97 protein-coding genes (1 of these 97 only partly in view) are annotated in these 107885 nt (G+C 73.5%); 36 read left to right on the plus strand and 61 right to left on the minus strand.

From position 1 onward, the window contains the following. Positions 1-373, minus strand: the 5' end (the start) of a protein-coding gene (locus tag ACIQOW_RS23705) for an exodeoxyribonuclease III (protein ID WP_401087995.1). The gene continues 431 nt to the left of window position 1, outside the view; 373 of the gene's 804 nt are visible here — the first part of the coding sequence; its start codon is at positions 371-373; its stop codon lies beyond the left edge, outside the window. 113 nt (positions 374-486) lie between these two features. Further along, positions 487-2277: a gamma-glutamyltransferase gene (gene ggt / locus ACIQOW_RS23710; protein ID WP_401087996.1), complete on the minus strand. Its 1791-nt coding sequence runs from the start codon at positions 2275-2277 to the stop codon at positions 487-489. A 322-nt stretch (positions 2278-2599) separates the two neighbouring features. On the opposite strand from ggt, the gene ACIQOW_RS23715 reads away from it, so the two are divergent. Next, on the plus strand, positions 2600-3361 hold the full coding sequence (locus ACIQOW_RS23715; RefSeq protein WP_401087998.1) for a hypothetical protein: 762 nt from the start codon (positions 2600-2602) through the stop codon (positions 3359-3361). A 155-nt stretch (positions 3362-3516) separates the two neighbouring features. Here the strand turns inward: ACIQOW_RS23715 and ACIQOW_RS23720 are convergent, their stop codons facing one another. Genes ACIQOW_RS23720 through ACIQOW_RS23735 form a run of 4 tightly spaced genes read right to left on the minus strand, consistent with a single transcriptional unit; the run spans position 3517 to position 7584 of the window. Beyond that, entirely contained in the window at positions 3517-4623 is a 1107-nt protein-coding gene (locus ACIQOW_RS23720; RefSeq protein ID WP_401088000.1) for an ROK family glucokinase, read from the minus strand. Next, positions 4620-5525, minus strand: coding sequence for an ATP-binding cassette domain-containing protein (locus ACIQOW_RS23725; protein ID WP_401088003.1), 906 nt, complete (start codon positions 5523-5525; stop codon positions 4620-4622). Before ACIQOW_RS23725 ends, ACIQOW_RS23720 begins: the two co-directional genes overlap by 4 nt. Further along, positions 5522-6568 (minus strand): ABC transporter permease, encoded by a 1047-nt coding sequence (locus ACIQOW_RS23730; protein ID WP_401088005.1) that lies wholly within the window; start codon positions 6566-6568, stop codon positions 5522-5524. The genes ACIQOW_RS23725 and ACIQOW_RS23730 overlap by 4 nt, the downstream gene beginning before the upstream one ends. Continuing rightward, positions 6565-7584 carry a sugar ABC transporter substrate-binding protein gene (locus ACIQOW_RS23735; protein WP_401088007.1) on the minus strand — a complete coding sequence of 340 codons (1020 nt, stop codon included), beginning with the start codon at positions 7582-7584 and terminating at the stop codon, positions 6565-6567. The genes ACIQOW_RS23730 and ACIQOW_RS23735 overlap by 4 nt, the downstream gene beginning before the upstream one ends. 311 nt (positions 7585-7895) lie before the next feature. On the opposite strand from ACIQOW_RS23735, the gene ACIQOW_RS23740 reads away from it, so the two are divergent. Further along, positions 7896-9029 carry an alpha/beta hydrolase gene (locus ACIQOW_RS23740; protein WP_401088009.1) on the plus strand — a complete coding sequence of 378 codons (1134 nt, stop codon included), beginning with the start codon at positions 7896-7898 and terminating at the stop codon, positions 9027-9029. A 91-nt stretch (positions 9030-9120) separates the two neighbouring features. Here ACIQOW_RS23740 and ACIQOW_RS23745 read toward each other — a convergent pair whose 3' ends face one another. Next, on the minus strand, positions 9121-10728 hold the full coding sequence (locus tag ACIQOW_RS23745; RefSeq protein WP_401088011.1) for a PucR family transcriptional regulator: 1608 nt from the start codon (positions 10726-10728) through the stop codon (positions 9121-9123). 299 nt (positions 10729-11027) lie between these two features. On the opposite strand from ACIQOW_RS23745, the gene ACIQOW_RS23750 reads away from it, so the two are divergent. The 5 genes from ACIQOW_RS23750 to ACIQOW_RS23770 all read left to right on the plus strand — a co-directional run bounded on the left by ACIQOW_RS23750 (position 11028) and on the right by ACIQOW_RS23770 (position 16576). Beyond that, entirely contained in the window at positions 11028-11915 is an 888-nt protein-coding gene (locus ACIQOW_RS23750; protein ID WP_401088013.1) for an FAD binding domain-containing protein, read from the plus strand. Next, positions 11912-12400, plus strand: a complete 489-nt coding sequence (locus ACIQOW_RS23755; RefSeq protein ID WP_401088015.1) for a (2Fe-2S)-binding protein — start codon at positions 11912-11914, stop codon at positions 12398-12400. Before ACIQOW_RS23750 ends, ACIQOW_RS23755 begins: the two co-directional genes overlap by 4 nt. After that, the gene (gene pucD / locus ACIQOW_RS23760) at positions 12397-14763 is read left to right on the plus strand and encodes a xanthine dehydrogenase subunit D (RefSeq protein WP_401088017.1); all 2367 of its coding nucleotides are present in this window, start codon (positions 12397-12399) and stop codon (positions 14761-14763) included. The genes ACIQOW_RS23755 and pucD overlap by 4 nt, the downstream gene beginning before the upstream one ends. Positions 14764-14985: 222 nt before the next feature. Further along, entirely contained in the window at positions 14986-16182 is a 1197-nt protein-coding gene (locus ACIQOW_RS23765; protein WP_401088019.1) for an XdhC family protein, read from the plus strand. A 100-nt stretch (positions 16183-16282) separates the two neighbouring features. Next, the gene (locus ACIQOW_RS23770) at positions 16283-16576 is read left to right on the plus strand and encodes a hypothetical protein (RefSeq protein ID WP_401088021.1); all 294 of its coding nucleotides are present in this window, start codon (positions 16283-16285) and stop codon (positions 16574-16576) included. A 57-nt stretch (positions 16577-16633) separates the two neighbouring features. Here ACIQOW_RS23770 and ACIQOW_RS23775 read toward each other — a convergent pair whose 3' ends face one another. The 11 genes from ACIQOW_RS23775 to ACIQOW_RS23825 form a co-directional block, all read right to left on the minus strand. Further along, a complete protein-coding gene (locus ACIQOW_RS23775; RefSeq protein ID WP_188300635.1) occupies positions 16634-17254 on the minus strand; it encodes a LysE family translocator in 621 nt (206 codons plus the stop codon). 81 nt (positions 17255-17335) lie between these two features. After that, the gene (locus tag ACIQOW_RS23780) at positions 17336-17752 is read right to left on the minus strand and encodes a PIN domain nuclease (RefSeq protein ID WP_401088023.1); all 417 of its coding nucleotides are present in this window, start codon (positions 17750-17752) and stop codon (positions 17336-17338) included. Beyond that, positions 17745-17942, minus strand: a complete 198-nt coding sequence (locus tag ACIQOW_RS23785) for a type II toxin-antitoxin system VapB family antitoxin (RefSeq protein WP_401088025.1) — start codon at positions 17940-17942, stop codon at positions 17745-17747. Before ACIQOW_RS23785 ends, ACIQOW_RS23780 begins: the two co-directional genes overlap by 8 nt. Positions 17943-18036: 94 nt before the next feature. Then, positions 18037-19869, minus strand: a complete 1833-nt coding sequence (locus tag ACIQOW_RS23790) for an SDR family oxidoreductase (protein ID WP_401088027.1) — start codon at positions 19867-19869, stop codon at positions 18037-18039. Beyond that, positions 19866-20774, minus strand: a complete 909-nt coding sequence (locus ACIQOW_RS23795) for a M24 family metallopeptidase (protein WP_401088028.1) — start codon at positions 20772-20774, stop codon at positions 19866-19868. Before ACIQOW_RS23795 ends, ACIQOW_RS23790 begins: the two co-directional genes overlap by 4 nt. A gap of 10 nt (positions 20775-20784) precedes the next feature. Beyond that, entirely contained in the window at positions 20785-21876 is a 1092-nt protein-coding gene (locus ACIQOW_RS23800) for a PDR/VanB family oxidoreductase (RefSeq protein ID WP_401088030.1), read from the minus strand. A 179-nt stretch (positions 21877-22055) separates the two neighbouring features. Then, positions 22056-22973, minus strand: coding sequence for a metal-dependent hydrolase (locus ACIQOW_RS23805; protein ID WP_401088032.1), 918 nt, complete (start codon positions 22971-22973; stop codon positions 22056-22058). A gap of 228 nt (positions 22974-23201) precedes the next feature. Continuing rightward, positions 23202-23981, minus strand: a complete 780-nt coding sequence (locus ACIQOW_RS23810; RefSeq protein WP_401088034.1) for an IclR family transcriptional regulator — start codon at positions 23979-23981, stop codon at positions 23202-23204. A 391-nt stretch (positions 23982-24372) separates the two neighbouring features. Further along, a complete protein-coding gene (gene alc / locus ACIQOW_RS23815) occupies positions 24373-25584 on the minus strand; it encodes an allantoicase (protein ID WP_401088035.1) in 1212 nt (403 codons plus the stop codon). A 10-nt stretch (positions 25585-25594) separates the two neighbouring features. Beyond that, entirely contained in the window at positions 25595-26980 is a 1386-nt protein-coding gene (gene allB / locus ACIQOW_RS23820) for an allantoinase AllB (protein ID WP_401088037.1), read from the minus strand. 147 nt (positions 26981-27127) lie between these two features. Next, the gene (locus ACIQOW_RS23825) at positions 27128-28288 is read right to left on the minus strand and encodes a glycerate kinase (RefSeq protein WP_401088039.1); all 1161 of its coding nucleotides are present in this window, start codon (positions 28286-28288) and stop codon (positions 27128-27130) included. Between the two features lie 338 nt (positions 28289-28626). Between ACIQOW_RS23825 and ACIQOW_RS23830 the strand changes: the two genes are divergently transcribed. The 7 genes from ACIQOW_RS23830 (at position 28627) to ACIQOW_RS23860 (ending at position 34546) form a co-directional block, all read left to right on the plus strand. Beyond that, the gene (locus ACIQOW_RS23830; protein ID WP_188299491.1) at positions 28627-28881 is read left to right on the plus strand and encodes a thiamine-binding protein; all 255 of its coding nucleotides are present in this window, start codon (positions 28627-28629) and stop codon (positions 28879-28881) included. After that, complete coding sequence (locus ACIQOW_RS23835; protein WP_188299490.1) at positions 28878-29258, plus strand: helix-turn-helix domain-containing protein; 381 nt, start codon at positions 28878-28880, stop codon at positions 29256-29258. The genes ACIQOW_RS23830 and ACIQOW_RS23835 overlap by 4 nt, the downstream gene beginning before the upstream one ends. Positions 29259-29504: 246 nt before the next feature. Beyond that, positions 29505-30008 (plus strand): 2-oxo-4-hydroxy-4-carboxy-5-ureidoimidazoline decarboxylase, encoded by a 504-nt coding sequence (gene uraD, locus ACIQOW_RS23840; RefSeq protein WP_401088042.1) that lies wholly within the window; start codon positions 29505-29507, stop codon positions 30006-30008. Between the two features lie 98 nt (positions 30009-30106). Further along, positions 30107-30445 (plus strand): hydroxyisourate hydrolase, encoded by a 339-nt coding sequence (gene uraH, locus ACIQOW_RS23845; RefSeq protein ID WP_401088045.1) that lies wholly within the window; start codon positions 30107-30109, stop codon positions 30443-30445. Between the two features lie 29 nt (positions 30446-30474). Further along, on the plus strand, positions 30475-31395 hold the full coding sequence (gene pucL / locus ACIQOW_RS23850; RefSeq protein WP_401088048.1) for a factor-independent urate hydroxylase: 921 nt from the start codon (positions 30475-30477) through the stop codon (positions 31393-31395). Positions 31396-31611: 216 nt separating this feature from the next. Beyond that, positions 31612-33090, plus strand: a complete 1479-nt coding sequence (locus tag ACIQOW_RS23855) for a nucleobase:cation symporter-2 family protein (RefSeq protein ID WP_401088050.1) — start codon at positions 31612-31614, stop codon at positions 33088-33090. A 70-nt stretch (positions 33091-33160) separates the two neighbouring features. After that, entirely contained in the window at positions 33161-34546 is a 1386-nt protein-coding gene (locus ACIQOW_RS23860) for an 8-oxoguanine deaminase (protein WP_401088052.1), read from the plus strand. A 114-nt stretch (positions 34547-34660) separates the two neighbouring features. On the opposite strand, the gene ACIQOW_RS23865 is transcribed toward ACIQOW_RS23860, so the two are convergent. Next, a complete protein-coding gene (locus ACIQOW_RS23865) occupies positions 34661-34912 on the minus strand; it encodes a hypothetical protein (protein WP_401088187.1) in 252 nt (83 codons plus the stop codon). Positions 34913-34960: 48 nt separating this feature from the next. Beyond that, a complete protein-coding gene (aceB, locus tag ACIQOW_RS23870; RefSeq protein WP_401088054.1) occupies positions 34961-36640 on the minus strand; it encodes a malate synthase A in 1680 nt (559 codons plus the stop codon). Between the two features lie 196 nt (positions 36641-36836). Here aceB and ACIQOW_RS23875 point away from each other — a divergent pair, with 196 nt between their 5' ends. Next, a complete protein-coding gene (locus tag ACIQOW_RS23875; RefSeq protein ID WP_401088056.1) occupies positions 36837-37640 on the plus strand; it encodes an IclR family transcriptional regulator in 804 nt (267 codons plus the stop codon). Between the two features lie 173 nt (positions 37641-37813). Then, complete coding sequence (locus ACIQOW_RS23880; RefSeq protein ID WP_401088058.1) at positions 37814-38626, plus strand: hypothetical protein; 813 nt, start codon at positions 37814-37816, stop codon at positions 38624-38626. A 104-nt stretch (positions 38627-38730) separates the two neighbouring features. Here ACIQOW_RS23880 and ACIQOW_RS23885 read toward each other — a convergent pair whose 3' ends face one another. Then, positions 38731-40053 carry an esterase/lipase family protein gene (locus ACIQOW_RS23885; RefSeq protein ID WP_401088060.1) on the minus strand — a complete coding sequence of 441 codons (1323 nt, stop codon included), beginning with the start codon at positions 40051-40053 and terminating at the stop codon, positions 38731-38733. Between the two features lie 224 nt (positions 40054-40277). Here ACIQOW_RS23885 and ACIQOW_RS23890 point away from each other — a divergent pair, with 224 nt between their 5' ends. Beyond that, positions 40278-40607: a MoaF-related domain-containing protein gene (locus ACIQOW_RS23890; protein WP_188298185.1), complete on the plus strand. Its 330-nt coding sequence runs from the start codon at positions 40278-40280 to the stop codon at positions 40605-40607. 175 nt (positions 40608-40782) lie between these two features. Here ACIQOW_RS23890 and ACIQOW_RS23895 read toward each other — a convergent pair whose 3' ends face one another. Both ACIQOW_RS23895 and ACIQOW_RS23900 read right to left on the minus strand, forming a co-directional pair. Continuing rightward, complete coding sequence (locus tag ACIQOW_RS23895) at positions 40783-41925, minus strand: alpha/beta hydrolase (protein WP_401088062.1); 1143 nt, start codon at positions 41923-41925, stop codon at positions 40783-40785. Positions 41926-42213: 288 nt separating this feature from the next. Further along, positions 42214-42834: a TetR family transcriptional regulator gene (locus tag ACIQOW_RS23900; protein ID WP_401088064.1), complete on the minus strand. Its 621-nt coding sequence runs from the start codon at positions 42832-42834 to the stop codon at positions 42214-42216. A 138-nt stretch (positions 42835-42972) separates the two neighbouring features. Here ACIQOW_RS23900 and ACIQOW_RS23905 point away from each other — a divergent pair, with 138 nt between their 5' ends. Beyond that, on the plus strand, positions 42973-43737 hold the full coding sequence (locus ACIQOW_RS23905) for an SDR family NAD(P)-dependent oxidoreductase (protein WP_401088066.1): 765 nt from the start codon (positions 42973-42975) through the stop codon (positions 43735-43737). Positions 43738-43851: 114 nt separating this feature from the next. Here the strand turns inward: ACIQOW_RS23905 and ACIQOW_RS23910 are convergent, their stop codons facing one another. The 6 genes from ACIQOW_RS23910 to ACIQOW_RS23935 form a co-directional block, all read right to left on the minus strand. Then, on the minus strand, positions 43852-44343 hold the full coding sequence (locus ACIQOW_RS23910; protein WP_401088068.1) for a GNAT family N-acetyltransferase: 492 nt from the start codon (positions 44341-44343) through the stop codon (positions 43852-43854). A 148-nt stretch (positions 44344-44491) separates the two neighbouring features. Next, entirely contained in the window at positions 44492-45445 is a 954-nt protein-coding gene (locus ACIQOW_RS23915) for a phosphotriesterase (protein ID WP_401088070.1), read from the minus strand. Next, positions 45442-45930: a carboxymuconolactone decarboxylase family protein gene (locus ACIQOW_RS23920; RefSeq protein WP_401088072.1), complete on the minus strand. Its 489-nt coding sequence runs from the start codon at positions 45928-45930 to the stop codon at positions 45442-45444. The genes ACIQOW_RS23915 and ACIQOW_RS23920 overlap by 4 nt, the downstream gene beginning before the upstream one ends. A 17-nt stretch (positions 45931-45947) precedes the next feature. Beyond that, positions 45948-46541, minus strand: a complete 594-nt coding sequence (locus tag ACIQOW_RS23925) for a DUF4865 family protein (RefSeq protein WP_401088074.1) — start codon at positions 46539-46541, stop codon at positions 45948-45950. A 133-nt stretch (positions 46542-46674) separates the two neighbouring features. Beyond that, positions 46675-47241 carry a TetR/AcrR family transcriptional regulator gene (locus ACIQOW_RS23930; RefSeq protein WP_401088075.1) on the minus strand — a complete coding sequence of 189 codons (567 nt, stop codon included), beginning with the start codon at positions 47239-47241 and terminating at the stop codon, positions 46675-46677. Between the two features lie 292 nt (positions 47242-47533). Continuing rightward, positions 47534-48553 (minus strand): LLM class flavin-dependent oxidoreductase, encoded by a 1020-nt coding sequence (locus ACIQOW_RS23935; protein WP_401088077.1) that lies wholly within the window; start codon positions 48551-48553, stop codon positions 47534-47536. Between the two features lie 468 nt (positions 48554-49021). Between ACIQOW_RS23935 and ACIQOW_RS23940 the strand changes: the two genes are divergently transcribed. After that, entirely contained in the window at positions 49022-50014 is a 993-nt protein-coding gene (locus ACIQOW_RS23940) for an aldo/keto reductase (RefSeq protein WP_401088078.1), read from the plus strand. Between the two features lie 165 nt (positions 50015-50179). Here the strand turns inward: ACIQOW_RS23940 and ACIQOW_RS23945 are convergent, their stop codons facing one another. The 6 genes from ACIQOW_RS23945 to ACIQOW_RS23970 all read right to left on the minus strand — a co-directional run bounded on the left by ACIQOW_RS23945 (position 50180) and on the right by ACIQOW_RS23970 (position 56011). Continuing rightward, positions 50180-51256 carry an LLM class flavin-dependent oxidoreductase gene (locus tag ACIQOW_RS23945; protein ID WP_401088080.1) on the minus strand — a complete coding sequence of 359 codons (1077 nt, stop codon included), beginning with the start codon at positions 51254-51256 and terminating at the stop codon, positions 50180-50182. Between the two features lie 2 nt (positions 51257-51258). Further along, positions 51259-52164, minus strand: a complete 906-nt coding sequence (locus ACIQOW_RS23950; protein WP_401088082.1) for an ABC transporter substrate-binding protein — start codon at positions 52162-52164, stop codon at positions 51259-51261. A gap of 89 nt (positions 52165-52253) precedes the next feature. Then, the gene (locus ACIQOW_RS23955) at positions 52254-53039 is read right to left on the minus strand and encodes an ABC transporter ATP-binding protein (protein ID WP_401088084.1); all 786 of its coding nucleotides are present in this window, start codon (positions 53037-53039) and stop codon (positions 52254-52256) included. Next, a complete protein-coding gene (locus tag ACIQOW_RS23960) occupies positions 53036-53902 on the minus strand; it encodes an ABC transporter permease (protein ID WP_401088086.1) in 867 nt (288 codons plus the stop codon). Before ACIQOW_RS23960 ends, ACIQOW_RS23955 begins: the two co-directional genes overlap by 4 nt. After that, the gene (locus ACIQOW_RS23965) at positions 53899-54927 is read right to left on the minus strand and encodes an NrtA/SsuA/CpmA family ABC transporter substrate-binding protein (RefSeq protein WP_401088088.1); all 1029 of its coding nucleotides are present in this window, start codon (positions 54925-54927) and stop codon (positions 53899-53901) included. The genes ACIQOW_RS23960 and ACIQOW_RS23965 overlap by 4 nt, the downstream gene beginning before the upstream one ends. Positions 54928-55018: 91 nt before the next feature. Further along, entirely contained in the window at positions 55019-56011 is a 993-nt protein-coding gene (locus ACIQOW_RS23970; protein ID WP_401088090.1) for an ABC transporter substrate-binding protein, read from the minus strand. Positions 56012-56504: 493 nt separating this feature from the next. Here ACIQOW_RS23970 and ACIQOW_RS23975 point away from each other — a divergent pair, with 493 nt between their 5' ends. Further along, positions 56505-57287: an IclR family transcriptional regulator gene (locus ACIQOW_RS23975; protein ID WP_401088092.1), complete on the plus strand. Its 783-nt coding sequence runs from the start codon at positions 56505-56507 to the stop codon at positions 57285-57287. 93 nt (positions 57288-57380) lie between these two features. Here the strand turns inward: ACIQOW_RS23975 and ACIQOW_RS23980 are convergent, their stop codons facing one another. The 5 genes from ACIQOW_RS23980 to ACIQOW_RS24000 form a co-directional block, all read right to left on the minus strand. Then, complete coding sequence (locus tag ACIQOW_RS23980; protein ID WP_401088189.1) at positions 57381-58013, minus strand: winged helix-turn-helix domain-containing protein; 633 nt, start codon at positions 58011-58013, stop codon at positions 57381-57383. Positions 58014-59265: 1252 nt separating this feature from the next. Next, a complete protein-coding gene (locus ACIQOW_RS23985) occupies positions 59266-59814 on the minus strand; it encodes an ATP/GTP-binding protein (protein WP_317620209.1) in 549 nt (182 codons plus the stop codon). A 145-nt stretch (positions 59815-59959) separates the two neighbouring features. Further along, positions 59960-60613 carry a DUF742 domain-containing protein gene (locus tag ACIQOW_RS23990; RefSeq protein ID WP_401088094.1) on the minus strand — a complete coding sequence of 218 codons (654 nt, stop codon included), beginning with the start codon at positions 60611-60613 and terminating at the stop codon, positions 59960-59962. Positions 60614-60621: 8 nt separating this feature from the next. Beyond that, positions 60622-61041: a roadblock/LC7 domain-containing protein gene (locus tag ACIQOW_RS23995; RefSeq protein ID WP_188298164.1), complete on the minus strand. Its 420-nt coding sequence runs from the start codon at positions 61039-61041 to the stop codon at positions 60622-60624. Beyond that, a complete protein-coding gene (locus ACIQOW_RS24000; RefSeq protein ID WP_401088097.1) occupies positions 61038-64076 on the minus strand; it encodes a nitrate- and nitrite sensing domain-containing protein in 3039 nt (1012 codons plus the stop codon). Before ACIQOW_RS24000 ends, ACIQOW_RS23995 begins: the two co-directional genes overlap by 4 nt. 519 nt (positions 64077-64595) lie before the next feature. Between ACIQOW_RS24000 and ACIQOW_RS24005 the strand changes: the two genes are divergently transcribed. Both ACIQOW_RS24005 and ACIQOW_RS24010 read left to right on the plus strand, forming a co-directional pair. Next, entirely contained in the window at positions 64596-66422 is a 1827-nt protein-coding gene (locus tag ACIQOW_RS24005; protein ID WP_401088099.1) for an AMP-dependent synthetase/ligase, read from the plus strand. A 200-nt stretch (positions 66423-66622) separates the two neighbouring features. Next, complete coding sequence (locus tag ACIQOW_RS24010) at positions 66623-67810, plus strand: polysaccharide deacetylase family protein (RefSeq protein WP_401088191.1); 1188 nt, start codon at positions 66623-66625, stop codon at positions 67808-67810. Between the two features lie 150 nt (positions 67811-67960). Here the strand turns inward: ACIQOW_RS24010 and ACIQOW_RS24015 are convergent, their stop codons facing one another. Next, positions 67961-68353, minus strand: coding sequence for a hypothetical protein (locus tag ACIQOW_RS24015; protein WP_401088101.1), 393 nt, complete (start codon positions 68351-68353; stop codon positions 67961-67963). 376 nt (positions 68354-68729) lie between these two features. Here ACIQOW_RS24015 and ACIQOW_RS24020 point away from each other — a divergent pair, with 376 nt between their 5' ends. Further along, positions 68730-69674 carry a nitroreductase/quinone reductase family protein gene (locus ACIQOW_RS24020; RefSeq protein WP_401088103.1) on the plus strand — a complete coding sequence of 315 codons (945 nt, stop codon included), beginning with the start codon at positions 68730-68732 and terminating at the stop codon, positions 69672-69674. Between the two features lie 68 nt (positions 69675-69742). On the opposite strand, the gene ACIQOW_RS24025 is transcribed toward ACIQOW_RS24020, so the two are convergent. From ACIQOW_RS24025 to ACIQOW_RS24035, 3 genes are all read right to left on the minus strand, one after another. After that, a complete protein-coding gene (locus ACIQOW_RS24025) occupies positions 69743-70540 on the minus strand; it encodes an SGNH/GDSL hydrolase family protein (RefSeq protein WP_401088106.1) in 798 nt (265 codons plus the stop codon). A gap of 623 nt (positions 70541-71163) precedes the next feature. After that, on the minus strand, positions 71164-71820 hold the full coding sequence (locus ACIQOW_RS24030) for an NUDIX domain-containing protein (RefSeq protein WP_401088108.1): 657 nt from the start codon (positions 71818-71820) through the stop codon (positions 71164-71166). Positions 71821-72111: 291 nt separating this feature from the next. Next, complete coding sequence (locus tag ACIQOW_RS24035) at positions 72112-73032, minus strand: hypothetical protein (protein WP_401088110.1); 921 nt, start codon at positions 73030-73032, stop codon at positions 72112-72114. Between the two features lie 569 nt (positions 73033-73601). On the opposite strand from ACIQOW_RS24035, the gene ACIQOW_RS24040 reads away from it, so the two are divergent. Both ACIQOW_RS24040 and ACIQOW_RS24045 read left to right on the plus strand, forming a co-directional pair. Next, positions 73602-74771 carry an exonuclease SbcCD subunit D gene (locus tag ACIQOW_RS24040; RefSeq protein ID WP_401088112.1) on the plus strand — a complete coding sequence of 390 codons (1170 nt, stop codon included), beginning with the start codon at positions 73602-73604 and terminating at the stop codon, positions 74769-74771. Further along, on the plus strand, positions 74768-77818 hold the full coding sequence (locus tag ACIQOW_RS24045; protein ID WP_401088114.1) for an AAA family ATPase: 3051 nt from the start codon (positions 74768-74770) through the stop codon (positions 77816-77818). The genes ACIQOW_RS24040 and ACIQOW_RS24045 overlap by 4 nt, the downstream gene beginning before the upstream one ends. A gap of 103 nt (positions 77819-77921) precedes the next feature. On the opposite strand, the gene ACIQOW_RS24050 is transcribed toward ACIQOW_RS24045, so the two are convergent. Next, positions 77922-78146 (minus strand): hypothetical protein, encoded by a 225-nt coding sequence (locus ACIQOW_RS24050; RefSeq protein ID WP_401088116.1) that lies wholly within the window; start codon positions 78144-78146, stop codon positions 77922-77924. A 286-nt stretch (positions 78147-78432) separates the two neighbouring features. Between ACIQOW_RS24050 and ACIQOW_RS24055 the strand changes: the two genes are divergently transcribed. Beyond that, positions 78433-78987, plus strand: a complete 555-nt coding sequence (locus ACIQOW_RS24055; protein WP_401088118.1) for a DUF1990 family protein — start codon at positions 78433-78435, stop codon at positions 78985-78987. A 140-nt stretch (positions 78988-79127) separates the two neighbouring features. On the opposite strand, the gene ACIQOW_RS24060 is transcribed toward ACIQOW_RS24055, so the two are convergent. Both ACIQOW_RS24060 and ACIQOW_RS24065 read right to left on the minus strand, forming a co-directional pair. After that, positions 79128-79589, minus strand: a complete 462-nt coding sequence (locus tag ACIQOW_RS24060) for a YjbQ family protein (protein WP_401088120.1) — start codon at positions 79587-79589, stop codon at positions 79128-79130. A 259-nt stretch (positions 79590-79848) separates the two neighbouring features. After that, complete coding sequence (locus ACIQOW_RS24065) at positions 79849-80115, minus strand: hypothetical protein (protein WP_188298127.1); 267 nt, start codon at positions 80113-80115, stop codon at positions 79849-79851. Between the two features lie 827 nt (positions 80116-80942). Here ACIQOW_RS24065 and ACIQOW_RS24070 point away from each other — a divergent pair. Next, positions 80943-83165: a CDP-glycerol glycerophosphotransferase family protein gene (locus tag ACIQOW_RS24070; protein ID WP_401088123.1), complete on the plus strand. Its 2223-nt coding sequence runs from the start codon at positions 80943-80945 to the stop codon at positions 83163-83165. Positions 83166-83277: 112 nt separating this feature from the next. Here ACIQOW_RS24070 and ACIQOW_RS24075 read toward each other — a convergent pair whose 3' ends face one another. Next, positions 83278-83490 carry an EF-hand domain-containing protein gene (locus tag ACIQOW_RS24075; protein WP_401088126.1) on the minus strand — a complete coding sequence of 71 codons (213 nt, stop codon included), beginning with the start codon at positions 83488-83490 and terminating at the stop codon, positions 83278-83280. 176 nt (positions 83491-83666) lie between these two features. On the opposite strand from ACIQOW_RS24075, the gene ACIQOW_RS24080 reads away from it, so the two are divergent. Beyond that, on the plus strand, positions 83667-84335 hold the full coding sequence (locus ACIQOW_RS24080; protein ID WP_401088129.1) for a lysophospholipid acyltransferase family protein: 669 nt from the start codon (positions 83667-83669) through the stop codon (positions 84333-84335). A 112-nt stretch (positions 84336-84447) separates the two neighbouring features. On the opposite strand, the gene ACIQOW_RS24085 is transcribed toward ACIQOW_RS24080, so the two are convergent. Beyond that, entirely contained in the window at positions 84448-86286 is a 1839-nt protein-coding gene (locus ACIQOW_RS24085) for an ABC transporter ATP-binding protein (RefSeq protein WP_401088131.1), read from the minus strand. Between the two features lie 243 nt (positions 86287-86529). After that, on the minus strand, positions 86530-87303 hold the full coding sequence (locus ACIQOW_RS24090) for an SDR family oxidoreductase (RefSeq protein ID WP_188298122.1): 774 nt from the start codon (positions 87301-87303) through the stop codon (positions 86530-86532). Between the two features lie 156 nt (positions 87304-87459). Between ACIQOW_RS24090 and ACIQOW_RS24095 the strand changes: the two genes are divergently transcribed. The 4 genes from ACIQOW_RS24095 to ACIQOW_RS24110 all read left to right on the plus strand — a co-directional run bounded on the left by ACIQOW_RS24095 (position 87460) and on the right by ACIQOW_RS24110 (position 90411). Then, positions 87460-87663 carry a hypothetical protein gene (locus ACIQOW_RS24095; protein ID WP_401088133.1) on the plus strand — a complete coding sequence of 68 codons (204 nt, stop codon included), beginning with the start codon at positions 87460-87462 and terminating at the stop codon, positions 87661-87663. 65 nt (positions 87664-87728) lie between these two features. After that, positions 87729-88451: a hypothetical protein gene (locus ACIQOW_RS24100; RefSeq protein ID WP_401088135.1), complete on the plus strand. Its 723-nt coding sequence runs from the start codon at positions 87729-87731 to the stop codon at positions 88449-88451. Beyond that, positions 88448-89383 carry a DUF6895 family protein gene (locus tag ACIQOW_RS24105; RefSeq protein WP_401088137.1) on the plus strand — a complete coding sequence of 312 codons (936 nt, stop codon included), beginning with the start codon at positions 88448-88450 and terminating at the stop codon, positions 89381-89383. Before ACIQOW_RS24100 ends, ACIQOW_RS24105 begins: the two co-directional genes overlap by 4 nt. Beyond that, on the plus strand, positions 89380-90411 hold the full coding sequence (locus ACIQOW_RS24110) for a serine hydrolase domain-containing protein (protein WP_401088139.1): 1032 nt from the start codon (positions 89380-89382) through the stop codon (positions 90409-90411). Before ACIQOW_RS24105 ends, ACIQOW_RS24110 begins: the two co-directional genes overlap by 4 nt. Positions 90412-90431: 20 nt before the next feature. On the opposite strand, the gene ACIQOW_RS24115 is transcribed toward ACIQOW_RS24110, so the two are convergent. Continuing rightward, positions 90432-91094 carry a LysE family translocator gene (locus ACIQOW_RS24115; protein WP_401088141.1) on the minus strand — a complete coding sequence of 221 codons (663 nt, stop codon included), beginning with the start codon at positions 91092-91094 and terminating at the stop codon, positions 90432-90434. A gap of 171 nt (positions 91095-91265) precedes the next feature. Between ACIQOW_RS24115 and ACIQOW_RS24120 the strand changes: the two genes are divergently transcribed. After that, positions 91266-92627 carry a PLP-dependent aminotransferase family protein gene (locus ACIQOW_RS24120; RefSeq protein ID WP_401088193.1) on the plus strand — a complete coding sequence of 454 codons (1362 nt, stop codon included), beginning with the start codon at positions 91266-91268 and terminating at the stop codon, positions 92625-92627. Positions 92628-92714: 87 nt separating this feature from the next. Here ACIQOW_RS24120 and ACIQOW_RS24125 read toward each other — a convergent pair whose 3' ends face one another. Genes ACIQOW_RS24125 through ACIQOW_RS24135 form a run of 3 tightly spaced genes read right to left on the minus strand, consistent with a single transcriptional unit; the run spans position 92715 to position 96183 of the window. After that, complete coding sequence (locus ACIQOW_RS24125) at positions 92715-93620, minus strand: SDR family oxidoreductase (RefSeq protein WP_401088142.1); 906 nt, start codon at positions 93618-93620, stop codon at positions 92715-92717. Next, positions 93617-94615 (minus strand): alpha/beta fold hydrolase, encoded by a 999-nt coding sequence (locus ACIQOW_RS24130; protein WP_401088143.1) that lies wholly within the window; start codon positions 94613-94615, stop codon positions 93617-93619. Before ACIQOW_RS24130 ends, ACIQOW_RS24125 begins: the two co-directional genes overlap by 4 nt. Continuing rightward, positions 94612-96183, minus strand: coding sequence for a flavin-containing monooxygenase (locus ACIQOW_RS24135; protein WP_401088145.1), 1572 nt, complete (start codon positions 96181-96183; stop codon positions 94612-94614). The genes ACIQOW_RS24130 and ACIQOW_RS24135 overlap by 4 nt, the downstream gene beginning before the upstream one ends. 286 nt (positions 96184-96469) lie before the next feature. Between ACIQOW_RS24135 and ACIQOW_RS24140 the strand changes: the two genes are divergently transcribed. Together ACIQOW_RS24140 and ACIQOW_RS24145 are read left to right on the plus strand one after the other, a co-directional pair. Continuing rightward, entirely contained in the window at positions 96470-97258 is a 789-nt protein-coding gene (locus ACIQOW_RS24140; RefSeq protein WP_401088146.1) for a MerR family transcriptional regulator, read from the plus strand. 59 nt (positions 97259-97317) lie between these two features. Continuing rightward, positions 97318-98325 (plus strand): ABC transporter substrate-binding protein, encoded by a 1008-nt coding sequence (locus ACIQOW_RS24145; RefSeq protein ID WP_401088147.1) that lies wholly within the window; start codon positions 97318-97320, stop codon positions 98323-98325. Between the two features lie 117 nt (positions 98326-98442). On the opposite strand, the gene ACIQOW_RS24150 is transcribed toward ACIQOW_RS24145, so the two are convergent. From ACIQOW_RS24150 to ACIQOW_RS24170, 5 genes are all read right to left on the minus strand, one after another. Then, on the minus strand, positions 98443-99429 hold the full coding sequence (locus ACIQOW_RS24150; RefSeq protein WP_401088149.1) for a CPBP family intramembrane glutamic endopeptidase: 987 nt from the start codon (positions 99427-99429) through the stop codon (positions 98443-98445). A gap of 325 nt (positions 99430-99754) precedes the next feature. Continuing rightward, a complete protein-coding gene (locus tag ACIQOW_RS24155) occupies positions 99755-101401 on the minus strand; it encodes a M4 family metallopeptidase (protein ID WP_401088151.1) in 1647 nt (548 codons plus the stop codon). Between the two features lie 516 nt (positions 101402-101917). Further along, on the minus strand, positions 101918-103975 hold the full coding sequence (locus ACIQOW_RS24160) for a serine/threonine-protein kinase (RefSeq protein WP_401088153.1): 2058 nt from the start codon (positions 103973-103975) through the stop codon (positions 101918-101920). A gap of 114 nt (positions 103976-104089) precedes the next feature. After that, positions 104090-105028: an alpha/beta fold hydrolase gene (locus tag ACIQOW_RS24165; protein ID WP_401088155.1), complete on the minus strand. Its 939-nt coding sequence runs from the start codon at positions 105026-105028 to the stop codon at positions 104090-104092. A gap of 124 nt (positions 105029-105152) precedes the next feature. Then, on the minus strand, positions 105153-105911 hold the full coding sequence (locus tag ACIQOW_RS24170) for a dienelactone hydrolase family protein (RefSeq protein WP_401088157.1): 759 nt from the start codon (positions 105909-105911) through the stop codon (positions 105153-105155). Between the two features lie 159 nt (positions 105912-106070). On the opposite strand from ACIQOW_RS24170, the gene ACIQOW_RS24175 reads away from it, so the two are divergent. Then, positions 106071-106484: a DUF6191 domain-containing protein gene (locus tag ACIQOW_RS24175; protein WP_401088159.1), complete on the plus strand. Its 414-nt coding sequence runs from the start codon at positions 106071-106073 to the stop codon at positions 106482-106484. Here ACIQOW_RS24175 and ACIQOW_RS24180 read toward each other — a convergent pair. After that, complete coding sequence (locus ACIQOW_RS24180; protein WP_401088161.1) at positions 106445-106846, minus strand: VOC family protein; 402 nt, start codon at positions 106844-106846, stop codon at positions 106445-106447. The genes ACIQOW_RS24175 and ACIQOW_RS24180 overlap by 40 nt on opposite strands. A gap of 66 nt (positions 106847-106912) precedes the next feature. Continuing rightward, on the minus strand, positions 106913-107710 hold the full coding sequence (locus ACIQOW_RS24185; protein ID WP_401088163.1) for a (2Fe-2S)-binding protein: 798 nt from the start codon (positions 107708-107710) through the stop codon (positions 106913-106915). Positions 107711-107885 lie beyond the last annotated feature (175 nt).

The following is a 107885-nucleotide window of genomic DNA, read 5'->3' on the forward strand; positions in this document are numbered from 1 at the left end:
GGCCGACCTCGCGGCCGTTGGGCACGTAGACCGACCAGACCCGGACCGGGCCGCAGGTGGCGGCGACGGCACGCGGTTCGAGCTCGGGCAGCAGGGCGCCGTCGGCGAGGTAGCCGGGCTGGCCGGGGAGGTCCCGCACGACGTCGTCCAGGCCGAGCCGGGAGACGATCGCGACGCCGTTCCAGCGGCCGTTGCCGTGCGCGGCCGTCTCGTAGCCGAGCTCGCGGACCGCCTCGTACGGGAAGGCGTCGGCCGCGCACTTGAGCTCCTGGAGGCAGAGCACGTCGGGCTTGGCGCTCTCCAGCCACTCCAGGAGCTTGGGCAGCCGGGCGGTGACGGAGTTGATGTTCCAGGTGGCGATGCGGACGGTCACGGCGGGCGGCCTTCCCGGTGGTTCGGTGCGGACGGGCAAACGGAAGGGGTGGGCCCCCCTCGTGAGGGAGGCCCACCCCGAACATACCGTCCGGCACCGACAGGCCGGTCCGGTCAGGGCGCGGGCCTGACCACCGCGGCCGAGCCGCCGCCGCGCCGCACCGGTTCGGCGGCGGCCACCCAGCGCCCGTCCGGCAGCCGCTCCACACCGGTGGCGGCGCCGATCTCGCCGGCGTCGGCGAAGGCGTGCCCGAGGCCCTCCAGCGCGGCCCGCTCGGGCAGTGCCAGGAAGGCGGGCTCGGCCTGGGTCACCGCGGTGTTGCGCTGGCTGGCGCGCGGCGCGGCGATGGCCTGCTCCAGGCTCAGACCCCGGTCGAGCCGGCCGAGCAGCACCTGGAGGGTGGTGGTGATGATGGTCGCGCCGCCGGGGCTGCCGGTGGCGAGCAGCGGCTCGCCGTCGCGCAGCACGATGGTCGGGGAGATCGAGGAGCGCGGCCGCTTGCCCGGGCCCGGCAGGTTGGGGTCGGGGACGCCGGGGGCGATCGGGGCGAAGTCGAAGTCCGTCAGCTCGTTGTTGAGCAGGAAGCCCCGGCCGGGGACGGTGATGCCGCTGCCGCCGGTCTGCTCGATGGTGAGCGTGTAGGAGACGATGTTGCCCCAGCGGTCGGCGACCGTGAGGTGGGTGGTGTTGGGGCCCTCGTACGACTCGCCGACGGCCTGGCCGGTGTCGGCGCAGGGCGCCGGGTGGCGCGGGTCGCCGGGGGCGAGCGGGCTGGTGAGCGCGTGGTCGGGGCTGATCAGGCAGGCCCGGGAGGCGGCGTAGCGCTCGGAGAGCAGTTGCCTGGTGGGGACGTCGTTGAAGGCCGGGTCGCCGACCCAGCGGTTGCGGTCGGCGAAGGAGATCCGGGAGGCCTCCAGGAAGTGGTGGTAGTACTGGGTGCTGCTGTACGCCGGGACGTCGCCGCCGTCCTCCAGGATGTTGAGCGCCTCGCCGGTGGTGGTCCCGCCGGAGCTGGAGGGGGCGATCCCGTAGACGTCGTAGGCGCCGTGGGAGACGTGGGTGGGCGCCTGGTCGCGGACCCGGTAGTCGGCGAGGTCGGTGGTGTCGACCTTGCCGGGGCGGGCGTTGCGGGCGGAGGCCGGGTCGACCGGCGGGTGCTGCACGGTGTTGGCGATGTCCCCGGCCAACTCGCCCTGGTAGAAGGCCTTGACGCCGTCCTTGGCGAGCAGCCGGTAGGTGGCGGCGAGGTCGGGGTTGCGCAGCACGCTGCCGACCTCGGGGGGCTTGCCGTTCGGCAGGAAGATCCCGGCGGTGGCCGGGAAGTCCTTGAACCGGGCGTAGTTGTCGGCGGTCTGCTTGTGGAAGGTGCCGTCCACGACGAAGCCGCGCTCGGCGATCCGTTCGGCCGGTTCGAGGTTCATGGCCAGGGAGCGGCTGCCCCAGTGGCGCAGGGCCGCGTCCCAGGTGGCGGGGGTGCCGGGGACGCCGACGGACAGGCCGCTGGTGACGGCGTCGGCGAAGGCCAGCGGTTTGCCGTCCTCCAGGAACAGCCCGGTGTCCGCGGTGCGGCCCGCGGTCTCGCGGCCGTCGATGGTGTGCACCCGGCCGGTGGCGTGGTCGTAGTAGACGAAGTACCCGCCGCCGCCGACGCCGGAGGAGTACGGCTCGGTGACCCCGAGGGCCGCGGCGGCGGCGACGGCCGCGTCCACCGCGTTGCCGCCGTCGCGCAGCACCTCGATCCCGGCGGCGGTGGCGTCGGCGTCCACGGTGGCCACCGCTCCGCCCCAGCCCACCGCCTCGGGCACCTTCGACGGCGGGGCCGCGGCCCCGGCCGGCCCGACACTGGACCAGACCAGCGCGGTGGCGAGCAGCAGCGGTGGTGCGAGACGGGCCGGTGCCCTCATCCGAGTTCCTCCTGAGTCGACGTCAACTCAGTTGTTCCACAGGAGAGATGATCCGACAACCACCCCGCGCCGCTACCAACCGGTAGTTGACGGATCGGAGGAATCGGGGGCCCGGGGAGACCGAAGGCCCGAGGTCACGTTCCGGAGTCGATTCCCGACGTACGCGATCATGTCCTTATGTGATCCATATACGGTGAGCGGGCTCACCACGAACCCACCACAAGAAGGGCGCAGCTCCTCCGTGCATCCGCCGCCTCCCCCGCCCCTGCCGCCCCAGCTGCCGGCGACTCCCCCGCACCGCCCCTGGTGGCAGCACCGGGCGGTGCACGCCGCCAGCTTCCTGGTCTTCCCGTTCGCGGCCTTCGCGATCGCCTGGAGCTGGCCCAGGCCGCGCTGGCGCAAGATCACCAGCACCGTGGTGGCGGCGTTCTGCAGCCTGGTGTGGATCGGCGCGGTCATCAACCCCAAGCCCGCCGACCAGACCCCCGCGCCGGCCCCGGTGGTGGCCACGGTGAGCCCGTCCGCCACCGAGACGCCGTCGGCGAGCCCGACGCCCACGTCGGAACCGACGCCGGATCCGACGCCGACCCAGCCGCCCGGACCCGTCGAGACCCCGGCGGCCACACCCGCCCCGGAACCGCCCGCGCCGGCCCAGGCTCCGCCGACCCACGCCGAACAGCCCGCCCCGGCGGCGCCCAGGCCCACCGCACCGGCCGCCACGCACCCCACCGGTTCGGGGACCGGCGGCTCAGGCACCGGCGGCTCCGGCACCACCGGTTCGGGCTCCGGAGGCTCGGGCACCACCGGCTCGGGCACCGGCGATGGCAGCGGCTCGACGTCGGGTGGCTCCGGCTCGGGAAGCTCGACCTCGGGGGGCTCGACCTCGGGTGGCAGCGGTTCGGGAAGCTCCACGTCCGGCGGGTCCGGCTCGGGTGCCTCCGGCTCGGGCGGCGGCTCCGCCGGAACGGTCCACCCGGGCTCCTTCTGCTCACCGGCCGGCGCGACCGGCGTGACCAGCAAGGGCACCCCGATGGTCTGCGGCCCCGGCAGTGACGGCCGCGACCGCTGGAAGTCGGCCGGCTGACCCGGCGCGACATGGCCCCGGAAGGGGAACAGCCGACAGCGAACAGCTTTCAGCGAACAGATGATGAAATCTGTTCGCTGAAAGTTGTCGGCTGTCGGCTGTCGGCCGTTCGTTTCCCCGGCGCCTTCAGCGGGAGCCCGAGCTCCCGGGCCCCGCTACAGCGCGCTGCGCTCCACCCGGCGCCGCTTGATCGTCCGGAAGCGCCGCGCCACCTGCCGGGCCAGGTCGGCCGCGCCGACCAGGCCGGCCTCGTTGCCGAGGGCGGCGTGCACGATGCTGGCCTCCGGCCGGAAGCCGCGCCCGGTGAGGGTGCGGCGGAAGGTGTCCCTGGCCGGCCCGAGCAGCAGGTCGCCCGCCTCCGAGACCCCGCCGCCGATGACGAACCGGCCCGGATCCAGTGCGGCGGCCAGGTTGGCGATGCCGACGCCGAGCCAGGTGCCGACCTCGTACAGCAGCTCGGTGGCGGTCGGGTCCCCGTCCTGGGCGGCCTCGGTGACCAGCGGCCCCGTGATGCCCTCGACCGCGCCGCCCGCCCGGGACAGCAGCTGCTGCACCACCGGCGACTCCTCCGCGACCAGTTCGCGCGCGTCGCGCACCAGCGCGTTGCCCGAGGAGTACTGCTCCCAGCAGCCGCGGTTGCCGCACGGGCAGCGATGCCCGCCGGGCACCACCTGCATGTGCCCGAACTCGCCCGCCAGGCCGTACTTGCCGCGGTCCACGTAGCCGTCCCTGACCACCGCGCCGCCGATGCCGGTGCCCAGGGTGAGCATCACCATGTGGTCCTCGCCGCGCCCGGCGCCGAAGCGCCACTCGGCCCAGGCGGCCGCGTTGGCGTCGTTCTCCACGATCACCGGGAACCGCAGCCGCTCGCTGAGCGCCTCCTGGAGCGGCTCGTTGCGCCAGTTGAGGTGCGGGGCGAACAGCACCCTGGAACGCTCGGCGTCCACCCAGCCGGCCGCGCCGATGCCCACGGCGTGCACGTCGTGCCGGTCGGCGAGCTGGAGCACCAGCTCGACGATGACGTCCTCGACCACCTTGGCGCTCTTGCTCTTGTGCGGCGTGTCGGTGCGCAGCTTCTCCAGCACCTTGCCCTCGCCGTCCACCACCCCGGCGACCACCTTGGTGCCGCCGATGTCGACGCCGATGGTGGGCAGCCGCAGTATCCCGGCGGGCAGCGCGCGACGGCGGCGCTCGGCGCGCGGGCCGAGGCCGAGCAGGGTGGGCAGGACGGGCGGCCTGGTGCTGCCCTGGGAGCTCGTCACGGCTTCGGACGCTCCTCACGGGGGTCTGGATCGACGGGATCTGGATCAACGCGGTCGGGACCACCGGAGCCGGGACCACCGGCCTCGGGAACGGAGGGCCGGGCCAGCTCGTGCGAGAGCTCGGCGAGGTCGGAGCCGCCCGCCATCTCGGTGGTGAGCTGCTCCAGCCCGATCTCGGCCCGCGGATGGCTGCCCGCCATCCGGCCGCGCTTGAGCAGGGTGAAGTGGTCGCCGACCAGGTACGCGTGGTGCGGGTTGTGGGTGATCAGCACGACCCCGAGCCCGGCGTCGCGGGCGGCGGTGACGTACTTGAGGACCACCCCGGACTGCTTGACGCCGAGCGCGGCGGTGGGCTCGTCCAGGATCAGCACCTTGGCGCCGAAGTGCACCGCGCGGGCGATCGCCACGCACTGGCGCTGCCCGCCGGAGAGGGTGCCGATCGGCCGGTCGACGTCGGGCAGGTCGATGCCCATCTTCGCGAGCGCCTCGCGGGTGGTGGCGCGCATGCCGTCCGCGTCCAGCCGCAGGCCGCCCCAGCGGCGGGTGCCGCGCTCGGAGCCGAGGAAGAAGTTGCGCCACACCGGCATCAGCGGGACGACCGCGAGGTCCTGGTAGACGGTGGCGATGCCCCGGTCCAGGGCCTGGCGCGGGGAGTCGAGGCGGACCTCCTCGCCGGCCACGGTGTAGCGGCCCTCGTCGTGCCGGTGCAGCCCCGCGATGATCTTGATCAGGGTGGACTTTCCGGCCCCGTTGTCGCCGAGCACGCAGCTGATCTCGCCGGCCCGCAGGGTCAGCGAGACGTCCTGGAGCGCCCGGACGGTGCCGTAGCTCTTGCCGACGCCTTCGAGGGCGAGCAGTTCGGTGCCCGCCGGTTCGGCGCTCGTCGAAAACTCGGTGCTCATCGCGGCCCCCGTTCGGCCCGGCGCTTGACGTAGGCGTTCAGCAGTGCGGCCAGCAGCAGCATCGCACCGAGGAAGAACTTGAACCAGTCCGGGTTCCACTGGGCGTAGATGATCCCCTTGCTGACCATGCCGAAGATCAGCGCGCCGAGCGCCGAACCGGCCACCGAGCCGTAGCCGCCGGTGATCAGGCAGCCGCCGATGACGGCCGCGACGATGTAGATCAGCTCGTTGCCGACGCCCTCGCCGGACTGCACGGTGTCGAAGGAGAACAGCAGGTGCTGGCCGAGCACCCAGGCGCCGAAGCCGACGCCCAGATAGAGCAGGGTCTTCGTGCGGGCGACCGGCACGCCGACCGCGCGGGCCGCGTCCGCGTCACCGCCGACCGCGAAGATCCAGTTGCCGAAGCGGGTGCGCAGCAGCACCCAGCTGCCGACCGCGAGCAGGCCGAGCCACCACCAGACGGTGGCCTTGACCGTCAGCCCGCCGATGTTCACCTCGGAGGCGAACAGCCAGCGGCAGGCGGCGTACCCCTCCATGTCGGCGATCGACTTGGTGGAGACGGTGCCGGAGATCGCCTTGGTGACGCCCAGGTTGGCGCCGGTCAGCATCAGGAAGGTGCCGAGCGTGACGATGAAGCTGGGCAGCTTGGTGCGGCCGAGCATCCAGCCGTTGAACCAGCCGATCGCCAGCGTGGTCGCCAGCGAGACCAGCACGCCGACCCAGGTCACCGCGGTGAGCTGGTACGAGACCATCGAGGAGGTCAGCGCGGCGGTGGTGACCAGCACGCCGGCCGAGAGGTCGAACTCGCCGCCGATCATCAGCAGCGAGACCGGCACCGCCATGATCCCGATGGTGGAGGCCGCGTACAGCACGGTGCCCAGCGAGGAGACCCGCAGGAAGGGCTCGGCGACGACGGCGAAGACCACGAACACCGCGGCGGCGGCGATCAGCGCGCCCAGCTCGGGGCGGGCGAGGAGCCGGCGCAGGGCCGCCGGGCGGCCGTCCAGGAGGCCGTCCCTGGCGAGGAGGTCGGGGCTGCTCACCTGGTCCCCCTCGCGACGTACTCGGCGAGCGCGTCGGCGTCGTCCTTGGTCAGGATCTGCGGGCCGGTCTCGACGGGCCGGCCGCCGCCGAGCATGTTCAGGTTGTACTTGTACAGCCAGAGCAGGTCGACGCCGGTGTAGCCCTGGAGGTAGGGCTGCTGGTCGACGGCGAACCCGACGCTGCCGGACTTGAGCCCGGACACCACCTGCGTGCCCAGGTCGAAGGTGTCCAGCTCGACGTCGCGGCGGGCGTCCTGGACGGCCTGGAGGCCGGTGGCGGCCATCGGGCCCGACAGGGTGAGCACCGTGTCGATGGCCGGGTCGGCCTGGAGCTTGGCGGAGATCGCGGCGCGGGCGTCGGGCATGTCGACGCCGTTGACGTAGAGCACCTGGAAGGCGCCGCCGGCCTTGGACTGGGCGCCGGAGCAGCGCTGCTCCTGGCCGACGTTGCCCTGCTCGTGGATCACGCAGAGCACGTTCTTGCGGCCGCGCGAGGCAAGCTCGGCGCCGGCCGCCTGGCCGGCGGTGGACTCGTCCTGGCCGATGTGGGTGAGGGCGCCGAACTTCTGCGAGAACTCCTGGCCGGAGTTGACGGTGATCACGGGGATGCCGGCGGCCTTGGCCTTGCCGAGGACGTCGGCCATGGCGTCGCCCTTGGCGAGGGTGACCAGCAGGCCGTCGACCTTCTGGTCGATGGCGGCCTGGACGAGCTGGACCTGGTTCTGGGTCTGCGCGTCGTTGGAGTACAGGAAGGTGATGTTGTCCTTGGCGGCGGCCTGCTCGGCGCCCTTGCGAACAGTGTCCCAGAAGGCGTCGCCGGCTCCGGCGTGGGTCACCATGGCGACCTTCCAGCGCGGGGTGGTGACGGCGCTGCCGCCGGTGGCCGCGGCCTTGGCGCGGGCCTCCTCGGCGCGTCTGCCTCCGGTACTGCTGCAACCGGCCGCAGTGACCGCGACGGCCAGGACGGCGCAGACGGGCCAGAAGCGGCGGGACGGGCGAAAGCGGGTGATGCTCATCCCCATAGTCTCCCTGCCCGGTCCGTGCGCGATCGCACCGCCTCGCCCGGCAGCCCGAACGGCCTGGGAGGTAAGGTGCCCCCGGGGGACCTTTCCTGGTAGTTCGCTGAACATCTGGTCCGGACGACATCTGTCCGAGTGGCAGACTAGGCGCCGATCCGAAGGGGTTCATCACAAGAAAGTGATGTTCCTCTCAGGTTCCGCACAGATTCAGACGGCAACCGATCATCGGCTCTGCACCGTCTGAAGCCATTGACGTGCGTTCGGGCGAGTGGGGCCCGGGCGGCGTGCGAGCCGGATACGAGAACTCGATGGAACTGACAGGTACGCCATTCTTCATCCTCACCGTCATCCTGGTGCCGGTGTCCATCACAGTGGCGCTGCTGTTCTGGGGGAAGGTCGGGGGCCCGCAGCCGGTACGGTACCTCACCCGGATCGTCATGATCATGTTCTGCCAGGTCACGGCCGTCGTGATGGTCTTCGTGATGGTCAACAACGCCAACCTGATCTACGGCAACTGGGATGACCTGCTGGGCACCGGCGACCACGTCCGAGCGGTGCCCACGGTGGCACCGGTGGACCCGGCCGCCACCGCCCCCGGCCACAGCGCCGACGCGGCCAAGGAGCCGCCGAAGATCAAGCAGAGCTTCGGCGGCGTGAACGACCCGGCCGTCCCCGGCGACGTGCAGAAGACCGAACTCAAGGGCCAGGTCTCCGGGGTCGACGGCGAGGTGCTGGTCTGGCTGCCCCCGCAGTACAACGACCCCGCCTTCAAGGACAAGAAGTTCCCCGTGGTCGAGCTGATCCCGGGCTTCCCCGGCTCCTCCTCCACCTGGTACGGCACGCTCAAGGTCTCCGAGCAGCTCAAGCCGCTGATGCAGCAGGGCAAGGTCGCCCCGTTCATCCTGGTCTCGCCGCGGACCCTGCTGCTCGGCAGCAGCCAGGACGCGGGGTGCACCGACATCCCCGGCAAGATCAACGCCGACGCCTGGCTCACCCGTGACGTCCCGCAGATGGTGCTGGACAACTTCCGCGCCGACCCGTCGGCGGACCGCTGGGCGATCGCCGGCTACTCGGCCGGCGCGCACTGCGCGGCCAAGCTGTCGCTGGCGCACCCCAACCGGTACCGGGCCGGCATCGCGATGTCCGGCTACAACGACCCGGCGAACGAGAGGGACTCGCTGGTCGGCAAGGACCCGAAGCTGCGCGAGGCCAACAACCCGGTCAACATCCTGAAGGCCGCCCCGCAGCCGCCGAAGGTCGCCCTGCTGATCAGCGGCTCCAAGGGCGACGGCTACGAGGACGGCGAGGCGATCCGCGGCGCGGCCAAGGCCCCGACCACCGTCCAGGTCGAGGAGGGCAGCGGACCGCACACCACCGAGCAGTGGAAGAAGATGGTCCCCGGCGCCTTCCAGTGGCTGACCTCGATCATCCCGGCGCAGTAGCGCACGACCGTACGGGAAGGGCCCGCCGCGACCGTGGTCGCGGCGGGCCCTCGCGTTCGTCCCGGCCCTGGCCCGGGAACCGGCCCTTCCCTCAGGCCAGCTCCAGCGCCAGGTAGAAGTCCACCCGGTCCTCCAGCCGGGAGAGGTCACGCCCGGTCAGCTCCTCGATCCGGCCGATCCGGTACCGCAGGGTGTTCACGTGGACGTGCAGCTGCGCGGCGCAGCGGGTCCAGGAGCCGTCCGAGCGCAGGAAGGCCTCCAGGGTGCGGACCAGGTCCGCCTGGTGCTCCAGGTCGTACGCGATCACCTTGTCCAGCAGCCGGCCGCGGAAGGCGCGGCGCACCTCGTCCGGGACGGCGGCCAGCAGCAGCACGTGCGAGGCCAGCTCCTCGGGGCCCGCGACGCAGACCCGGCCGACCCTGGAGGCGGCGATCCGGCGGGCGTGCCTGGCCTCCTCCAGGGCGCCGCGCAGACCGCCGGCCCCGGCGGCGGGGGCGGAGACGCCGAGGGTGATCCGGCCCTCCGAACCGAGCCCGGCCTCCAGCGGGGCGAGCAGTCCGCGCAGGACGTCGGCGGGCACCGGGCCGTCCGGCACGGGCAGCACCACCACGGCGCCGGCGCCCGTCCCGGCGACCAGGGCGCGGTCGGTGGTGCCGCCGAGCGCCTCCTCCAGCACGGCCCGTACGGCGCCCTCGGGCAGACCGGTGCCCTCGGCGCTGAGCACCAGCCAGGAGTCCTCCTCCGCCGGGGACTTGGACTCGGGGCTCTCGTAGCGGGCGGCCATCGCCGAGGAGGCGTACAGGGTGCGGCTGATCTCGGCCGGGTCGGCGTCGCGGCGCAGCAGGGCGAGCAGCTCGTCGGCGAGGCGGCGGCGCAGCCGGCGGCCCTCGTCGCGACGGTGGCGCTCGGCGGCGACCAGCCGGGCCAGGTTCTCGGCGAGCTGCTGGCGCTTGGTGGTCCACTCGGTGACGTCGCCGGCCACCACCAGCACCCAGTCGGCCAGCACGGTGCCGGCCTGCGGTGTCTCCTGCTCGGCGGAGGCGGGGGCGGGAAGCAGCGAGTAGGAGCCGGCCGCCAGCCGGGCCCGGTGCGGGGGGCGGCGGCGCTGGCGCTGGGCGGCGAGATGGGCACGCACCAGCTGGTCGCGGTCCTGGGCGGAGAGCCGGTCGACGGGGCCGGCGATCACCGCGCCGGTCGGGGTGAGCACCCAGCAGTCCAGGTCGAGGTCGCCGCCGAGCAGGTCCAGGACGGCGTCCAGTCCGCCGCCGCCGGCCGCCGAGACCAGCAGGCGGTGCCGGTCGACCAGGGCCGCGAGGTCGGCGGCGCGGTCGGCCGAGACCTGGCGGCCGATGAACTCGGTGACGGTGCCGAAGGCGATGTCGTCGGGGACGGCCAGCAGTGGCATCCGGTGCCTGCGGCAGGCCTCGACCAGGTCCTCCGGCACCGGGCCGACCTCGGCCTCGCCGGCCGCCAGGGCCACCGCGCCGCCGGCCGCGAGGGTCCGGACGAAGCGCTCCGAATCGGCCGGGACGGTGCGCCAGAGCATGCCGGTGAGCACCAGTTCGCCGCCGTGCAGATAGCGGCCCGGGTCCTGGAGGTCCGTCGTCATCACGCCGCTGACCTGCCGGTCCAGCTCTTCCTCGGCCGCGAGCAGGCGCAGTCGCGGGGCACCGGGGGCGAGCAGGTCACGGACACGCATCCGCGGACTCCTTAACGGGGCTTGGGGGGAGGGACGAAGGGGTAACGATAGGACCTGACCGAGCGGGAGTGTGCCCGGTTCCGTGGCTCGCGCACCACGGCCGGATTACGGTCGTCAGTGGTACCCGGCGAACACCTGGGCTGCGAGGCTCTCCTCCTTAGAGGAACGTACAGGATGCCGGGCAGGCTCACCGCCGGGGCTTCATGCCATCGGTGACTGCCGGTGGGCCTCGTCACAGGGGTTCACTGGGCGACACTCCGCCGGGCGCCCGGCGGGCGACGACTTGAGGAGAAACCCGCATGGAGTTCCTTCGGCCCACCACCTGGGACGAGGCGCTCGCGGCGAAGGCCGGGAACCCGACCGCGCTGCCGATCTCCGGCGGCACGGACGTCATGGTCGAGCTGAACTTCGACGTGCGTCGGCCATCCGCGATCCTCGACCTGAACCGCGTCACCGGACTCGCCGAATGGTCGAACGACGGCAGCGTCGTCAGGCTCGGAGCCGCCGTCCCGTACGCCCGGATCATCACGGAGCTGTCCGGCCCGCTGCCCGGGCTGGCGCTGGCGGCCCGCACCGTCGGCTCGCCGCAGATCCGCAACCGCGGCAGCGTCGGCGGCAACCTCGGCGCGGCCTCCCCGGCCGGCGACGCGCACCCGGCCCTGCTGGCGGCCGGACGGGACGTGTCCGTCGAGGCGGCCTCGGTGCGCGGCACCCGGCTGATCCCGATCGACGACTTCTACACGGGAGTGAAGCGCAACTGCCTGGAGGCCGACGAGCTGATCCGGGCCGTGCGCATCCCGGTGGCGGACGGGCCGCAGCAGTTCTCCAAGATCGGCACCCGCAACGCCATGGTGATCGCGGTCTGCGCGTTCGGCTTCGCGCTGCACCCCCGGAACGGAACCGTCGGCACCGGCATCGGTTCGGCCGCCCCCACCCCGCGCCGGGCCGTCGAGGCCGAGGAGTACCTCCGGGAGGTGCTCGCCGAGCGCGGCCTGTGGGAGTCGGGCGAGCTGCTGGGCGCCGAGGTCGTCCGGCGCTTCGGCGAACTGGTGCAGGCCGCGGCCTCGCCGATCGACGACGTCAGGGGCACCGCCGACTACCGCCGGCACGCGCTCGCCGTGATGGCCCGCCGCACCCTCACCTGGACCTGGAACGACTACGGCAAGCAGATCAGGAGCGCGGGATGAGGGTCACGTTCACCGCCAACGGCAGGCCGGTCGAGGCCGACGACGTGTGGGAGGGCGAGAGCCTGCTGTACGTGCTGCGCGAGCGGGTCGGCCTGCCGGGCTCGAAGAACGCCTGCGAGCAGGGCGAGTGCGGCTCCTGCACGGTCTACCTGGACGGCGTCCCGGTCTGCGCCTGCCTGGTCGCGGCCGGACAGGCGCAGGACCGCGAGGTCCGCACGGTCGAGGGCCTGAGCGGGCCGGACGGCGAACTCGGCCTGGTCCAGCAGGCGTTCGTCGACGCGGGCGCCGTCCAGTGCGGCTTCTGCACGCCCGGGCTGCTGGTGCAGACCGACGCGCTGCTGGCGGAGGACCCGCGGCCGGGCGACGACGACATCCGCGAGGCGCTGTCCGGCAACCTGTGCCGCTGCACCGGCTACGAGAAGATCATGGACGCGGTGCGGCTGGCCTCGGCCCGCACGTGCGCGGGGAAGGCCGGTGCGCGGTGAACGCACGGACGATCCAGGGGCAGAAGAACCTCCAGGACATCAACCAGGCGTCCAAGGACGGCGTCGGCGGCTCGTCGCTGCGCCCGGACGGCCACCTGAAGGTCAGGGGCGAGTTCGCCTACTCCTCCGACCTGTGGCACGAGGACATGCTCTGGGGCACGGCGCTGCGCTCGCCGCACCCCCGGGCGAACATCCTCTCGGTGGACGTCTCCGAGGCGCTCACGGTGCCCGGGGTGTACGCGGTGCTGACACACGAGGACATCCCGGGATCGAAGTACTACGGCCTGGAGATCCAGGACCAGCCGGCCCTGGCCGTCGACCGGATCCGGTACCACGGCGAGGCGGTCGCGCTGGTCGCCGCCGACCACCCGGAGACGGCCCGCCGCGCGGCGCGGCGGATCGCCGTCGAGTACGAGGTGCTCACCCCGATCGTCACCGAGGAGCAGTGCCTGGACCCGGGGACGTACGGGTACGTGCACGAGCCGCACGAGTACAAGTCCCATGCCCACGGCAACATCTGCCACGAGCAGCGGCTGGTCTCCGGCCTCGGCGTGACCGACGAGGTGCGGGCGCTGGCGGACGTGGTCGTCAGCGGCGACTACGAGGTCGGCATGCAGGACCAGGCCTTCCTCGGCCCGGAGTCGGGCCTCGCGGTGCCCGCCGAGGACGGCGGCATCGACCTCTACATCGCCACCCAGTGGCTGCACGTCGACCGGAAGCAGATGGCGCCGGTGCTCGGCCTGCCGGAGGAGAAGATCAGGCTCACCCTGGCCGGCGTCGGCGGCGCGTTCGGCGGCCGCGAGGACCTGTCGATGCAGATCCACGCCTGCCTGCTGGCCCAGCGCACCGGCAGACCGGTCAAGATCGTCTACTCCAGGGACGAGTCCTTCTTCGGCCACGTCCACCGCCACCCGGCGAGGATGCACTACGAGCACGGCGCCACCCGGGACGGCAGGCTGGTCTTCGCCGACTGCCGGATCGTGCTGGACGGCGGCGCGTACGCCTCCTCCTCCCCCGCCGTGGTCGGCAACGCGGCCTCGCTCGGGCACGGCCCGTACGTGATCCCGAACGTGCGGATGCACGCCCTCGCGCTGTACAGCAACAACCCGTCCTGCGGGGCGATGCGCGGCTTCGGCGCGGTGCAGGCGGCGTTCGGCTACGAGTCGCAGATGGACCGGCTGGCCGCCGAACTGGGCATGGACCCGGTGGAGTTGCGGCAGCTCAACGCCGTCCGGCAGGGCGACCGGATGCCCACAGGACAGGAGATCGACGCGCCCGCGCCGGTGGCCGAACTGCTGCGGCGGGCCAAGGAGATGCCGCTGCCGCCACCGCTGGACACCGAGCACCCCGACCCGCGCCGGCTGCCCGGCGCGCTGTCCAACACCTCGCACGGCGAGGGGATCGTCCGCGGCGTCGGCTACTCGGTCGGCATCAAGAACGTCGGCTTCTCCGAGGGCTTCGACGACTACTCCACCGCCCGGGTGCGGCTGGAGGTGATCGGCGGCGAGCCGGTCGCCACGGTGCACACCGCGATGGCCGAGGTCGGCCAGGGCGGCGTCACGGTGCACGCCCAGATCGCCCGCACCGAGCTGGGCGTCGAGCAGGTCACCATCCAGCCGGCGAACACCGAGGTGGGGTCGGCCGGTTCGACCTCGGCCTCGCGCCAGACGTACATGACCGGCGGCGCGGTCAAGGTGGCCGCCGAGGCGGTGCGCCGGGAACTGTTCGACCGCGGCCGCCGGCGCTACGGCTGGACCCACGACGACCTGGCGCTGGCCGGCGGGAAGGTGGTCTCGGAGCACGCCGGTGTGCTGGTCCCCATGGCGGACCTGCTCGGCGACGAGACCATCGACCTCACCCGCGAGTACCGCCACCGGCCCACCCAGCCCTTCGACAAGGAGACCGGCCAGGGCTTCGGCCACGTCCAGTACACCTTCTGCGCCAACCGCGCGGTGGTGGACGTGGACGTGGAGCTGGGCCTGGTCAAGGTGGTCGAGCTGACCGCCGTCCAGGACGTCGGCAAGGCGCTCAACCCGCTCTCCGTGGTCGGCCAGATCCAGGGCGGCTGCACCCAGGCGCTGGGCCTCGCGGTGATGGAGGAGATCATCGTGCGGGACGGCAGGGTGCGCAACGCCTCCTTCACCGACTACCTGATCCCCACCATCCTGGACACCCCGCCGATCCCGGTGGAACTGCTCGAACTGCCCGACCCCAACGCGCCGTACGGGCTGCGCGGGGTCGGCGAGGCGCCGACCGTCTCGGCGACGCCGTCCATCGTGGCGGCCATCCGCAACGCCACCGGGCTGGCGCTCAACCGGATCCCGGTCCGGCCGGAGCACCTGACCACCGAACGTCCGGGCTGAGTCCGCCGGTCGGCACTTCCCGAGGCCCTGCCCTGTCCTCTCCTGTCCTGCTCTGCTCCTGTCCGGCCTTGTCCTGCTCTGCTCCTGTCCTGGCCACGTCCTGTCCTGTCCTGTCCACGCCGGGGGCCCATCGCGGATTCGGGCGCCACCGCCGCCGTACGGGATCGTTTCCCGTACGGCGGCGCCCCCCGCTACTGTCGAAACCGTGTAAGGAGCCTCCCCATGCAGGACATCGCCGAGCAGTTGCGGGCCTGGCACGCGTCCGGGCGCTCCTTCGCCGTGGCCACCGTGGTCGGCGTCTCCGGCAGCGCTCCGCGCGACCCCGGGGCGGCGCTGGCCGTGGACGCGGACGGCGAGGCGGTCGGCAGCGTCTCCGGCGGGTGCGTCGAGGGCGCGGTGTACGAGCTGTGTCAGGCCGCGATCGCGAGCGGCGAGCCGGCACTGGAGCGCTTCGGATACAGCGACGAGGACGCCTTCGCGGTCGGCCTGACCTGCGGCGGAGCCCTGGACGTGTTCGTCCAGCCGGTGGTGCCCGGCACCGACGCCGGACTGGACGCCGGGATCGCGCACATCGCGGACGGCACGCCGGTGGCGCTCACCCGGGTGATCGCCGGGCCCGGCGCGCTGGTCGGGGCCGCGCTGGCGGTCACCGCCGACGGCGTCGCCGGCGCGCTCTCCCCCGCGCCGTCCACGGTCGGCGGACTGGAGCGGGCCGTCGTCGCGCAGGCCCGGGCGATGCTGGAGGCCGGGCGCACCGGCCGGCTCGTGCTCGGCCTGGACGGACGCCCCTGCGACGAGCACGGGCAGGGCACCGTCACCTGCTTCGTCGAGTCGTACGTGCCCGCACCCCGGATGCTGGTGTTCGGGGCGATCGACTTCGCGGCCGCGGTGGTGCGGATCGGCAGGTTCCTGGGCTACCGCGTGACCGTCTGCGACGCCCGGCCGGTCTTCGCCACCGCCCGCCGCTTCCTCGAGGCCGACGAGGTGGTGGTCGACTGGCCGCACCGCTACCTGGACTCCCAGCTCGACCGGATGGACGGCCGCACCGTGCTGTGCGTGCTCACCCACGACGCCAAGTTCGACATCCCGCTGCTGGAGCGCGCCCTGCGGCTGCCGGTCGGCTACGTCGGCGCGATGGGCTCGCGCCGCACCCACCGGGAGCGCGAGGCGCGGCTGCGCGAGGCGGGGCTCACCGAGGCCGAACTGGCCCGGCTGCGCTCCCCGATCGGCCTGGACCTCGGCTCGCGCACCCCGGAGGAGACGGCGGTCTCGGTCGCGGCCGAGATCATCGCCCACCGGCGTGGCGGCGGCTGCCTCCCGCTGAGCGCCTCGGACGGGCCGATCCACCACGACGTGTCGCGAACGGAGACGGAGAGTGACGCGGCGGGCGGCCCAACTCCCCGTCCCCACGCGGCCTGAGCGGGATCGGGCTCCCGCGCCGCTCACGTTGCGTGGCCACCGGGGCCGGGGGAGGCTGGAGTCGCGGACTCACCCCGAGCCCGGGGAAGGAGCAGGGATCATGCGTGCCCTGCTGGAGGTCGAACTCGACACCGCGACCTCGAACAAGCTCATCACCGATGGAACGATCAACGAGGCGATCCAGCAGACCCTCGCCCAACTCAAGCCGGAGGCGGCCTACTTCCTCAGCCGCAACGGGCACCGAGGCATGATCCTCGTCGTCGACGTGGCGGACGAGGCCTCGATACCGTCCCTCGCGGAGCCGTTCTGGCTACAGCTCAACGCCACCGTCGACATCCACCTCTGCATGAACGCCGACGAACTGGTGGAGGGGCTGAAGCGGCTCGACCACTGAGGCAGCTGCCGGCAGCCCTGCCGGATCGCGCCTCCCGGGCGTTCAGGCCCGCTCGTCTCAGTCGCCCAGTGCCAGCTTCACGCCGAAGCCCACCACGACCGCGCCGGTCACCCGGTCCATCAGCCGCCGGGCGGCCGGCCGGCGCAGCCACCCGCGCAGCACCTGGGCGAAACCCACCAGGACCGTCGACCAGAGCAGGCCCTCCACGACGTGGACGCAGGTCAGCGCCACACCGGCGGCGAAGTGCGGGGCGGAGGCCGGGATGAACTGCGGCAGCACGGCCACGTAGAAGACCCCGACCTTGGGGTTCAGCAGGTTGGTGAGCGTGCCCCGCCGCCAGCCGTGCGCGAAGCCGCCGTCCTCCGGCTCCTCCTCGACCGCCGCCTTGCCACCCCGGTCGCGGAGCATCCCGATGCCCATCCACACCAGGTAGGCCGCGCCCGCCCAGCGCAGGATCTCGTACGCCGTCTGCGAGGCGGTCAGCAGTGCCGTCACCCCGGCCGAGGTCAGCGTCCCCCAGAGCAGCGTCCCGGTCTGGATTCCCAGCACGACCCCCCACGCCTGCCGCCGGTGCCCCAGCGCCGACGTCCGCAGGACCAGCGCGGTGTCGAGTCCGGGGGTGAGCGTGAGCAGCCCCACGACGAGGGCGAAGGACCACAGGGCCGTTGTCATCTCCATGGGCCTCGATGCTCTCACAGCCCCTGAGCGCCCTCGCCGGCCGGCCGCCCGGCAACCGGACGGGCGGCGGCCCGCCCCGGGTCAGTCGGCCGAACCGGGAGGGACGACCCACTCGGTCGGCTGGCCGGTGACGGCGGCGATCATGTCGTAGTCACCGTCGTAGTGCAGCACGGTGGCGCCGTGCCGCTCAGCGGTGGCCGCGATGACGAGGTCCGGGACCGACAGCGCCCGCCAAGTGCCGGAGGCGGTCAGGAGTGCTTGCACCTCGATGGCCCGGTCCCACACCTCGTCGGGTGTGGACAGCCAGTTGAAGCCGCTGAGGCCTTCCCGAATCTGAAGGGCGTCGGCCTTGGACCGGGCACTGTGCATGATTTCCAGCTCGACGGCGCCACAGAGCGCAAGTCGCCCCTCATTGAACAGCCGCTTGACCACGGCCCGGACCGTCGGCTTGGCATAGCGCGCGAAGGCCGACTTGTCGATCAGAAAGCGCTCACTCACCCTTTTCCACCGGCCCGGTGAGATCGGGCAACCCGCCCTCGGCAAGCCAGTCGAGGAACTCCCGGCCCTTCCGGCGCTTCACCGCATCCTCAAGGGCAGCGTTGACGGTGGCGACCTTGGTCGTCGTGCCGAAGATCTCGGCGGCCTCGGCCAGCAGTTCGTCGTTGACGTCTATCACGGTACGGGCCATGGTCGGCCTCCCAAGCGGAGCGGGCCTGCGATATCAAGTTCGAGAGTACTTGATATCGCGGGCCCGCATGGCCCGATCAGGCGGTGTTCACCGGTCAGGTGATGTTGAGGCGGGCGGCGAGGCGGAGGAGGCCGGGGCTGAGACGGGAGAGGAAACGGGCGACCTTGGCCTCGGGGGTGACGGGGACGACGGACCTGCCGGTGCGGACGGCGGTGAGGATGGCGGCGGCGACCTTCTCCGGCGGGAAGCCGCGGCGGGCGTAGAGCCTGGCGGCGCGGGCCTGCTTGGCGGCCTGCTCGGTGGCGCTGGTCGCGGAGAAGGTGGAGGTGCGGGTGATGTTGGTGTTGACGATGCCGGGGCAGATGGTGGAGACGCCGATGCCGTGGCCGGTGAACTCGGCGCGCAGGCAGTCGGAGAGCATGAACACCGCGGCCTTGCTGGTGGCGTAGGCGGTGAGCGCCTTGGAGGGCAGGTAGGCCGCGGCGGAGGAGACGTTGACGATGTGGCCGCCCTGGCCGCGGTCGGCCATCAGGGTGCCGAAGGCGCGGCAGCCGTGGATCACGCCCCAGAGGTTGACGTCCAGGACCCGCTGCCACTCCTTCTCGGTGGTCTGGAGGAAGGTCCCGGAGTGGCCGATGCCCGCGTTGTTGACCATCACGTCGGGCACCCCGTGCTCGGCGGCGACGGTCTGCGCGAAGGCGTCCACGGCGGCCCCGTCCGAGACGTCCACCCGGTAGGCGTGGGCCTTCGGGCCGATCAGCGAGGCAAGTTCGGCGGTGCGCTCGGCGGCCGCGAGGTCGAGGTCGCAGACCACCACCCGGGCGCCGTCCTCGGCGAAGGCGAGCGCGGTGGCCCGGCCGATGCCGCTGCCGCCACCGGTGACCACGACCAGCCGGCCGTCGTCCTCGGCCGGGCGTGCCCGCCCCTCGTCGACGCGGGCGGTGAACTCGCGGACCAGACCGGCCACGGTGGCTCCCTTCTCCAGCAGCGCCGACCAGTGGCCGGCGTGCAGCGTCCTGCGGGTCAGCTCGGGCACCCAGCGCTCCAGCCCCTCGGAGAGGTAGGTGCCGACGTACCTGTCCCGGGTGAGGGTGATCAGCTGGACCGGCACCTCGGTCGGCCGCTCGCGCGGACTGCCCAGGGTGGGGCGGAAGTTGGCCCGGTACAGCTCGATGCCGCGGACCGCGTCGCGGCGCAGGGTGGGCTGCGGGTGGTCGGCGCGCGGGGTGACGTGCTCCAGGTCGCGCAGCACCCGCGGCCAGGCCCGGGCGAGGCCGAGGCGCCAGATGCCGGGGGCGAGGTAGGGCAGGTGGAAGGCGGTGATGTACCAGGAGTGCAGGCCCTGGTGCAGCAGCTGCCCCAGGTGGCGCGGGGTGGGACGGCGCAGCCGGTGGCGCAGCCAGTGGCCCATGTGGTCCAGGCTGGGGCCGGACAGGGTGGTGTACGAGGCGATCCGGTGCTCGGCGCCGGGTGCGGTGACGGCCTCCCAGGACTGGATCGAGCCCCAGTCGTGGGCGAGCAGGTGCACCGGGCGGTCCGGGCTGACGGCGTCGGCGACGGCGAACAGGTCCTCGGCGAGCCGCTCCAGGAGGTAGCCGGACCGGTCGGCGGGAGCGCCGGACTCGCCGGCGCCGCGCACGTCGTAGCGGACCACGTGGTGGTCGCGGGCGAGGTCGGCGGCGATGTCGTCCCAGACGGCGTGGGTGTCGGGGTAGCCGTGCACGAGGAGGACGGTGGGGGCGGCCGGGTCGCCCTGTTCGAAGACGGCGAGCGGGAGGCCGCCGGAGCGGACGGTCCTGCGGCGGACCGGGGGCGCCGTCGGGATCGCCTTCGAGAGCGCCTTCGAGAGCGCGGGTGAAGGCGTGGTCGAGGGCGTTGCCGAGGGCCTCGTCGGGGGCGTCGGCGGGGGCGTCGGTGCGGGCGTCATCGGGTGGCCTCCAGGGTGGTCGGCTCGTCGGCGGTCCGCTCGGCGGCGGTCGGCTCGACGACAGTCTGCTCGCTGGTGGTGGTCCAGCGGCGGACGTGCGGCAGGTCGTCGTCGAGCCAGTGGGCGTCGTCGTCGGTGACCACCAGCAGTTCCTCGAACTTGATGCCCACGCCCCGGAACGCGATGTGCGGCTCGACCGCCCACAGGCCGGGGGTGGGCGCGTGCCGGGACGAGCGGCCGTCCGCCCAGAGCGGCGAACGGCCGTGCAGCCGCTCGGAGATGAGTTCGCGGCCGAGGGTCTGGAGGGTGCGCACGCCGAAGCCGAACACGTTCACCCCGGCCGGGCCGCGCGCCGTGTTGCGGGTGACCTGATGACCGATCACCCGGCCCGGGTAGACCTGGTGGCGGTTGTCGTAGCCGTGCGCGGCGAGCTGGGCGTCCACCGCCGCGTACACCTCGGCGAGCGGCTTGCGGGCCCGCACCTCGTCGAGGATCAGCTCGCGGTAGACCTTCAGGTCGGCGGCCAGGCGGTCCCAGACCCGGTTCTCGCCGACCTTGCCGCCGTATCCGATGTCGGCGGTGTAGCCGTCCACCACGGGCGCGCAGTCCAGCACGTACGGCATGCCCTCCTCCAGCCGGCGGTTGCCGGCGAAGAACTGGAGCGGGGTGTGGAAGTGCCGGAACGCCGTCCGGTCGCCGAACCAGGCGAAGGGGACGTGGAAGAAGTCCTGCACCCCGGCGGCGACCAGGCGGCGGCGCAGCTCGGCGGTGGCCTGCCGCTCGGTGACACCGGGTTCGATCCAGGCGGCGACCTGTTCGGCACAGTGGTAGGCAAGTTGCTGGGTCCCGCGGAAGCGGGCGAGGTCGCGCTCGGTGTAGCGGAAGGCGGGCATCGCTTTCGCCATGGAGGGCTCCTTACTGGACGTCGAGCACGAGGGTCTCGCCCTCGGCGGCCCGGGAGACGCAGGGCAGCAGGGCGCCGGCGGCGCGCTGTTCGGAGGTGAGGCGGCGGTCCCTGTGGTCGGGCGAGCCGGCCAGCACGCGGACCTCGCAGGTGCCGCAGAAACCCTGGTGGCAGGAGTACGGGAGGTCGGGGCGGGCCTCGCGCAGCACGTCCAGGGCGGAGCGGTCGGCGGGGACGTCGAGGACAGGTCCTTCCGCGCCCAGGCGTACGGTGAACGGCTCGCCGCCGGTCACGGGCGCGGCGCCGAAGCGCTCGAAGTGCAGGGAGGCGGCCGGGGACCCGTCCAGGGCGCGCTGCACGGCGGTGAGCATCGGGGCCGGACCGCAGCAGTAGACGGCGGCGCCGCGCGGGGCGTGGGCGAGCAGTTCGGCGCCGGTGGGGACGCCGCCGTGCTCGTCGTCGGTGCGCAGCACGACCCGGCGCGGATCGAGGGCGCGCAGCTCGTCCGTGTACGGGAGGGTGTCGGCGCTGCGGCCGACGTGCACCAGGCGCCAGTCCAGGCCGTGCCGCTGTGCCTCGCGGGCCATCGGCAGCAGCGGGGTGATGCCGATGCCGCCGGCCAGCAGGAGGACGGCGGGCTCGGCGCAGAAGGCGAAGCCGTTGCGCGGGCGGCGGGCGGTGATCCGGGTGCCGGGGTGCAGGACGTCGTGGACCTCGACGGACCCGCCGCCGCCCTCGGGCAGCCGCCGGACGGCGATGCGGTAGGCGGTGCCCTCGGCCGGGTCGCCGCTGAGGGAGTAGTGGCGTTCGCGCCCCGAGGGCAGGGCGAGGCGCAGGTGGGCGCCGGGCTGCCAGCCGGGCAGCGGGCCGCCGGAGGGGTCGGTGAGCCGCAACTCGACGACGTCGTCGGCCAGTCGGCGGCGTTCGGCGACGACCAGCTGGAGCGGCGGGGTGGGGCGGCTGAGCGGGCGGCGGGGGTTGCGGCGCAGCAGCGGGCCGCCGAGGGCCGGGGAGTAGCGGTCGCCGAAGACGGTGAGCCGGCGCATGAAACCGTCGGCTCGGGGTCGGCCGTAGAGGTCGGGGGGCGGGGTGCGCAGATCCATCCGGCGGGGTCCTTGGGCATCGGGAGCGGGCGGGGAACGGCTGACGGGCGGCAGGGGTCGGGTGGCGGGGTTCGGGTGGCGGGGTTCAGCGAACAGATTTCAGCGAACAGATTTCAGCAGACAGAGTTCAGCGAACAGATGATGTTTTCTGTTCGCTGAACTCCGTCACACGTCGCCCGTCACCCGCGCCCGGCGGCCGCCCGGGCGGCCGGGGAGGTGGCGAGGTAGCCCAGCGCCTGACTGGACGAGCCCTCCTGGGTCGGGTGGTAGCCCGGCCGCAGGTAGCGCAGCCCGGAGCGGAACGACTTGACCGGGTCCGGCAGCAGTCCGCGCTTCGCGATCCGGCCGGCCTCCCGCCAGCTGGGCCTGAGCCGCCCCTCCAGGGTGGGATCGGCGGCGAGCAGGAAGCGGGCGCCGCGCACCCAGAGGTGGACCAGCAGCGGCCCGGAGATCGCCATCCCGCGCACCCGGCGCAGGTACCCCGGGTCCAGGTGCACCATCAGGTCGTAGGCGACGCTGCGGTGCTCGACCTCCTCCGCGCCGTGCCAGCGCAGCAGGTCCAGCATCGTCGGGTCGGCCTTGGCCCGGTCCAGGCCGGGCGAGTTGAGCGCCCAGTTGCCGAGGAAGGCGGTGAAGTGCTCGATCGCCGCGATGAAGGCGACCCGCTCGATGACGTTCTCCCGCCGCTGGGCGGACGTCAGCCCCGGCTTGTCGCCGAGGACGCGCCGGAACAGCCAGGAGACCTGCCGGACGTACGGCCGCGGGTCGAGCCCCTGGCCGAGCAGGTGGTCGAGGACCTCCTGGTGCGCCTCGGCGTGGATGGCCTCCTGCCCGATGAACCCGAGGACCTCCTCGCGCAGTTGCTCGTCCCGGATGAGCGGCAGCGCCTCCTTGAACACCTTGACGAACCACCGCTCCCCCTCGGGCAGCAGCAGGTGCAGCACGTTGATGACGTGGGTGGCCATGGGCTCGTCCGGGATCCAGTGCAGCGGCAGCCCGGCCCAGTCGAAACGGACGTCCCGCGGCTCCAGGACGAGTCCGTCGTGCACGCGCGCGGCGGGGGCGGCGAGGGCGGGGACGGGGGTGGAACGGGGCATGGCAGGCCCTCCTGACCTGGGGGCGGCGGCTCGACTCAGGGAAACGTACTCGCGGGTAGTCGCGGGGACAAGGGTTTCGGCGAGTCTTATCGACATCGAGTCTAATAAGTGGCGCACCGGCCCCCGCAGGGCGGACTCCGCCGCGGGGCAGGAGTCCGGACGCCGGGAAAGCACGAGGGCCCCGCCGGACGACACGCGTCCGACGGGGCCCTCCGAGACGGGCGGCGATCAGACCGCCATCGCCAGCATCAGCGGCGCCGCCCTGGCCGCCAGCAACTCGGCGGCGGCCTTCAGCTTGTGGACGTCGTCGGCCGGCATCGAGGTGGCCAGGCAGCCGACCGTACTGCCCGCGGTGATCGGCACAGCCGCGCACACCGTGCCCAGCGCGTACTCCTGGATGTCCAGCACCGGCACCGTGGCCGGCTGCCGCTCCAGCCGGTGCATCAGCTGGTCGGCGTCGGTGACGGTGCGGGAGGTGAGCCGGGCGACCGGGTGCCGGGAGAGGTGGTCGCGCCTGGCGTCCGCGTCCAGCTGGCTGAGCAGGCACTTGCCGATCGCGCTGGCGTGCGCGGCGGCCCGGAAGTCCACCCACTCCTGGACGGCCGGCGCGTAGTCGGCGGCCGAGACCGCCTCCACCGACAACTCGCCGTCGTGGTAGCGACTGAAGTACACCGCGGCGCCCAACTCGTCCCGGAGTTCGGCGAGCTTGCGGTTGAGCCTGGCCTTCACCAGCTGCTCGCGGTTGTGCTGCCCGAGCAGGGCGAAGGTGCCGCCCAGCAGCCAACCGCCGTCCTGGCACTGGAGATAGCCCTCGACCTCCAGGATCTCGGCGAGCCGCCGCACGGTCGGCAGCCCGAGCGCGGTCTCCCGGGCGAGGGCCACCAGGGTGGCGCCGTCGGGGTGACGGTCGACCGCCTCCAGCAGTCTGAGGGCGTGCCGGAGGGAGGTGAACGGGCCCGCCGGGCCCTGGTCCGGCGCGGCGTGACGACCCGGGGCTGGTGTCGACATGTCGTCCCCTTCCGATGTCCCCCCACGGAGCGACCGCGGGCACGCACCAGCCTATCGACCCGGCGGCCCGGACGACTGCCGTCCGTACATATCCGTGGACAATCCGTACTGTCCCACCGCCCGACCTGGGGCGTCGGCACGGCCCCTCCCCCACCGTCCGGGGGGAAGGCACCATCCCCAAGCGAGCCCGGCGGCCGTGGAGGTGGCGGGTGCGGGCGGTGGACCGGCCACCAAGGGAGGGTCGGTTCCCGCCGCCCGCCCGCGGCCCGGCGACGGCGACCGCCAGGCGGGCGCCGTGCTCCCCGTCCGTGGCGTGGAAGCGGGCGGGTTCCGCAAGGGGCCGTCGTCGCGTGAGACCCGTGCCGGGAAGCGCGACGGTCCACTGCCGCCGTCAGCCGCCGAGCAGGCTCCGGACCACGGTGGCCGCCGCCGGAGCGGCCGGTGCGGACGGGTCCGCCAGCGGGCGGGCGGCGGTCAGTTCGGCGGCCTCGGCGGCGGTGCGACCGGCCGCGGTGAGGGCCGCGGCGGCCTCGGCGGCCGGGAGGGCGTCGAACCAGCGCAGCGCGAGGGCCGCCAGCCCGGCCTCGGTGAGGCGGCCGGTGAGCCGGAGGCGGGCCAGGCCGCCGTCCGGGTGGACGTCGATGCGCACGTGGGTCACCTGTCGGCCGGCGTCGATCCGGTAGCGGTGCCGGGTGTCGGGCTGGAGCCGGGTGCGGGGCAGGAGTTCGAACCACTCGCCGTCGGCCGGGTCGGCCCCGGCCGAGGCGTCGAAGCCCAGCAGGTCGGCCCAGCCGGGGGCGTTGGCGACGAAGCAGGAGGTGTCCACCTCGACGGCCAGGACCTCACCGCCCCCGGCCAGGGCGATCCGCACCCAGTCGTTGGCCTTGTCGCGCCGGCGCCGGGTCTCCCAGCCGTCGCCCATGACCGAAGCGCGACCGGGAGCGTTCAGGTTGTGCGGGGAGGAGAAGTAGCGGTCGGACGCCGCCTCGGCCACGCCGCCGTACTCCTGGGCGGCCAGGTCGAAGGTGAGGCCGTCCAGGTCGCGCGGGTCGGGCAGCACCTCGCCGTGCACCCGCAGCCGGGCGATGCCGCCGTCCGGGAACATGCCGAGCCGCACGTGGGTGTAGCGGGTGCCGTCCGCGACGGCGAACTCGTGGGCGGTGTCGCCCTTCAGCGGGGTGCGCGGCACGATCGTGGTCCACTCCGCGCCCTGGAGCTCCTCGGGCGAGGGGTGGCCGGGCACGGACGCGGCCTCGACCGAGGCGGACTCCGGGTGGTTGCCGGTGAAGTGGGCGGTGTCCACGATCACGCCGCGGATCACACCGGCGGCGCCGAGCCGGACGATCGCCCAGTCGTGGTCCCCGTCCGCGGGGTGCGGCCGGTCCGCGGAGACGCCGCGGCGGCGCCTGGACTCCCAGCCGTCCATGACCTGGCCCTTGTGGCCGAAGGTGTGCGGGCGGAACTCGGCCGGCCTGGCGACCAGCAGGTTCTCGGCGTCCGCGAAGGTGTCCTCGTTGGTGGCGACGACTCCTGCGCCGAGCAGTCGGGAGGCCAGGTCGACCAGCTCGGTGAAGGAAGCACTCGGGGTGTCGGCGGTGGTCACTGACTCTCCTTCAGACGCGATCGGACGGGGTGGCGGGACGGGAGTGCGGCCGGACGAGCTGCCGGCCGAAGGGACGGGCCGCGAGGTCCACCTCGCGGCCGCGCAGCCAGGTGGTGCGCACCACGCCGGTGAGGGTCCGGCCCGCGTACGGGGTCACCGGGTTGCGGTGGTGCAGCCCGCTCGCCCGGACGGCGAACCCGTCGTCGGGGTCGAAGGCGACCAGGTCCGCGTCGTGCCCGGCGGCGATGGCGCCCTTGGTGCCGGTGAGACCGACCAGGCCGGCCGGTCCCGAGGACATCCAGCGCACCACGTCGGCCAGGACGTGGCCGCGGCGGCGGGCCTCGGTCCAGACCGCCGGCAGGCCCAGCTGGAGCGAGGCGATGCCACCCCAGGCGGCGGCGAAGTCGCCGCTGCCGCCGTACTCGGGCAGCAGCTTCAGGTCGGGGGTGGACGGCGAGTGGTCGGAGACGACGGCGGTGAACTCGCCGTTCGCCAGAGCCTCCCAGAGCCCGTCCCGGTTGGACTCGTCACGGATCGGCGGACAGCACTTGAAGGCGGTGCCGCCGTCCGGCACCTGCTCGGCCGCGAGGGTCAGGTAGTGCGGACAGGTCTCGGCGGTCACCCGTACGCCGTCCTCGCGGGCCTGCCTCAGCAGCGGCAGCACGGCGGCGGAGGAGACGTGCAGGACGTGCACCCGGGCGCCGGTGCGCCGGGCCGTGTCGAGCAGGCGGGTGACGGCCGCGGCCTCCGCGCCGGCGGGCCTGGAGGCCAGGAAGTCCCGGTAGTGGACGCCTGGTTGCTGCGGGGCGGCGGCGAGCACGGACGGGTCCTCGGCGTGGATGATCGCCAGGGCCCCGATCCGGGCCTGCTCGGCCAGCGCGGCCTCCAGGCCGGCGGCCTCGACGTGCGGGAACTCGTCCACTCCGGAGGGGGCGAGGAAGCTCTTGAAGCCGAACACGCCTTGCCGGTACAGCGGTTCGAGGTCCGCGACGTTGCCGGGGACGGCGCCGCCCCAGAACCCGAGGTCGACCCAGGCCTGACGCTCGGCGGCCCTCCGCTTGACCGCCAGGCCGTCCACCGTGGTGGTGGGCGGGACCGAGTTGAGCGGCATGTCGACGATCGTGGTGACGCCGCCGGCGGCGGCGGCCCGGGTGGCGGTGGCGAAGCCCTCCCACTCGGTGCGGCCGGGCTCGTTGACGTGCACGTGGGTGTCGACCAGGCCGGGCATCAGGGCCGTGTCGCCGAGGTCGGCGAGGTCGCCCTCGCCGGCCGTGAGCGAGCCGTGCGGAGCGGTCCCGGCGATCTTCCCGTCCCGGATCAGCACGTCAGCGGGGCGCTCGCCGTCGGGCAGGACCACCCGTCGGGAGCGGATCACCGTCGGCTGGCTGAAAGGCATGGGAGACCTCCGGAACCTGGGAGTCGAGGGCGTTCGGGGGTGCGTCGAGGCTGGTTCGGGGGTGCTGGAATCGCGGGCGGCGCCGAGGGATCGCCGGGAGCCTAGGCCCGCCTTCAACAAAACGTCAATGGATGGACGTACGAGAGTTCAGGGCGCCAACAGCCGCTCCGCCAGCCGCTCCCCCGCGCGTTCGGCCAGCTCGCCGGCCCTGGCCATGCTGTCCCCCGACTGCTCGGTCAAGCCGGTCAGCCCGGTCAGGTCGGCCAGGGCCACCGCGGCGGCGAACCCGGCGGCCCGCCACTCGGACTCGGAGAGCTCCAGCCGTCCCGCCACCACGGCCACCGGAACCCCCGCCCGGGCGGCCGCCGCGGCGACTCCCGCGGGTGCCTTGCCGTGGAGCGTCTGCGCGTCCAGACAGCCCTCGCCGGTCACGACGAGGCGCGCCCCCCGCACGGCCTCGTCGAAGCCCAGCAGGTCGAGCAGCAGTTCGATGCCGGGTCGCATGGTGGCACCGAGCAGCGCGAGGGCGGCGAAGCCCACCCCGCCCGCGGCGCCGGCACCGGGCGCCTCCCTGACGTCCCGCCCGGTGGCCTCGGCGACCAGGTCGGCGAACCGGGTCAGCCCCGCCTCCAGGACCACCAGGTCCTCGCCGTCGGCGCCCTTCTGCGGACCGTAGACGGCGGCGGCGCCGCGCGGCCCGAGCAGCGGGTTGTCCACGTCGCAGGCCACCACGAGTTCGACGCCGCCCAGCAGCTCGGCCGGCGAACCGAGGTCGATCTCCGCGAGCCGGCCCAACGCGGCTCCACCTGGCGGAAGTTCGACCCCGTCCGCGTCGCGCAGCCGCACCCCGAGCGCCTGCACCATGCCGGCGCCGCCGTCCGTACAGGCGCTGCCGCCGAGGCCCAGGACGATCCGCTTGACGCCGAGCGAGACGGCCTCGGCGATCAGCCCGCCGACCCCGTACGACCCGGCCGTGAGCGGGGCGGCGCGGCCACCGGGCAGCCGGGCGAGGCCGGAGGCCTGCGCCAGCTCGACCACGGCCGTGTCGTCCCGGACGGCGAGCGCGGCGTCCACCGGCAGGCCGGTCGGGCCCGCCACCTCGACCGGGACCCTGCTGAAGCCGGCCGCGAGCGCCGCGGCCAGGGTGCCCTCGCCGCCGTCGGCGACGGGCAGTTCGCGCACCTCGGTGCCGGGCGCGGCGCGCCGGATCCCGGCGGCGATCCTGGCGGCCGCCTCTGGGCCCTCCAGGCTGCCCTTGAACTTGTCGGGAGCGACGACCACATGGCCCTGACGGGGGGTGGGGGGCATGACGCGGGTCCTCGCTTCCGTACGGGTGCGGCGGTGGTGCTGCGCCGTGCGTCCAGCATGTGCCCGGGCGGCCCGCGGAGCCAGCCCCCTCGGCGGGGAGCGGCCGGGTGACACGCACCGGGCATGTCCGACGTGCCCCCAGGGGGACGTACGCGTCACCGGCTCGGAGCGACCGGCAGCGGGCGGATGAGCCCCGGCCCGCACGCCGGCCGGGTCCGGCCTCCCGACGGCGCGGGCACGACCGGACGGGAAGTCCCGGGCGGACCATTCCCCAGGAGGGCCGACCGTTCGATCGCCCGGCCCTGCCCGCCCGCACCCCCGCTCGCTACAGTGACCCCGTGCGATTGATGGTGGAGTTCACGACAGAACCGTTCGAACTGGACACGTTCCCGGAGCACGCCGCGGCGGCCCGCAAGGTCGTCGACGAGGCCGGCCTGGCCGTGTCGGTCGGCCCCTTCGGCACCGGCGCCGAGGGTGGGGCCGAGCAGGTCCTCGCCGCGGTGACCACGTTGCTCAGGGAGACCCTGGACGCCGGGGCGACCCGGATCTCGGTCCAGGTCAGCGTGCTGGGCGAGGAGGACGGTACGCCGTGACCGAGAACGTGGAACACCCGCTCGCCGCGGCGGTGAAGCCGCTGCTCGCCGCGGTCGGCGCGACGCCCGTCCCGCTGGACGAGGCGAAGCCCGACGACCTGGTCCTGGAGTGGGAGGGCGCCCCGGCCCTGGCCGTCCGACTGCCACACCTGAACAGTGCGCTGGACCGGCTGCTGGCCGAGACGGCCCGCCGGTTCGACGGCCGCCCGCTGGCCGAACTCGACCGGCTGGAGAAGCAGCGGGTCGTCGCACTCCTGGAGGAGCGCGGCGCCTTCACCGTCCGCCACGGCGTGGAGACGGTCGCCTCGGCCCTGGGCGTCAGCCGCTTCACCGTGTACAACTACCTGAACCGGCAGGACGCTTCCAAGTCGCCCTGACGCCCGCTCGGCGCCCCCGGGGCGCGCGCGGACCCCGGCCACGGGGACTTCCGAACGGGTGACCCCGCCGGTGCGGCAGGACTGGATCGGCCTGCGGCGGGGCACACTTGGCGAATCGCCCACGAAAGGGCCGGCATCGCGGGCCGGCTCGAAAAACGTCACCACCAACCATTCAACAAAGTGTTGACGGCCGGGTGGGGCCGATCTAGCTTTTCCGGGTGGCACCACTCTTCAGGAGGTCCACTCGTGACCAACCGCCCCCACACCCTTGACGCCCTGGCCGAGGCCGACGCCGCGGAGTTGGCGGAGATCCTGCTGGAGGTGTGCTCCAGCCCCCGCTGGGCCGCCGCGGTCGCGGAGACCAGACCCTGGCCCGACCGGGAATCCCTGCTCACCGCCAACGCGACGGCCATGGCGTCACTGACGGCCGAGGACCTGCGCGACGCGACGGCCGGCCACGCCCGGATCGGCGAGCCCATCGCGGGCGACGCCGCCTCCGAGCGCGAACAGGCCGGAATCCAGGGCGCGGACCGGGCCCTCCTCGACGAGCTGCACGAGGCCAGCGCCGCCTACGAGGCCAAGTTCGGCCACGTGTTCCTGATCCGCGCGACCGGCCGCACCGCGACCGGCATGCTCGCCGCCCTGCGGGAGCGCCATCCCAACGACGCCGCCACCGAGGCTGAGATCGTCCGCGGGGAGCTGCTCAGGATCAACGACATCCGGCTCGGCCGTCTGCTCGACGGATCCTGACGCATCGTCAGAAAATATCGTGCCGGACAGGCGCGAGGCGCGACCATCCAGAAAGCTGACGCGTCATCATTTCCGAAATCAGTAAGGTCACTTCATCCATGACTGGCATCTCCACCCACGTGCTCGACACCAGCCTCGGCCGACCGGCCGAGGGCGTCCCGGTCGAGCTCGCACTGCGCACCGAGGGCGGCTGGCAGGTGCTCGGCGCCTCCGCCACGGACTCCGACGGCCGGGTCAGGGACCTGCCGGCCGTGGAGGCGGGCTCGGTCGTCCGGCTGCTCTTCGACACCGGTGCCTACCACGCGCTCAAGTCCGCCGAACCGCCGTTCTTCCCCGAGGTCTCGATCGTCTTCACGGTCGCGCCCGGACAGCACCACTGCCACGTGCCGCTGTTGCTCAACCCGTTCGGCTACTCGGTCTACCGCGGAAGCCAGTAGACCGGCCCGGAAAGCTTAGGAGCCACGCCATGGCCCACGTGCTCGGCCAGAACCAGTACGGCAAGGCGGAGAACCGCATCGTCCGGATCCGCCGCGACTCCACCCGGCACGAGATCAAGGACCTGAACGTCTCGGTCTCGCTGCGCGGCGAGTTCGAGGACGTCCACCTCACCGGGTCCAACGCCAACTGCCTCCCCACCGACACCACCAAGAACACCGTCTACGCCTTCGCCAAGAAGTACGGCATCGAGTCGGCCGAGGCGTTCGGCATCCTCCTGGCCCGCCACTTCGTCGACGACACCGAGCGCGGCGTCGTACACGGCGCCCGGATCCGGATCGAGGAGTACGCCTGGGACCGGATCAGGACTCCGGGCAGTTCCACCCGCCTCACCGGTTCGGAGGAGGCCGGCCACTCCTTCGTCCGTACCGGCCAGGAGGTCCGCACCAGCGAGATCGTCTACGACGGCGAGGCCGTCCGGGTCGTCTCCGGCCTGAAGGACCTGGTCGTCATGAACTCCACCGACTCGGAGTTCTGGGGCTACATCAAGGACGGCTACACCACGCTCAGGGAATCGTACGACCGCATCCTCGCCACCCAGGTCACCGCCCGCTGGAAGTTCGGCCACAGCGGCGGGGACGGCGAGGCCCAGCCCGACTGGAACCGCTCCTACGCCCAGGTGAAGCGGCACCTGCTGGAGGCGTTCGCCGAGACCTACTCCTACTCGCTGCAGCAGACCCTGCACGCGATGGGCACCCGGGTCCTCGACAACCGTGCCGAGGTGGACGAGGTCCGACTCGAACTGCCCAACAAGCACCACTTCCTGGTCGATCTGGAGCCGTTCGGGCTGAAGAACGAGAACGAGGTCTACTTCGCCGCGGACCGCATGTACGGCCTGATCGAGGGCACCGTGCACCGCGAGGGCGTCGTCCCGGTCATCCCGGTCGCCTGACGTCCCGTCCCCCAGCTCCAGCAGTTCCACCCGTACCAGCGGTTCTCCACCCCCACCCACCGGAGTTCGTGTCTGCCTCGCGGCGGCCGGCCCCGGGCACCGGAGAGGCCGGCCGAGGGATCCCCGCACCGCCGTCCCGTCCTCGGTCACATCGGAACCGGCCGCACTCCAGCGCCACGGGCACGCCGGGAGCCACGGGCACAAGAGGGGCTCGACATGGCACCCAGCAACACCAGCAGTACAGAAGGCGGTTCCACCTCACCGGGAACACCCGGCCCGGACGGCGCGCCGGCGCACCTCCCCGGTGAGCCGGCCGGCTCCGGAACCCATCCCGTGGACGAGTGGCTGCCCCCGGTGAAGCTGTTCTCCACCGGGCTCCAGCACGTCGCCGCGATGTACGCCGGGGTCGTCGCACCCCCGCTCATCGTCGGCGCCGGCGTCGGACTCTCCCCCGCCGAACTCGCCCTGCTCATCTCGGCCAGCCTGTTCACCGCCGGACTGGCCACCCTCCTCCAGACCCTCGGCGTCTGGAAGATCGGCGCGCGACTGCCGTTCGTGAACGGCGTCTCCTTCGCGGGCGTCGCGCCCATGATCGCGATCGCCAAGGGGTCCGTCGACAGGACGGGGGGCCCGAGGGACGCCCTCCCGGTGATCTTCGGAGCGGTGATCGTCGCGGGCCTCCTCTGCTTCCTCGCGGCACCGTACTTCTGCAAGCTCATCCGGTTCTTCCCACCGGTCGTCCAGGGCACCGTGATCACCCTCATCGGGGTGTCCCTGCTTCCGGTGGCGGTCAACTGGGCGCGCGGCGGCTCGCCGAGCGCCCCCGGGTACGGCTCCATGCGGGCCGTCGGCCTCGCCGCGATCACGCTCGCCGCGGTGGTGCTCTGCCACCGGCTGCTGCGCGGCTTCTGGCAGCAGCTGTCCCTGCTCGTCGGTCTGGCGATCGGCACCCTGGTCGCCTTTCCGCTGGGGCTGGCCCACTTCGGCGCGGTCCAGGACGCGAAGGTGTTCTCGCTCCCCTCCCCGTTCCACTTCGGCGCGCCCGCGTTCGACGCCGCCGCGATCGTCTCGATGTGCATCGTCATGGTGGTCTCGATGACCGAGTCCACCGCCGACATGCTCGCCCTCGGCAGGATCGTCGACCGCGAGGCCGACGAACCCACCCTCGCCGCCGGCCTGCGGGCCGACGGTCTGGCCACCGCGCTCAGCCCCGTCTTCAACGGCTTCGCCGCCAGCGCCTTCGCCCAGAACATCGGGCTGGTGGCGCTGACGAGGATCCGCAGCCGCTTCGTGGTCGCGGCCGGCGGAGGAATCCTGGTCCTGCTGGGCCTGTTCCCCGTGCTCGGCTCGGTCGTCTCACTGGTTCCGCAGCCCGTCCTCGGCGGCGCCGGGATCGTGCTCTTCGGCACTGTCGCGGCCGGCGGCATCCGCACCCTCGCGGAGGCCGGCATGGAGTCGGGCTCGAACACCATCCTGGTGTCGGTCTCGCTCGGGGTCGGCATCGTACCGATCGCCGTACCGACGTTCTACGACGCCTTCCCGGAGGCCGCCCGGACCCTGCTGCACTCGGGGATCTCGGCCGGCTGCGTACTGGCCGTCCTGCTCAACCTGCTCTTCCACCACGTCGGAACCACCCGCCGGCCCGGGTCCGACCAGGCCCCCGGCGCGACGGTGCCGACGGCGACACCGTCCTGACCGGCCCGAGAAGGGGCGCGCCATATCCGGTGCGCGCCCCTCTCCCGGCCCTCCCCAGAGGAGTCACACCATGGCAGTCCAGCCCCCGCCCGCCGACCGGCGGATCGTGATCGAGAACGCCGCGATCGCCACCGTGGACGCGAACGACACCGAGTACGCCCGCGGCCACGTGGTCGTGCTCGGCAACACCGTCGAGGCGGTGGGGGACGGCCCCGCCCCCGCGTGGCTGGACAACGTGGTGCGCCGGATCGACGGTGAGGGCCACCTGGTCACCCCCGGCCTGGTCAACACCCACCACCACTTCTACCAGTGGCTCACCCGCGGCCTGGCCCAGGACGACATCCTGTTCGACTGGCTGGTCGCCCTCTACCCGACCTGGGCGCGGATCGACGCGAAGCTCGTCCACGCCGCGAGTCTGGGCTCCGCCGCCGCCCTGCTCAAGTCCGGCTGCACCACCGCCTCCGACCACCACTACGTCTTCCCGAGGGACGGCGGCGACGTCCTCGGCGCCTCCGTCGAGGCCGTCCGGGAACTCGGTCTGCGCTTCACCGCGCTGCGCGGCTCGATGGACCGTTCGCAGAAGGACGGCGGGCTCCCGCCGGACCACGCGGTCGAGGAGCCGGACGACATCCTGGCCGCCTCCGAGGCCGCCGTGGACCGCCACCACGACTCCTCCTTCGGCTCGATGCTGCAGGTCGCGATCGCGCCCTGTTCGCCCTTCTCGGTCTCCACCGACCTGCTCCGCCGGTCCGCCGAACTCGCCCGCCGCAAGGGTGTCCGGCTGCACACCCACGGCTCGGAGAGCGCCGAGGAGGAACAGTTCTGCAAGGAGCTGTTCGGCATGGGCCCGACGGACTACTTCGAGTCGGTGGGCTGGCTCGGCGAGGACGTCTGGATGGCGCACTGCGTGCACATGAGCGACTCCGACATCGCCAAGTTCGCCGGGACCGGCACCGGCGTGGCCCACTGCCCGTCCTCCAACGCCCGGCTGGCCGCCGGCATCGCCCGGGTACCCGACATGCTCCGGGCCGGTGTGCCGGTCGGCCTCGGTGTGGACGGCGCCGCCTCCAACGAATCCGGCGAGCTGGGGACGGAGCTGCGCAACGCGCTGCTGATCAACCGGCTGCACGGCTCCCCCACCGCCCTGACCGGCCGGCAGGTGCTGCGACTGGGCACCATGGGCGGTGCCCGGGTGCTCGGCCGGCAAAACGAGATCGGCTCGATCGAGGCCGGCAAGCTCGCCGACCTGGCGCTGTGGAAGATCGACGGGATCATGCACTCCTCCATCGCCGACCCGGTCGCCGCGCTCACCTTCGGGTCGCTGCCGCCGCTGTCGGTGCTGCTCGTCAACGGCATCGCGGTGGTCGAGGAGGGGCGGCTGACCACCGTCGACGAGGACCGGATCGCCCGCGACTGCGCCCGCGCGGCCCGCGAGCTGGCGGCCCGTCCGGTCTGACGCCCACCCCGGCGGGTGTGCGGACCGTCGGCTGACAGGTTTCAGCGGACGGACTTCAGCGAACAGATGACAACTTTCATCATCTGTTCGCTGAAATCTGTTCTCCGGCCCCCGTCAGGCCGTACGCCCCAGCGTCGCCAGGTACGCCCGCCAGCCGCCGTGGTGAGTGATCTCCCGATGGACCCCGCGTTCCACTTCGCCCCGGCAGAGCAGCATGGACAGGCAGGCGGAGCCGTCCTCCAGCGTGATCACGCCCAGTTCCAGCTCCCGCGGTTCGCCCGGCAGGATGACGTCCCGCAGCCGCTCCAACGGGATGTCGTACAGCTCGCCGTCGATGGCGGTGTCCGCGCCGGGGTCGGCCAGCAGGCCCGGGGCCGGAAGACGGCAGCGGTGGCTCCGGCCGGCCGGCCGGGCTCAGCCCAGCAGGGGAAGCGCGGGCAGGGTCAGGAAGTCCACGAACTCATCGGCCAGGGCGACCTGTTCGAAGAGCCGGGCGGCCTCGCGCCAGCGGCCCGCGCCGTAGGCGTCCTCCCCCAGTTCGGCGCCGAGTCCGGCCAGCTCCGCGGCGACCAGGGTGCGGACCAGCCCGGCGGTGGCCTTCTCGCCGGTGTCGGACAGCACGACCCCGTTGTGGATCCACTGCCAGATCTGCGAGCGGGAGATCTCGGCGGTGGCGGCGTCCTCCATCATGTCGAAGATGCCGACGGCCCCGATACCGCGCAGCCACGCCTCGATGTACCGGATGCCGACCTGGACGGCGTTGTGCAGCCCCGCGCGGGTGCAACTGCCGCCGGCGCCGGCGACGTCGAGCAGCTGGGCGGCGGTCACCGGCCCGGCCGGGCCCGGGTCGTCCTTCTGGTGGAGCCGCTCGCCGAGCACCGCGTCGAAGGAGGCCCGGGCGACCGGCACCAGGTCCGGGTGGGCGACCCAGGAGCCGTCGAAGCCGTGGCCCGCCTCACGGTCCTTGTCCGCCTTGACCTTCTCCAGCGCGGCGGCGTTGACCTCAGGGTCGCGACGGCTCGGGATGAACGCGGCCATGCCGCCGATCGCGTGGGCGCCGCGCCGGTGGCAGGTCCGCACCAGCAGCCGGGTGTAGGCGGCCATGAACGGCGAGGCCATGGTGACGCTGTTGCGGTCGGGGAGGATGTAGTGCTCGCCGGCGTCACGGAAGTTCTTGACGATCGAGAACAGGTAGTCCCAGCGCCCGGCGTTGAGTCCGGCGGCGTGGTCGCGCAGCTCGTGGAGGATCTCGTCCATCTCGAACGCGGCGGTGATGGTCTCGATCAGCACGGTCGCCCTGACGGTGCCGTGCGGGATGCCGAGTTCGGCCTGGGCGTGGGTGAACACGTCGTTCCACAGCCGGGCTTCGAGGTGGCTCTCGGTCTTCGGCAGGTAGAAGTACGGCCCGGAGTTGGGGTCCTCGGCGCCCTTGGCCAGCAGCCGGGCGGCGTTGTGGAAGAAGTAGAGGCCGAAGTCGACGAACGCGCCGGCCACCGGAGCGCCGTCGACCAGCAGGTGGTTCTCGTCCAGGTGCCAGCCGCGCGGGCGGACCACGACGGTGGCGAGTTCGGCGGCGGGCTTGAGGGTGTAGGCCTTGCCGGCCGCGCTGGTGAAGTCGATCCGGCCTTCGAAGGCGTCGATCAGGTTGACCTGGCCGCCGACCACGTTCTCCCAGGTCGGGGAGGTGGCGTCCTCGAAGTCGGCGAGCCAGATCCGCGCCCCGGAGTTGAGCGCGTTGACGACCATCTTGCGGTCGGTCGGGCCGGTGATCTCGACCCTGCGGTCCTGGAGGGCGCGCGGTGCCTCGGCGACCTTCCAGTCGCCGGCCCGGATCCCGGCGGTCTCGGGGAGGAAGTCCAGCGTGCCGGCGGCGGCGATCTCGGCGCGCCGGCTCCTCCGCCTGGCCAGTAGTTCCCGCCTGCGCCCCTCGAAGGCGCGGTGGAGCCCGGCGACGAAGGCGACCGCCTCCGGAGTGAGCACCTCCTCCGCCCGGTGGACGTGAGGACCGGCGACGGTGACGACCGGAACGGCGGAGGAGGCGTACGGGGGCGCCCCCAGCCCGAGGCTGGGAGAGGGCTCCTGATCTGCGGCCATGAGCAGGACACTCCTAAGACGGTCGAGTCTGGCGAAGGGAGCTCCGGCGGGAACTTCCTCGGGGACTTCCGCGATCGGAACCCGCCGGGCCGGCGGGCTCGATTCTGTAAGGTGGAGACTAGTTTCCGCGATACAGAATTTCAACGGTTTGTTGAAGAGGTCGCCGGGACTCTGCTCCTCCCCGACAGTGAAGGAAATGCCGGTGGTTGCGACCCCCGACCCAGCATCGACGACAGGCGCCGACCGCGCGGGCGGCGGCGTGCAGTCCGTCGAACGCGCCTTCCAACTCCTGGAGGCGCTGGCCGACTCCGGCGGCGTGGCCACGCTCAGCGAACTCGCCACCACGTCCGGCCTCCCGATGCCGACCATCCACCGGCTGGTTCGTACCCTCGTCCAGCAGGGCTATGTCCGCCAGGACACCGCCCGCCGCTACACCCTCGGCCCCCGGCTGATCCGACTCGGCGAGACGGCCGGCCGGCTGCTCGGCAGCTGGGCCCGCCCGTACCTGGCCGAACTCATGGAGGCCACCGGCGAGACCGCCAACCTGGCGGTGCTGGAGGGCGGCGAGGTGGTGTACGTCGGCCAGGTGCAGTCGCGCCGCTCGATGCGGATGTTCACCGAGGTCGGCCGACGGGTGCAGCCGCACTGCACCGGCGTCGGCAAGGCGCTGCTCGCCCAACTGCCCGAGGACGAGGCGCGCGCCGTCCTCGGCCCCGACCCGCTGCCCGCGCACACCGAGTACACGCTCACCGACCCGCAGGAGCTGATGCGTCAGCTCGCCGAGGCGCGCGAGCGCGGCTACGTGGTCGACGACCAGGAGCAGGAGATCGGCGTCCGCTGCATCGCACTCGCCGTCCCCGGCGCGCCGACGCCCACCGCGCTCTCGGTCTCCGGCCCCGAGGCCCGCATCCGGGCCCTGGAGGAGCAGGCCGGCGCCTCCTCGCTGGTGCCGGTGATGCACCGGATCGCCACCAGGCTGGGGCAGGTCCTCGCGCCCTGAGGCCGCGTCAACCTCCGTTGCCGGACGGACCGGTCGGGGCGGCGTGCCGCGTCATCCGTTCGGGCGGACGACGGGCGGGTTGCGCCCGGACCCCGGCGGCGGCTCCGCCACCCTGGTGCGGACGCGGCCCGCGACGGCGCGGGCGGCCGGAACGCGAGGCAGGGTGAGCGGGGATGGAGCAGCAGCACCGGGACGTGCGCGGTGGCGTGAGCGACGACGGGGCGCGCGGCGGTGGAGTGCGGCGCGGTGGCGTGCGGCACGGCGCGAGAGGCCGGCGGTTCGGCGGCGCCGGGCTGGCGGCGGCCGTCGCGGCGGGGTGCGCGGTGACGGTGCTGGCCACCGACCCGTCCTGGGCGCTGCACCGGCCCGAGCCCCGGCCCGCGGTGGAGGTCGTCGCGCCGGGCGCGCCGGTGGCGTCCGTCCTGCCCGCGCCGTCCACGCCTGACGGCTCCGGGACGGCCCAGGCCTCGACACTGCCCGCGCCGTCCACGCCCGAGGCCTCCACCCTGCCCGCGCCGTCCAGGCCCGGGGGCTCCGGGACGGCCGGGACCTCCACGCTGCCCGCGCCCGCCGGGGCGCGGCCGTCCCGCTCCGATCTGGAGGCGGTCCGGATCGACCCCGACGCGGCCACGCCCGGCGGCACCACCACCGTCCACGCCTTCGTCGGCAACGGGGGCCCGGACACCACCGCCTCCCCGTTCACGGTCGTGGTCACCCTGCCGGAAGGGGTCACCGCCGAGGGCCCGTTCTTCCCGTCCGACTGCCGGGTGGCCGGCAACGGCCGCGTGGTGCGGTGCGTGTTCGGGCCCGGGCTGCGGGAAGGGCGCAGCGCGACCGCCCTGGTCCCGGTCAGGCTCGACCCGGAGCTTCCGGTGGGCACGCTGAGCGGCGGCTCGGTCGAGGTGCGCAGCGCGGACGACCCGAACACGGGCAACAACCGGCAGCCGTTCGACATCACGGTGGTCCGGACGGCTGCCGGGTCCTGATCCGCGGCCCCGCCGGTGGGTGCTCACTGGTGAACGCCCACCGGCTGTGGGTGCCCGGCGGTGGGTGCCCGGCTGTGCACGGTCCGCCGGTCCACCGGCCCTGGTCAGCCCAGCCAGGCGTCGACCTGGCTCGCCGCGTCCGGTGCCCAGGCGAGCTCCAGGTGGTTGAGGCCGCCGAGCAGCCGGGTGCCGCCTACCGTCGCGATACCGGTGGTGTCCAGGGCGCTCGCGGTGAACACCAGGCCGTCGCTCGGCCCGCGGTTCTCGTTGAGCACCCCCGGGAGGTCGGCCGACCCGCCCGCCAGCAGGTAGGTGCGCACCGAGGCCGGGACACCTGCCTGCCGGAGCGGGGCGATCAGGGAGCCCGCGTCGATCGCCGCCTGGATGCCCTGGCCCGAGGTGTAGAGGCCCTGGCCCCCGTAGTAGGTGGTCCACCAGTCCTGCGCGGTGGAGTCCACTCCGTAGGTGCCGTCCCAGCGGGCGAGCAGCTGGCGCTGCCCCGGGTAGCAGTCGTACCCGCCGCTCGGCAGCACACCGAGGCAGGGCTGCGCGGTGTACGTGCCGTAGCAGGTCATGTAGAGGTGCGGGGACGGCGCGTTGGCGGTGCCGCCGCAGGCCGGCCAGGTGGCCAGGTCGAAGTCCCAGCCGTGCGCGTACACGTAGTCGAGCCCGCCGTGCGGGCCGCCGAGGGTGACCAGACGGCGCACGTCGCCCGCGTACGCCCTCCCCCAGGAGGGTTTCACGGAGGACACGTACGCCCTCGCGGCGACCTCGCCCTTGCTCCAGGCCACCACGTCGACCTGGGGCACGCCGAGCCGGTCCCGGATCAGTGCGACGGCGTCGCCCACGGCCTGCGCCTGGAGCAGGTTGTCGCCGTGCTTGTGGGCGAAGCCGATCGCGAAGACCCGGCGGCCGGTGCCGGCCAGGTACTGGGCGAGCCCGGTGGAGGGGCAGCTCGCGGCACCGCAGACGCCGCTCTCCCCCGGGTTCGCCCAGGCCCGGTCGGCGTTGTCGTTGGCGCCGTGGACCAGCAGGACGGGAGTGGCCCGGCTGCCGGTGTCCCAGCCGGCGGCGGAGTAGAGCAGGAAGCGGGCGGAGGAGGGCCGGCCGGTGCCGAAGTAGGTCCGGCGGGCGCCGTCCTGGTCACCGCGGCCGTCGGACGGGAACTGCTCGGTGCGGAAGCCCGAGGTGGTGTCGAGGTAGCGCTCGACCTTGGCCCAGCCGTTGCCGGGGGTGGGGAAGGTCGCTTCCAGGGTGAGGGGGGCGGTGGCCGTGGCCTGCGTTGCGCCTTGGGTCGTGCCCTGGGGCGTGCCCGCCTGCGCGGTGGCGGGGGCACCGAGAAGGGCTGCGGCCAGGGTCAGCAGCACGGCGGCGAGGGCGGTGGGGACGCGACTCGTCGGAGCGGGGCGTGTGGGGGTACGTCTCATGGCCGGACGGTAGGACCGGCGCGCGGCGCTGCCCATGTGCCGGCGGCACACCCCGCCGGCCGCGCGGTGGCGGACCGTACCGTGGCGAGCGTCTGACGGAGTGCACCCGGTCGGATAAATTGGAGGTCTGACATGTTCCGCCGTGCACAAGAGCGGCGAGCCCGACCGGGTGCTCGCCACGACGTCACGGACCCGACCGAGCAGAAACGAGGACCAGCCCCGCCATGACCGCGCCCCTGCCCGCCTTCGCCGGCCGCACCTACCTCTTCCGGGCCGACAACGGCGCGGCCTTCCGCAACACCTACTCGGCCGACGGCACGCGGCTGCGCTGGGAGGGCCTCGGCGAGTCCGCGGGCCAGTGGGAGGACGTACGGCTGCACGTCGCCGAGGTCGCGCCGGAGGTCTACTTCGTCAGCTGGACGGAGCAGAGCGGGATCACCGTCAGCCACGTGATGGACCTCGGCAGGCTGACGGTGCGGGCCTTCTGGACCTTCGAGGGCGAGGGCGGCCGGGTCGGCGAGCTGCACACCGGGACGCTGGAGCGGGTGGCCTGAGCGAGTGGCCTGAGCGGGTCGCCTGAGCAGGTGACCCGGGCGGCGGGACCGCCGGGCGGGGGCCGTACGGCTCCCGAAGACCGTCGAACCCCCGGAGCTGCGGCTCCGGGGGTTCGGTCGGTCCGGGGAAGCCGGTTGCGTCCGGCCGGGTTCGGCTGGGTTCGGGCGGCGTCGGTCAGGCGGTCTGGTTCGGCACCTTGAGGTGCTGGGACAGCCACTCCAGCGAGGAGGGCAGCAGGGCGCTCCAGGTCTCGAAGTTGTGGCCGCCGTTCTCCAGCATGCTGTACGAGACCTTCATCGGGCTCCGCACCGCGTCGACGAAGGCCTCGGTCTGCTGCCGGTAGCTGCCGTCGCCCTTCTTGGTGCCGGCCAGCAGCACGGACACCTTCGGTTGCGGCAGGTTCTTCAGCCGCCACATCAGGTCGGCCTCGTCCCGGCGCTGCTTGCTGCCGCCGAACAGGTCGCCGGTGGTCGGGTCGTCAGCGGCTTCGTAGTAGGCGGACAGCGCGACGGCGGTCGGGAAGACGTCCGGGTGGCGCATGGCGAGCTTGAGCGCGCAGTAGCCGCCGGTCGAGTTGCCCATGAAGGCCCAGGCCTGCGGGTCGGCGGAGACCCGGAAGCTGGCCTGGATCGCCGAGGGCACGTCCTTGGTGAAGTAGGTGTCGGACTGCGGACCGTTCGGGATGTCCTCGCACTCGGTGTCCTGCGGCATCGCGGGCGAGGGACGCACCAGGACCATGACGGTCGGCTGCATCCGGCCCTCCTGGAGCAGCTTGAGCGCGGCGCCCGGGTAGTTGAAGCGGGTGATCAGGTTCTCGGCGATTCCTGGGAATCCGGTGCTGACGATCACGGCCGGGAACTGCTTCCCGGCGTACTCCGGCTGGAAGTACTGCGGGGGCAGGTAGACGTAGCCCTCGGTGGACAGCCGGCTGACCGCGCCGTCGATCCGGATCTTGCGGATCTCGCCGGACTGGCCGGGCTCCCGGCCCATCGCGCCGCCGCCCTTGACCGCGGCCTGGCCCAGCGTCTCCACCATCAGCCGTCCGGAGGCGTCCGCCTTGTTGTGGATCACCACGGGGCCGGTGTCGCCGGTGCCCAGCAGGTCGTCCCAACTGCTGTAGAACGCGAAGTAGTTGTTCGCGACCAGGCCGAGTGCGGCGAGCACCGTGAGCTGGGTGGCGAGCAGCGCGCCGATCCGGCCGAGCACCGCCCGCCAGCTCTTCCTCGCGAGTCTGGGCCACAACCAGACCGTGCCGACCATCATCACGACCGCGATCAGTGCGGTCAGTGCCAGCACCTTGTGGCTCGTCAGACCCATGTCCTGCTTGCTCCCACGCCTCGAACTCCGGTTCCCGCCGCTGGAGACATCCGAGGAGGTCACCCCGGTTCCCCCGCCGGGACGCGAGGACCAACCCTAGCGCCAGCTGGGAGAAGGCTGACCGCGGCTGGGAGGTTACGGGGAGCGGGGAGAACGGATGACAACTTTCAGATGACAGATTTCGAAATCTGTCATCTGAAAGTTGTCACTCGTCATGGGCCTCCGCCGTGCAGCAGGCCGCACCCTGCCCGCACCAACCGCAGCCAGCCAACCGCAACCGGGCCGGACTCAGCCCACCCACCCCCAGAGCCCCAGCCCCACCGTGAGCTCGCGCATGCAGCGCCCGCCCAGATCCTGCGGAGAGCCCGGACCGGTGAGGAGCGCGTCGGAGGAGGCCCACTGTTCCAGGGCGACCCGGATCGCCGCGGTCGCGGCGGCGGCCGCCAGTCGGATCTCCAGCGGATCGGTGCCGTCCGGGCAGCGCTCGGCAAGGGCGGCCCGCAGCCGCTCCTCCGAGTCGGCATGCACGCGCTGCCAGGTGGCGCCCAGCTTCGGATCGCGCAGCAGGCCCCGGGCCCACCGCATCATCTCGGCCCGCGACTCGTCCGCCGGGGTCAGCGACGCGACCGCCGCACGCTCCAGCGCCTCGCGCAGCGGCAGGTCGGCGGGGCTCGCCACGAACAGCTCCACCCACTCCTGCCCACCCGCCGCGAGCAGTGGGGCGACGGCATCCTCCTTCACGGAGAAGTACCGGTAGAAGGTGCGCAGCGAGATGCCGGCGGCGAGGGCGATCTCCTCGGCGGTGGTCGCCTCCGCGCCCCGCTCGGCGAAGAGCGCGGCGGCGGTGCGGGCGATTTCCAGCCGGGTGGTCTCGCGGCGGCGCTGGGTCAGGGTCGGGCGTCCGGTCACGGGGGCCAGCCTACGCGGGCGGATGCCATTGCGGCACGACGCGCCGAAGAGGCACTATCAGACTTGTTGGCACAACGTGCCACAAAGACGTACCGTGTCATTCGAGGTCGAGAGACCACGAACGAACGGAGAACCACCATGGAGCGCTTCAGCGGACGGAACGTCCTGATCACCGGCGGCGGCTCGGGCATCGGCCAGGCCACCGTGCACCGGATCCTCGCCGAGGGCGGGAAGGTCGTCGCCGTCGACGTCAACGAGGACGGCCTGAAGAAGACCCTGGACCGCGCCACCACCGAGGGCACCGCGGACCGCCTGACCATCCGGGTACTGGACATCTCGGACGAGCCGGCCGTCGTCGCGGGTGTCGCCGAGGCGATCGCCGGCCTGGGCGGCCTGGACGTGCTGGTCAACGCGGCCGGCATCCTCCGCTCCTCGCACACCCACGAGACCAGCCTGGAGTTCTGGAACAAGCTCCTCGCGGTGAACCTGACCGGCACCTTCCTGATGACCCGCGAGGCGCTCCCCGCGCTGCTCGCCGGCGGCCGGGGCGCGGTGGTCAACTTCAGCTCCACCTCCGCGAGTTTCGCCCACCCCTACATGGCCGCGTACGCCGCGACCAAGGGCGGCATCCAGTCCTTCACCCACGCCATCGCCTCGGAGTACTCGAAGCAGGGCCTGCGCGCGGTCTGCGTCGCGCCGGGCAGCATCGACAGCGGCATGACCAACGACCCGGGTCTCCCCGCCGACGCCGACTTCGGTCTGCTGGCCAAGCTCTCCCCCGCCCTCGGCCAGGGCTTCGCCGGCCCGGAGACGGTGGCCGGCGTGATCGCCATGCTCGCCTCCGACGACGGCGCCTTCGTCACCGGCACCGAGCTCCGCATCGACGGCGGCACCCACATGTGACCCGTCGGTCCGGTGGAGGGCGGGGCGTGTGCCGTCCCCCGTACGGCACACGCCCCGCCCTCGTGCGTTCCCGGCCCGCCCATCCCACAGGCCCTCCCACGGTGACCGTGGCAGTCACCGCAGGGGCTTCGCCAGGAGGAGTTCGCAGGTGACCCCGTCGGCGAGCAGCTCGCCGGGCTCAGCGAGCGGGGCGAACCCGTGGCGGCGGTACAGGGCGAGCGCTGCCGCGTTGCCGGGGAGCACGGCGAGGCGCAGCGTGGTGCCGCCGGTGGCAAGGGCCCAGCGTTCGACCTCCTCGATGAGGCGGTCCGCGACGCCCCGGCCGCGCGCCCGCGGAGCGACCCACAGCGAGCGCAACTCCCGTACTCCGTCCGGCGATCCGGGGAGGCCACCGACCAGGCCGACCGGGTCGTCGTCCAGGAGGGCGGCGATCCCGTGGGCGCCCGGGAGACGGAGCCGGTCGCGCCAGCGGGCCTCGCCGTCGTGCCGCCAGTCCGCGAGGCCGGCCTTGAAGGCGTCCGGCGCGTCGGTCAGGGCGGCGAGGCGGAGGTCGCGCCAGAGCGGCCAGTCGACGGTCGTGAGCGGGCGGAGCGTCAGCGTCACCATGTCAGGCACCGTAGAGGGCGCACCCGGTGGCCGTCAGCCCGTTCCCGCGCCCGTGATCCGTCACCCCTTGTTCCGGCAGCCCGAAGGCGTCGCGGCCCGGAGAGCTGTCCGGAGGGGTGCCCGGCGAGGTGTCCGGGACCGCGGAGCCCTACGGTGTGCGCCAGTCGGCGGCGAAGGCGGCGGCCGGGTTGGTGGTGAGGAGCAGTTCGGGCAGTTCGGGGCCGAAGGCACGGGCGAGGCGCGGGGCGAGGTCGGTGAGCAGCCGGACCGGCCCGTCGGCCGCGCGGGCGGTACGGGTGGTGGTGTCGGCGCCGAGCAGCAGTCGGCCGGCGTGACCGGCCTCGACCAGGTCCGCGACCACCTCGAAGGCCTGGTGGTCGGCGGGGTGGCCGGCCCGGGAGGGGCTGTCCAGGGCGAGGTGGACGCCCTCGGCGGCCAGGGCGCGGTGCAGCCCCCGGTCGGGGAGCCGGGTGAGGTGGCCGAGGATGATCCGGTCGGGCCGGACGCCGTGCCGGTCCAGCAGCCGGTTCAGCACCCGGTGCGGGGCGCCGTCGGCTTCGAGGTGGACGGCGATCGGGGCTCCGGTGGCGTGATGGGCCTCGGCGGCAGCGGCCGTCGTCCACCGGGTGTGCCGGGTGGTGGGCCCCACATCGTCCGCGATCTTGATCAGCCCGGCCCTGACCCCCTCCGGGGCGCCGGGCAGGGCCTTGGTGAGCTCGGCGACGAAACGTTCCGCGAGGTCGGCGTACGGACCAGGGCGCTCGGCCGCACTGACGCCGGGTTCAGCGGGTTCGGGGAAGCAGCCCGGCGCGTAGTGGACCGCCTGGTGCGCGCCGGTGGCGGCGACGACGTGCACGCCGGTCGCCCGGGACAGTGCGGCGAGGAAGGCCGCACCACGGCCCAGACCGGACGGGGTCCACTGGACGAGGGTGCGGCCACCTGCGGCGGCGTAGGCGCGCAGGACCTCCCCGGCGGCGCCCGGGTCGTCCAGTTCCTGACCGGGCAGCAGCGGGCTGCGGATGAAGAGGTGGTCGTGGGAGTCGGTGACGCCGAGCCCGGCGGGGTCCAGGTCGCCGAGCACGGTACGGACGGTACGGCTCATGCCTCGGCCTCGGTGGCCTCGGTGGCCTCGGTGGACTCGGTGGACTCAGCTGCCTCGGTCACCTCGGCGAAGGTCGCGGTGGCGACCCGCAGGCCGGCGAGTGCCTTGGGAAGGCCCACGTACGGGGCGAGGTGGACCATCACCTCGGTGATCTCCGCCTCCGTCAGGCCGATCCGCCGGCTGTAGCGGACGTGGTCGGCGAGCTGCGGCTCGACACCGCCGAGGGCCGTGAGGGCGGCCAGGTTGGCGACCTGGCGGTCGCGCAGGGCGAGGCCGGGACGCTGGTAGGTGCCGCCGAAGAGGCTGGTGACGATCCAGTCGGGGAAGCCGGGGGCGAGGGCGTCCAGGCCGCCGAGGGTGGCAGCGGCGCCCGGACCTGCGAGGTCGGCGAGCAGGGCGTGCCCGGCCTCGCGGTCGAGCGGGGCCTGGGCGAGGCCGGCGCCGGTACAGGCTGGCGTCGCGGCGCGAGCGGGTGCGGGGGACATCGGGACGGTGGGTCCTTTCACCAGTGGCGGCCGGCCGGCAGCCGGTCGAGGTCGGGGCTGGACAGGTGCAGCACCTGGTAGCGGACGCCGGGCGCGTCCTCAGGCGCCGGGCCGTGCCAGAGGGCGAAGCGGAGCAGTTCCCAGCGGCTCGGGTCGACGGCCACGGCGGCGGTGTGCAGGGCCGGGTGCGCGGGCAGTTCGGCGAGCGCCCGCTCGACGGCCTCGGCCGGGTCGGCGGATTCCGGCAGCCGTACGGTCTCGCGGGTGGCGGAGGTCGGCGGCCCGGCCACCCCGCGTTCCGCTGCCGACGCACCGTGGGCCAGGCCCGCGCCGAGCCAGTGCCGGACGGCCGGGCGCCCGAAGTCGGCGCTCAGGCCGCGGAAGCCCGGGCCCCAGAGGAAGCCGTTCATGCCCTCGGCGGTGCGCCAGAGGTAGAACGGCGCGTACTGGTTCACGGGCGAGCCCTGCCGGCCGCGCTCGCGGACCAGATAGGCCTTGAGGCCGAGGCCGGGAAACGCGTCGAGCAGGTGACCCTTCTCGGCGACGCGCCTGCGGATGACGCCCATGTCGTAGTCGGCGGGGAGGGTGATCTCGTACTGCATCGCGTGCACGGCGGGGTTCCTCGGCTTCCTCGGGTTCGTTCGGCGGGGCCCTCGGGACCGGCGGGACCTTCAGGACCGTCGGATTCAGCGGGACCAACGGGACAGGCAGGACCGGCAGGGTAAGCGGGGCAGGCGGCGCGGGTCAGGCCGTACGGTGTGCGGCCAGCAGGCCGAGGGCACCGCGGACGGCCTGGTCGAAGGGCTCGGCACTGTCCGCCGCCCGGGCCAGGACGTATCCGCCCTGGACGACGGCGACCACGGCCGCTGCGGTGTCCGCCGGGTCGAGACCGGGGGCGAACTCGCCGCCCGCCCGGCCTTCGGCGACCAGTTCGGCGATCCGGCCGCGGAGCCAGTCGAAGGTCTCCTCGACGGGCGCGCGCAGGTGCGGGTCGGCGACCACGTCCGGGTCCTGGGCCATCCGGCCGATCCGGCAGCCGCGCAGGACGTCGCGGTCGCGGCGCAGGTACGCGGCGATCCGGTCGTAGGCCGTGCCGGGGGCGCCGAGGTCGGCCTCGGCGACGCCCCGCATCTGCTCGGCGCTGCGGCGCAGGGCGGCGGCGGCGAGGTCGGGCTTGCCGGTGAAGTGGTGGTACATGCTGCCCTGGCCGACACCGGAGCGCTGCTGGATGGCCTTGGGGCTGGTGCCGACGTAGCCGCGCTCCCAGAGGAGGTCCTGAGTGCTCTCGATGAGGCGGTCCTGGGTGCTCATGCGGATCACTGTACATACCAGTAGGTACAGAAGGCCAGCCCCGGACCCGTCTGCCGCGCCCGATCCGCCGGAGACCGCGTGGGCCCCCGGGGATCGCTCATCGTCGGAACGGTCGAGGGCCGTGCGCCGCCCCCCGGCGGCCACGGCCCCTCGACCGTTCGTCATCCCCCGCACCACCGAACGGCACTCCGGCGCGACCGGTGGCGCGCGTCACGTCACGGACGGTGCCCGGCGTCACGCCGCGTAGGGGGTCGCACGGCGCACTGCGCGGGCGGGCAGCGGACCGGGGCGGCTACGGCAGCGCGCGACGGACCTCCGGGGCCACCTCGCTCGCGAACAGCTCCAGCTGCTCGCGCTGCACCCCCTCGGTGAGCGCGTCCACCCCGATGCCCACCACCTCGTTGCCGAAGGCCTCGTGGTACCGGTGGATCTTGTCGATCACCTGCTGCGGACTGCCGACCAGTGCCGAACCGCGCTCCAGCGCGTCCTCCAGCGACGTGAACGGCGAGTTGTTGTGCCGGCCGGAGGCCGATTCGAACAGTGCGTTCCAGTACGGGCGGAACCCCTCGACGGCGTCCTGCGAGCGCTTCGCGACGTACAGTCCGCCGAAGCTCGCACCCACCCGGGCCCGCTTCGGGTCGTGGCCGTAGTGCTCCCAGCGCTCGCGGTAGTGATCGACCAGCGCCCGGTACTTCTCCAGCGGGTGGAAGGAGTTGGCGGAGAAGAGCGGGTCGCCGTGGCGGGCGGCGAGGTCGGTGGACTGCGTGCTGGTCGCACTGCCGTGCCACACCGGGATCGGATCCTGGAGCGGGCGCGGCGAGACGGTGGCGTCCCGGAGCGGCGGGCGGGTCGAACCCTCCCAGGTCACCTTCTCCTCGCGCCAGAGCCTGCGCAGCAGCTCGTAGTTCTCGGCGAGCGCCTCCCACTGGCGCTCCTCGGGCAGGCCGAACAGCCCGAAGTGGCGCGGGTCGTTGCCCTTGCCGACGATCAACTCAAGCCGACCGCCGGAGAGTTGGTCGAGCATCGCGTAGTCCTCGGCGACCCGGACCGGGTCCAGGATGCTGAGCACCGTCACCGTGGTGAACAGCCGGATGGTGGAGGTGCGGGCGGCGATGGCGCTCAGCAGCACGGGCGGCGCCGGCGAGAGGAACGGCTCGCCGTGCCGTTCCCCCACGCCGTAGCCGTCGTAACCGAGCTGCTCGGAGAGGACCGCCTGGTCGATGACGTTGTGCAGCTTCTGCTGCGGGGTGTACCGGACGCCGGTGACCGGGTCCGGGGCGTTGACGACGAGGGACGAGACGGTGAACCGCACGGCGGTCTCCTTGGCGCTCGGGACGGGCTCGGACTGAGGACGGGCTGGGGACGGACCGGGGACGGACCGGGCTGGGCCGGATGGAAGCCCGGGGGTCCGGTGAGCCGCGGGGAGCGCAGGCGGGTGATGCGGGATCTCGGCGCCGCGCTCTCGCGGGCAGCACCGGCGGATTCGCTGACGGGTCGGGCGAGCGGGGCCTCGGGGTGCCTGGCGGCGCCGGGTCGGCGTGGAGCCGGACGGCGAACCGGGCAGGCAGACAGGCAGGTGGCAGGCCGCTCGGGCGGTGTCAGCGCTCGGTGCTGCGGTGGCGGCGACAACAGCGGCGGGCTCCTGCGGCGGCGGTCACGGTCCGGACAGCCATCACGTCTCCCCCTCGCCTCGCGCGCACACGATCCTCCGTGAGCATAGGCACCGGCCGGGAGCGGGGCAAGGCGTGATCCGACCCCGGTGGCTGGCAGGATGTCCGGCATGAGCTACCTCGCCGCGGACGACCGTTATGACTCGATGACCTACCGGAAGGCCGGCCGCAGCGGCGTCCGGCTGCCCGCCGTCTCGCTCGGGCTCTGGCACAACTTCGGTGACGCCCAGCCGCTGGAGGTGCAGCGGGCGGTGCTGCGCCGGGCCTTCGACCGGGGGGTCACCCACTTCGACCTCGCGAACAACTACGGCCCGCCGTACGGCAGCGCCGAGCGCAACTTCGGCTACCTGTTCGCCCAGGACTTCCGGCCGTACCGGGACGAGCTGTTCATCGCCACCAAGGCCGGCTGGGACATGTGGCCCGGCCCGTACGGCGACGGCGGCAGCCGCAAGTACCTGCTGGCCAGCCTCGACCAGTCGCTGGACCGGATGGGGCTGGACTACGTCGACGTCTTCTACTCGCACCGGTACGACCCGGAGACCCCGATCGAGGAGACGATGGGGGCGCTGGACAGCGCGGTGCGCTCGGGCAAGGCGCTGTACGCCGCCATCTCCAACTACCCGGCGGAGCAGCACCGGGAGGCGGTGGCGATCCTGCGCGAGCTGGGGACGCCGGTGCTGATGAACCAGTCGGCGTACTCGATCCTCAACCGGTACGTGGAGGACGGCGGCGTGCTGGAGGCGGTGGGCGACACCCAGACCAGTCTGATCGCCTACTCTCCGCTGGCCCAGGGACTGCTGACCGACCGCTACCTGACCGGAGAGGTGCCGGTAGGCTCTCGGATGTCGGTCGGGAAGTTCCTCACCGAGGAGGCGCTCACCGGGCCGAAGCTGGAGCAGCTGCGGGCGCTGAACAAGGTCGCCGAGGGGCGTGGGCAGACGCTGGCGCAGCTGGCGCTGTGCTGGGTGCTGCGGGACCCGCGGGTGGTCTCGGTGATCATCGGCGCGAGCAGCGTCGCCCAGCTGGACCAGAACCTCGACGCGCTGGCGGGCGGCCCGCTGACGGCGGCGGAGCTGGCGGAGATCGACCGGCTGAGCCGCTGAGCGGGGCGGGGCTGGGCAGACGGGTCCGGAGGCTCCGGCGGACGGTTGACCGCTGACAACCGACAGATGACAGCTGACAGATTTCGAAATCTGTCAGCTGTCATCTGTCATCTGTTACCTGTCGTCTGACAGCCGTCAGCCGATGCCCCTCCGCCCGCCGACCCGTCAGGGCCGTTTGATGCCCAGAGCAGGCAGAACCGTTTCTGCAACCCGGTGGGCTTCTTCCAGCAGCGGGTTGCCCGAGAGGATGAAGGTGTCGACGCCCAGCGCCTCGAACTCCTGCAACCGCTCGATCACCTGGGCCGTCGAGCCGACCACCGCCGTTCCTGGGCCTGGACGGAACAGGCTCATCCCCGGCCAGAGGTTGGGGTAGGTCTCCAGTTCCCGGGCCCGCGCCGGCACCTTGCCGCCGTGCTGACGGAACTGCCGCTGCCAGCCGACCCCGTCCTCCCCCTTCGCCTCACCCAGCTGACGCGCGTACGTGGCCTCGCTGGTGACGTCCAGCAGCCGGTCGGCGGCGGCCCAGGCCTCGTCCTCGGTGTCGCGGACGATCAGGTGCAGCCGCAGCCCGATCCGCAGGGTCCGGCCGTGGGCGGCGGCCCGCTCGCGGACCAGGTCCAGCTTCTCCTTGAGCAGGTGCGGCGGCTCGCCCCAGGTCAGGTAGACGTCCACATGCTCGGCCGCCATCTCGATGCCGGCCGCCGAGCTGCCGCCGAACCAGAGCGGGATGCCGCCCGGCTGCACCGGGGGCAGCTCGCGCAGGCTCCCACCGGCGTTCCTCAGGTCGTAGAACTCGCCCTTGTGGTCGAAGACTTCACCCGCCGTGAGGCGCTTGACGATCGACCAGTACTCGCCGCTGAGCCGGTAGCGGTCGTCGTGCTCGACGTCCAGGCCGTACTCGCGCAGCTGCGCGGTCGAACCGTTCACCACGTTGAAGCGCAGCCGGCCGCCGTGCAGGTGGTCGAAGCTGAGCGCCATCTTGGCCAGCAGCGTGGGCGAGACGAGCCCCGGGTGGACGGCCAACAGTGGCTTGAACGCCGGGGTGGTGCCGGCCGCGAGCGCGCTGCCGAGGGCCCAGACGTCGTACCGGTCCGTCGCGAGCAGGGCGCCGGTGTATCCCAGCCTCTCGACGCTGCCCGCCAGTTGCTGGAGGTAGCGGAGGTCCACCGGGCGACGCCCGGCCGGCTCCCAGGGGTAGTGGCCCTCGCGCGGGATGATGTACCAGAGGACTTCGGAGGCCACGGTCAGACCGCCTTGGCGAGGGCGGCGGCCACCGGGGCCTCCAGGGCCGGGAGGTGGGCGTCGGCGACGGTCAGCGTGCGGTCGATGAAGCCCACGCCGTGGAAGATGTCCGCGGCCTCCTGCTGCTCGGCGATGAACTCGGTGGTGGCGGGCTCCAGTTGCCAGGGCAGGGCGGCCAGCGCGGACTCCCAGTCGACGGCCGCGCCGCCCAGTTCCTCGGCCGCGATCGCGGCGGCCTCCGCCGGGTTGGCGGCCGCCCAGGCGTCCGCCCGGCGCAGCGCGGTGGCGATCGCGGCGACCACCTCGGGGCGCCCGGTCGCGAAGTCCCGGCGGGTGAAGAACACCGAGCGGTCGGTGATGACGTCGCCGGTGCGGATCAGCTCGCGGAACTCCCCGCCACGGCGGGCGGCGGCGAGTTCGGCGCCCTGGGCGATCCAGCTGGCGATCTCGCCGTCGCGCAGCCGCCCGGCCTGGTCCTCGCCCGCCGCCGGGCGCGCCGGGGTGACGTCGTCACCGTACGAGAGCCCCTGGGCGTGCAGGGCCTTGGCGAGCAGGTGGGTCTGCCAGGAGCCGACGGCGAGGACGACGGTGCCGCCCTTGAGGTCCGCGACCGTCCGGACCGGACCGGCGGCGGACACCAGCAGGGCGCCGTGGTCCGGACGGGGCGCGGAGACCGCCGCGTAGACCAGGTCGTGGCCGGCCGCCTGGGCGGTGATCGGCGGGGTGGAACCGGTGCCACCGAAGTCGATGACGCCCTCGGCGAGCAGCGTGCCGGTGCGGGTGCCGTCGGTGTAGTGGTGGAAGGCGCCGGTCTCGCCGAGCGGGGCCAGCTCCTCGTCCAGGTACGGGAGCCGGGCGAGGTAGTAGAGCGAGGGGTTGCTGGCGTGGACGCCGAGGGTGACGGTCATCTGGTCAACTCCGGTGGTGCGGTCGCGGTTTGTCGGAAGTCAGGAGAAAACAGGGGATTCAGGAGATTCAGGGGCCCACGGACGGGACGTCAGTGGACGCCGAGGTCGGCGAGCAGTCGGCGCCGCAGGTCGGCGAAGGCGGGATCGGCCGGGTCGCGCGGGTGCTCGACGGCGACGGTCTCGTCCCGGGCGAGCAGGCCGTCGCGCAGCACCACGACCCGGTCGGCGAGCCGGACGGCCTCGTCCACGTCGTGGGTGACCAGCAGTACCGCCGGACGGTGGCGGCGCACCAGGTCGCCGACGAGGTCCTGCATGCGCAGCCGGGTGAGTGCGTCCAGGGCGGCGAACGGTTCGTCGAGCAGCAGGAGTTGAGGCTCCCGGACGAGCGCCCTGGCGAGCGCGACGCGCTGCGCCTCACCGCCCGAGAGGGTGGCCGGCCAGGCCTGCGCGTGACGGTCCAGGCCGACCTCGGCGAGCGCCTTCAACCCGGTCTCCCGGGTCGCGGCACCGCGCGGCAGGCCGACGGTGACGTTGGCCAGCACCCGCTTGGACGGCACCAGCCGGGGCTCCTGGAACACCACGGTACGGACCGGCGGGACGAGCACGGTGCCCTCGTCGGCCCGGTCGAGTGCGCCGAGGATGCGCAGCAGCGTGGTCTTGCCGGTGCCGCTGGCGCCCAGCATGGCGACGAACTCGCCGCGGGCGATGGAGAGGTCGACTCCGTCGAGCACGGCCCGGGTGCCGAACACCCGGCGCAGACCGCGCAGGTGGACGGCCGGCGCCGCCTCAGCGGACGCCGAGGAGGCGGAAGAGGAGGAGGAGCGAACGGAGGCAGCGGAGGAGAGCGTGGCGGTGGTGGAGACGTCGGCGGTCATCGGGCCGCTCCCTGGACGGCCTGGCGCCACGGCATCAGCACACGCTCCAGGAGCCGGACGATACCGTCGGCCGCGAGGCCGAGCAGACCGTAGATCAGGATGCAGACGGCGAGCACGTCGGTGCGTGAGTAGTTCTGCGCCTGAGCCATCAAGTACCCGATCCCTTCGGTGGAGTTGATCTCCTCGGCCGCGATCAGGGCGATCACGCTGAGCGTCATCGACAGCCTCAGCCCGGACAGCAGCGAGGGCAGCGCGCCGGGCAGCACGACCGTGCGTACGATCGCCCAGCGGCCGAGGCCGAAGCTGCGCATCGCCTCGACCAGCTTGCGGTCGGTGCTGCGGACTCCACCGGAGGCGGAGACGTACATCGGGAAGCTGGTGGCGACCCCGATCAGGGCGACCTTGGCGGTCTCGGTGATGCCGAACCACACCATGAACAGCGGGACCAGGGCCAGGAACGGGACGGTGCGCAGGATCTGGATCGCCGAGTCGAGCAACTCCTCGCCGAGGCGGGTGAATCCGGTGATCACGCCGAGCACCAGTCCGGTGGTCGCGCCGAAGAACAGGCCGAGCCCGGCACGGGTGAGGGAGACGGACAGGGCGTCGGTCAGCTGGCCGTTCCCCCACAACTCCCCCACGGCCTGGGCGACCTGGGTGGGCGAGGCGAGCACGTCCTGGGTGAGCGCGCCGGTGGCGGAGGCGAGTGCCCAGCCGCCGAGCAGGGCGAGCGGACCGATGGTGCGCAGGGTCACGGCGAGTGCCCGGGGGCGGGGCCGGTGCCGCCTGCTCTGCGGGGCGACCAGGCCGGCGTCGAGCGCGGCCCGAGTGTCGTCGGGCGTGGACTTCGCGGCTGCGGTGGTCACTTGGCGCCGTCCGCGAGCTTGTCGATGTCGATCAGGTACGGCTTGACGTCCACCAGCTGCTTGGTGACCTTCTGGTCGGCGAAGAACTGGGCGACCGTCCCGAAGCGGGCGGTGTCGGCGTCGGAGATCGCGTCGGCCGGGGTGCCCTGCTTGCTGACGTTCACCGCGATGTCCTTCTCCGCGGGGGTGACGGCCGTCGGGCCGGCGTCGGTGAAGACGTTGAGGTAGGCGGCCGGGTCGGCCTTCTCCTTCTCGCCGTTCTCGCGCAGGTAGGCGTAGAAGGCCTTGACCACCTCGGGGTGCTTGTCGGCGAAGCCGTTGCGCACGGCCCAGACGGCGTAGTTGTCGGAGCCCACCTCCTGACCGTTGACCAGGAAGTGCGCGCCCGCGTTGGCGATGGCGGGGGTCGAGAAGGTGTTCCAGGTCGCCCAGGCGTCCACCTGGCCGGAGTTGAAGACGCCGGAGGTCTGGTCGGCGCGCAGGTAGACCCGCTCCACCTTGTCGGCCGGAACGCCGTTCTTCGCCAGTGCCTTCAGCAGCAGGTACTCGCTGGTGCCGCCCTGGGAGACGGCGACCTTCCTGCCGACCAGGTCCTGGACGGTCTTGATCGGCGAGTCGTTCTTCACCAGGATCCCCTCGCCGACACCGTCGGGCGCGGTCCGGGCGAACAGCTTGAAGCCGGGCTTCTGGGCCAGCGCGGCGACGGCCGAGGTGATCGAGCCCTGGGCGACGTCCAGCTGGTCGGCGGAGAGGGCCTGGGCGGCGGGGGCGAAGGGGCCGGCGCTGCCGGTCCAGGCGACCCTGGTGTGGACGGCGGCCAGGGCCCGGTCCAGCGATCCGTCCTTCTTGCCGCGGGCGAGGAAGCCGTTGTTACCGGGGTCGGGCAGGCGGAGCACCACGTCGGCCTTGCCGTCGGCCCCGCCACCGGCGGAGGCCTTGGCCCCGTCGGCGGACGAGCCGCAGGCGGCCAGGGCGGTGGAGGCGAGCAGCGCGGTGGCGGCGAGGGCGAGGCGGGGGGTCTTCACGGGGTCTCCAAGTGAGTGACAGATGGCAGCCGACAGATGACAGCTGACAACTTTCAAAATCTGTCGTCTGAAATCTGTTGTCCGAAGGCGGTCATCGGAAGTCTGTGATCCGAACGGCGTCGAGGCCCGCATGCGCTCGCCGGGCCCGCAGCAGCTCACGGGCCGCGCGGAGCGGCTCCGGGTCGGCCCACGCCCGGACGTCCACCGGCGAGGTCAGGAACCCCTGCTCGCCAAGGAATCGTTCCTGCAACGCCAGCAGCTCCAGCCGCTCCGTCGACAGGTCCAGATGCAGGGTGCGGTGGCTGCCCGGCGCGTAGGCTCCGGCGACGCCCTCGGCTCCGGCGCCGGTCTCGGCCCGCAGGATCCGGACCACCTCCTCCGGGCGTTCCGCCGCCCAGTCCGCCGCCTCCAGCAGCACGGCGAGGAAGCGGACGACCAGCTCGGGCTGCTCGTCCAGCAGCCGCTGGTGAACGGTGACCGGCCGGGGCGTCCCGTTGTTGACCCGGGTCCGGCGGTCCGGCGCCGCGTCCAGCCCGACGGCCACCTCAGCGCCGATCCGACGGGCCGCCTCGACGGCGAGCGCCCCCTTCACGTACACCGCGTCCACCCGGCCGTCCCGCAGCGCGGCCAGCTCGGCGGACCACTGGCCGCCGCCCGGGACACCGGGGACGTCCACCAGCTCGGCGTCCGCCAGGGTGAGGCCCGCGAGTCCGAGGGCGCCGCGGAAGCCGGCCAGCGCCATCGCCCGCCAGAAGTCGATGCCGATGTCATGATGCGGGATCGCCAGCCGCAGCCCGCGCAGCTGCCCCGGCTCGGTGACACCGCTGCCGGCCCGGACCAGCACCACCTGGCGCTCCTCGATCCAGGTGAGCCCGATCAGCCGGGTCGCCTCACCGCGCGAACGGGCCCACAGCGCCGGGACGTTGCCGCCCTCCCGGAACAGGCCGGTCAGCGCGTGGGTGTAGTGGTGGTCCGCGGCCACCTCGGGCGGAGCGTCCTGGAGCGAGCGGACCGCGATGCCGTCGCCGGCGAACTCGCGGGCGAGCCATCCCTGGTCGGCGGCGATCCCGGTTGCGGTGGGCACCGGGCAGCGGGTGAACCAGAGGGTGTCGGGAAGCGTGGAATCGTCTCGGGTGCGACTGGACAACGGAGTTGGTCCTCTTCGGGGGCTCCGGCGACGGCCGGAGGCGGCTTGGGATCGATGACCGCACGATGGCCATCAGGCCTGGCGCACAAGGGAGTTGTACGCAACGATGCGGGGACTGGACAGGCGGCGCGGGAGGCGTCGGTCAGCGACGACACGTACAGGAGGGGAGACACCGGTGGGACGTCACGGTGCTTCTCCTTCCGTAGAGTCGTGGCATGCGCCGCCTGGGCCGACTGGCTGTCCGGCGCGATGCCAGGAGCGTTCCACGGCAGGCGAGCCGAAGGCAAGCCATTGCCACATGGTGGGATCAGTTGTTCATCAATGCCATTCCATTGCAACATCGTCGACACATTCCCGCAGCACCGGCTGCCCTACGCTGAGACCGCCCCCGGCCACCCGGCGGGAGTTCCGAACCGAAACGCGAGGTGCCATGGCCGAGGCCGCCACCGCCGTCCAGAGTCCGCCGGCCGGTGCGCAGGCCGTCCAGCGCGCGCTCGGACTGCTGCACTGCTTCCACGACAACGGCCCCGACCTGAGCGCCTCGGACCTGGCCCGCCGGATGGGCCTGTCGGTCTCCACCGCGCACCGGCTGGCCCGCACGCTGGTCAGCGCCGGATTCCTGGAGCAGAACGAGCGGACCGCCCGCTACCGGCTCGGCCCGGCCGTCGCCGAACTCGGCCAACTCACCTTCCACCAGCGCGGGCTGCACCTCGCCGGACCGGAACTGGAGCTGCTCTCCCGGCGCACGAAGGCGACCGCCGACCTGGCGATCCGCAGCGGCGGGCACGCGGTGATCCTGGTCGGCGGCTCGGTCCGGCCGGACACGGGGCTGGGCCTGCGCCGCCCGCTGCACTCCACGGCGCTGGGCAAGGTCCTGCTGGCCTGGCCCCGCCCGGGCGAGACGACACTGCCCGCGCTCGGCCCGCTGCCGTCCTTCACCGACCGCACCATCACCGAACCCGCGCTCCTGAAGGAGGAGTTGGAGAAGGTCAGGGCGGCCGGTTACGCGCTCAACGACGGCGAGTCGGCCGCCGGGGTGCGCACCGTGGCCGTACCCGTCCTGGACGGTGCCGGGCAGGCCAGGTTCGCCCTGGCGGCCCGCTCGACGCCGGCACACCTCACCGACGACCGGCTGGACTGGTTCCTCGGCCACGCCCGCACCTGCGCCGACGCCCTCGCCGTCCTCCTACTGCCGCCGGAGCAACGTATCTGACGATTCGTCAAGAAAAAGAAAGAAGCAGCGGTCCGCCCGCCCGGGGAGGGAAAGGGCGGTCCGCTGCTTCGTCCGACCGGCGACGGTCTGCCGTCAGACCGTGGCCGGGGTGTACTTGTAGCCGACCCGGCGGACCGTCACGATGGTGTCCCGGTAGGCCGGTCCGAGCTTGCGGCGCAGCCTGGCGACGTGCACGTCGACCGTCCGCCCGTCCCCGACGTGGCCGTAGCCCCAGACCGCGGAGACCAGGTGGTCCCGGGTGTGCACCCGCTGCGGGTGCTCGGTGAGGTGGGCCAGCAGCTCGAACTCCAGATAGGTGAGGTCGAGCAGCCGCCCGTCGACGTAGGCGTTGCGCCGCTCGGTGTCGACGGCGATACCCCGCCCGGCCGGGCGGACCGGACGGACGCCCGCCACCGCCTGGGCACCAGGCCCGCCGGACGCGGGGTACCCGCCGGGAGCCCCGGCGGCCCCGGCCGCGACGCCGACCTGAAGCCCCGGCAGGCCCGGGACCCCCGCCGCCTGGCCCTCGGCCGGTACCAGCACCAGGTACCCGACCATCGGACTGCCGTTCACACCGCCGAACTGCGTACCGTACTGGGCGAGCAGACCCTGCGGCAGCACGCCCTGCGGCAGGGTCGCGACGACGGCCGCGCCCTCCGGCAGCGCGGCGAGCAGCGCCTGGGGCACCTGCGGGCCGGCGGAGCCCGGCTGCGGGGCGGGCAGCACCGGACGGGAAGGACCGGAATGAGGCGAACCGGCCTGGGCCGGACCGATCTGGGCGAGGCCGTTCTGGGGTGGCCGGGCCGCCGCCCCCGGCCATCGGTCGGACACCGACGCCGGAGCGACGGACGGCCCCGCGGTCCCGGGCGCGCCGGGACCGACCGGCGCGGTGGAGGGGACGGCGGAGACCGGCGGAACAGCCGAGACCGGCGGGACGGAGCGGACCGCGCGCAGGTGCGGGGTCGCGGTGGGCAGGGGCAGGGTGGCCGTGGAAGAAGAAGACATGGTGTGCCGCTCATTTCGCGCGTGACGGACGGGGTGGAGTCGTCTGCGCGTCGACCGGGCGTACTGCCTGGGCTGGACCGGACCGAACCGGATCAGTGGGCGGAGAGCCGGGACGCGCTGGGCGAGCCGGGACACGTCTGATCGAACAGGTGCGGCTGCCGGGACGGCCAGAACGGCTCAAGGTCGAAGCGACCCTGCCGGCTGTCCACGGCGCGGTTCCCGCACCGGTTCCACCGCCCGGTCAGTCCGCCCGCGCGCATCGCGGTGGCCGCACCGGTGGTTCGGGTACGGCCTTCGATGCCGGGAACGGTGCTGGGGCAGACGATGTTCACTGGTGATCTCTCCGCTGGGCGGGTCCGGTTGGTCGGCCGCGGGCACGCCGGACGGGCGGTCCGCTACGGCCTGGTCGACGGGTGTCGGCGGTACGTCGGGCGGCGGGCCGGGTGGGCCGAAGCTGCCGGGGGGACGTACCGGGAAGGGCAGGCCGGTCAGCGACAACACGCGCTACAGACCAGCGCGTGGTCGATGTAGCGGCGGATGGTGAGCGCCGGGCCGACGGCACCGGGGACGGTGGAACCGGGCACGAGGGAGCCGGACACGCCGGTGGTGATGCGTCGTCGGCCGACGGTCATCCTGCTGCCCTCCCCCTTCGTTCTCCCCGCGGCGGCGCACCGCTGCCGGTACCCGCCGGCGATGCCTCGCCGGTTCACCGAAGGCCGTCCGCGGGTCGGCAACGCCCTTGTGAACAGAGCGTTTCCGGCGCTCCCGACGGCATGGCCGGGCGGCCTTCGTCCACAGAGCCTTCCACGGCCGGGCCGGTCTAGGCAACCTTCGGAGCAACGAGCGTCCGGGATTCGGACGGCCGAATGAGACGACCGGCGGAACGGGCAGGTCGGCACGGCCTCGAAGCACCGCCCTCGGACGGCGCCCGGTCCTCATCCGCCGACCCGCCCGCGGCCGGCGCGCCCAGCCCTCAGGCTCCGAGCGGGGCGCGGTGCCGGCGGGCGGCGGCGTGCTCGACCAGCGCGACGAGCAGGTCCTTGCCGTCCTGCCGCAGCCGCGCGTCGCACAACAGCACCGGGATGTCCGGGTCGAGGTCGAGCGCGTCACGCACCTCGTCCGGCGTGAACCGCTCGCTGCCCTCGAAGCAGTTCACCGCCACCACGAACGGGATGCCGCGCTGCTCGAAGAAGTCGACCGAGGGGAAGCAGTCGGCCAGCCGCCGGGTGTCCGCGAGCACCAGGGCGCCGAGCGCGCCACGGGCCAGCTCGTCCCAGACGAACCAGAACCGGTCCTGCCCCGGGGTGCCGAAAAGGTAGAGCGCGAGGCCCGGCCGCAGGTCGATCCGGCCGAAGTCCATCGCGACGGTGGTCGTGCGCTTGGTCTCCACGCCCGAGGTGTCGTCCACCGGACGGCCCAGCTCGCTGAGCTCCTCCTCGGTGCGCAGCGGCCGGATCTCGCTGACCGAGCCGACCAGGGTGGTCTTGCCCGCACCGAAGCCGCCCGCGACCAGGATCTTCACCGCGACGGCCGGACCGCCGCGCCAGCGCGGTTCGTCGGCGTTCGGCCGGTGCGGCCCGGCGCCACCGGGGCGGGGCGCGGCGCCGCCGAGGCGGGGCCCTGTGTCGTCGTGACGGGTCTCAGTACCGTCCGGACGGAGCTGGGGGTCAGAGCGCACGGAGTCCATTGATCACGTCTCGCAGCAGGCGCTCGTCCGGCAGCTCGGCGAGCGGAACGGGTCGGGTGACGCTGATCAGGTCGGCGTCGTAGAGGTCGCCGAGCAGCACCCGCACCACGCTGACCGGCAGGTCGGTGTACGAGCCGAGTTCGGCGACGGAGAGCGGCTCCCGGCGGCACAGGGTGAGCAGCGTCTGGTGCTCCGGGTCGAGGACGTGCGCGGGCACGGCCCCCGCGTCCGGCCCGGGTTCGACGGCGGTGACCAGCGAGATCAGGTCGAACAGCCCCTCCTCGACCGGCCGGGTGCGGCCGCGGGTCATCGAGTAGAGCCGGACCACCGGGCCCGCCTCGTCGTCGAACCAGCGGTCGTCGACCGGGGTGCGCGGTCGGAACAGGTCGACCTCGGGATCGTCCGGAGCCGCCTGCCCGTCCTGCGCCGACGCCCCCGGACCGTCAGGGGGCCCGGCCCCGGGGAACCCGGCGGACCCGTCGGGCCCACCGGCCCCGGACACCACCTGGGCACCGGACGCCCCGCCGACACCGGACGGCCCGGCCGTGCCGCTGGGCACGGCCAGGCCCACCGGCACCTGGGGACCGTCCGGCGGCTCCGGGCCGGCCGGCACATCCGCCTTCGGATCCGCCATCGAACCGCTCATCTCACCGGCGGGGCGGTTTCGGTGCGCGGCTCGGCGGCCATGTGCTCGCCGACCCGCTTGACCAGCAGCGCCATCTCGTAGGCGATCTGGCCGATGTCCGCCTCGGCCTCGCTCAGCACGGCCAGGCAGCTGCCGTCGCCGGCGGCCGTGATGAACAGGAACGCCTCGTCCAGCTCCACCATGGTCTGCCGGACGCCACCGACCTTGAAGTGCCCGCCGGCGCCCTTCGCCAGGCTGTGGAACCCGGCGGCGACGGCGGCCAGGTGCTCGGCGTCCTCGCGGTCGAGGTCACGGGAGGCGCCGGTGGCCAGGCCGTCGTTGGAGAGGATCACCGCGTGCCGCAGGGCGGCGATGCGCCCCACCAGGTCGTCCAGGAGCCAGTTGAGGTCCCCTGACGACTGCATCGACGTGGTCATGAATCAGTTCCTTCCGCTGGAGCGGGTGGTGCGGGTGGTGCGGGTGGTGCATGTGGTGCTGGTGGTTCGGGTACGACGGGTGGCACGGGCGCACCGGTGTCCTGGCTCCGGCGCACCGGCTGCCCGGGTGGCAGCCGACGGACGAGCGGTGCCCGGCCGGTGTCCTGCGGCGCGGGCAGCGCCGCCGGGGCGGGTGCCGGGCTGATCGCCCGCCGGGACCGGTCGGGCGGCTGCCAGGCCGGTACGGCCGAGGGCCGTCCGTTCCCCCGTCCGGCACGATCGTCCGGTGTGCCGGGACGATCCGTCAACGGAGCACCCGAGCGCTCCGCGGGGACACCCGTACGGTCCGCGGGGGCCGTGGCACCGCGCCCCCGGGTGAAGCCGCGCTGGAACGAGGCGAAGGTGGCCCGGGCCTCCTCCGGCGAGCGTTCCCGGACGTCCCTGCTCTCCCCGCCGTCGTGGGTGCCCCGATCGTCCCGGACGGGTCCGGCCGGCTCTCCCCCGGCTCCGCCTCCGCCCCCGCCTTCGGTGCGGAACCGTTCCTTCAGCTGTTCCGTGAGCTGCTCCCTGAGCTGCGGAGCCAGGTTCGCCTGCCGCACCCGACGGGGCAGCCCGCCCGCCGTCCTGGGCGCGGTGTCCACGGACGGAACCACCGCCGAGTCGCTCCGCGCGGCGGCCCCCGACACCTCCGACGCCCCGGAAACACCCGAAACACCGGAAACACCGGCGGCCGCGACCGCCGCCTCGGCGGCGGCCACCACGACGTCCTCCCGCCGGTGCCGCCCCGTCCCCGGCGCGTCCTCGGCGTCCGCCACGGGCGCGGGGACCAGCACCGGCCCGCCCTTCACCCGCGAGGCCCGGCGCGGCAGTCCGCCCACCGTGCGCCCGGACTCCGGCGCGGAGGGCCGCGGCCCGCTCGTCGTCCCGCGGTACCCGCCGTCCTCGCCGCCGCCCGTACGGCTTCCGTACGCCGCGCCGGCCGGTTCGGCGGCCCCGGCACCCGAGGTGGCGGCATGGCCGACCCGGGCACCCGAGGGCCCCGCGCCGCCCGGCCCGGGCACGGCGACCAGGTCCCGCTGCCCGCGCCGCCCGCCCGCCCCCGACCGCTGTCCGGCGGCGGGCGGGTCCGGCCGCCCGTCCGGCGCCTCGGCGAGCAGCTCGCGCGGGATCAGCACCACGGCCGTCGTCCCGCCGTACGGGGACGGCCGCAGGTGCACCCGGATGCCGTGCCGCCGGGCCAGCCGGCTGACCACGAACAGGCCCAGCCGGTCGGTGTCGGCGAGGTCGAACTCCTGCTCCACGGCGAGGCGTTCGTTGATCTCGGCGAGCAGCTGCTCGCTCAGCCCGAGGCCGCGGTCGTCGATCTCCAGCGCGAAGCCGTGTGCCACCACCTCGCCCTGGACGGTGACCTGGGTGGTCGGCGGGGAGTACACCGCGGCGTTCTCGACGAGTTCGGCGACCAGGTGAGTGACGTCCGCGACGGCGCTGCCGAGCAGCCCGGTGCCCGGGAACGGCCGGACGATCACCCGGGCGTAGTCTTCGACCTCGCCGACCGCCGCCCGGACCACGTCCACCATCCGGACCGGCTTGCGCCAGGCCCGCCCGGGCGACCCGCCGGCCAGGATGATCAGGCCCTCGGCGTGCCGGCGCATGCGGGTGGTGAGGTGGTCGACCTTGAAGAGGTCCTCCAGCTCCGCCGGGTCCTCGGTGCGGCGTTCCATGGTGTCGAGCAGGGTGAGCTGGCGGTGCAGCAGCACCTGGCTGCGCCGGGCCAGGTTGACGAAGACCGCCGAGACCCCGCGGCGCAGTTCGGCCTGCTCGACGGCGGCCTCGACGGCGGCCCGCTGCACGGCGTTGAAGGCCTGGCCGACCTGGCCGATCTCGGTGTCCCCGAAGTGCAGCTCGGGCGCCTCGGCGGCCACGTCCACCGGCTCGCCGCGGCGCAGCCGGAGCATCACGGACGGCAGCCGGGTGCCGGCCAGCTCGTCGGCCGCGTTGCGCAGGCCGATCAGCTGGCGGGCCAGGCCGCGGCCGATCCGGAACGAGATCATCACCGAGAGCACGACGGCGACCAGGCCGACCGCGCCGGCGATGCCACCGCGCCACAGCAGCCCGATCGCGCCGGACCGTGCCCGCTCGTCCAGCCCGGCGGCGATCCGGCTGTTGATCGAGGCGAGGTCGCCGAGCGCCCGGTCGGCGGTCTCCCGCCAGGAGTCGCTGTTGAGCGCCTGGACCACCCGGTCGGGGCCGCCGGCGCCGACGAAGTCCGCCTCGGCGCGGGCCAGCGCGCCCCAGGCCTCGCCGCCGCGCAGGGCGACGTAGTCGGACTGGTCGGCGGGTTCGAGTTCGGCGATGTAGACGGTGTACAGCGCCTGCTGGTTGTGCAGGGCGTCCAGCGCGACCTGGTACTGCTCGGCGGTGGGCTTGGCGGTGCCGGTGCGCAGGCCCTCCATCGCCGCGTCCTCCTGGGCCAGGTACTCGCGGGCGCGCACCAGCTCGATCAGGATCGTTCCCTGGCGCGGGAGTTGGCCGCTCTGCCGGGCGACGTAGGCGGACCGGAAGCCGAACACCGGCTTGACCAGGTCGCTGTACTGGTCCAGCGCGAACTCCCAGTTCAGCGCGGAGCGGCCGACCTGGGCGCGCAGCGGGCCGATCTGGTCGGCGGCGGCGATGATCTGCACGAAGCGTCCACGCTGGGCGGCGGAGAGCTTGCCGCCGGAGGTGTCCTTCTTCTGCCGCAGCACGTCCAGGCTGTGGTCGGTGGCGGCCTTGGCGCGCTCGTAGGCGTCCCGGTGGACCGGCGAGCGCGGGTCGGCCAGCCGCTGGACGGCGGCGCGGCGCTCGTTCTGCAGGTCGGTGGTGTACTGGTCGACCGGGCCCGCGAACTCCTTGTACGTACGGCTGATCCCGAGCTGGTTCCAGACATCCCCGGTGGTGGCGATCGTCGCGTACACCCACAGGGCGGTGAGGGCGACGATGGGCACCAGGAGCAGCGCGATGATCTTCGCGCGGATCGAGCTGCTGCGCAGACGCATGGAGTCCTCGGTCGGGAAGTGCCAGGCGCGGACGGGGAGCGGTGGAAGCGGTGGCAGTGGTGAACGGGCGGCGTCGGGAGCGGGTGGCGGGGAGGTACGGGGCGGGACGTTGCGGTTCGGGGCGGCGGCGCGGGAGCAACACGGAGAGTGATGAGGAAAGAGTCGATGGAGGGGCCCCCGGCCACAGGTCTGCGAGACTCTACTACGCCCTGACCACTCGTTCGAGGGGCGAACCAGTCCACTTCGCGGTCTCACCCCGCACACACCGGGAACCGGTCGTCCCCGCCTCCGCTTCGCGCCCGAATCATCCTCGGACACCCGGAATGCCCGACCACCGGGAGGCCCCGTCCGCCTCCGCGGTTCCCCCTCCGCGTCTCCCCCACGCCTCCCCGGCCACGGCACCGCCGACCAGGACCCGTGCCGATCTCGTCGTGTCGCCGCCACACCCCCTGGGCAGCGACGGAGCGATCCGATAGTTTCGGCCCACCTCGTACTACCGGCGTCGAACTGGGGAGGACCGTGCGCGAGTTCACCACCCCCGCCCCGGCCGTGCCCGAGGCCGCCGGAGGACTCGCCGACTCCCTGTACGACACCGCCGAACGCGCTCCCGAACTGGTCCAGCTGTCCTGGCGGGCCGAGGACGGCCGGTGGCAGGACGTCACCGCCAGGGAGTTCAGGAACCAGGTGCTCGCCCTGGCCAAGGGACTGCTCACTCACGGTGTCCGCTACGGCGACCGGGTCGCCCTGATGTCCCGCACCCGCTACGAGTGGACGCTGTTCGACTACGCACTCTGGTCGATCGGCGCGATCACCGTCCCGGTCTACCCGACCGCCGCCGCCGAGCAGGTGCGCTGGATCCTCGCCGAGACCCAGGCGGTGGCCTGCCTGGTCGAGGACGAGGACGCCGCGATGACGGTCGGCGCGGTCTGCGACGCGCTGCCCGACCTCGCCGGCATCTGGCAACTGGACCGCGACTGCGTCGCCGCGATCACCGAGGACGGCCGCGGCGTGCCCGACGCCCTGGTGCACCGCCAGCGCCTCGGCGTCGCCGCCCAGAACATCGCCACCGTCGTCTACACCTCGGGCACCACCGGCCGGCCCAAGGGCTGCCTGATCACCCACGCCAACCTGGCCGCCGAAGCCGACGCCCTGCTCGCCGGCTGGGGGGACGTCCTGCGCGACACCGGCGGCGACCAGCCGGCCACCCTGCTGTTCCTGCCGCTCGCCCACGTCTACGGGCGGGCCGTGCAGATCGCGGCGATCCGCGGCGGCTTCCGGATCGGGCACATCCCCGAGGTCTCCACGGACGCGCTGCTGCCCGCGCTCGCGTCCTTCCGTCCGAGCTTCCTGCACGCCGTCCCGTACGTCTTCGAGAAGATCTTCCAGCAGGCCCGGCGGGCCGCCGACGACGCCGGCCGCGGCGAACTCTTCGAGCAGGCCCGCCAGGTGGCCGTCGAGTGGGCCGCCGCGCGGGAGCAGAAGGCCTTCGGGCGCGGCCCCGGACCCGGCGCGGCCCTGCGGCTGCGCCACCTCGCGTACGAGCGGACCGTCTACCCGAAGCTGCGGGCGGTGCTCGGCGGCCGGGTACGCAGCGTGATGTGCGGCGGCTCCACGCTGCGGCGCGAACTGGGCCTGTTCTTCACCGGCGCCGGCCTCCGGCTGTACGAGGGCTACGGGCTGACCGAGACCACCGCCGCGATCACCGCCAACCCGGCCGGACGGCAGAAGCTCGGCACGGTCGGACAGCCGGTGCCGGGCGCCTCGGTGGCGATCGCCGACGACGGCGAGGTGTGGGTGAGCGGCGGCTCGGTCTTCGGCGGCTACCTCAACCATCCGCGGTGCACGGCCGAGTCCCTGGTCGACGGCTGGTTCGCGACCGGCGACCTGGGCCGGCTGGACGACGACGGCTATCTGACCATCACCGGCCGCAAGAAGGACCTGATCGTCACCAGCAGCGGCAAGAACCTGGCGCCGACGGCCCTGGAGGAGCGGGTCGAGGCGAACGTGCTGGTCTCCCAGTGTCTGGTGGTGGGCGACGACCGTCCGTACGTGGCCGCGCTGATCACGCTCGACCCGGCGGCACTGGCGCACTGGCTGAAGACCCACGGGCGGGAGCAGGCCGATCCGTGGACGGTACTCGCGGACGAGGAACTGCACGTGGAGGTCCAGCGCGCGGTGGCGGCGGCGAACACCGCGGTGTCGCGGGCCGAGTCGATCCGTGCCTTCCGGCTGCTGCCGCGGGAGTTCAGCCAGGAGCAGGGGCTGCTGACCCCCTCCCTCAAGCTGCGGCGGGCGGCGATCGCGGAGTACTACGCGGCGGACATCGAGGAGCTGTACCTGCCCTGAACCGGGCCTGCCCGAACGGTCCTTGACGTACCGTCTTGTCCCTTGTGTCGCGGCTTCGATGACCACGGGGTTCATCCACCGTTCCCTTGACGGCCCCATTGGTCTAGTCCATTGTTGCGACGATCCAGAGTTCCGCGCACCGATTCCACTCACGCCCTCCCCACGGGCGTACCCCCACCTGCTGGAGTCCTCACGTGTCGATGTCCACGCGCCTTCCCCTCGGCCTGCCCACGGGCCTGTCCACCCGCCTGTCCAGAGGCCTGTCCGCGCTGGCCACCGCGGCCGCGCTGCTCGGCGGCCTCGCCGCACCGGCGGCCTCCGCCGACACTCCCCCGGCCGGCGGCGCGGGCGCCGGGAGCGCCCCGACGGTCAACCTCGCGACCAACCCCGGCTTCGAGCTGCCCGCCCCCGAACTCGCCGACTGGGGCAGCATCCCCGGCTGGAGCTGCACCGGCGGCCCGGCCGAGGCGGCCGTCACCACCACCGCCCCGCACGCCGGCGGCTCCGCGCTCACCGTCACCCCGGCGAACGCCGACTCCACCGGCGAGTGCGCGCAGACCGTGGCCGTCCAGCCCGGCACCACCTACACGGCCTCCGCCTGGGTGCGCGGCAACTTCGTCTACCTGGGCGCCACCGGCACCGGCAAGGACGTCGCCCCGGCCTGGACGGAAACCACCCGCGGCGGCTGGCAGCGGCTGACCACCCGGTTCACCACGGGACCGAACGCGCGCAGCATCCGGCTGTACGTGCACGGCTGGTACCAGCAGGGCCCGTTCTCGGTGGACGACGTCCGGGTGGACGGCCCCGCGCCCGCCCCCGCGGTGGCGGCGGGTTCCGTCCCGACCACCGACAAGGTCGTCTTCCTCACCGTGGACGACGGCTGGCAGCGCACCCCCGAGGCGGAGCAGTTCATCGCCGACCACCGGCTGCCGATCACCGCCTTCCCGCTGCCGATGCCGGCCGCCACCGACCCGGCCTTCTTCAAGCGGGTCACCGCCGTGCCCGGCTCCTCGGTCCAGAACCACAGCGTCTCCCACGCCGACCTCAGCCAACTCCCGCTGGAGCGGCAGCAGGTCGAGATCTGCGACGCCAGGGACTCCCTGACCCGCCTCTTCGGCACCGCGCCGACGTTCTTCCGTCCGCCGTACTTCACCTGGAACGCCGACACCCTGCAAGCCGCCGCCAACTGCGGCATCCGCACCGTGCTCACCGCCGACGCCGACTTCAGCTGGGGCGCCGGCAACATCTGGCACCCGGGCCTGTTGCAGCCGGGCGACGTCGTGCTGATGCACTGGACGGACACCCTCGCCTCCGACCTCCAGCGCGCCCTGGCGGCGGCCGACGCCGCCGGGCTCAAGCCGGCCGGGCTGGTCGACTACCTGCGCTGACGGACGGTCCTCCGGACCCGCCGCGCCGCCGTCTCCGGGAGGAGCGGCGGCGCGGCGCCGTCCGGCACGGGAGGGCGGGTCGCCCGGGAACGAGCCCCGCCGGGCTTCCCGGGCCTCGCCGGGGCGCACCGGGGCACATCGGTCGACCCCTCAACCGCCGAAGACGTCTCCCATCCAGCCGATCAGGCGCGCCTCGAAGTCGGCGGCGGAGGTGATGCCCTGGGCCGGGATGGTGCCGCCCACCTCGTGCTCCTCCGCCGTGGCGGGCTTCTCCTCCCGGCCGGCGGCCAGGTAGTCCACGTCCGCCCAGCCTCCGCGGAAGAGCACCACGTGCAGTTCGCCACCGGTCAGCGGGTCGGACAGCCACAGGCCGACGGAGTCCGGATCGCCGACCCGGGTGCGGTCCGTCTCCAGCGGCTGGGGCCAGGGGGCGAGGCCGTCGCGCCAGGTGAGCGGCCCCACCGTCAGCCGGGCCGCGCACCAGCGCGGGGACCGGGCGGTGATCCGCGCGGCGGCGTCGTCGAGGTCCACCACACGTTCCACGGCGGCTCCGGCTCCCCTCGGGTGGTGATCACGCTCGTTGACAGCCCGTCCACGGCCTGGCTCTAATGGGGGCGTGCAGCGCGGCGTCGGCCACAGAGTGGTGGGCCGGCCGACAGCCGAGCGAGCACCCTTCCGAAGGGACGAAGCGCGATGAGCACTCTCTCCGCTGCCCTGATCTGACGCCAGGCGGTCACCGCGGTGCCCGCGTGTGCGGGACACCTCCACGAGGCACCTCCACGGGGCACCTCCGCAGGGTGCGTCCACGGGGTCCGTCCACGGCGAGCACCGCCGGTCGCGCACCCCCGTGGCATCACCCGCACCCGCATCACGTGTGGCCGCGACACCCCTTTCCTCTCCGGAGATCCATCACCCACGCATGCCCATGTCCTTCAATCTGAACGTCATCGAGGAGTTCCGCGCCAACGACGGACGGGTCGGCGGCCCGTTCGAGGGCGGCGACCTGCTGTTGCTCACCACCACCGGGGCCCGTTCCGGGCGGCCGCACACCGTGCCGCTCGGGTACGTCCGGGCGGAGGGGCTGCTCCTGGTCGTCGCCTCGGCCGCCGGGGCGCCGGAGCACCCCCAGTGGTACCGCAACCTGCTGGCCCACCCCGTGGTCCGGGTCGAACTCGGCACCGAGGCCTTCGAATCGGTCGCCGTCCCCGCCGAAGGTGCCCGCCGGGAACGGCTGTTCGCCGCCGTCGTCCGGAAGGCCCCTGGCTACGGCGACTACCAGGCGCAGACCGAACGGGAGTTGCCGGTCGTGGTCCTCGAACGGCCCGATCCGCCCGACCCGACCTCCGGCGGCCTTGCCTCCGCGGGGCTGACCTCCGGCGCCCCGGCCCCCGAGGGCCCGGCCCCGGTGGTCCGCAGCCTCGCCGACAAGCTGCTGGAGGTGCACACCTGGCTCCGCGCGCAGCTGCGCCACGTACGGGAGGAGGCGCACGCCCACGTCCCGGGCCGGCCGGCCGCGCTCGGGCTCCAGCTGCGCCGGCACTGTCTGGCCTTCTGTGACGGGCTGACGCACCACCACACCGGCGAGGACACCGCGATCTTCCCCGCCCTCGCCCGCAGCCACCCGGAACTGGCCGGCGTCCTGGCACGGCTCGGTGAGCAACACCTGGCCATCGGCCGGATCAAGGAGGAGCTGGTGGCGCTGCTGGCCGGCATCGCGGTCACCGAACCGGAACGGCTCCGGGCGGAGTTGGACCGGATGTCCGCCGAGCTGGAGGCGCACCTCGACTTCGAGGAGGCCGAACTGCTGCCGGTCCTCGCAGGCATCCCCTTCCCACCGACCGGGCCCGCGCCGAGCGGCGGCTGAGACCGCACCGCCGCCGTCCCCTCCCCCGCACGGCCGGGGGAAGGGACGGCGGCCATTGCGACTGCCCGTCAGGACGCCGAGAACACCGGGAGGTAGCCGCCGGAGTGGCCGGCCGCCTTCGGGTGGTAGCTCTCGTCGACCGGCAGGGTGGTGCTGTTCAGCCAGGTGGTCAGCGAGCCGCAGATCTCGTGCTCGTTGAAGACGTTGCGGACGTCGCCGAAGGCGAAGCCGGCGTTGGCGGCACGCTTGGCGATGACGCCGTCCAGGGCGTCCGCGGCACCGTTGATGGCGGCACGCTTGGTGTCACCGATGCCGAAGATACAGCTGCCGCCGACCTTGTAGATGTGCGGGTAGCCCATCACCACGACGTGGGCGTTGGGGGCCTTGGACTTGATCGCCGAGTACACCTTGTCCAGCTGGCCGGGCAGAGTGCCGGTGGCGTAGTTCTTGGCCGTGTTAACGGCGTTGACGCAGTCGGTGTCCGTGCCCAGGACACAGGTCTGCATGGTGTCGGCGAAGCCGGCGTCGTTGCCGCCGATCGAGATACTGACCAGCGTGGTGCTGGCGTCCACCGCGGAGATCTGGCTGTTCAGGATGTCGCCGGTCTTGGCGCCCGAACAGGCGACGAACTTGAAGGAGGACGGCGCGTGCGCGTTCTTCCAGAGGTACGCGTACGCGTTGGTGCTGCGCTTGCAGCTGCCACTGTCGCTCAGGTAGCTGCCGGCACCGACACCGGAGGAGTACGAGTCGCCGAGGGCGACGTAGTTGACGCCGGCCGCGTTCGCGGACGACGCGGCGAAGAGCGTCGTCATGGTGAGGCCTGCCGCAACGGCGGCGATCGACAGGGCACGGGCAGAGCGGATCATCACGGCTCCAGTGGGGTGGCGTGGCGTGGGTCACAGAAGTGATACCAGGCAGTAGCCAAACCCGGAAGCGGTCATGCCAAGGATATTGACGGGACGTCTGACAGCTCAGAGATGAACTGCCGCCGACAATCCGTCATTTCGCGCTGGTCAGAGCGGGTGCGGGGTGACGCGCGTAGTGCAGCGCGCGTAGACCGGCAACTTGCGGAAATTCCGCGCAGGACAAGCGGGGGGTCGCCGCCCGTCCATCGCCGGTTCGGATTCGACGAGGGTGCCGGCCGACACAGGGGGGGCGGATGACATGCCTCAGGGGGCGTCAGAAGGTGGGCCGAAAAGGTCATCGACCGCGTCGACGGCACCGGACGGAATTCACCGGTGTGGCCGATCGGACCCGGGTGACAGATGTGAACGGCCTTCAGGACGGCATGCCGGGCGCCGTTCGGACGTACGGAGCAGCGCGCGGTCTGCCCCGGAAGCCGGGGCGACCAGCCCTGAGCCCCAGCGCGCGGTCGGTCCCGAACGTCGGGACACGGTCGGCTCCGGCCACCGGGGTGGCTCAACCCGAGTGGGCCGCGCGGTCGGTGCCGGGCATCGGAGTGCGGTCAGCACCGGACATCGTGGCGCGGTCAGCCCCGGACGCCGGGGTGGCCGCCACCGGGGTGCAGGGCACCCCGGTACACGGCGCCCTGGGAAACCGTGCAGCCCTCGACCGGCAGTTCCTCGATCGCCTCGTTCGCGGCCTCGGGCACACCGAGCCACCGGACGGCGGTGGCGACCGCGACCCGGGCCTGGCGCAGCCCGGGCAGGCCCCAGCCGAGCAGCTCGACGGCGAGGCCCGGCGCGACCAGCAGCCGCCGGTAGTGCCGGCCCGAGGCCGGGTCGGGCACGCTCGGACCGACCGCCCGCAGCGCCGCCGCCATCCGGACCCGCGCGCACTCGTGCCCGCCGTTGGCCGAGCCGACCCGGTCGTAGAGGTAGCCGAGGTAGTACGGCCGGCCGATCACGGCCTGCGCCTCCTCGGCGGCCTCCCTGGCCAGGGCGGCCGCCGGGTCGCCGCCGTCCTCCGGCTCCAGCGAGCCACCGGGCAGCGAGCAGATCCCGTCCCTGGGGTTGACCAGCGTCAGCACCCGCCCGTCCGGAGCGAACAGCCACCCCCAGGACTGCTTCGTCGGCAGCCCGTCCGGCACCAGCTCGCCCGGGCGCCACGGCCAGCCCGCCGTGGGGCGCCGCCGCACCTTCCCGAGCAGTTCGGCGATCTCCTCGCTGTACTCGATCGGGCTCATGCTCCCGCCCCGCGGCGCTCGGCGGGGGCACCCGCCCGGCCGTACCCCCTGGCGCCGAGCTCGCTCCGCTCGCTCATCCGTCCCCCTCTCGCTGTCGGGCTTCGCCGGACCGGCGGTGCGCGGGGAGGACCTGCATGGCGCGGTACGGAGCGGAGCGGCCGGAGCGGCGACGTGGGGTACCGCGCGCTCCTGCTGTTGATCTTCTCCGAATCTTCCCCGAACACGCGGTCGATGAACAGTCCCCAGCGCCGCATGGTGGACGCGGAGGGGGTGAACGCCCTGATCACCCCCTCACCCCAGCGGCCCACCCCCTTCCCCGGCGGCCGGGAGTCCTGGCAGCGGGAAGCCCGGCCGCGGGTCCACTCCGGGCGGGAAGGGCAGCCCCCGCGCGGCGTCGTCGGCCAGCTCGTCGAACACCTGGTGCGCGGTCATCGGGCGCAGCCGCCCGCCGCTCAGCGCCCAGCCGCGCACCGGCGGCCGCGGCCCGGCACCGGCGGCCGGGGCGGTGCGGCCACCGGCCTGCCCGGCGGCCCCGCTGTCGACGTGGCCGTCGGCCGGCACGCCCGCCGACGGGTCACCGTGCAGCAGCAAGGCCCCCTCACCGCCGGAGGCCACACCCGCCGCCAGCGTGACGCAGAACGCCTCGGCGTCCCGCCCTGCGGGGTGGAGCCGCCCCTCCTCGACACAGACGTCCACCGCCGAGGTGAGCTCCTCCCCGTCCTCCGGACCGTGGCAGCGCAGCGTCAGCAGGTGGCACCCCTCCCCCGCGCCCTCGGCCAGCGCCAGGTAGACGGACGTCACGTACCGCATCACCGTCGCCATCCGGTGCTGCCCGGCCCCGTCCACTCCGACGGCGTCCAGCAGGGCCGCGCAGGCCACGGACATCCGCACCCGCGCCCGGTGGTCGTCCAGCAGCACCGGGAGCAGTTCGGCCAGCCGCTCGCCCGCGTAGACGAACGGCTCCCCGGCCAGCTCCGGATCGCCCGCGTAGGCGACCCGGGCCGCGGGTGCCCGGGGATCGAGGCCGAGCGCCTCGCAGTAGTCCTCGAAGTCGCCCGTCTCCAGGACCCGCAGGTGCACCTCCAGCCCCTGCCGGTGCAGGGCCGTCAGCTGCTCCTCCGCCCGCCGCAGGTAGGCCTCGTGCCCGAGCCCGCCGAACAGCCCGTACCGCGCCAGCCCGGCGAAGTCCCCGGCGTCGACGGCCAGGGCCACCGCCACCGGCTGGGGCGGCGGCGCACCCCGGACCCGCCCGCCGTGCCGGGCCCAGGACCCGCCCCCTCCGGCACGCGCACCAGACGGCCGCCCGCCGCCCGGCGGCACCGCCCCGCCGGGCCCACCGGCCGACTCCCCGCCGACACCTCCACCCGGCCTCCGCCCGGCCCGCACCAGCACCCGCCGGTGCCCCCGCGACGGCCGCCCCGCCGCCACGCACAGCGCCTCGCACACCCACTCCCGCACAACAGCCATGGCTCCTCCTCCGGTCGCTTCCTCGCGCCGGCCGCCCCGTACCGGGACCATGCCGTCCGCCCCGGCCGGCGGTCGGCCGACGTCGAGGAACATACACAGAGCCACTGACAATGCACCCCTGGTAATCGAACAGCTCGGCGCCGCCCTGGCTGCCTCCCGTCCGAGCCACCCCTGACAGCCTCCCGGCCGACCGGCGGCGCACCGATGGCACCCGCCACGAACGGAGTCACGATCCCCCTTCAGGGAGCCCCTGGTGCCCGTGGTTCCACAGGGCCGGGCGGGATTGTCAGTAGCGCGGGTTAGGGTCGGGAACCATGCGACTGCTGCATACCTCCGACTGGCATCTCGGGCGTTCGTTCCACCGGGAGAGCCTGCACGACGCCCAGCGCGCCTTCCTGGACCACCTGGTGGCAGTGGTCCGGTCCGAGGGCGTGGACGCCGTGCTGGTCGCCGGGGACGTGTACGACCGGGCGCTGCCCGGGCTGGAAGCGGTCGCGCTGTTCGACGACGTGCTGCACCGGCTGGCGGACCTCGGCGTGCCGACGGTCTTCATCAGCGGCAACCACGACTCGGCCCGCCGCCTCGGGGTCGGGGCCGGGCTGATCGGGCGGGCCGGCATCCACCTGCGCACCGACCCCGGCGAGTGCGCCGAGCCCGTCCTGCTGGCGGACGGGCACGGCCCGGTGGCGGTGTACGGGCTGCCGTACCTGGAACCGACGCTGGTGCGCGAGCGCTTCGGGCTGGCGAAGGGCGGGCACGCGGCGGTGCTCGGGGCCGCGATGGACCAGGTCCGGGCCGACCTCGCGGAGCGCCCGGCGGGGACGAGGGCGGTGGTACTGGCCCACGCCTTCGTCACCGGCGGCGCGCCGAGCGACAGCGAGCGGGACATCGCGGTCGGCGGGGTCGCCTCCGTGCCCGCCTCGGTCTTCGACGGGGTGCACTACGCCGCGCTCGGCCACCTGCACGGCTGCCAGACGCTCGCCCCGCACCTGCGCTACAGCGGCTCCCCGCTCGCCTACTCCTTCTCCGAGGTGAACCAGCGCAAGACCATGTGGCTGGTCGACCTCGCCGCCGACGGCTCGGTGGCGGCCGAACGCGTGCCCTGCCCCGAGCCCCGCCGGCTCGCCACCCTGCGCGACACCCTCGACGCGCTGCTCACCGACGAGAAGTACGCCGAGCACGAGCAGTCCTGGGTGCAGGCCACGATCACCGACGCGGCCCGGCCGAGCGAGCCGATGGAGCGGCTGCGCCGCCGCTTCCCGCACACCCTCCAGCTGCTCTTCGACCCCGATCGCGGCGATGCCGAGCCCGCCCGGTCGTACGCGGCCCGGGTCAGCGGCCGCGCCGACCTGGAGATCGCCGAGGGCTTCCTGCGGCACGTCCGTCCCGGTGCCGAGCCGGCGGCGGACGAGCTCGGCTGGCTGCGCGAGGGCTTCGAGCGCGTCCGGGAGACCACCGACCGGAAGGCGGACCTGCCCCGATGAGGCTGCACCGGCTCACCGTCACCGCCTTCGGCCCGTTCGCCGGCAGCGAGACGGTGGACTTCGACGCGCTCGCCGCCGGTGGGCTGTTCCTGCTGCGCGGCGCGACGGGCGCGGGCAAGAGCAGCGTGCTGGACGCGGTCTGCTTCGCCCTCTACGGCGAGACGCCGGGCGCGCGCCGGGCCAACCGGCTGCGCAGCGACCACGCCGATCCCAAACTGCTGACCTCGGTCGAGCTGGAGCTGACCCTCGGCGGACGGCGGCTGCGGATCACCCGGCTGCCGGAGCAGCGCCGCCCGAAGAAGGTCGGCACCGGCACCACCGTCGAGCGGGCGCAGACCCTGCTGCGCGAGTGGGTCCCCGACACGGGCGACGGCACGCCCGGCTGGCGCGGGCTCAGCAAGTCGCACCAGGAGGCCGGGGAGGAGATCCACCGGCTGGTCGGCATGAACCGGGAGCAGTTCTGCCAGGTGGTGCTGCTGCCGCAGGGCGACTTCGCCCGCTTCCTCAGGGCCGACTCCGAGGAGCGCGGCAAGCTGCTGCGGCGGCTGTTCGACACCGAACGCTTCCAGCACGTGGAGGCCTGGCTGGCCGAGCAGCGCCGCGGTCAGGAGGCCGCCGTCCAGGCCGGCCGACGCCGCCTGCGGGACCTCGCCAGCAAGGCCGAGCAGGCGGCCGGTCCCGGCGCCGAGCCCGCCGAGGGCTGGGTGCCGGCCGAGGACGAGGCCGGCGGTCCGACCGCGGCTCCGACCGCCGGGGTGCTCGGCTGGGCGGCGGTGCTGCGCAGTGGCGCGGCCGAGCAGCTCGCCGTCGCCGAGGCCGCCCTGACGGGCGCCGAGTCGGCCCAGCGCGCCGCCCAGGAGCACCGGGCGACCGCGGAGGAGCTGGCCGGGCGCCAGCACCGGCACCGCGAGGCGGTGGAGCGGGCCGAGCGGCTGGCCGGCTTCGAGTCCGCCGCGGCCGCCGACCGGCAGCGGCTGGCCGCCGCGCAGGAGGCCGTCGGGGTGGAGTCCGCGCTGCGGCTGCGGGAGAGCGCGGCCGAGTCGCTCCGGCGCGCGCAGCAGACCGAGCGCCGGCACCGCGAGGAACTGGCCGGATCCGGCGGCGAGGGCCGTGACCTCGCCGGGGCCGACGCCGCCGCGCTGGCCGGGGCCGAGCTGCGGCTGCGGGCCGAGGTGGTCCGGCTGGAGACGGCCCGGGAGGAGGAACGCCGCTGCGCCGAACTCGCCCACGAGCAGCGCACCCTGACGGATGACCGGCGCACCGCCGAGGAGCTGGCCGAGGAGGCCGAGGACTGGCTGGCCGAGTTCGAGGGCGAGTCGGGCCGACTGGAGCAGCAGCACACCGAGGCCCGGGACGCGACCGCCCGGGTCGAGCAACTGGACGGGCAGCTCGCCGAGTTGGCCACCCGCCTGAGGGCGGCCCGGCAGCGCGACGGCCTGCGCGCCGAGATCGCCGCGACCGAGCCCAGGGTGGTGGCGCTGCGCACCGCCGCGCTGGACGCCCGCGAGCACAGCCTGGACCTGCGGGACCGCCGGCTGAGCGGCATGGCCGCCGAACTGGCCGAGCAGCTGCGCTCGGGCGAGGCCTGCCGGGTCTGCGGCTCACCCGACCACCCGGCGCCCGCCGAGGCCGCGCCGGGCAGCCGGGTCGGCGCCGAGGACGAGGAGCGGGCGCGTCGGACGCAGGCCACCGCCGAGCAGGTCTGGACGGAGGCCGACCAGGCGCTCACCGCTCTGCGGATGCGCGAGGCCACCGCCGCCGGCGCTGCCGGGCCGGACGGTGCGGAGGCACTCGCCCAGGGCCTCGCCGAGCTGGAGCGCGCGCACCGCGAGGCGCGGCACGCCGCGGAGGCGCTCGGCCGGGTCGAGCAGGAGATCGCCCGGCTGTCCCAGGACCGCGCCCGGCGGGTCGACGAACTGCACGGGGCGAAGGAGCGCACCGCCGTCCTGTCCGACCGGCTGCTGGCACTCGGCACCGAGCAGCAGACACTCGCCGCCCGGGTGACGGCCGCCCGGGGCGAGGCGGCCTCGGTGGCCGAGCGCGCCGCGGCCCTCACCCGGCTCACCGAGGCGGTCGCCGCCGCGGCCGTCGCCGCCAGGGCCCACGCGGAGGCGGCGGCCCGGCTCGGCGAGGCCGAGGTGGAACTGGGCAAGGCCGCCGCCGCGGCGGGCTTCCCGGACGCCGGTGCGGCCCTGGCGGTGCTGCTGCCGCGCGAGGAGCGCGAGCGGCTGGAGGCCCGGCTGGAGCGGCACCGCACCGGGACCGCCGCCGTCCGCCGGGAACTGGCGCTGCCGGAGCTGGTCGAGGCCGCGGGCCGTCCGCCGGTGGACCTGTCCGCTGCCATGGCCGCGCTCGGCGCCGCCACCGACCGGCTCGGCCGGGCGCACGCCAACCACGCGGCGGCCCGCGAGCGCTGCGAGGCGCTGGCCGCGATCGGGCGGCAGCTGGCCGGGCTCGCCGCCGAACTGGCCCCGACTCTGGACCGGTACGGGCGGCTCAACCGGCTCGCCGCGCTCGCGGCCGGCACCTCCGCCGAGAACCGGCTTCGGATGCGCCTGGAGTCGTACGTCCTGGCGGCCCGGCTGGAGCAGGTCGCGGCGGCGGCCAGCGACCGGCTGGTCCGGATGTCGGGCGGGCGCTACACCCTGGTGCACAGCGACGACCGGGGCACCGGCACCAAGCGCTCGGGGCTGGCGCTGCGGGTGGTCGACGCCTGGACGGGCACCGAGCGGGACACCGCGACCCTCTCCGGCGGCGAGAGCTTCTTCGCCTCGCTCTCCCTCGCCCTGGGCCTGGCCGACGTGGTGACCGACGAGGCGGGCGGCATGCCGCTGGACACCCTCTTCATCGACGAGGGCTTCGGCACTCTCGACGAGCAGTCCCTGGAGGAGGTCATGGACGTCCTGGACGGCCTGCGCGAGCGGGACCGCGCGGTCGGCATCGTCAGCCACGTCGTGGACCTGCGCAGCCGCATCCCCGCCCAGCTGCTGGTCCGCAAGGGCAGGCACGGATCGACCCTGGCGCCGGCCGGCCGGGAGGACGCGTAGGGCCGGTCCGCCGGATCGGGCCGGATCGCCGGATCGAGTCGGGCCGGCTCGGGGACCACGGGCCGGTGACCGGCCCGAGGTGAGTCCGGGTTCGGCCCGGGGATCAGCCGGAGCAGGCGATCCGCTGCGCCTGCTGCCAGGCACACACCGGGCAGAGGGTGCTGCCCGGCCGGTCGGCGGGCAGTTCGGTCGGCTCGCCGCACAGGACGCAGTCGGCACGCGGACCGGCCGCCTCCGGGGCGTGCCGCAGCGCCGCCTCCGCCCCGCTGTCGGGCGCGAGTTCGCAGACGCCCGCTTGCTCGTTCGTGCCGGTGCCGGTGTCGCTCATGCCGCCTTCCTACTCCGCATGCCCGTCCTGCCGCAACACCCGGCCCGGCTCGGGCGGACGGCTGACGGCTGACGGCTGACGGCTGACGGCGAACAGATTTCAGAAAACGTTTGCTGAAAGCTGTCATCTGATATCTGTCGTCTGACATCCGTTACCTGTCGGCTGCCGCCCGAAAGCCGTCGCCTGAACTCCGTTCGCCGACACCCGTCCGCCCGCCCGCCCGCCGAACCCTGCCCGCCCCGCCCCGCCGCCACACCGCTCCCACCCGGCGGCTAGCGTGACCGGCATGGCCACCGACCTGCACCGACGCCTGCTCGCCGCCCACGCCACCACCCCGTCGTACCCCGAGGTGGGCGCCACCCGGGGCGGGGGCGGACGGCTGCCGGCCGGCTACGCCCACCTGCGGCGGCGGGTCCACCTGGGGCACGGTCCCGAAGTGCTGGAGCGGGCCGGACGGTACGTGCTCGACTGGGGCAGCCAGGTGGGCACCGGCTTCGCCGTGCACCCGGCAGGACGGGCCCGGGAGGGCGACACGGTGCTGCTGCGGCTGAACCTTCCGGGGAGCAGGTGGCCCCGGCTGGTGATCCCCTGCCGGGTGGTGTGGACGGTGGACGAGCCGGGCCGGATCGGGTTCGGTTACGGAACCCTCCCCGGGCACCCGGAGTGCGGCGAGGAGGCCTTCCTGGTGTCGATGGACGCCGACGGCGAGGTCTGGTTCGAGGTCACCGCGTTCTCCCGGCTGTCCGCCTGGTACGCCCGGCTGGGCCGGCCGGTGGCACTGCTGTGCCAGCACCTGGCGATCGAGCGCTACCTCGCCGCGGTCGCCGCACACGTCCGCTGACTCCGCCCGCCGGGCTGCCCGCCGTCGGGGGGTGCCGTCCGCGCTCCGAGCGCCGGGTCCGGCCCTCGACCCCGGCTTCAGTTGTCAGCCGTAAGCCCCCAGCTCTCAGTTGTCAGCCCTCAACCTTCAGCCTTCAGCCTTCAGCCGAGGAAGGACAGCCGGACGGTCCGGCGCGGGTTGTCCCCGTTGGTGTCGACCAGCACCACCGACTGCCAGACGCCGAGCGCCAGTTGGCCGCCGAGCACCGGCAGGGTGGCGTGCGGGGCGACCAGTCCGGGCACCACGTGGTCTCTGCCGTGCCCCGGGCTGCCGTGCCGGTGGCGCCAGCGGTCATCGGGAGGGAGCAGGTCGCGCAGGGTGGCGAGGAAGTCGTCGTCACTGCCGGAGCCGGTCTCCAGCACCGCGATCCCCGCGGTGGCGTGCGGGACGAAGATGTTGAGCAGGCCGTCGCGCCCCGCGGCCCGTTCGTCGAGGAACGCGGCGCAGCGGTCGGTGATGTCGAGCGCGACCTCACGGCTGCCGGTGGTGATCTCGAAACTGCTGCTCTGGAAGGTGGTGGCCGGGTCGGAGGTGGTCCGGGTGGAGTGGTTGTTGTCCGCCATGGCGCCATCCTGTCCCAGGCCAGGGGGTCGGGCGTACTCCCTCGCCGACTCGGCCTGCCGAGGGGGCGAACTCGAATAGGGTGAAAGGTTCAGACCACAGCACCCCGAGCGGCGGGCACACCCGCCCGGCGCCGCCCGGAGCGGCTCGGGGCATCGCCCCGCCGGCGCCCGGGCACAACGAAGACCCGGCGGACCGGATGGTCCACCGGGTCGGAACCGACCAGAGCGGCGGGGAGGGACCCGTGCCGCGCCGGCCGGACTAGCCGCGCCCGCCGAAGAGGCTCCGCCGCAGCCGACGCAGCGGCGTCAGCAGCGAGATCCTGGTGTGGCGGCGACGGGTCGTCGGGGCCTCGGCGCCGCGCGGCGTGAGCTCCCTTATCAACCCGAGCGCCTCGGCGGTGTCCACCGCCGGGAGTGCGGGCGCGCCGAGCACGGCCAGGTGTCGGTCGATCCGGCGGCCGGTCGTGCCGACACCGCACTGGACCGCCGGCACGCGAGGCCGAGTCCGCACTTGCATGTGTTCCATCAGTTTTCCCACCCCTACGAGGCGCCAGGGCCGTGAGGCGAAGACTATCCGTGAAGGACGGCCTTCGCGCAACCGTCCCTGGTGTTGTGCCACCGTATCGTGCGGCGTCAACTGACGAAGCACCAGGGGCCACCAGGCCGGTCACGACTAGGCATCAATGATGGTGCACGACCAGCCGTACGTCACCAGGGCGGGCGGGCGCGGGTGCGGCACCCGTCCACGCGGCACGCGCCCGGCGCGCGGCAACACCCCGGCGACGTCCAGTGCGCACCTCGCCCGCCTCCCCTATATGGGGACAGCCGTCACATCGACAAAACGACCGCCAGAACGGCCGCCGGAACGGCCGCCGGAGCGATCACCGGGACGATCAACGGGGCGTCCGCCGAAGCTGCGCGGACCCGGGCAGGGCTGGGCAGGGCACTCGCGACAGCGCGAACACGTCCGACTTCAGGAAGTGAACACAATCGAGGGATTGACTCCCGGCGAACCTCCAAGCAATATCTGATGCACACGCCAGTGCCCGTACCCCACTCAAGCGTGTGTTCGAGTGATGAAGGACTCCGGTTCCCGCGAGCCACTGCCCGGCCGCCTCGACGCTGCGGCGGCCAGGCTCGCGCGGTACCCGGACAGGCGGTCGGCCGTAGAGGGTCGGCCGGACCGCCACCCGGCTGCCGGTGCCGCCCCGTGAGGGGCCCGGCACCGGCGGTTCCGGGCCCGCCGCGAACCCGCCCACCCCGAAGGGCCTTCGCGCCCCGCCACGAGGCCCCCGGGGTCCGCACCGGACGTCCGCGCAGGTCGCACCCGGTGGATCGGTAAACTCGGCCAGCGTGTCCCTCCTCCTCAGCATCGTGCTCCCGGTCCACGGCGTGGAGCGGTATCTCCCGCGCTGCCTCGACTCGATCCTCGGCGACACCCCCGCCGCGGAGACCCGCTTCGAGGTGATCGCGGTCGACGACCTCTCCCCCGACGGCTCCGGCGCGATCCTGGACGCCTACGCCGCCCGCGACCCCCGGCTGCGGGTGCTCCACCTCACCGAGAACCAGGGCCTCGGCGGCGCCCGCACCGCCGCCCTGCCACAGGCCCGCGGCGAGTACGTCTGGTTCGTGGACAGCGACGACTGGGTGCCCGAGCAGACGGTCGGTGCCCTGCTCGACGAACTGGAGCGGGAGCGCCGCCGGGAGACCCCCGTCGACGTGCTGATCACCGGCTTCACCCACGTCTACCCGGACGGCGGGACCGAGCCCAACCCCTGGCGTCACGTGCTGACCGACTCCCCGCTGGTCGAGGGCTGCACGCTGGCCGAGCACCCGGCGCTGTTCCAGACCGTGATGTCGGTGTGGAACAAGGTGTTCCGCCGCGAGTTCCTGGACGGCCTCGGCGTCGCCTTCGGCCGCGGCTACTACGAGGACATCTCGGTCACCTACCCGGCACTGCTGGCCGCCGGGCGGCTGCGCTACCTCGACCGCCCCTGCTACTTCTACCGGCGCGGCCGGGACGGCGCGATCACCGCCACCGCCTCCCCCAAGCACGCCGACGTGTTCGCCCAGTACGACGCGATCTTCGCCTTCATGGACCGGTCCGGCAACGGCGACGGCGACCGACAGGACCGCCCCGGCCGGCCCGTCCCCGACGCGCTGCGCACCCTGGTCTTCGACCGGACCGTCCGCCAGGCGCTGAACGTCTACGACACCCCCGGGCTGGTCCCCGCCGACCTGCGCAGGGACTTCTTCCAGAAGATCGCCCGGCACTTCGACCGCCACCGCCCGGCCGACTACCGCTTCCCCGGCGGGGTGCGCGGCGTGCAGTACCGGCTGGCCGCGCGCGGCGCCCGGATCGCCTACGCGGAGCTGCGCCGCACCGGCCGGCTGCCGCGCGAACTCAAGCGCGGGGCGCGGGCGGTGGCGCCCGCGGTGAAGAAGGGGATGCGCAGCGGCGCCCGGTTCACCGCGTACAACGCGTTCCGCCGGCTGCCGCTGGACGAGAACCTCGCGGTCTACGCCGCGTACTGGCACCGCGGTTACGCGTGCAGCCCGGCGGCGATCTACGAGAAGGCGAAGGAACTCGCCCCGCGGGTCCGGGGTGTGTGGGTGGTGGAGAACCGCGCCCAGGCGGCCACGCTGCCGCCCGGCGTGCCGTACGTGATCGTCAACACCCCCGCCTACCTGAAGGCGATGGCGACCGCCAAGTACTTCGTCAACAACGTCAACTTCCCCCGCACGATGTCGAAGCGGCCGGGCACGGTGCACGTCCAGACCCAGCACGGCACCCCGCTCAAGGCGATGGGCATGGACCTGCGCGACCACCCGGCGGCGGCCGAGGGAATGGACTTCGAGCAGCTCCAGGCGGCCGTCGACCGCTGGGACTTCCTGGTCTCCCCCAACCCGCACACCAGCAAGCACTTCGCCCGCGCCTTCCCCGGCCGGTACGAGATGCTGGACACCGGCTACCCTCGCAACGACCGGCTGGCGAAGGCCGCTTCGGACGAGGTCCGGGAGATGCGCGAACGGCTCGGACTGCGGCCCGGCACCCGGGCGGTGCTGTACGCGCCGACCCACCGCGGCAGCAAGGGCGGCTACGTGCCGCTGCTGGACGTGGCGGCACTGGCCCGGCAACTGGGCCCAGAGTTCACGCTGCTGGTGCGCACCCACTACTTCCACACCGACGGCCCTGGCGACCTGGCGGCGGCCGGTACGGAATCGGCGCGGATCGTGGACGTCTCCGCGCACCCGACGGTCGAGGACCTCTACCTCGCGGCGGACGTGCTGGTGACGGACTACTCGTCGATGATGTTCGACTACGCGGTGCTGGACCGGCCGGTGGTGATCTTCGCCCCGGACTGGGAGGAGTACCAGCGCGAGCGCGGCGTCTACTTCGACCTGTTCGAGGAACCGCCGGGCGCGGTCACGGTGGACCCGGACGGGCTGGCGCGGGCGCTCCTGGCGGGCGATCCGGAACCGGCGGCACGGTCCCGCTTCCGGGCGAAGTTCTGCGTCTGGGACGACGGCGGGGCGGCGGAGCGGGTGGTGCGCCGGGTCTTCCCCGCGACGTAACAGCCCCGCGACGCAGCAGCCCTGTGACGTAGCAGCCCGGCGGAGAAGTGAAGCAGGGCCTCCGGACGGGGCCGGTGCCGGCGGTACGGCGACCGGCCCCGTCGGCGCGGACTCAGCGCCGGCGGGCGGCCAGGAACTCCTCGAAGGTCAGGACGCCGTCGTGGTCGGTGTCCATGCCGTGGATCAGCGCCTCGGCCATCGAGAGGGTGACGTCGTGGTCGCCCATCTCGTTGGCCGCCAGGGCGTACTCGGCCGGGGTGATCCTGCCGTCGCCGTCCTTGTCGAAGCGGTCGAAAAAGGCCTTGATCGCCTCGGTGGTCTCCATCGTGCCCTCCTGGGTACTGCGGGGTGTCGCTCGGTTCGGACGGCCGTACCCTACCCGGCCGTGGCGCGCGCCACGGCCGCCGGGAGTGGACGGGCGCGGGGGTGGGTGTCGTAGTCTGCGGATCTGATTGCAGGCCCGGGCTCCTCCCGGGCGGTCGTTCGTCCAGGGAGGGAATCGTGCTCGACCTCGCCACCAAGTTGGTGCTGAAACCGGTCTCGCGGGGGATCTGGCGGCCGGTCATCGAGGGGATCGAGAACGTCCCGCGCAAGGGCGGGGTGATCCTGGCCAGCAACCACCTGTCCTTCATCGACAGCGTGGTGATCCCGCTGACCGCCCCGCGCCGGGTCCACTTCCTCGCCAAGGCCGAGTACTTCACCGGCACCGGGCTCAAGGGCCGGCTCTCCAAGGGCTTCTTCGAGGCGATCGGCGCGGTGCCGGTCGAGCGCGGCACCTACCGTTCCGCCCAGGCCTCGCTGGAGTCGGCGCTGGAGATCCTGGAGGACGGAAAGGCCTTCGGCATCTACCCCGAGGGCACCCGTTCGCTGGACGGCCGGCTCTACCGGGGCAAGACGGGCGTCGCCTGGCTGGCGCTGACCGCCGGTGTGCCGGTGGTGCCGGTGGCGCTGGAGGGTCCGGAGCAGATCCTGCCGGTGGGCAAGCGGCTGCCGCGGCTGAAGAAGGTGACGGTCCGCTTCGGCGAGCCGCTGCACTTCGACGGGCTGCACGGGCAGGCCCGCTCGCTGAAGGCCCGTCGGCAGGTGACCGACGAGGTGATGGCGGCCATCCAGCGGCTCTCCGGCCAGGAGGTCGCGGAGAGCTACAACGAGGCCCCGAAGGCGGCCTGACCCCGGGCCGGCCGCGTACGCGTCGGCCGGGGCCGACGGCCGCAGCCGATGTCCGTAGTCGACGTCCGTAGTCGCGTCCGTAGTCGCGTCCGTAGTCGGCGTCCGCGGTCCGTCAGACGCGCCCGAGTGCCGCCGGTTCCGGCTGCCCGGCGGCCTCCGGTACCTCCCGGCGCAGCAGCGCCGCGTACCGGCCGTCCAGCGCCACCAGCTCCTCGTGGGTGCCGAGTTCGACCACCTCGCCGCGGTCCAGGACGGCGATCTGGTCGGCGGCGCGGACGGTGGAGAGCCGGTGCGCGATGGTGATGGTGGTGCGGCCGGCGGCCAGGGTGTCCACGGCCTGCTGGACGGCGCGTTCGGTGCGGTTGTCGAGCGCGCTGGTGGCTTCGTCGAGGATCAGCACCGGCGGGTTGCGCAGGATCGTCCTGGCGAGTGCCAGGCGCTGCTTCTCACCGCCGGAGAAGCGGTAGCCGCGCTCGCCGACCAGGGTGTCGTAGCCGTCCGGCAGGGCGGCGATGGTGTCGTGGATCTGCGCGGCCCTGGCGGCCTCGACCAGTTCGGCGTCGTCGGCGCCGGGCTTGGCGAAGCGCAGGTTCTCGGCGACCGAGGCGTGGAAGAGGTAGGTCTCCTGGGAGACCACGCCGACCGCGCGGGCCAGGGTGTCGAAGGACAGTTCGCGCACGTCCACCCCGTCCAGGGTGACCCGTCCGCCGGTGACGTCGTACAGCCGCGGGACGAGGTAGCTGAGGGTGGTCTTGCCCGAGCCGGTCTCGCCGACCACGGCCAGTGAACTCCCGGCCGGGACCTTGAGGTCGACGCCGGCCAGGGTCGGGCGCTCCTGCCCGGGGTCGTAGCGGAAGTCGACGGACTCGAAGCCGACCTCGCCGCGGATCCCGGTCAGGGTGACCGGGTCGGCCGGTTCGTCGATCTCCACCGGCAGGTCGAGGTACTCGAAGATGCGCTGGAAGAGCGCGAGCGAGGTCTGCACGTCCACTCCGGTGGAGAGCAGGCTGACGGTCGGGCGGAAGAGGCCCTGCTGGAGGGTGACGAAGGCGACCAGGGTGCCGACCGAGACGATCGGCGCTCCGGCGGCGGAGGTCAGGCCGGCCGCCCAGTAGATCACCGCGGGCATCGCGGCCATCACGATCTGGATGGTGTTCATCCGCCAGCGCCCGGCCATGCTGGCCCGCACCTCCAGGTCGGCGAGCCGCTCGGACTGCCCGGTGAACTCGCCGGCGAGCGAGCCGGAGCGGCCCATCGTGCGGCCGAGCAGGATGCCGCTGACCGAGAGCGACTCCTGGACCGCCGAGCTCATCGCGGCCAGCTGCTTCTGCCGCTCGGTGGTGATCTTCTTGCGCTCCTGGCCGACCCGCCGGCTGATCCAGACGAACAGCGGGAGCAGCAGCAGCGAGACGACCGTCAGCCGCCAGTCGAGCGCGACCATGGCGACGACGGAGGCGACCACCGCGGTCAGGTTGGAGACCAGGCTGGTCGCGGTGGAGGTCACCGTGGACTGCATGCCGCCGATGTCGTTGGCGATCCTGGACTGCACCTCGCCGGTGCGGGTGCGGGTGAAGAAGGCCAGCGACTGCCGCTGGAGGTGGCCGTAGACGGCGGTACGCAGGTCGTGCATCACGCGCTGGCCGACGGTGGTGGAGATCAGCGTCTGCAGCACGTTGAAGATGCTGTTCACCACGGCGGTCAGGATCATCCCGAGCGCGAGCAGGCTGAGCAGCCCGGTGCGGCCCTGCGGGATGGCGGTGTCCAGGACGGCCTTGAGCAGGAACGGCGAGACGACCGAGACCACCGCGGAGGCGGCGACCAGCAGCCCGACGGTGGTCAGGCGGCCCCGGTACGGGTGGAAGAGCGCGAGGATGCGCCGCCACTCGGCGGGCGGGCGGGGATCGCCCTCGGCGCGGTCGGGCGGGGTCCAGTCGATGGCGGTGGGCCTCAAGGACGGGCCTCCCTGGGTGGGACGGTGGAGCGGACGGCGGGACGCGGGTCAGCATAGCGAGGATAGCTCATAGTTAGACAAGCTAATAGTGAGGGTTACTCTATTCCTCTGCCACACCGAACCCGGCCGCCCCGGCCGCCACTCTGCCGCCCCGGCCGCCACTCTGCCGCCCCGGCCGTCACCCTGCGACCCCGACCCCGACGCCGCCCCGCCTCCCGGCACCCCCGTCCCGACGCCCCGGCCTCAGTCGGTCCGGTAGCTGCGCGCCGCCTTGGAGGAGAGCCCGCCGAGCTTGCCGGACGGCAGCACCCGGGCGATCGCCACGGCCGCCTTGTACCGCTTGCCCGGCACGGACACCGACCGGCCGCGGGCCAGGTCGCGCATCGCCTCGTTCACCACCCGCTCCGCGGACAGCCAGGACCAGGACGGGATGTTGCCGGTGCCCATACCGGCCCGCTGGTGGAACTCGGTCCGGGTGAAGCCCGGGCACAGCGCCATCATCCGCACGCCCGTACCGCCGAGGTCGCGCATCACGCCCTGGGTGAAGCTGACCACCCAGGCCTTGCTCGCGCCGTACGTGCCGCGCGGCAGGAAGGCGGCCACCGAGGCGACGTTGACGATCGCGCCGCGGCCGCGCTCCCGCATGCCCGGCAGGGCGGCCGTGGTCAGCCGCAGGATCGCCTCGATGTGCACCTTCAGCATGTCCAGTTCGTCCTGGAGCGGGACGGTCCCGAAGGCCCCCTTGTTGCCGAAGCCCGCGTTGTTGACCAGGAGGTCCACCGGGCGGGCGGAGTCGGCGAGCCTGGCCTCCACGGCGGCGATGCCCTCGTCGGTCGCGAGGTCGGCGGTCAGCACCTCCGCCTCGATCCCGTACCTGTTGTTCAGGTCGACGGCGGCGCGCTCCAGGCGCCCGGTGTCCCTGGCCACCAGGACGAGCTGGTAGCCGCTGCGGGCGAGCCGGTGGGCGAAGGCGGCTCCGATGCCGGCGGTCGCGCCGGTGATCAAGGCGGTAGTCATGCCCCCGACCGTACCCACCCAGTGCACCGGCACCCGCACCCAGGGCGACGTCGCAGCTCAGCGGCCTGCGGATGCAGGTCCCCCCAGGTGCTCGTAATGTCGAGAAGGGGCATCGTCCGACCGGGCGGTGAAATTCCACTTGAGGAGGCATATCTGATGCTTACTCAGTTCCGGACCGAATCCGCTTCGACGTCACACAGCGCGACGCTCGAAGCCGAGACACTCGCGAGCCTGATGGTGGAGGACGAGGCCGTCGTGTCCGACGCGCCCACGTACTCGCCCGAGGCGGCAGGACTCCTGCTCCTGCTCGGCCTGATCCTCCTCTCCCCGAAGGGACCGAAGGAGAAGCCGACCCGGTAGCCGGACCCCCGGCCGCACCGGGCCCCGCGCCCACGCCGAACCTCCTGAAGGAGGACCTCACCACCATGCCATTCGCCGAGACCCCTCTCCGTGACGAGTACGCCGCGGCGGTCGAACGGGTGGCGGGCCGGATCCTCGCCGTCCTCCGGGACGGCGAGGATGCAGCCGCACTCGCGGATCCGGACACAGCCGTACCCCGCCCGCTGCTGGCCGCGGTGCGCGTGCTCGGAGCCGACCTCCTCGCCCCGCAACTGCTCGCCGGGACCGAGCCCGACGACCCCACCGCCGCACTGCTCGCCGAGGCCCGGCGGGCCCTTCCCGCACCCGCGGCCACCGCCGAGGGCGCGCTGGTGATCGCCTGGCAGGACTGGGCGGCCGACCGGGTGCTCGCCCGTACACCGTACGGGGGGGCGTCGACCGCGTCGCCGTCCGCTGCCCCGCCCTCTCCCGCTCCGCTGCCGGGACCGGCCGACCTGGGCTGGCAGTCCTGGTCGGTGCGGATGGCACAGCTGTCCGCACTCGCACTGCCCGGACTGGACGGACCGGTGCACGACGCCGCCAGGGCCGACACCCTGGGCCTCGCTCGCGGCACCGTCCGCTCCATGCTCCGGCAGGACTTCACCACCGCCGCACGGCTCGCCCGCTGGCTCGCCTGGGCGGACGCCGAGGGCCGACCGCCGCGGATCGAGATCGAGCCGGCCCTGGACCGGATCCGACTGATCGGCGTCGGCGCCCGTAACCGGCTGGACCTCGCCATCGCCGAGCGGCTGCTGGAGGGGACGGCATGACCGACACCCAGGTGCTCGCCACCGCCCAACAGCTCGGCAGCCGTGCGCTGTCCTGGCTGCACGCCTGCTACAAGGGCGGCTACGGCAGGCTCGAGGACAGCACCATCATCGACCTCTCCGAACCGAACGACGTCTACAAGCCGCTCTGCGAGGCCGCGATGGCCTCCTCCCTGGTCCTGCGCAACGGCGTCGCCGGGCCGCGGGACGTCCGCATCGCACGCGAGATGCTCGACGTCGCCTGGAGCCAGCTGCGCGAGGGCGATCTGCTGTACGAGCGGCAACTGCGGCACGTCACCGTCACCGATCCGCTGGAGACGTACGCGCACTTCGCCCGGATCGGCTACCGGCACGCCGCGCTGGAGGAACTGCTCGAATCGCTCGGCAAGCTGCGGGCCGTGCACGCCGTCGAGATCCCGGGCAGCCGGATGCTCGCCATGGCGAACGCCCGGCGGATCATCGGGCTCAGCCCCCGGCCGGACTGGCCCGCGCTCGCCGCCGGCACCTGGCTCGGCGCGCTCCCCGAACCCTGGACCGTCGCCTGGACGACCGCCTACCAGGCCACCCACACCGTCTTCCACCTCACCGACTGGGGCGCCCGGCCCGGGGATCTGCCCGAGCCGATGCGGGACTACCTGAACGACTGGCTGCCGGTCTGGCTCGACATCTGGCTGGAGATCGGCCAGTGGGACCTGGTCGGCGAGCTGCTGATCGTCGACGCGTGCATCGGGGAACCGGCCACCGGACGGTCCGGCTGGGAGGCCCTGGCCGCGGCGCAACGGGCCGACGGGCTGGTGCCCCGGGACACCGAACCGATCGAGGACGACCCGGAGTCGGCCATCCGCGCGCACGAGCACACCGCGGTGGTCGCGGTCGTGGCCGCGACGGTCATGCTCTCCCGGGCGCTCGGCGGCAGCCCCGCGGCGGTCGCGTGAACGACCTCGTCGACCAGGCCGTCACGGCGGTGGTGCGGGCGGCCGAGCCCAACGCCACCGCCGTGACGGTGGCCGTCGCACGCGGGGACCACGAGGAGATCCGGTGCTTCGGGCGGCTCAGGCGCGGGGCGGGCGCGCCGCCGTGCACGCCGGACACCGTCTTCGAACTCGGTTCGGTGAGCAAGACGTTCACCGCTCTGCTGCTGGCCACGATGGCCGTACGCGGTGAACTCGCCCTGGACGACCCGGTGGAGAGCCGCCTGCCGCGCTGCTGGCGCCCGGCGGCCGTCCGTTCGCCCGAACCGATCCGCCTGCTGCACCTGGCCACCCACACCTCGGGCCTGCCCCGGCTTCCCCCCGGAATGCGCGTGGGGGCCGTTCCCGCCTGGTTCAGCAACCCCTACGCCGCGTTCGGTGAGGACGACTTGAGAACCGGCCTCGCCCGAACGACCGTACGCAGCAGGCCCGGCAGCCGGTACGGATACTCCAACTACGGGGTCGGACTGCTCGGGCGGACGCTCGCCGAAGCGGGCGGGCTGCCGTACGGGGACCTGCTCGCCGAACGGGTCTGCCGACCGCTCGGGCTGCGTTCCACGACCTGCGCCGCGGACGCTCCCGGCCAGGCCGTCGGATACCGGCACGGACGGGAGCTACCGCCCTGGAGCATCCCCGGACTTCCGGGGGCGGGTGCCGTACGCTCCTCCGGGGCCGATCTGCTGCGCTACCTGCGGGCTCATGTCGACGGCGGCGCAGGAGAGTTGGGAACCGCCCTGCGGGAGGTCCAGCGGTTGCGGCTGCGGCTGCCACGCTCGACGGACCGGCTCGGCCTGGTCTGGATGCACCGCCACTCGGGCGGCCGGGACCTCTACTTCCACTCCGGCGGCACCCGGGCGTTCACCACCTTCGTGGGGTTCTCGTCCAAGGGCTCGACGGCGGTGGCGGCACTGGCCAGCACCCCACCGGCGCTGGACGGGCGATTCATCCAGGCCGGGTACGAGCTGCTGCGGGTGGCCTGCCCTGCTGACTGATCGTCCCGACCGCCGCGGCCTCAGACCGCGACGGCCTTGGCGCGGTCGGCGGCGATGTGCACGGCGAGGCCGGCCAGGACGGTGCCCATCGCGTAGCGCTGGATCCGCAGCCAGCCGGGGCGGCGGTTGAGGAAGGCCGCGATGCCGCCCGCGCTCACCGCGATCAGGCCGTTGACGGTGACCGCGATCGCGATCTGGGTCAGGCCCAGCACCAGGCTCTGCGCGGCGACGTGACCGCGCTCCGGCGCCACGAACTGGGGCAGCAGCGAGATGTACATGATGGCGATCTTGGGGTTGAGCAGGCAGGTCAGGAAGCCCATCGCGAACAGCCGGCGCGGCGGGTCCGGCGGCAGCTGCCGCGGGGCGAAGACCGCCGTACCGCCCGGCTTGACCGCCTGCCAGGCCAGCCAGAGCAGGTACCCGGCGCCGGCCAGCTTGATCGCGGTGTAGAGGGCCGGCACCACCGAGAACACCGCGGCCACCCCCGCCGTCACCGCGACCAGGTAGACCAGGAAGCCGGTCGCGACCCCGGTCAGCGAGACCAGCCCGGCGCGGCGGCCCTGCGCGATCGAGCGCGAGACCAGGTAGATCATGTTGGGCCCCGGCGACAGCACCATGCCCAGTGCCACGGCGGCGATCCCGAGCACGGCGTGGCCGTCCACGGCGGATGTCAACGTGTCCATGCGAGGAGGCTAGGGCGGGCAATCCCCTCAATGCAATGATGACTTTGCACTCGGTGCAATGTGGCGGAGTGGCGGGGCCCCTGGCCCTTGACGCCGTCCGGGCCGCCCACCCCGTGCACTCCATGCATGCCATCCACGCTCTACGAAGGACCACGGGAGGGCCGACCGCCGATGGACGACTACCGCCTGATCGCCGACCGGATCGCCGCCGACATCGCGGACGGGCGGCTGCGGCCGGGCCATCAGCTGCCCACCCAGCGCGCGTTCGCCCGCAGCCGGGGCATCGCCGCCTCGACGGCCGGACGCGTCTACCAGGAACTCGCCCGACGCGGACTGACCGTCGGCGAGGTCGGACGCGGCACCTTCGTCCGGGCCGGGCGCGCGGCGGACGGCGGCCGCGTGGCGCTCGCGGAACCGGCCGCCTCCCCGGTGGACCTGGAGCTCAGCTACCCCACCGTCCCAGGGCAGGCGGAGCTGCTGGCGGGCGGGCTGGCGCCGCTGCTTCGGCCGGACGCGCTCGGCGACGCACTGCGGCCGGTCGGCGTGGCCGGGACGGGATCTGCCCGGCGGGCGTTCGCGGGGCTGGTGTCGACCGGCTTCCGGGAGGTCGGGGCGGAGGAACTGCTGTTCGCCGGCAACGGGCGGCAGGCCATCGCCGGGGCGCTGTCCGCACTGGTACCGCCCGGGCAGCGGCTGGGCGTGGAGGAGCTGACCTATCCGGTGGTCAGGGCGGTGGCGGAGCGACTGGGCATCGTGCTGGTGCCGCTGGCCGTCGACGAGCACGGGCTGCTGCCGGACGCCGTGGCGGCCGCCCACAGGACCGCGCCGCTGCGCGCGCTGTACGTCCAGCCGCGCCTCCAGAACCCGCTCGGGGCGAGTCTGCCGCAGGAGCGGGCGGTGGCGCTCGTGGAGGTGCTGCGGCGGCTCGGCCTGCCGGTGGTCGAGGACGCCGTCTGGTCCTTCCTGCGGCCCGAGCTGGCGCCGCTGGCCGTGCTCGCGCCGGAGCGGACCGTGCTCGTGGACAGCCTCTCCAAGCGGCTCGCCCCCGGTCTGACCACGGGGTTCGCGGTCGTCCCCGCGGAGCTGCGCGAGGCGGTGGCGGGGTCGCTGCGCTCGGGCGGGTGGACGACGAGCGGCTTCGCGCTGGAGGCGGCGGTGCGCTGGATCGGGGACGGCACACTGGCCTCCGTCGAGGCGGCGAAGCGGGCCGACGCGGCGGCCCGGCAACTGCTGGCGCGCGAGGTGCTGGCGGGGCAGCGGCTGCGATCCGACCCGCGCTCGTACTCCCTGTGGTGGGAGCTGCCGACGGGCCTGCGGGCGGAGATCTTCGTCGCGGAGGCGGCGCGCGCCGGGATCTCGGTCACGCCCGCGGCGGCCTTCGCCGTCGACCCCCGGCGCTCACCGTCCGCCGTCCGGGTCGGGCTGGCCTCGCCGCCGCTGCCGGTGCTCGCTCGGGCGCTGGAGACGCTGGCGCGGATCGCGGGGGCGGGTGGGGGCGCGTCGCCGGGGGGACGACGGACAGATGACAGCTGACAGATTTCGAAATCTGTCAGCTGTCATCTGTTATCCGTCGCCTGATATCTGTGCTTCCGCCGGGCTTCGTCTGTCAGGCGACGGCCGTCACTCGCCCGCCCCGTTCCGGCTCCCCCGGACCGCCGTGTCGGCCGCACCTCCGGCGCCGACCGCGCGCAGGCGGCTCGCGGCGGTGGCGGCGAGCTGGGGGGCGAGCCGGGCGACGTCACGGGAGCCGACCACCGCGATCAGGCTCGGCAGCAGCCAGCGGACCGGCTGCATCCCGCGCAGCCAGGCCTGCGCGTAGACGTGGGCGGACCGACGGGCGATCCCGGCGACGATCCGGTCCACGGCCGGCTCCAGCGGATACGTCTTGTTCGCCGGCCACGGCAGCCGGGAGCGCATCTGCTTCAGCACGGCGTCCTGGTCAGCCCCGCGCACCATGTCCGTGTCGGTCCAACTGAGGTACCCGACACCGACCTTGACCCCCTGGTAGGCCACCTCGGCACGGATCGAGTGGGCGAAGGCCTCCACTCCGGACTTGCTGGCGCAGTACGCGCTCATCAGCGGCGCGGGCGTCAGCGCGGCGAGCGAGGCGATCTGGAGCAGGTACCCGCGGCTCTCGGCGAGCGCCGGGAGGAAGGCCCGCGCGGTGGCCACGCTGCCCAGCAGGTTGACCTCGATGACCCGGCTGAACGCCCGGTGGTCGCTGTCGGCCAGCGGTCCACCGAGGGCGATCCCGGCGTTGGCGACGACGGTGTCGATCCGCCCGTAGTGCTCCTTGATCAGCCGGGCGGTGTCGCTGAGCGCGTCGAGGTCGGTGACGTCCACCTCCCAACTGGTCGCGGACGGGCCGCACTGCGTCGCGACGGCCTTCAGCTCCTCGGGCTCCAGCCCCAGCAAGGCCACCTGGGCCCCGCGCCGGGCGAGCTTGCGGGCCAGCGACGCACCGACGCCGCGCGCGGCCCCGGTGACGACGACGACCTGTGCGGACAACGGCGGGATGGCGTTCATGCGACGGCGGTCCTCTCGTCGGCGGAAGCAGAATCGGAAGCGGAGGCGGGGGCGGAAGCCGGGGCAGCGGCCTCGCCGGACGCGGCGGCCAGGTACCCGGAGGCCATCCGGTGGATCTCGGCCGCGACCTCCGCCGGGCGCTCCAGCGGCGACATGTGGCCGACCCCCGGCAGCAGCAACAGCCCCTGCGGATCCCGGAGTCCGGCGACGATCCGGTGGGCGTGTACCGGCGGGGTCAGCCGGTCTTCGGTGCCGACCACCACCGACGTGGGCGCGGTGAGCCGGGCGAGTCCCGCGTGGACGTCCAGCCGGTCGAGCACCGCGGCCCAGTTGGCGCGGACGGCGGTCGGGCAGGCCTGCACGATCCGGGCCGTCGTCTCGACCTGGCCGGCGGGCGAAGCCGGCCCCATGGTCGCGTACTTGAGCGCCGCCCGGCTGACCGGTGAGACCGGGCCGAGGGGCATCCGGGAGCGCAGCAGCTGACGGTGCAGGAAACGCCGCAGGCCCCGCGGGCGCACGGCCGGTGGCAGGACGGTGAGTTCGGCCACCAGCTCGCCGGGCCCGGTGGAGATCAGGACGGTCGCGGCGGTTCGCTCGGCGACTTCGGGACGGTCACCGGCCGCCATGATGGTCATCCCGCCCATGCTGTGCCCGGCCAGTACGGCCCGCTCCCCCGCCGGTACGGTCCGGGCGAGCACGGCGGACAGGTCCTCGGCCAGCGCCCGGGTCGAGTAGCGGGCCCGGCTCGGCGGGATCTCGCTGTGCCCGTGACCGCGCTGGTCGTAGGCCACCACCCGGTAACGGTCGGAGAGTTCGCGGATCACCGGGGCCCAGAAGGCGGTCGAGCAGGTCCAGCCGTGCGCGAGCACCACGGTGGGCGCGCCGGGCTGACCGTGCACCTCGGCGTGCAGCCGGATGCCGTCCGCCGAGCGGATGCTCAACTCCTCCACCGGGGCCGGCGGTTCGTACTTCTCAGGCAGGTGAACGCCACTCACGCGGAGACCTCCTGGACGGTGCGGGCGGCGGCCGGCGCGGCGCGCATGATCAGCTCGTACTCGCCGAGGTCCACCTTGCGGGTGGCCCTGCGGAACGAGGTGGTGGACCCCGGCCAGAGCACGGTGTTCTTGCCGCTCGGATCGAGGTACCAGCTGCGGCAGCCGCCGGTGGTCCAGACGGTGCGGTCCATCCGGTGCTGGAGTTCGAGGTTCCACTGCCGCTGGGCGCGTGCGGTCGGCTGCATCGCGGTGGCACCGATCGAGCCGAGCGTGGTCAACGCGTCGATCATGTAGTTCAGTTGGGACTCGATCATCAGGATCATCGAGCTGTTGCCGAGGCCGGTGTTGGGCCCGATCACGAAGAAGAGGCTCGGGAAGCCGTGCACGGTCGAGCCGCGCAGCGCCTCCATGCCGTCCTTCCACTCCTCCGCCAGGCTGGTGCCGTTGGCGCCGAACACCCGGGCACCGATGGGCATGTCGGTGACGTGGAAGCCGGTGCCGAAGACGATGGCGTCCACCTCGTGCTCGCTGCCGTCGGCCGCGACCAGCGTGGAGCCGCGCAGCTCACGCAGGCCGGAGGAGACGACCTCGGTGTTGGCCGCCGCGAGTGCCGGGTAGTAGGTGTTGCTGAGCAGGATGCGCTTGCAGCCGATCCGGTAGTCCGGGGTGAGCTTGGCGCGCAGCGCCGGGTCGGGGACGCCCTGGGCGATGTGGCGCTCGGCGAGCTGCTGGACCATGCGCAGGAGTCCCGGGCGGCGCACGAACGCGTCCACCTGGAGCTCGCGGAGGGCGAAGAGGGTGCCCCGGCGGATCTTCGCGGTGACCGGGAGGCGGCCGTGCAGCCACTTCTCCAGCTGGGTGATCTCGCGGTCGCGGCGCGGCAGGACCCAGGCCGGGGTGCGCTGGAAGACCGTCAGCTTGCCGACCTTCGGCTGGATCGACGGGACGATCTGGGCGGCGGAGGCGCCGGTGCCGACCATCGCGACGCGCTTGCCGGTCAGGTCGAAGTCGTGGTCCCAGCGGGAGGAGTGGAACACCTTGCCGGGGAAGCCGCTCAGCCCGGGCAGGTCGGGGATCTGCGGGTCGGCGAGCGGTCCGGCGGCGGAGACGATCGCGTCGGCGGTCCACCGGCCGGCCGCCGTGGTGATCTGCCAGCGGGTCTGCTCGCTGTCCCAACGCGCCTCCAGCACTTCGGCGTTGAAGCGCAGATGCGGACGGAGGCCGAAGACCGTGGCCACCTTCTCCAGGTAGGCGCGGATGTCCGACTGACCGGAGAAGCTGCGCGGCCAGTCGGGGTTGGGGGCGAAGGAGAAGGAGTAGAGGTGCGAGGGCACGTCGCAGGCGCAGCCGGGGTAGCTGTTGTCGCGCCAGGTGCCGCCGACGGAGTCCGCTCGCTCCAGGACCACGAAGTCGGTGATCCCGGCGCGGCGCAGCCGGACCGCGGCGCCGAGGCCGCCGAAGCCGGAGCCGATCACCGCCACCCGGACGTGCTGGACGGACTCCTGGGCGGCGGTGGTATCGGTCGCTGCGGACGCGCCGGAGCTGGGGCGCTTGCTACTGGATGCCATGCGGCAACCTCCTGAGGGTGGGGCGGTGATCTTCGCGCTCTTCCGGGACCGTCCGCCCCGGAGCCTCCCGGGGGCTCACCTCCGGGACCCTGCCAATCGCGCCAGTAATCACTGGCACGATTGGCAGGGTAGCCCTTGCTGACACCGGATGGAAGAAGCGCGACGGCTCCGGTTCGGCGAGCCCTTCCGATGCGGCAAGCCCTCCGATCGGCGAGCCCTCCGATCGACGGGCCGACCGCCGCGGAGGGCCTTCCGAGCCCGGAGCGGCTTCGGAGCCGACGGTCCTATGCTGAACGCCGTGGACAAGGTCAGAGCTGCTGCGGACGACAGAAAACGCGAGTACCGGGTGGAGGAACTGGCCGAGGCCGCCGGCATCACCACTCGCACCCTGCGTTTCTACCGCGAACGCAAACTGCTCCAGCCGCCCCGCAAGGAGGGGCGCATCGCCTGGTACGGCGAGGAGCACCTGGCCCGGCTGCGGATGATCGGCGAACTGCTCGAACGCGGCCACACCCTGGGCGGCATCGCCGAGCTGATCGGCGCCGGGGAGAGCGGGCGGGACGTCGCCGACCTGATCGGGCTGGAGGCGGCAATCGTCGCGCCGTGGTCGGACGAGACCCCGGTGCGCCTGGACTGGGACGAGCTGAAGGCCGCCTTCGGCGACCAGCTGACCGAGGAGAACACCGCCGAGTCGATCGCCCAGGGCTACATCAGCGTCGAGGAGGACGGCATCGTCCACGTCAGCCGCCGGCTGATGGACGCCACCACCGAACTGGTGGCGGAGGGCGTGCCGCTCTCGGCGGTGCTGGAGGCGAGCCGGCGCACCCGGGAACACGTGGACGCCATCGCCGAGGTCTTCATCGAGGTGGTCAGCGAGCACCTGCTCAGCGCACTGGCCACCGACACCCCGCTCCCGGCCGGCGAGGCGGCCAGGCTCACCGAGCGCATCCTGCGGGTGCGGCCGCTGGCCCGTACGGTCGCGGACGCCCAGTTCACCCTCGCGATGGACCGGCGGGTGCGCGCCGAGTACGACGAACTGCTGCGCCAGCGACGGGAGAACGGCTCCGAGGCGTAACCGGGTGGCCGGGCGGGCAGGGATTCCCGCGCCCTACCCGTACGTTGGAGGTGCCTCCGATGCCCCGACCGCTCAGCCGCCGTGCCGCCCTCGGCCTCGCCGCCGGACTCGTCCCCGGGCTCGCGCTCGCCGCGTGCGGGTCCGGCTCCCCCGGGACGGGCTCCGGTTCGGCAGGTTCGTCCGGCTCGGCAGGTGGCTCCGGCGGCACCGGCGGCACCCGGACGGTCCGCCACGCGCGCGGCGAGAGCACCGTACCGGCGCGGGCGAGCCGGGTGGTGACCCTGGACACCGACGCGCTGGACTCGGTGGTCACCCTCGGTCTCAGCCCGGTCGGCGCCACCACCGTGACCGCCGGCGCGGCCTTCCCCGCGTACCTGCCCGCCGAGCGGCTGGCCGGGACGAAGCCGGTCGGGGCCATCGGCCAGCCCAGCCTGGAGACGATCGCGGCGCTGCGGCCCGACCTCATCCTGAGCAACCAGGTCCGCGACGACAAGCGGTATGACGAGCTGTCGAAGATCGCTCCGACCGTGCTCTCCAAGACCACCGGACCGGCCTGGAAGGAGAACGTCCGGCTGCACGCCGAGGCACTGGGCCGCCAGGCCGAGGCCGAGGCGGCGGACGCGGCCTACCGGACGAAGCTGCGGGACCTGGTCACCGCGCTCGGCGGGCCGGCCAAGGCGGCGGCCACCCGGGTCGAGATGGCCCGCTTCCTGGCGGGCGCGCCGACCAGGCTCTACCTGAACGACACCTTCGTCGGCTCGCTGTTCAAGGACCTCGGGCTCGGCAGACCCGCCAACCAGGACAAGCCCGGCTTCTCGATGGAGATCAGCCCCGAGCAGGTGGACCAGGCGGCGGCCGACGTCATCTTCTACTCGGTGTACGGGGACGCGGCCAAGTCCGACCAGGGGAAGATCACCGACGGGGCGCTCTGGAAGAACCTCGACGCCGTTCGCAGTGGTCGGGTGTTCCGGGTGGACGACAACGTGTGGATGCTCGGCATCGGCTACACGGGGGCCGGGCTGGTCCTGGACGAGATCCGCAAGGACCTGGCGCCGACGGGCGAATGACGGATGACGGGCGGCAGGCGCCAGCTGACAACCAACAACTAACAGATAACAGATGACAGATGACAGATGATGAAATCTGTCATCTGAAAGCCGTCACCCGTCACCCGCCGGCTCGGGTCATCCCGTGCCCCCGCCGTACCGGCCCGGCCGCAGGCGCCCGGTGGAGGCGAGGAAGGCGACGAACCCACCGAGGACGATCCACCCCGGCCAGCCGGCCAGCGACATGGTGAGCGGGTCAAGTTCGGCACCCGGGTCGGCGAACTCCCGGACCATCGACACGCTCATGCTGCTCGTGAAGGTGTGCGCCAGCACCGCGGGGACCACGGACCCCGAGCGCAGCCTCAGCCAGGTGAAGACCGGCAGGACGAGCACACAGCTCACCGTCAGCGCCGGCACCGCCAGGTACCAGGGCCGTCCCGGGTACTGCCCTCCCATCAGCAGGGTCGGCAGGTGCCAGAGCGCGAAGGCCGTCCCGGTGAGCAGGTACGCCAGGACCAGCCGCGCCGTACCACCATCCGCACCGTCACCCGCAGCACCGCCCGTACCGCCGTTCACGCCGTCCGCACCCCGGCCGAGCCTCAGCAGCCGGGGGAAGAGGAAGCCCTGCCAGCCGATCTCCTCGCCGAAGAACAGCGGCAACGAGAGCGCCATGCCGATCGCACCCTGGACCGCCCACGATCCGATCCGCCCCGGGTCCAGCGAGCCGAAACCGGCGAACGGGTAGCTGCCCACCAGCGCACCGAGCACCAACACCGCCGCCGTCAGCGCGCCGAGCACCCCGAGCGGCAGCAGGCAGGCCCGGACCGCACGAGTCCGGGGAAGGCGCAGCGCGAGCGCCTCCCGCACCCCTCCACCCCCTCCCGCGCGCTCGACGAAGCGGACCACGAACAGCGCCGCCAGCGCCGGAGCGAACATCGCGGCCCCGATGCAGAGTTGCTCCCGTACGCCGACCCCCTCCCGGGCGTCGGCCCGCTGGTAGCCGTCGGCGAGCAGCGGAGCCATGGCCGCCCACATCCCGAGGTAGGCGAGCACCAGGTAGACCAGCAGGCCGCGCCGCCGGACGGCGCTCTGCGTGGATCGTGTCAGTGGCTTCAGTGGCGTCATGCCGAGGACGCTACGGACCGGAGGGATCTCCCGAGAACCAAGTACGCTGCCGCTCAGGAGGGTTGTCGACTGCCGGTGGATGGTGGAGTTTTCTGGGTGTTCGGCGGCCTGTCGGACGTGCTACCCGCCGGGCGTACTGGTCGCTTTCCCTGCCGATGACGCACTCGCGGCTCGGGAGCGGTACAGTTCACCCACCTGACGGGCAGTCAGGCAGCGAGCAGCAGGGGCGACGGTGGTCCGCTCACCGTCACCCCTGCTGTGATGGCCCTGCCCGGCCCGTCTCAGCTCAGGGCCCGCTCATTTCCGAACCCGCCTGATCAGCAGATCAGTTGACGTTGACGGCCGTCCAGGCGGCGGCGACCGCGTTGTACTCCGCGCCACCCGAGCCGTACAGGTCGGCCGCCGCACTGAGGGTGCCCGCACGCGCACCCGCGTAGTCGGTGGTGGAGGTGAAGTAGGTGGTCAGCGCGCGGTACCAGATCTGCGCGGCCTTGTCCCGGCCGATGCCCGCGAGCGTGGAGTTGTCGTAGGTCGGGCTGTTGTAGTCGAACCCGTTGATGCTCTTCGCCCCGCTGCCCTCGGAGAGCAGGTAGAAGAAGTGGTTCGCCACCCCGGACGAGTAGTGCACGTCCAGGTTGCCGACGTTCGCGTCCCAGTAGTCCGCCGAGCCGCCGTCCCTGCTCGGCTGGTCCATGTAGCGCAGCGGGCTGCCGTCGCCGCGCAGGTTGATCAGCTCGCCGATCCAGTAGTTCGGCGGGTTGGAGGGCAGGTTGGCGTACCACTCGACCATCGTGCCCATGATGTCCGAGGTGGCCTCGTTGAGACCGCCGGACTCGCCCGCGTAGTTGAGGTTGGCGGTCGCCGCGGTGACGCCGTGGCTCATCTCGTGGCCGGCCACGTCGATCTCGGTGAGCGGCGCGGTGTTGTTGCTGCCGTCGCCGTACGACATGCAGAAGCAGCTGTCGTCCCAGAACGCGTTGACGTAGTTGGAGCCGTAGTGCACCCGGCTCAGGGCACCGACGCCGTCGTTGCGGATACCGCTGCGACCGAAGGTGCTGTGGTAGAAGTCCCAGGTGGTCGCGGCCCCGAACTGGGCGTCCACGGCGGCGGATTCGCGGCTGTTGACGGTTCCGTCGCCGAACCTGTCGCTGGTGTTGGCGAACAGCGAGCCGGTTCCGTCGGTGCCGTTGTTCAGGTCGCTGGTGGACTGGTTGCCGCGGCTCGCGTCCTTGAGCGCGTAGGTCGAGCCGCTCTGGGTCGTGGTCAGCGGGACCTGGCCGACGAAGACGCCGTTGCCGGTGCCGGCGGCGGTCTCGATCGTCTCGTGCGAGGCCAGGACCCGGCCGTCGGCGGCGTCGGTGACCAGGATCTGGCGGCTCGGGGTACCGTCGGCGCGCCGGCCCTCGACCGTGGTGCGGTACGCCAGCCGCGGGTTGCCGTCGGTGACCCAGACCACGAGTTCGGCCCGGTCGGCCTGGCCGACCTCGGTCAGTGGCGACGCGTCGGCGTCGGTGGTCGCCCCGAGGGTGGCCCTGACCGTCCCGGCGGCCTGCGCGGCCGCCCGGTCGGCGGCGATCCTCGGGGTCAGGCCCGGCAGCGCGATCCGGGCGGCGACCGCCTTGTCGACCGACTTCACCGAGCCGTCGGCCTTCTGGTGGACGACCAGGTCGCCGCCGATCACCGGCAGACCGGCGTAGGTGCGCTCGAAGCGCAGGTGGCGGGTGCCGTCCCGGTCCACCGCGGCGTCCTTGGCGACCAGCTTCTCCTGGTCGCCGAGCGCGAGCGCCTTGGCGAGCGGACCGGCCTGACCGGCCGCCAGCTTGAGCACGGCGGCGTGCTGCTGGGCGGCCTGGGCGACCCGGGCCTGCGACGAGTCGGCGGGGGCGGCTTGGGCGGCGGTGCTCACCTGGATCACACCGGTCAACAGGGCGGTGGCCGAGAGTACGGCGACGGCCGCGAGCTTACGGTTCACGTACGAGTCCTTCCGGGAAACCGCGTCCGGGCGCGGTCGTACCTCGTTCCGGGGGCCGGGTCGGCACCTGTGGGGAGGAACGGGCACTGACGTGCGGGAACCCCGCGCGGTCGAGCGGCTCGCCACCAAGGGGTGGGGGTGGGGGCTACCGCCGGGGGATGACCAGAAGCATGGCAATCGAGCAGGTTGATTGACAGGTCTGCTTCAGAAGTTGGCCAGGTCCCGCCACCGGGTAAAGAGCTTCCAATCGGCGGGCGAACCGGGGCAATCCACCACATCCCACCGGGGGTTCAGGCCCGAGCGACGACCGACCGCCTGCGCCTACGGGCATCCGTCCGCCCGGTGCCGGATCGGCGCCCGGTGCCGGCCGGCCGTCGATCGACTTTTACATGTGTGTAGAAGACTCCATACGGTTCCTTGACACCCGGGTGGCGAGGTTTCGCCACCCGCGCCCTCTTGTTCACCCGGGAGGCGCCTGCTAGCCGGTCCCCCCGCGCGCCCGCCGCCGCGGGCCGGTCACTGGAGCCGCCACTCCTGGGCGGTGTTGCCAGGGGTGCAGGCGACCATGCTGACCGCGCTGCCGGGGCCGTTGTTGGTCATGCAGCTCTGGTTCTGGTAGTCGCCGAGCGTGTACGAGTCGGACGAACTCCCGGTGTGGACCGTCCAGTTGGTGAGGAAGCTGAACCCGCCGTTCAGGACGACCTTCCCGTCCATCGTCTGGACCATCGTCGGGCCGCCGTTGTTGCAGGCGTTGAAGAGGATCCAGGAACCGGGGTTGGTGGAACGCACCCAGCCGTACTGCGCGTGCCCCCCGACCACGATCGGGTTGTCGCCGTTCAGGTTGTCGTCGCGCATCCCGATGGTGCGGCCGTCCTTCACACTGACGATGGTGCTCCAGCTGCTGCCGCCGCAGGAGGCGGGCCGGCCCGGGCTCTGCGGGGCGCTGGTGGTGCCGCCGCCGGTGGTGGTCTGGGCGGGGGGCTGCGGGTTCTGGTTGGCGGGCGGGTTGGGCGGGTTGCCGCCACCGGGCTGGTTCGCCTGTCCGCCCGACGACCCGGCGGCGGCGGTGCCCGCGCCACCGGTCTTGTTGCCGCCGGAGCCACCGGAACCGCCGGAGCCGGCGCTTCCGCCACTTCCACCGCCACTGCCCTGGCCGGCCGCCGGGACCGGCGCCTGTGACTGGCTCTGGGCGGTGCCGGGCGTCGGCTGGTCGGGGCCGGGGGTGGCCGACGGCGTGTCGGTCGGGGTCGGGGCAGCGGGTGGGGTGGTGGTCGCGGGCGCCGAGGTGGCGGCGCCCGGGTTCACGGGCGCGGTGACCACCACGGTCGGCTGGGCGGCGGGTGGCAGGACCCCGTCGGAGCCGCCGGATCCGCGGTCGATCAGCAGGACGGTCGCCGTGCCCATCGAGATGACGACGGGGATGACGATGGGCACCAGCAGGGTACGCCGTGGCCGCCGACGGCCGGGCTCGGTCCGCGCCTGCGGCTCCACCTCCACCTTCGCGACCTCGTCCGGGGCCGGGGCACCACCCGTGGCGGGCACCACCACGGCCCCGCCCTCGGCGGACGCCCCCGCGGCCTCGCCGCCCTCGGCAGGACCCGCCGCCGTGTCCTCGGCCGCCGCCACCACGGCCGCGGCGCCCGCGGCCGCCTCACCCGCACCGGCCCGGAGCGGGATCGTCCGGCTGTCGGCCGCGCCGGCCTTCCCGGCCGTCGGCCCGTCTCTCCCGGCGTCCTCCGCCGCGGACGCGGCGAGCGCGGCGCGGGCCGCCGCGGCCATCTCGGCGGCGTCCGCGTACCGTTCCTCGGGCTTCTTGGCGAGCGCCCGGGCGACCAGTGCCCGCACCGGAGCCGGGAAGGTGTCCGGCAGCTCCGGCACGGGCTGGTTGACGTGCTTGAGCGCGATCTGGAGCGGACCGTCGCCGGAGTAGGGCGGTTCGCCGACCAGCAGTTCGTAGCAGACCACGCCGATCGAGTAGAGGTCGGTGGCCGGCCCGAGGCTCGCGCCCTCGGCCTGTTCGGGGGACATGTAGAGCGCGGTGCCGATGATCGCGAACGGGGCGGTGAGCTTGGTGCTGGCGACCGCCCGGGCGATGCCGAAGTCGGTGATGGCCACCCGGCCGTCGGTGCGCACCATCAGGTTGGACGGCTTGACGTCCCGGTGCACGATCTCCCGCTGGTGGGCGGCGTGCAGCGCGTCCAGGGCGCCGGCCGCCAGGTCGAGGGTGCGCTCGACGGTCATCGGGCCGGTGTCCCTGAGCACCCGGTCCAGCGGACTGCCGTCGATCAGCTCCATGACGATGTAGGCGCAGCGCTCCTCGCCGTCCCCGCCGCTCTCCCCGTAGTCGTGGACGTGTACGACGCCGGGGTGGTCGATCGCGGCGACCAGCTGGGCCTCACGGCGGAAGCGCTGGGCGGAGGTGTCGTCCTCCAGCAGCTCCGAGCGCATGATCTTGACCGCGACCTGCCGCGCCAGCACGGTGTCCTCGGCCTTCCATACCGAGCCCATCGCGCCGCCGCCGATCTTCTCGACCAGCTCGTACCGCCCGCCGAGCACGGTGCCCGCGCCGCTCATACCCCTGCTCCCCCGTGTGTCGCGACCCGCCCCGACGGGTCATCGGCACACAGTGTGCCAGAGCGTGTCGCGACCTCAGCAGTCCAGGTCCGAAAAGGAATTGGGCACGAATTGTCAGACGTCGAGGAAGTATCGGGCATGCTCCGAAACTTCTCGGACGGCCGCGACGACCGCCCGGGGCCGGTCCACCTGGATGGCGTGACCGGCGCCGTGGACCGTGCCGTGCGTTCCCCGGACGGCGTTCCTCGCGACGCACGCCTGCACGGCGGTCCACCGGACGCGCATCGTCCGGGGCAGCCCCTCGGTCGCGCTCAGGACCGCCAGCGGCATCTCGGGCGGCCGCGCGAGGGATCGGCGGCGCCGGATCCCGGGCCCGGCGAGGGCCGTCATCCGCTGTTCGGCGAGGACGGCCCACCGCTGGTGCGGGTGCGCGATCACGGCCGCCTCCGCCAGGTCGAGCGGCTCCGCCGGTCCTGGTGCTGCCGGCGCCGACCCGGCCCGGTACAGCCACAGCCGGTTCAGCACGGCCTCGGCGACCCGGATGGACTGCGGCTGGAACTCCTCGTGTGCCGGATCCACCAGCACCAGCCCGGCCACCAGGTCCGGCCGCTGCCAGGCGAGGAGTTGGGCCGGCTGGGCACCCCAGCTGTGCCCGACCAGGAGCGCCGGTCCCGCGTCCAGGTGTCGCACCAGGGCGGCCAGGTCGGCGACCTGGCCGTCCGGCGTCGGGCCGGCACCGCGCCCGGGGCCGGACTCGGGATCGCTGGCGCCCAACCCGGCCCGGTCGTACGCCACGACCCTTCCGTGCCGGGCGAGTTCGGGCAGTACGGCGGACCAGATGAGCGCCGTGGTGCCGCAGCCCGCGATCAGCACCACCGGTGCGACGCCACCCCGGCCGGCCTCCACCCAGCGCAACGCCCGTCCGCCGCGGTCCAGTTCACCGGTCCGCACACCGCCGGGCAGGTGCTCGCCCAGCGCCCGGGCCATGACCTCCTGGACTCCCCGCAGATCAGGTCCGGCCGGTGCGCCCCGCCTGCTCTGCCTGGTACTCATGCGTGATCCCCCCTGGATCCCCGTCCGGCCCCGCTCTCCCGGGCCCGGTTCCGAACAGACTGCCATCAGCCGACCGGATTTGCCGGATGGCCGGACGGCCGGACGGCCGGCCGGGAGTCGGTTCTCAGACCGGCAGGGCCTGCCGCAGCACCCCGAGCAGCGCCGCCCAGTGCCGCTCGTCGGCCGCCGCGTCGTAGCGGGTGGTGTCGGCCTGGGTGTAGCCGTGCGGGGCACCGGCGTAGACCTCCGCGCGGTACCGGACGCCGGCCGCGGTCAGGGCCGCGGCGAGCCGGTCGATCTGCTCGGGCGGCAGCGCGGGGTCCTGGTCGGCGTGGCCGAAGTACAGCTCGGCGGTGATCCGTTCGGCGCCCAGGTGCGGGCTGTCCGGGGTGTCGGTGGCGAGGCTGCCGCCGTGGAACCCGGCGGCGACGGCGATCCGGTCCGGATGGCTGGCGGCCGTACGCAGAGCCAGCAGTGCCCCGCGGCAGTAGCCGGTCAGGCCGACCGGGCCGTCCTGGACCAGCGGGGAGTCGGCGAGCCAGCGCAGGTAGGCGTCGGCGTCGCGAGTGGTCGCCTCCGGGGTGAGGGTGGCGAGCAGCGGGCCGATTCTGGCGAAGAGCCCGCTGTCCTGCTCCAGGTCGACGAGCTCCGGCAGTTCGACGACCGGCGCGCGGCCGCTCCGGTAGAAGGCGTTCGGGACGAGCACGGTGTACCCGGCTTCCGCGAGCCGGTCGGCCATCCGCTCCAGATGCGGCCGGAGCCCGAAGGCGTCCGTGTAGAGGATGACGGCCGGGTGGGCCCGGCCGTCGTCGGGGTGGGCGAGGTAGGCGTCGGCGGTGCCGTCCGCCGTCGGGATGTCCACGAGGGTTCCGCGCACGGGCATGAGGAGCACTCCTTTCGGTCCGTCCGGCAGCGTATCCGCTGGGCCCGCGGCCGGACACCACAGTTCACCGCCGCCCGGCACCGCCCGCCCGACCGGGCGCCGTTCCCCGCAGTGCGCCCACGAGGGAACGCCCGGGCCGTACCGCCGCGTTGAGCGGGCATGGGGTTGATCGTGGGTGTGGCGGCGGCGGTCGTGGTGGTGCTGGGGCTGGTGCTGCTCGCGGCGTGGCAGGTCCTGGACGAGTCCTCCTCGCGGCCTCGGCAGCGCGGACCGGGTGTGGGGATGGGCGCCGGCGGGCTGGAGGAGCTGCACGCGCTGTTCAGCCCGGGCAAGCAGGTGCAGGTCGAGCAGAAGCACGAGCAGCTGGTCCTGCGGGACGACGCGCAGGCCGGAGCGCTGCCGCACCTCGGCGTGGACCTGGACCGGGGCGTGGCCGTCCTGCGCGGCGGGGCCGCAGGACGGACGCCCGAGCCCGCACCGCACGACGGGAGCGGGACGGGGACGACCGGTCAGGCCCCTCTGGCGGCGGGGGTTCAGGCCTCCCAGCTGCGGGAGCAGAGCACCAGCCGGTAGCCGTCCGGGTCGGATATCGTCACGCCGTACTCGTCCCAGTACGGGTTGTGGGACTCGGCCCGGGTGCCGCCCGCCTCCTCCAGCCGGGCGACCAGGGCGTCGTCCACCGGGGCCCCGAGGTAGACGACGAACAGGTCGTCCACCGTCGGGGTGGGATCCAGCGGCCGCTCCGGGTCGCGCGTGAGCTCGAAGTGCCAGCCGCCCCCGGACGGGCCGACCATCAGCAGGTCGTGCTTTCCGGACACCCTCTCGGCGCTGCGCCACAGCACGTCGAGGCCGAGGCCGCCGACGTAGAAGCGCTCGGCCGCCGCGAGGTCGCGCGAGGGGCGGGCGATCCGGACCCGCGTGGTGGAATCGATCATGCCGGCGACCATAGCCGATGCCACTGACATCGAACCACGCTGCGCGACGGGCCTGTGGACGGACCGTCAGAGCCGCCGCAGTCGCTCCTCGTCGGAGGTGCGCGGGCAGGTCAGGCAGGCGACGGCCGCGGGCCCGACAGCGTAGTGGAGGCAGCAGCCTAGCCGGGTGCGGGTGTGGTGGGCGCGCCCGTCGGGGGTGTGCAGGCGACGGAAGCCGGCGCCGCCGGGGAGCGGCAGGGTGCCGCCGGGCAGTACGGCCTCGGCGGCGGCGACGGAGGCCTCCTCCTCGCCCAGCATCCGGCCGAGGTACCAGAGGGCGGAGGCCAGGTCGTCCGTCACCATGCCCCAGAGCGCGCGGTCACGGCGCCGGGTCGGTCCGGCGAAAGCGGCGAGCACCGGTCCGAGGTGCCCGACCACGGCGGCCCGCAGCTCGGCGCGCAGTTCGTCGTCGCCGGGCAGGGTGACCGACCCGCGCGGGCGCAGGGCGAGTGCACCGGTGGGGGCGTGCAGCCAGAGGTCGGCGGGGCCGAGGACGGGGACCCGACGGGCGAGGTGCCAGGGACCGGCGATCAGCAGGCAGGCCGACCAGACGTAGTGGTGGAGCAGCCGGGAGGCGGTGACGTGCGGTCGCGGGGCGCGGCCGTGCTCGGCGGCGATACGGGCCTCCGCCCCGGCCAGGACGGCGGCCCGCGGCCGCCCGTCGGCGGCGAGTTCGGCTCCGGAGTACCAGTCGTCGGCGGCGCACGGATCGGGCTCGGCGGCGTCCAGCAGGCGCAGCTCCAGCACCGGGCAGAGCTCCAGCATCCGCCGGTAGTCGGCGGCGAGCGCCGAGGACACGGAGAGCCCGGCGGGCACAGTGGGCACAGCGGACACAGCGGGCACGGGGGTTGCGACGGGCGCGGCGGAGGACGCGGAGGGCACGGCGGGCATGGGCGTTCCGGGAACCACTGACATTGATGCTGATACTCAGGTTCCGGTGGTCGTGGCTCTCCCACTGACTGACGCCCTGCTGGGCTGTCTTCGGGTTGTTCTGTCCGGC

It is taken from the genome of Kitasatospora sp. NPDC091335 (assembly GCF_044757205.1).
Taxonomy (GTDB): Bacteria; Actinomycetota; Actinomycetes; order Streptomycetales; family Streptomycetaceae; genus Kitasatospora.

What these genes read in the sequence shown, in the direction of transcription:
- ggt (WP_401087996.1), bottom strand. Translation starts at nt 2,277, where the DNA reads ATGAGGGCACCGGCCCGTCTCGCACCACCGCTGCTGCTCGCCACCGCG.
- ACIQOW_RS23725 (WP_401088003.1), bottom strand. Translation starts at nt 5,525, where the DNA reads ATGAGCACCGAGTTTTCGACGAGCGCCGAACCGGCGGGCACCGAACTG.
- ACIQOW_RS23735 (WP_401088007.1), bottom strand. Translation starts at nt 7,584, where the DNA reads ATGAGCATCACCCGCTTTCGCCCGTCCCGCCGCTTCTGGCCCGTCTGC.
- ACIQOW_RS23740 (WP_401088009.1), top strand. Translation starts at nt 7,896, where the DNA reads ATGGAACTGACAGGTACGCCATTCTTCATCCTCACCGTCATCCTGGTG.
- ACIQOW_RS23745 (WP_401088011.1), bottom strand. Translation starts at nt 10,728, where the DNA reads ATGCGTGTCCGTGACCTGCTCGCCCCCGGTGCCCCGCGACTGCGCCTG.
- ACIQOW_RS23750 (WP_401088013.1), top strand. Translation starts at nt 11,028, where the DNA reads ATGGAGTTCCTTCGGCCCACCACCTGGGACGAGGCGCTCGCGGCGAAG.
- ACIQOW_RS23755 (WP_401088015.1), top strand. Translation starts at nt 11,912, where the DNA reads ATGAGGGTCACGTTCACCGCCAACGGCAGGCCGGTCGAGGCCGACGAC.
- ACIQOW_RS23765 (WP_401088019.1), top strand. Translation starts at nt 14,986, where the DNA reads ATGCAGGACATCGCCGAGCAGTTGCGGGCCTGGCACGCGTCCGGGCGC.
- ACIQOW_RS23770 (WP_401088021.1), top strand. Translation starts at nt 16,283, where the DNA reads ATGCGTGCCCTGCTGGAGGTCGAACTCGACACCGCGACCTCGAACAAG.
- ACIQOW_RS23775 (WP_188300635.1), bottom strand. Translation starts at nt 17,254, where the DNA reads ATGGAGATGACAACGGCCCTGTGGTCCTTCGCCCTCGTCGTGGGGCTG.
- ACIQOW_RS23785 (WP_401088025.1), bottom strand. Translation starts at nt 17,942, where the DNA reads ATGGCCCGTACCGTGATAGACGTCAACGACGAACTGCTGGCCGAGGCC.
- ACIQOW_RS23790 (WP_401088027.1), bottom strand. Translation starts at nt 19,869, where the DNA reads ATGACGCCCGCACCGACGCCCCCGCCGACGCCCCCGACGAGGCCCTCG.
- ACIQOW_RS23795 (WP_401088028.1), bottom strand. Translation starts at nt 20,774, where the DNA reads ATGGCGAAAGCGATGCCCGCCTTCCGCTACACCGAGCGCGACCTCGCC.
- ACIQOW_RS23800 (WP_401088030.1), bottom strand. Translation starts at nt 21,876, where the DNA reads ATGGATCTGCGCACCCCGCCCCCCGACCTCTACGGCCGACCCCGAGCC.
- ACIQOW_RS23805 (WP_401088032.1), bottom strand. Translation starts at nt 22,973, where the DNA reads ATGCCCCGTTCCACCCCCGTCCCCGCCCTCGCCGCCCCCGCCGCGCGC.
- ACIQOW_RS23810 (WP_401088034.1), bottom strand. Translation starts at nt 23,981, where the DNA reads ATGTCGACACCAGCCCCGGGTCGTCACGCCGCGCCGGACCAGGGCCCG.
- allB (WP_401088037.1), bottom strand. Translation starts at nt 26,980, where the DNA reads ATGCCTTTCAGCCAGCCGACGGTGATCCGCTCCCGACGGGTGGTCCTG.
- ACIQOW_RS23825 (WP_401088039.1), bottom strand. Translation starts at nt 28,288, where the DNA reads ATGCCCCCCACCCCCCGTCAGGGCCATGTGGTCGTCGCTCCCGACAAG.
- uraH (WP_401088045.1), top strand. Translation starts at nt 30,107, where the DNA reads ATGACTGGCATCTCCACCCACGTGCTCGACACCAGCCTCGGCCGACCG.
- pucL (WP_401088048.1), top strand. Translation starts at nt 30,475, where the DNA reads ATGGCCCACGTGCTCGGCCAGAACCAGTACGGCAAGGCGGAGAACCGC.
- ACIQOW_RS23855 (WP_401088050.1), top strand. Translation starts at nt 31,612, where the DNA reads ATGGCACCCAGCAACACCAGCAGTACAGAAGGCGGTTCCACCTCACCG.
- ACIQOW_RS23860 (WP_401088052.1), top strand. Translation starts at nt 33,161, where the DNA reads ATGGCAGTCCAGCCCCCGCCCGCCGACCGGCGGATCGTGATCGAGAAC.
- aceB (WP_401088054.1), bottom strand. Translation starts at nt 36,640, where the DNA reads ATGGCCGCAGATCAGGAGCCCTCTCCCAGCCTCGGGCTGGGGGCGCCC.
- ACIQOW_RS23875 (WP_401088056.1), top strand. Translation starts at nt 36,837, where the DNA reads ATGCCGGTGGTTGCGACCCCCGACCCAGCATCGACGACAGGCGCCGAC.
- ACIQOW_RS23880 (WP_401088058.1), top strand. Translation starts at nt 37,814, where the DNA reads ATGGAGCAGCAGCACCGGGACGTGCGCGGTGGCGTGAGCGACGACGGG.
- ACIQOW_RS23885 (WP_401088060.1), bottom strand. Translation starts at nt 40,053, where the DNA reads ATGAGACGTACCCCCACACGCCCCGCTCCGACGAGTCGCGTCCCCACC.
- ACIQOW_RS23890 (WP_188298185.1), top strand. Translation starts at nt 40,278, where the DNA reads ATGACCGCGCCCCTGCCCGCCTTCGCCGGCCGCACCTACCTCTTCCGG.
- ACIQOW_RS23895 (WP_401088062.1), bottom strand. Translation starts at nt 41,925, where the DNA reads ATGGGTCTGACGAGCCACAAGGTGCTGGCACTGACCGCACTGATCGCG.
- ACIQOW_RS23905 (WP_401088066.1), top strand. Translation starts at nt 42,973, where the DNA reads ATGGAGCGCTTCAGCGGACGGAACGTCCTGATCACCGGCGGCGGCTCG.
- ACIQOW_RS23910 (WP_401088068.1), bottom strand. Translation starts at nt 44,343, where the DNA reads ATGGTGACGCTGACGCTCCGCCCGCTCACGACCGTCGACTGGCCGCTC.
- ACIQOW_RS23915 (WP_401088070.1), bottom strand. Translation starts at nt 45,445, where the DNA reads ATGAGCCGTACCGTCCGTACCGTGCTCGGCGACCTGGACCCCGCCGGG.
- ACIQOW_RS23920 (WP_401088072.1), bottom strand. Translation starts at nt 45,930, where the DNA reads ATGTCCCCCGCACCCGCTCGCGCCGCGACGCCAGCCTGTACCGGCGCC.
- ACIQOW_RS23930 (WP_401088075.1), bottom strand. Translation starts at nt 47,241, where the DNA reads ATGAGCACCCAGGACCGCCTCATCGAGAGCACTCAGGACCTCCTCTGG.
- ACIQOW_RS23940 (WP_401088078.1), top strand. Translation starts at nt 49,022, where the DNA reads ATGAGCTACCTCGCCGCGGACGACCGTTATGACTCGATGACCTACCGG.
- ACIQOW_RS23950 (WP_401088082.1), bottom strand. Translation starts at nt 52,164, where the DNA reads ATGACCGTCACCCTCGGCGTCCACGCCAGCAACCCCTCGCTCTACTAC.
- ACIQOW_RS23955 (WP_401088084.1), bottom strand. Translation starts at nt 53,039, where the DNA reads ATGACCGCCGACGTCTCCACCACCGCCACGCTCTCCTCCGCTGCCTCC.
- ACIQOW_RS23975 (WP_401088092.1), top strand. Translation starts at nt 56,505, where the DNA reads ATGGCCGAGGCCGCCACCGCCGTCCAGAGTCCGCCGGCCGGTGCGCAG.
- ACIQOW_RS23990 (WP_401088094.1), bottom strand. Translation starts at nt 60,613, where the DNA reads ATGGCGGATCCGAAGGCGGATGTGCCGGCCGGCCCGGAGCCGCCGGAC.
- ACIQOW_RS23995 (WP_188298164.1), bottom strand. Translation starts at nt 61,041, where the DNA reads ATGACCACGTCGATGCAGTCGTCAGGGGACCTCAACTGGCTCCTGGAC.
- ACIQOW_RS24000 (WP_401088097.1), bottom strand. Translation starts at nt 64,076, where the DNA reads ATGCGTCTGCGCAGCAGCTCGATCCGCGCGAAGATCATCGCGCTGCTC.
- ACIQOW_RS24010 (WP_401088191.1), top strand. Translation starts at nt 66,623, where the DNA reads ATGTCCACGCGCCTTCCCCTCGGCCTGCCCACGGGCCTGTCCACCCGC.
- ACIQOW_RS24020 (WP_401088103.1), top strand. Translation starts at nt 68,730, where the DNA reads ATGCCCATGTCCTTCAATCTGAACGTCATCGAGGAGTTCCGCGCCAAC.
- ACIQOW_RS24025 (WP_401088106.1), bottom strand. Translation starts at nt 70,540, where the DNA reads ATGATCCGCTCTGCCCGTGCCCTGTCGATCGCCGCCGTTGCGGCAGGC.
- ACIQOW_RS24030 (WP_401088108.1), bottom strand. Translation starts at nt 71,820, where the DNA reads ATGAGCCCGATCGAGTACAGCGAGGAGATCGCCGAACTGCTCGGGAAG.
- ACIQOW_RS24040 (WP_401088112.1), top strand. Translation starts at nt 73,602, where the DNA reads ATGCGACTGCTGCATACCTCCGACTGGCATCTCGGGCGTTCGTTCCAC.
- ACIQOW_RS24045 (WP_401088114.1), top strand. Translation starts at nt 74,768, where the DNA reads ATGAGGCTGCACCGGCTCACCGTCACCGCCTTCGGCCCGTTCGCCGGC.
- ACIQOW_RS24050 (WP_401088116.1), bottom strand. Translation starts at nt 78,146, where the DNA reads ATGAGCGACACCGGCACCGGCACGAACGAGCAAGCGGGCGTCTGCGAA.
- ACIQOW_RS24055 (WP_401088118.1), top strand. Translation starts at nt 78,433, where the DNA reads ATGGCCACCGACCTGCACCGACGCCTGCTCGCCGCCCACGCCACCACC.
- ACIQOW_RS24060 (WP_401088120.1), bottom strand. Translation starts at nt 79,589, where the DNA reads ATGGCGGACAACAACCACTCCACCCGGACCACCTCCGACCCGGCCACC.
- ACIQOW_RS24065 (WP_188298127.1), bottom strand. Translation starts at nt 80,115, where the DNA reads ATGGAACACATGCAAGTGCGGACTCGGCCTCGCGTGCCGGCGGTCCAG.
- ACIQOW_RS24075 (WP_401088126.1), bottom strand. Translation starts at nt 83,490, where the DNA reads ATGGAGACCACCGAGGCGATCAAGGCCTTTTTCGACCGCTTCGACAAG.
- ACIQOW_RS24090 (WP_188298122.1), bottom strand. Translation starts at nt 87,303, where the DNA reads ATGACTACCGCCTTGATCACCGGCGCGACCGCCGGCATCGGAGCCGCC.
- ACIQOW_RS24095 (WP_401088133.1), top strand. Translation starts at nt 87,460, where the DNA reads ATGCTTACTCAGTTCCGGACCGAATCCGCTTCGACGTCACACAGCGCG.
- ACIQOW_RS24100 (WP_401088135.1), top strand. Translation starts at nt 87,729, where the DNA reads ATGCCATTCGCCGAGACCCCTCTCCGTGACGAGTACGCCGCGGCGGTC.
- ACIQOW_RS24105 (WP_401088137.1), top strand. Translation starts at nt 88,448, where the DNA reads ATGACCGACACCCAGGTGCTCGCCACCGCCCAACAGCTCGGCAGCCGT.
- ACIQOW_RS24115 (WP_401088141.1), bottom strand. Translation starts at nt 91,094, where the DNA reads ATGGACACGTTGACATCCGCCGTGGACGGCCACGCCGTGCTCGGGATC.
- ACIQOW_RS24120 (WP_401088193.1), top strand. Translation starts at nt 91,266, where the DNA reads ATGGACGACTACCGCCTGATCGCCGACCGGATCGCCGCCGACATCGCG.
- ACIQOW_RS24125 (WP_401088142.1), bottom strand. Translation starts at nt 93,620, where the DNA reads ATGAACGCCATCCCGCCGTTGTCCGCACAGGTCGTCGTCGTCACCGGG.
- ACIQOW_RS24135 (WP_401088145.1), bottom strand. Translation starts at nt 96,183, where the DNA reads ATGGCATCCAGTAGCAAGCGCCCCAGCTCCGGCGCGTCCGCAGCGACC.
- ACIQOW_RS24140 (WP_401088146.1), top strand. Translation starts at nt 96,470, where the DNA reads ATGCTGAACGCCGTGGACAAGGTCAGAGCTGCTGCGGACGACAGAAAA.
- ACIQOW_RS24145 (WP_401088147.1), top strand. Translation starts at nt 97,318, where the DNA reads ATGCCCCGACCGCTCAGCCGCCGTGCCGCCCTCGGCCTCGCCGCCGGA.
- ACIQOW_RS24150 (WP_401088149.1), bottom strand. Translation starts at nt 99,429, where the DNA reads ATGACGCCACTGAAGCCACTGACACGATCCACGCAGAGCGCCGTCCGG.
- ACIQOW_RS24160 (WP_401088153.1), bottom strand. Translation starts at nt 103,975, where the DNA reads ATGAGCGGCGCGGGCACCGTGCTCGGCGGGCGGTACGAGCTGGTCGAG.
- ACIQOW_RS24165 (WP_401088155.1), bottom strand. Translation starts at nt 105,028, where the DNA reads ATGAGTACCAGGCAGAGCAGGCGGGGCGCACCGGCCGGACCTGATCTG.
- ACIQOW_RS24170 (WP_401088157.1), bottom strand. Translation starts at nt 105,911, where the DNA reads ATGCCCGTGCGCGGAACCCTCGTGGACATCCCGACGGCGGACGGCACC.
- ACIQOW_RS24175 (WP_401088159.1), top strand. Translation starts at nt 106,071, where the DNA reads ATGGGGTTGATCGTGGGTGTGGCGGCGGCGGTCGTGGTGGTGCTGGGG.
- ACIQOW_RS24180 (WP_401088161.1), bottom strand. Translation starts at nt 106,846, where the DNA reads ATGATCGATTCCACCACGCGGGTCCGGATCGCCCGCCCCTCGCGCGAC.